This window comes from Prochlorococcus sp. (assembly GCF_965655815.1).
Taxonomy (GTDB): Bacteria; Cyanobacteriota; Cyanobacteriia; order PCC-6307; family Cyanobiaceae; genus Prochlorococcus_A; species Prochlorococcus_A pastoris.
The window spans coordinates 400,427-515,769 of the sequence record NZ_CBFHHZ010000001.1 but is presented as its reverse complement, the minus strand read 5'-3'; the positions used below and the strand labels follow the sequence as shown (position 1 = coordinate 515,769).

The window sequence follows — 115,343 nt, the reverse complement described above, 5'->3', positions numbered from 1 at the left end:
GCCCCAAATTTAAGTGATGAAGCTAAATCTATCGCAACTTATCAATTAAAAATCTTAACTCCTTGTATTCCTCTTTCTGCTTTTATAGGGTTGAGTTTTGGAGCTTTAAATTCAAGAAATAAATTTTTCATATCTAGCATAAGTCCAGCTTTAACAAGTCTGACAACAATTTTATTTATTTCAGCCAGTTGGATCTTTAGTCATCAAAATACAAATTCTAATTATTTGTTTTATTCAGGATTACTAGCCAAAGCGACCTTAACAGGTACTTGTATACAATTTGCTGTTCAGTGCTGGGAAATCAATAAGATCGGCTTATTTAGATTTAATTCGGCTTGGCATTTATTTAAAAATGAAGAAAAAAGAATCTTCAAATTAATCGCTCCTGCAACAATTTCATCAGGTTTAGGGCAAATTAATGTTTTTGTTGATATGTTTTTTGCTTCAAGCTTTCAAGGTGCCGCATCGGGATTAGCCTACGGCAATTTTCTTATACAAGCTCCACTTGGAGTTTTATCAAACGCTTTGATTTTGCCACTACTTCCAAAGTTTTCTGAATTCAATAGTAAGCAAGATAATAGAAACTTAGAAAAAAGTTTAATCTCAGGAATAGAATATTGTTTTTTAACAACTATTTTTTTGACTGGTTTTTTTATCACATTTAATAATCAATTAGTGCAATTTATTTTTCAAAGAGGGGCTTTTAATTCCGAAGCCGTATTTTTAGTAAAAAATATTTTAATTGCCTATGCTGTTGGAATTCCCTTTTATCTCTACAGAGATTTATTAGTTAGAGCTTATTATGCAATTGAGAACCCAAAGTTACCCTTTCAATTATCTTTCGCTGGAATAATACTAAATGTTTTTTTCGATTGGTTTCTAGTAGGAGCTCCAACTATTAATTATGGAAACTTATCTCCTTATAATTTTGGTGTTATAGGTATAATCCTTTCTTCAGGAATAGTTAACTTAATTATTTGTATTTTTCTTACTACAAACTTTAATACTTATGGAATAAAAATCCCTAAAATTATTTTATTAAAAAAATTTGTTCTTATTTCATTAGCCTGCTCTATCACAAGCACAATTTGTTATTCAGTTATCAAGGATATAAATGTATTAAATTCGAACGTTTGGGAGCTATTTATATTAGTTATGGGATTGTTGGCTTTTTTGATTATTTATTTTTCGATAACCAAGATATTCGGGGTTAATAAATTAAATCCACTAATCAAAATATGATTAAGAATCATAAATTATCAAGTATTTCCTCTAAATCACAAATTTGTGCTGCAGTTATCAACTTAGACAAAAGAATTGTTTGATTTCCATCTCCAATTTTTACCTTAATAGCTTCTAAGCCTAATTTTGCAGCCTGCTGACTACCTTTATCTAAATTACTAATACATTCCAAAGCAAGATTTCTAGCTAAACCAGCATCTCCAAGATACAGATTCCATTTTTCTATTTTTATAAAAATTTTTTCTGAAATAATATTTTCTAGATCACTGATTTGCATCTGAGAATTCATAATAAAAACTTAAGTTGATTGTTTTTTATAATCCTTAGGTTTTTTTATAAATACAAAAAGTAAATGCGATGAGAGAATGACTGCCCATACAATTGCAAAATTATTAAAAAAAGCTAAGTCATGTTTAATCTCTTTAAAAAGCCAAGTTCCACTTACGACTGCAGTGAATACCATACAATGAATTACAAAATTTACTATTCTGGAAAAATGTTTGTAAATAGGGTCTTCTGAATCACCATTGCCATACCATTTAATCGGCATAATTATGAATTTAGATTGTTAATATTGAATAGTTTAACTGAAATCTTGTTGACTAAGAGACCCAGGACCAGAGATATTACATAAATATGCGCCTGTAGCTCAGTGGATTAGAGCACCTGACTACGGATCAGGGTGTCGGGAGTTCGAATCTCTCCAGGCGCGTTAAAAATTATGAAATAATTTTTTTACATTTTCTTTCAAAATATCGTCTATATTTAATTTAAAGTTCCCTTTATTTTAATGAATATTCTTCAAAATCTTAAAGAAAGTGATCCAATCATATCCAACTTAATTAATTCCGAAAAAAATAGACAAGAAACGCATCTTGAATTGATCGCTAGTGAGAATTTTGCATCAATGGCTGTAATGCAGGCTCAGGGTTCGGTTTTAACAAATAAATACGCTGAAGGTCTTCCACAAAAAAGATATTACGGTGGTTGTGAATTTGTAGATGAGATAGAAGAACTAGCAATCGAAAGAGCAAAACAACTTTTTGATGCAGACTGGGCCAATGTTCAACCCCATAGTGGAGCACAAGCAAATGCAGCTGTTTTTCTAAGTTTACTTAAACCTGGTGACACTATATTAGGAATGGATCTATCGCATGGAGGACATTTAACCCACGGATCCCCAGTCAATATGAGCGGAAAGTGGTTCAATGCTGTTCACTATGGAGTTGATAAAGAAACTAATAAATTGAATTTTAAAGAAATTAGAGATATTGCATTAGCTACAAAACCAAAACTAATTATTTGTGGATATTCTGCTTATCCAAGAAAAATTGATTTCGAGTCGTTCAGAAGAATCGCTGATGAAGTTGGAGCTTTTTTAATGGCTGATATTGCTCATATTGCAGGACTTGTAGCAACCAAACTACACCCTAATCCAATTCCTTATTGTGATGTGGTAACTACGACAACACATAAGACATTGAGAGGTCCAAGAGGAGGATTAATTTTATGTAAAGATAAGGAATTTGGAAAGAAATTTGATAAATCTGTGTTCCCTGGAACTCAGGGTGGGCCTTTAGAACATATTATCGCAGCTAAAGCTGTTGCCTTTGGAGAAGCTTTACAGCCCAACTTTATTAATTACTCAAAACAGGTTATCAATAATGCAAAAGTTTTGTCTTCAACTTTAATTAAAAGAGGAATAGATATTGTTAGTGGAGGTACTGATAATCATATTGTATTGCTTGACTTAAGAAGTATTAATATGACTGGTAAAGTTGCTGACTTACTTGTAAGTGAAGTTAACATAACAGCAAATAAAAATACTGTCCCGTTTGATCCTGAATCACCTTTTGTAACAAGTGGGTTGAGATTGGGCACTGCAGCTCTAACTACTAGAGGTTTTAATGATGATGCTTTTGTTGAAGTTGGTGAAATTATTGCTGATAGATTACTCAATCCAGATGATTTATTAATAGAAAAAAAATGCAAGGAAAGGGTATTAACTTTATGTAATCGTTTTCCTCTTTATGAATTCAAACTTGAAGCATCAATCAAATGATCCTAACTGTAAAGGGGTTGAAATTCTTTCTATAGGAACTGAGTTACTTTTAGGAAATATAGTAAATACTAACGCTCAATGGATTTCTGAGGAGTTATCAACTTTAGGACTAAATCATTTTAGACAGTCAACTGTTGGAGATAATTCTGAAAGGATTACTAAACTAATTAAAGAAATATCTTCAAGAAGTAATTTATTAATTACTACAGGTGGTCTAGGACCTACTCCAGATGACTTAACTACTGAGGCAATAGCTAAATCTTTTAATGCAACTCTTTCTGAAAGAGAATATTTATGGGATCAAATAAAAAAAAAGCTTTCAATTTCAGGTTCAAATCTCAATAAGTCTAGTTTAAAAAAACAATGTTTTTTTCCAAAAGATGCTCAAATAATTAATAATACTAGAGGCACTGCTCCTGGCATGATATGGAAACCAATTGAGGGATTTACCATCCTAACTTTTCCAGGAGTGCCAATTGAAATGAAAGAAATGTGGAAAGAAACTGCAGTTAATTATATTAAAAATAATTTTTCAGATGGTTATATATTTTTTTCAAATACTCTTAAATTTTCTGGTATAGGAGAGTCTACTATTTCAGAAAAGATTGATAATCTTCTAAAACTAAAAAACCCTACTGTCGCGCCATACGCTAACTTAGGAGAAGTTAAGCTCAGACTAACAGCAAGAGCTAAAAATGAATCAGAAGCAAAAAATATAATTAACCCAATTAAAGAAAAATTGAAAAAAGAGTTTTCCGAATTTATTTTTGGTGAAAACGATGATAATTTATCAAGCGTATTAATAAAGGAATTAATTAAAAGAAAAGAATCTCTAGTTTTTGCAGAATCCTGTTCAGGAGGTCTTCTCTCCTCTTCAATCACATCAATACCAGGCTCATCACAAGTATTTAAAGGCAGTATTATTTCTTACAGTAATAACCTTAAAGAATCATTATTAAATGTTCCAGAAAATCTTATAAAAAAATTTGGTGCTGTTTCTGAAGAGGTTGCAGAAACTATGGCAATTAATGCAAAAGAAAAACTAAATTCAGATTGGTCTATCGCAATTAGTGGCATTGCCGGTCCAGGAGGAGGTAATAAAGAGAAGCCTGTTGGATTAGTTTATATCTCAATTGCAGGACCAAATGGTCACATGACCAATATTAAAAAAATATTTAGCTCAACAAGAAATAGAATTGAAATTCAAAGACTAAGTGTAAATGTGTGTTTAAACAGCCTTAGATTAATCTTATTATCTAGTAGTAAGTAACTTTTTTGCAAATTGAGTCAAGATACCTTATTTGATAAAGTGTGGGATTTACACAAAGTTGCAAATCTTCCTGGTGGCTCAGATCAAATCTTAATCGGTCTGCACCTTATTCATGAAGTTACTAGCCCGCAAGCATTCGGAGCTTTAAAAGATAAAAATTTAAAAGTAAAATTCCCCCAAAGAACTGTAGCTACAGTTGATCATATTGTGCCAACAGATAATCAAAGCAGGCCTTTCAAAGATAATCTGGCAGAACAAATGATCGACACTCTAGAAAAGAACTGTATCGAGCACAAAATTAAATTTTTTAATATTGGAAGTGGTAATCAAGGAATAGTGCATGTAGTAGCTCCTGAACTTGGTTTAACCCAACCAGGCATGACTATTGCTTGTGGAGATTCTCATACATCAACTCACGGAGCCTTTGGATCAATTGCTTTTGGTATTGGTACTAGCCAAGTAAGAGATGTACTTGCTAGTCAAACAATAGCTATGAATAAGCTCAAAGTCAGACAAATTTGGTGTGAAAATAAATTATCAAATGGAATTTATGCTAAAGATTTAGTACTACATATAATTAATCAACTCGGAGTAAAAGCAGGAGTAGGTTATGCCTATGAATTTGCAGGTCCTGCCATAAGTGCATTATCTATGGAAGAAAGGATGACTATATGCAATATGTCCATTGAAGGAGGAGCAAGATGCGGTTACATAAATCCTGATGAAAAAACCTATACTTATATGAAGGATAAATTATGCTCGCCTAAAAATGAAAATTGGAAAAAGGCTGTTAATTGGTGGAAATCATTAGAAAGTAGTGATAATTGTATTTATGATGATGTATTCAAGCTAGATGCCTCTAAAGTAGAACCAACTATTACCTGGGGTATTACGCCTGGACAAAGTATCGGCGTAAATCAAAAAATTCCTTCATTAAACGAGATAGATCCAAACGACCAATTTATTGCTGGAGAGGCATATGAATATATGGGTTTCAAACCTGGACAATCAATTAAGAATACCCCCATTGATGTTTGTTTTATTGGGAGTTGTACGAATGGAAGAATAAGTGACCTAAGAGTTGCCGCTCAAGTATTGGAACATCAAAAAGTAGCAAAAAACATAAAAGCTTTTGTAGTTCCAGGCTCAGAGAAGGTTGCAAAAGAAGCAAAAGAGGAAGGTCTTGATAAAATATTTATAAAAGCAGGTTTTCAGTGGAGAGAGCCTGGTTGTTCAATGTGTTTAGCAATGAATTCAGACAAACTCATTGGGAATCAAGTAAGTGCCAGTTCTAGCAATAGAAATTTCAAAGGGAGACAAGGCTCTCCAAATGGAAGAACGCTTCTAATGAGTCCAGCAATGGTTGCCGCTGCTTCAATTACAGGAAAAGTTAGTGACGTAAGAGATTTTATTAACAAATGAGTTTCAAATTCAAACCTCCAATAGGAAACTTTTCTCAAATAAATGGGAAATGTATATCATTAGTTGGAGATGATATTGATACCGACAGAATAATTCCTGCTCGATTTCTTAAATGTATTGATTTTGATTCCTTAGGTAAATCTGTTTTTGATGATGATCGCAAAACTCTTAAAGGGAATCACCCCTTTGATTTAGAGACTAATAAAGGAGCTACAATACTTATTGTTAATAGTAATTTTGGATGCGGTTCAAGCAGAGAGCATGCTCCTCAAGCATTGATGAGATGGGGAATAAAAGCCATAATTGGAGAAAGTTTTGCAGATATTTTTTATAGTAACTGTATTGCAATTGGAGTTCCATGCTTTACTCTTCCAAAGAAATCGATAAAAGAAATCCAAAAATATCTGGATATTAAGAATTTATTCTTAGAGATTGATCTTTTCAAATCCACTGCAAAAGGAGAAAAATTGAAATTTAATCTTGAAATAAAAGAAACTTCAAAAAAAATGTTTTTAACTGGAGAATGGGATGCCACTTCAAAACTACTTGAAAATAAGGATTTAATTGAAAACAAATTAAATGATTTACCTTATATAAATTTTAATTCTAGTTTCTAATAGCTATTCGAAGCCAAATAATGTAAAAGAAATACCTCCTGCTTCATCATGAGGTTGATAAAAAATTCCAAATTCATAAGATCTTTTTCTCCAATTTAATGAGATTTTAGAATTTATAAAATCACCATAATCTTTTGAATCACTATCCAAATTTAGGCTAGCATTACTTTTAAGAATAAGTGGTCCAAATAATTGTTGGTCAAAGGCAATATCTAAGGTAAATTTATCAGCAATTTGATCAAATTTAAATAAACTATCTCCACTTTTTATCTTATAAAAAGGTAATATACTTATTCTCGTATAGTCAAAATATTTTTTTTGTAAATCCCCTAAAATAAATTCAGGTCCAGCACCAAAACCCAAGTATTGTTGATTATTGCCATTTTTATAAAAAGCATAAAATAATTCTAAACTAGTATTAAGACTAAGCCCTTTGTTTATTGGCTCAGAAATATATTTAAACGAACTATCAATAAATTTGTTTGAAGCCTTATTAACATTTAGTGGTAATTTTTGATCTAATGAATAAAATAAACTACCTTTGATACTAGTAACCAGATTCTTACTATTTAAAGTTTCGCTTTTAAAATTACCCAACCCTAAAGATAAAGTTTCAGATTTAGTAATACCATTAACTTCCCAAGTATTTTGTTTTTCTAGTTTGGAACCATAGCCTGTATAAACTTCAGATTCACCTAACGATCCGTTCCAAACCCTATCTCTAAAAACTCCAAAAAAACTTTTATCCCATTTTGAGTTTAAAAAAGAAATTTCTTTACTTAAATTAGACTTAACTCGTAAAGAATTTGGAGATTCATCAGGATCAAAAGAATTTATTTGCTTATCTATTTCCAAATTCCAATTACTAATTTTTCCTTTAATTTGGGAATTAAAACCAAAATAGTCTTCCCAATATGCATCTCTCTTAACCTTATCAGCAGTTATTGAATCTCCCTTACTTACAAAACTTTTGGTATGCCCCTGAAGTGATCTTTGTATTAAGAATTGTGGTTCTAAATCAAGAACAAAATCATCAAATAAATTTATTGAATTTAATTTTCTACCAATGAAATAGCCATCTTTATCCACATTGTCATAACCCATATTCCATCTATTTTCAAAAGAAAAACTTTCTCCTGATTTCGTCAAAGTCCTTTCACCAAACCAGAAGGGAACTGAAATCTTATCATCCAAAATTAAATAATTTAAAGAAGACTTGAATCTTAATTGGTCTTTTCTAGAGATAACTTCAAGTGAATTGATCTCTATCTTAACTTGCTTTAATTCAATTAAATCATTAGTAAAAATAGCTTTTTCACTCTTCCATTTTTTTCCATCAATTTCTATTTTATCCGTTAAGAATATCCAATTTTTTAAAGCTCCAGGGGTATTTAAAACTTTTTCCTTAAATATCTCTTTTGAAATTTCAATATTTTTAATATCTGAAGTTTCAACATTAGAAAACAAATCATCAATAAGATTATCTGTTTTTATTAATCCTTTGACATCGAACAAATAACCTTTCTTACTATTGAAATCATATTGAAATCTATTCATCTTGAATAGTTGCTCACCAATACTCAAAGAAATATTTCCTCTAGCACTTACAGTCTTTTGCCTTTTATCATAAATTAGACTGTCTGCTTTAAGAATTTTACCTTGATAAAAAACAAGAACATTGCCCTTTGCCTTTAAAATATTATTTTCTTCAGATTGTATTTCAGATTGGATCTCTAACTCGTTTTTGTCATCAAAAGAGTTGGCTAAAAGTGTTTGCGACCCATCCTTATAAGGATGTAAGATCTCATTTTTAGAATTACTTTTATCGTTATTTTCAGATCTTGGAAGTGGTGTTTTACTGGAAACATTTATGTTTTTTGGAAAAACATTATTAATCCAATTGACGCTTTTTGATTGAGAAAAATTTTTTGAATCAATAGCAAAAAATTGTGTTGCTTTACTCGAAGGAGTTAAGTTTATTAATGCGGAAACAAAGAATATAGCTTTAATTAGTTTTCTAATCTTCAAAATGTTGAACAAATTAAAAGAGGAAATTAATCTTGAGGACTTTCTAAGTCTTTTCTATTAGGTGTTCTTGTAGGATCACTAGCTAAAAAACCAAATAGAAAGATTCCTACAAAGAAAAAAACGATTGTGTAAACTGAAATTTTTAAGGCGAGCATGGAATTGCAATTACTAACAGATTTATATCCTATTAAATTTATATTTAAATCATGTGAAAAGGTTTACTTTTTGTATTTTTGGTAAATTTTGAAATACTTTCTACATTTATAATCTTAGTTAAAAAACCCTAATCATCATGATCGTCCCAGGGATCAGTTAGTTTCGCCGCTTTTGGACCGAAAGCTGTCCATAGTCCAAAACCCGTTAAAGCTAATAGTACAGCCAGTATTGTAACTGCTACAGAAACTGCAGGATCTGGTGCGGATGATAAAGTTTGCATCAATTTTAGTAAATTTGTAAACAATTTATGTATTAACTCTTATACAATAACGAAATATATTTGATTTAGAGAAATTACTATGGGCCAAAAAACTGCATTAGGAACTCTTTTAAAAGCTATTGGAAATTCAGGTCAAGGAAAAGTTGTTCCTGGATGGGGAGCTGTTCCTATTATGACCGTAATAGGTTTACTTTTACTAGTTTTTCTTGTTATTCTCCTACAAATTTATAACCAATCTTTACTCCTTCAGGGATTCTCAGTCGATTGGAATGGCAATTAAAATTCTTAAATTACTTTAAATTATTTTTGTAGAGTAATTAAATTTATATTATGTAAATATTTTGTAAATAGGTAAAAATTTATAATTTCATTAAATAAGAAAATAAAATCTTTATTTTGTGTTCTCATTCACAATTGAAAACCCTTATTAAGTTTCTATTTTATAATTTATAAAAATTTACATATAAAATTGTAATTATGAATAGTAATGAGAAATTTATAATTGGTTTGGGGAATCCTGGTAAAGAATATATTAAAAATCGACATAATATTGGTTTTTTACTACTTGAAAATTTTTCGGAAAAATACGATTCTAAATTTACTTTGAAAAATAAGCTTAAAAGTTATTATTCAGAATTCAAAATAAATAAATTTACTTATAGATTATTTATGCCAAACACTTTTATGAATAACAGTGGAAATGCTGTAAGGGCGATAGTGGACTGGTACAAAATAGATTTGGATCGTCTTTTTATAATAGTTGATGATATTGATCTACCCCTAGGTAAAATTAGATTTAGGAAAAAAGGAAGTTCTGGAGGACATAATGGACTTAAAGATATCATTAATAAATTGCAGACTGAAAATTTTAATAGAATAAAAATAGGTATAGGATCCCCACCCGTTAATGAAAGAAAGAAAACCTTCAATACTATTTCCCATGTCTTAGGAAATATATCTTCAAAAGAAAGTTTTACTTTGGATAGAGTTTATAAAAAATTAATCGAATCACTCATAGAACTAAATGATAAAAATGAAGATTATATTATTAGTGAATTAAATTCCTTCCATAGAGAAGAAAACTTATAAATGAAAGAGAAGCCTGAGACAACTGCACATGTAAGTGTTAAAGAATATTGTTTCACCAAAAAAGAAGTAAAAGGAGTTGTGGAAGCAAGCGATTTCAAGTGGTCCTTCACATGGTCATTTGGAAAAGGAGTTTTGTTTGTAAACCCACCTTTAGGCAGAGCATTAATTGAAGATTCATTATTGAGATTTTTTTTAAAGAAAGATTATGAACTTGAAGCAGGAAATGAATATAAATTCATTATTTCAGCCAAGTTTTAGTCTTAAGTTTTTCACTTACATCAAATTTAATTTTGAAATAATCTTCCATAATAATTAAAGCAGCTAATGCATCTAAATTTTTATTCAAAATAAATATCTCTCTTGGTAAAAAACATTTTATGCCCATTAAGGGGAAAATTTCAAAATATCTTTCTTTAGCCCTATAAGTTGAATTTTTTTCTTCAGCAATAATCAAATTAGGATCAAACTGATTTAAATATTTTATGTAATTTTTACTACTTGTTCCATTACCAATTAACAACTGAACGTTTTTTCCGCTTTGATATTTTTTTTTAACATATTTAAAAAGTAGATGACTTTTAATAACTATTGCTTCATACACTTTTTTTTCTTTGATATCCGCTATTATCACTCCACATTTAGATATCCCTGGATCAATAGATATAACTCTAGACATCTAAGATTATGGATAATTTATATTTAGTTCAACAACCACTGGTTGAGCAGTCTTACTGTTAATCAAAGAGACTACTTCTAATTCAAAATTAGTTTTATCATTTTTATTTAAGAAGTCTTTTAATTCTTTTATAGAATCGCCTCGCAATTTAATTTCATTTATAAGTGAACCTCTTCTCTTGATTTCGGCCAAACTAGAAGATAGAAGAAAATTTACCTTATCACCAAAATCTTTTTTATTAAAATCTTCTTGTTTGAAGTCAATTCTTGTTATTTTTTCACCTTTTCTAACTATTATCTTATTTTCTGTTATTTCAGGAAAAGCATACACAAAATTTTCTCCTGTTAAAACATTCCTTACAGATTTTATATTAATTACCCAATTACCTCCATTTAAAATAGTATTTTGAATATCTTCTATATGATTTTTTCTCAATAACAATAAATTGGAAACTTCTTTATTTTTTGGTTTAACTATCTTATGAGTATATCTATTGGCATTAATAATAATATTTTCTATTTTAGATTTAATATCTTCTAGGTTAGAAGAACTTATCTCTGAAATAATTAAAGATTGCCCACTTCTTATTACAAATTTCCCGCTTCTTAATGCAATTATATTCCTTTCTAATTGCTTAAATTCAGTCTCTTTAGCTTTTATTTTATTTTCTAGTTTTTCTCTTTCTTTTTCTAAAGGTATCAAAACTTGTTTACTTTCTTGAAGTTTTTTCTGTAAATCTCCTAACCTAAATAGCCCTACTCTCCACTGTCTATTTACTAATATCATTAAGAACAAAGATGAAGCACTTATCAGGCTGCCTGTCAAAATTGTAATTAAAATTGCAGTTTTTTTTGGTCTTAACTTTAAAATGCTTAATCTAGCCTTACCTATCTTAGAACCTAATAAGTCACCTAACGTTGAGATTAAACCTCCAAGTAGTAATAAGAAAATAATGAAAAGCCAACCAGACACAATATATTTATATATTTAAATATTTCATACTCATCATAATAGAGAATTGATTGATTAAATATCAATTAAATCTTTTTGAAAGTGCTATTGGATCAAAAACTGTAATCTTCTTTCTTTCAATAGTTAGTAATCCTGAATCTTTCAAATCTCCTAATAATCTTGTAATGGTAACTCTTGTAGAACCTATTGCCTCTGCTATAGCTTGATGAGAAAGTCTCAAATCAATAGTAATACCCTTTTCACTTGCCACTCCAAAATCTCGACACAAAACCATCAAAAAACTTACTAGGCGAGATGACATGTCTCTATGTGTAAGAGTTTCTATCATTGTTTCTGTTTGTAGAATCCTGCTTGAAAGGCCTTGCAAGAGTAGTAGACCAACGGATGCATCTGCTTCAATTGCTCTCAAAACAGAATTTGCAGGAGCTGTAATCATTTCAACTCTTGTAAAAGCAATAGCATGATAAAAACGATCAGACCTATGTCCAGTTAGGAGAGATAAAACTCCAAAAAGGCTATTTTCCCTTAACAATGCAACAGTAATTTCTTCTCCTGATTCATAAACTCTTGATAACCTTACTGCTCCTCTTCTTATTAAATAAACTCTTTCAGCAGGATCTCCTGGGAAAAATATTGTTTTCGATCTCTCAACCATTTCTGTACTAGCTCCTTCAAGACCTTTTATGACTTCCATTAATGTTCTATTAATCGGAAAACGTTCACCAATAGTATTAATAGTATTTTGTCCGGAAGGTTGCGGAGTTAAGCGGCTGAATCCTCTAGAAGCAGGTGACATAAATATCTTTACTATTAAAAAACTTAAGAAGACAGCAAGAAATACCTTGTATCAACAGTAACACTTTTCAATTCTTATATTTTTTTTTAAATTATTATAAAAAAAATTCTTTATTCTAAGAAGCTACTTTAAGGAAAATTACACTATATGCAGTGTTATAAAATTCTAACTATACTTAATATAGAAAAGTAAATTCAAAATAATGGTAGCCAGTTCGTCAAATAGTTATCTAACAAGTAATCATGAAGTTGTAAACATAAATAAAAATAAAGAATTTAAATTAAGAAACATAAATCAAAATGGTCAAATTCAGATTTATCAATCTTCATATCGAGGCAGTTATTCATCCATTATCAGAGATTCACTAAGAAATGCAGCTTTAGGAAGAAAAGTACTTTTAGTTCAACTAATGAAGGGAGGCGTAAAACAAGGAATTTCCAATGCTCAAAAACTTTGCGGTAATCTTACCTGGATAAGATCTTCTAATTCTTATGATCAATATGAGCCAGAAAACATAAACAATAATATTTCTAAATCTATTAATAATTCAATAATAGAATTATGGAATTTTTGCAAAAAAGAATTACTTTATGGAGAATATGATCAAATTATTCTTGATGAAGTTTTTCTAGCTGTCGAGATGAATATTATCAGTAAAGATGATTTGATTTCAACACTTGAAAACCGATTTATATCAGGAGATGTAATCCTTACTGGTACATCCATTCCAAAAAATTTCTTGTTAATGGCTGACCAAATTACAGAACTTCGCTCATAGAAATTATGCTCAAAAATGATCTCTGGATAAACCAAAAAGCTTCTGAAGGCATGATAAATCCTTTTCAATCAAATTTAGTCAGACATCTAGATCCTAATAATAAAAAAAATGCAGTTTTAAGTTATGGATGTTCTTCATATGGCTATGATTTAAGACTTTCTTCTAAAGAGTTTTTAATATTTAAGCATGTCCCGGGAACTGTTATGAATCCAAAGAAATTTAATCCTGATAATTTAGAAAAAACCATTCTTCACGAAGATAAAGATGGTGAATTTTTTATTTTACCTGCTCATTCTTACGGCCTAGGAGTTGCTTTAGAGAAAATGAAAGTACCAGAAAATATTACCGTGATTTGTATCGGTAAAAGTACTTATGCTCGTCTCGGAATTATAGTAAATACAACTCCAGCCGAGGCCGGTTGGGAGGGGCATCTTACATTAGAGTTCAGCAACAGTTCCGGTGCAGATTGTAGGATTTATGCAAATGAAGGTATTTGTCAACTATTATTTTTTGAGGGTGATCCTTGCTCTACAACATATGAAGATAGAAAAGGTAAGTATCAAAATCAACCAGAACAGGTTACTTTAGCCAAAATTTAATATGAGTAAAGTTGAGCTAATTTCATTAACTCCAGAGGCAGAAAAAACAATGGCTTACATCGCCAGAGTCTCTAATCCTTCGAATCAGGCTAATGATAAATTCGCCGGATTATTAAGATATTGCATACAACATGAGCACTGGTCAGTTTTTGAACAATCATGCATGACATTGAAAATCGAAACTAATAGAGGTATAGCGGCTCAAATTCTTAGACATAGATCATTTACTTTTCAAGAATTCTCACAAAGATATGCTGACACTAGTTTACTAGGAAATGAAATTCCTATCCCAAACTTAAGAAGGCAAGATCAAAAGAATCGTCAAAATAGCATTGATGACATACCGGATGGACTTAAAATAAAATTTTCAGAAAAAATTTCAAAACACTTTCAAGAAGCAAATAAACTATACGAAGAGATGCTAGATGAAGGTATTGCAAAGGAATGCGCTAGATTTATTATGCCCTTAGCTACCCCAACAAGAATCTATATGACTGGTTCCTGCAGGTCTTGGATTCATTATATACAGCTAAGATCAAAAGAGGGAACACAAAAAGAACATATGGAAATAGCTGAAGACTGTAAGAAAGTATTTATCAAATATTTTCCATCTGTATCTGAAGCATTGAATTGGAAATAAATTTATCCATGACTTCTTGGAGAGGATTGATAATTTTTATTGGCTTTGATTATTGAGAATTCTGAATTTAGAATTTGTGAATCACCTCTAAATTTATCGTATAAGTTATCGAGAGATTCTTTTATAGTTTCTTCTTCCTGTTTTCCAATAAATGTGAGTTCTAAATTGGAATCATTATCAAAAATATTTATTTGTGGAATTCCATTAACATTGAAATTTCTTATGTATTTTTCCCATTTTGGATTATCTACATTTAAAAAAACAAAATTAATATCTTTTTCATATTTTTTTTTAATATCATCAACTTTTGGAGCCATTTCCTTACAAACTTCGCACCAATCTGCATAAAACTCAAGAAAAGTAGGTTTATTATTTGTAAAAGCTATTTCAGGATCAATAGATAATTGTCCAAATTTCTTAAGAAGAAAAGTGGGTTGAAATATAAAACTTTTCAATACAAGCACAGAGCAAATAATTAGAGCAAAAAATAATATCAATATCGATTTTTGGGCAGAATTTAAAAAAGATTCTTTATTGCCAGATTGCATTATCTAATCATCAACTTTTTATATTTTATATAGATAATATAATTTAAGAGAGTATATTCCTTTTTACTTTTAATCAACTGATAATATAAATAAACTTGGAAAAATACTTATACTTATAGAAATAATAATATGCAATCTATATTTGGAACTGATGGAATTAGGGGAATATTTGATAAAGAATTAACATATTCTCTAGCTTATAAGGTTGGATATGCTTTGGGAGTTTCAACGAAACCCAATAATCCAATACTACTTGGAAGAGATACAAGAGTAAGTGGATATATTCTTCTAGAAGCCATATCAAGAGGAATTAATGCGGCAGGAAAAGAATTTATATATTTAGGAATCTGTCCTACACCAGCTATCCCTTTCTTAATAAAAAAAGAAAAATTTAGTGGTGGGATTATGATATCGGCGAGCCATAATCCTCCTGAATATAATGGTATTAAAATTTTTGATAATAATGGTGAAAAAATTAAAAAGAAACTAGAAAATCAAATAGAACTGATTTTAGAGACAGCAAACAACCTTAAATTATCTACTTATAAAAAAACATCGATAAGGGAAAATAATAACCTTTTTAATATCTATACAGAAGGACTTATTAATACTATGGGGGATGAAAACTTAGATGGAATGAAAATAGTTTTAGACACATGTTACGGATCTGCAACTACCTGCGCAGCAAGTATTTTTAAGAAACTTGGAGCGAATGTCAAAGTCATTAATAATGAGCAAGATGGTTTAAAAATAAATTTAAATTGTGGTTCTACATGTCTGGATCCAATAATTAAAGCCATAAAAGAGAACAATGCTGATATGGGATTTAGCTTCGATGGAGATGCCGATAGAGTTATTGGGGTTGATTCAGAGGGGAATATAATAGATGGAGATCACATACTCTTTCTATGGGGAAGAGAACTTTTAGAAGAAAAATTGCTTACAAATAACACAATCATCTCAACAAAAATGGCCAATTTAGGTTTTGAAAATACTTGGAATAAAATTGGGGGGATTTTGCATAGAACTGAAGTTGGCGATAAATTTATATTTGAAGCAATAAAGAAAAAAAAGGCCTTATTAGGAGGGGAACAATCAGGTCATATACTTTCAAAAATTAATAACTTTTGTGGGGATGGAATATTAACAGCAATTCAAATCTCAAAATACTGCAAGAAAAAAAATATCAGTTTAAGGTCTTGGCTTAATAGTAGCTTCTCACCATATCCTCAAAAACTAACTAATATATTATTAAATTTTAAATTCAAAAATATTGATAAATCATATAAGGAATTGATTAATGAAACTATAGAAAGTTTTTCAAATATTAAAAAGGATAATTGTAGAGTTTACATACGTCCAAGTGGAACGGAACCTGTTTTACGTATATTAGTTGAAGCACGAAATCAAAAAGAAGTAGATTCATTATCAACAAAAATCACGACCGAACTTAGTACAAAAATCTATAAAATATCTAAAACTCTTTGAATCAAATTTTCTTATAAATACTTTCATAAATTTTAAGTTGATTTAATATTACATATTTTTCTCTATTAGTTTGAATTCTATTTGGATTAAAACTTTCACAAAAGTCAACATCTTGATATGGTACTTTTTTCAACTTTATATTTTCGGCTATTGTGAATTCCATGTGATCAAAAAGCTCTCTTACATCTGTTTTAATAAAGATTAAAGATCCTTTTTTCATTGAATTTGAGAGTAAATTTATAAATTTAGGTTGAATTACACGTCTTTTATGATGTTTCTTTTTAAACCATGGATCAGGAAAATTAAAAGAAATACTATTTATTAAATTAAAAATTGATATATTTTTTGATTGGTTAAAAATATTATTAGCATTACCAAATGAAAAATATAAATTTTTATTTTCTCTACTTTTCAGTTTTAAATTAGCATTTAAAACTAATTTTTCTCTAATTTCAATTCCTATATAATTCCAGTTTTTATTTTTAAGTGATAATTCGAATAAAAAATCACCTGAAGCGCAACCGATATCTAAATGGAGAGGCAATTTTGGGTTTTCAAAAACTTGATTCAACGGAGGTATTGGATCTATTTCAAAGAAATTTTTACTGAGTGGATTTACATGCTGTCTCATAAAAAATATTTAATTATTTCGTAGTAGAAACTAATATGGTGCATATTATTCATAACTATGACAATAATAAGTTAATAAGCAGGTGGGTAAGGTTTAATATTTAAGTGTGTTAAAAAGAAAAAGTTTTGAACAGTCTTAACCAGCTTTCCATTTGGCTATCTTTTCAACTTTCATTAGTCTTTATAGTTGGTCTTCCTTTAACTCTATTTTGTTGGTCTATAAAAAACAAAAGTAGAGCCATCTCAAAACTTTTATCAAATTATTGGAAAATATCAATTCTATTCTTCATAAGTCTTATCCTCCTAATTGGAGAGTACAACTTCGCTCTCTTAATAACAAATATTTCGACACTAATAATGACAGTCTCAATATGGTTTTGGAATGATATTAATGACGAGTTAAATGAATATAAAATATCTCATGCATTAACTACAACCACGAAAATTTGGCGATGGTCTATAACTTTTATATCTTTAATTTTTTTAATTCAAAGTTTAAATAATATTAATTGTATTTCTTTTATAAATTCTGCGGAATGTGAAATTTGGCTTAAACCTTCAACAAATTTTTACTTGATTTTAAAAAATTTATTTAATTTCTTATTTGGAGCTAGCTTTTCTCAACCAGTTGCAAAATTTTTAGGATTATTTGCCTTATTAATATATACATTAGGTTTATTACAATGGGCGATAATTAAATTCCCAAAAAGTGGCCGGAATTCTGGTTTTTCGAATTATGACAGGGATTGACTTTATCAAAAAATTAGAACATATAAGTTTTAATATTCCAAATAGTCTTTTGTAATATAATGATAATTACAAGGAGAATATTCTAAAGTATTTTTATAAATAATAATTTAAAGAAAGTTCAGTAGATCTAAAACTCACCATACTGAAATTGATTTAAATCAACTATTTATAAATTAATAATATTTGCGCATCTCTTGCATAATTTAGTGTTTTCAATCCCCTTAACTGTAATTTTTTGATAATGCCAACATCTATCGCATTTAAGACCTTTTGCTTTAAGAATTTGAATCTTTCCAAGTTCATTGTTATCGATACTTAAACAATCCTTAGATAAATTATTAACTATATTAAAATCAGAAACTATCAGCCAATCACGGTATAAATCCACTTCTTTATTACCAAATTTATCAAGCCAAGAAAGAGAATTTTTAAAAAACTCATTTTCAGGAAGGTAATTAACCTCAGTCTCAAGAGCAGCTCCAATCATTTGTTGGGTTCTACAACCTTCTATTGCTTTATTAATTTCTACTCGCAATGTTCTTAAATTAGAAATATGTTCATTAAGTTCGGGATTAAGCCATGACTCAGGCAATTTTGGCCATCCTCTTTTAAATACTGATTTTTCAATAGTTGAATATGGGATATTTTGCCAAATATCTTCGGCCATATGACAAAGTACTGGAGAAATAATGACAGCTAAGTTTTCTACAATTTTGGACATCACAAACTGACAAGATCTTCTCCTGAATTGAGTTTTAGCACTGACATATAATCTATCTTTTGCGATATCTAAATAAAAATTAGATAAATCCACAACACAAAAACTTTGCAATATTTGAAAAAACTTTGAAAATTCATAATTTTCATATGCAATTGTTACTTGATCTGAGACTTCAACTAGTCTATTTAACATCCATTGATCTAATAACGGCAACTGATCAATATCAATTTCCTCTAACGCAGGATCATAATCATGAATATTACCTAAGAGATATCTAGCTGTATTTCTTACTTTTCTATAAACATCTGAAAGTTGTTTTAAAATGTTTGATCCAATTGGGACATCAACTGAGTAATCAACAGAACTAACCCAAAGCCTAAGGACATCTGCTCCATAGGCAGGTTGGATTTTTTGGTTAGGACCACCATTAATAATAATATTGGGATCAACAACGTTACCCAAGGATTTACTCATTTTTCTTCCATTCTCATCTAAAGCAAATCCATGAGTTAGAACTGTCTTATATGGCGGCTTATTATTTACTGCTACCGAAGTTAGCAAAGATGATTGAAACCAACCTCTATGTTGATCAGATCCTTCTAAATACAAATCAGCTGGATATTGTAATTCTTCCCTTTGCTCACAAACTGCGGCCCAACTAGAACCTGAATCAAACCAGACATCCATAGTATCTAGACCTTTTTTCCAACGATCAGATTCATCTTTATATTTTTCTGGTAATAGTTTCTTCTCATCCCATTCCCACCATACATCTGCTCCATACTCCTCAAATAAACTTTTTATATGGTTAATAGTTTCAGTATTAATTAGTATTTGTTTCCCTTCTTTTTCATAGAAGACGGGTATTGGCACTCCCCAGGACCTTTGTCTAGAAATACACCAATCACCTCTTCCAACAACCATCGAATAAATTCTTTTTTTACCTGTTTTTGGCATCCATTCAACATCTTCTATTGATTTCAAAGCTGAAGATCTAAATCCCTCTACTGATGCAAACCATTGTTCAGTTGCTCTGAAAATTGTAGGTTTTTTAGTTCTCCAATCATAAGGATATCTGTGTTTATATTTTTCTTTTAAAAGGAGTAAATTATTTTTCTGCAAATCTTCAATAATCAAATCATTAGCATCTTTTAAAACATTTAATCCGCAAAACTTTTCAGCATGATTATTTAAATTACCTTTTTCATCAACAATGCAAGTTATGGGTAATTGATATTTTTGCCCAACATTAAAATCATCCATGCCATGACCTGGGGCAGTATGTACAATTCCTGTCCCAGATTCAGTGGTTATATAATCACCTCCAATTACAATATTGCAAACCTTATTTTTTGTCGGATGTTGATACTCAATACCCTCTAGCAATGAGCCTTTTACATCTAATAAGACATTAAATTCTCTATCTAGCTTTTCGCAAATTTCAGAAATTAAATCTCTAGCAAAAAGATATATATTACCGTTTTGATCCGATGCAAAAACATAATTAATTCTAGGATTGATAGCTACTGCTTCATTACCAGGAATTGTCCATGGAGTAGTAGTCCATATAGCTATAAATAATTTATTTAAACTAGAAAGTAATTTTTTTCTCAGGTCTTTTTCTTCTAATTTAAGAAGAACTGCATCTGATAATTTAGTAATATTTAAAGAAACGTAAATACTTTTTGAAAAATGCTCCTCAGGATACTCTAATTCTGCTTCTGCAAGTGCTGTTCTAGAACTTGGACTCCAGTGGACTGGTTTTAAACCTCTGTATATAAAACCATTTAGGAACATCTTACCAAAAACACCAATCTGAGCAGACTCATAATTTTTTTTAAGGGTCAAATAGGGATTAGCCCAGTCTCCCCAAATACCCCATCTCTTAAAGCCCTCTAGTTGATTGTTAATTTGAATCTTTGCATAATCTGTTGCTTTTTTTCTTAAACCTAAAGAATCTAAATTTCTTCTTTCATTAGATTTTAAATTTTGTAGAACCTTTAACTCAATTGGTAACCCATGGCAATCCCATCCAGGTACAAAATGGACTTTGTAACCTTGTAAGGTTTTGTATTTATTAATAATATCCTTTAAAACTTTATTTAAAGCATGTCCCATATGGAGGGAACCATTTGCATAAGGGGGGCCATCATGCAAAGTGAAATTTTTACCTGAGTTAGATGAACCCAATTCCAAATCAATCTTATTTCTTGACCAGAATTTATGAATTTCTGGTTCCCTAATTACAGAATTAGCTCGCATCGAAAAATCAGTCTTCAGTAAATTCAAAGTTTCTTTATAGGAAAAGCCAGATTTTTTTTCTTTGTTATGTTGTGATTTCATTCGAAATTATGGAATTTATTTATAATCAATTAATTTATTTAATTATTTACCCTCATTAATTGTATCTTTTATAGATTGATTTGTTGCTTTTTTTGGCATCTCTAAAGTCAGTAAATTATTTTTATTTGAATTAAATATATTATCATTTTCATCATTCCTAACCCACTTTTTTTTATTTAAATTTTCATTTTTTCTTCCAAATTTTAAAATATTATTTGAATTTAAAAAATCCTGCTTTGCAAGAGAAATGGCCTTTAAAAAAATTGAAAGATTTTTTTTCAATTCCTCTAAAGTTTGTAATTTATTTTTCTCTTCATTAGTTAATTGATTCCACCTTATAGAAAATATTTCTACTATGTAAAAAGTCATTAATGTAGTAATGACAGTAAAAATTGAAGAATATAAAATATTAAAGCTATTTTGTTTATAAATTAATAACATCCCAATAACTAGGTTTAAACCACCTTTTATAAAATCTCTTGGTCTCCCTAATTCAATATATATTAGAGGCATTAACAAAAATATAATTCCAAAGAATAAATATAAACAGCCTAAATAAATTGTCAAAAAATTTTTTATTGATATCTAAATTATAGTAAAAATGCAAATAATTAACTAATTTAATTGCTTAATATTAATTTTCCCTTAAATGCGGTCGGGGAGACTTGAACTCCCACACCCGAAGATACGAGTACCTAAAACTCGCGCGTCTACCAATTCCGCCACGACCGCTTAATTAAATTTTAGTTTAGCGAGGTATATTTTAAAAATATTTTTTACTTAAGATCCTTAATTTGACACATAATACTAGGCTCAATAATTTTAGAAAGATTTAAAAATGTTTGATATTGTTATGCAATCACTATGAATTATTGGTTATATTACTTATAGATTAAAAGAAACAATTTCAAACTTAACTAGTAAAAATAAAAATATTCAAACTAATTCCTCCAAGACATTTAACTGGAACAGGGAGATCAAAAATTATGTCGATCCTCCTAATTTTTGGAATCCTACATTAGGTCTGTTTTTTGGTGGTTATTTTCTTGCTTTTCTGAGTATATGGCAGTGGTATCGAGGAGTTTGGCCTCTACCTATTCTAGTTGCAACTGCATTTCTTGCTCTTCATATTGAAGGAACAGTAATACATGATGCATGTCATAAGGCTGCCCATCCTGTGCCATGGATAAACCAAGCAATGGGACATGGATCAGCTATACTCTTAGGCTTCAGTTTCCCAGTTTTCACTAGAGTCCACCTACAACATCACGTTCATGTAAATGATCCCAAAAATGATCCAGACCATATTGTGAGTACTTTTGGGCCTATTTGGCTTATTGCTCCAAGATTCTTTTATCATGAAATATTTTTCTTTCAGAGAAAACTCTGGAGAAAATATGAATTACTACAGTGGGGAATAGAAAGATCGATATTTATAACAATAATTTTAGCTGGCTTAAAATTTGACTTTATGAACTTAATTTATAATTTATGGTTTGGTCCTGCATTAATGGTTGGAGTCACTTTGGGTATTTTCTTTGATTATCTCCCTCATAGGCCATTTCGCTCAAAAAATAAATGGATAAACTCTAGAGTTTATCCAGGCAAATTTTTGAATATCCTCATAATGGGTCAAAATTATCATTTAATCCATCACCTATGGCCTTCAATCCCCTGGTTTGAATATAAAATAGCTTACGAAAAAACAAAACCTTTATTAGACATCAAAGGTTCACCTCAAAGAGTAGGGATTTTTGAAACTAAAGGTGATACTTTTAATTTTATTTATGATCTACTTATAGGGATAAGAAGTCACAAAAGTAAAAAAGGAAAACTTAGAAAAATAATAAATTCATTCCAAAGTTTTAAAATAAGAAAAATTTTACTAAAGATAGTTAATAAGACTTATATCGGTGGTAACTAGCTATTCATTAATAATTTTTGGCACTTTGAAAAATTTATTTTCTCTTGAAGGTGCCAAATCTAAAATTTCCTCCGAATTTGCATAGTTTTTCTTTTCATCTTTTCTCAATACATTGACCACTTCTATAGCTCTAGTAGTGCATGGAATATCATCGGTATAAATTTTCTCAAGTTGTTTAATATATTCCAAAATTTTTTCTAACTGTTCTGCATGCTGATTAATCTCACTCTCATTTAGTTCTAGTCTTGCTAATTGTGCTACTTTTTTAACTTCATCACTACTAATTCGTTTCATATGCTTTTACTTAATAAAAATTCAATTTCAGTATAGATATTAAAGGATTTTCACAAACATTACTTAAGTCTTTAGTAAATTAAACAAAATTGATAACAATATATTTATAAAATCACTTAACAAGAAAAAAATTTTTTTATGCTTCAAAAGCTAGACTTTATAGTATTTCACCGTTAAAAATAAGCTTAGATAAGTATTTAAAAATAGATAAACAATCTTTAAAAAAAAATTTTTTTTACCGACACTCCAGGCTTGTAGCACCTGACTTAATTGGATGTTATCTGATTAGAAATAGAAGTGATAAAGGGCTAATAAAAGGAATGATAGTTGAGACTGAAGCTTATTCACAAGAAGAAGAGGCTTGCCATGGATATAATAAAAAAACTCCTTCTAATAAAGTATTGTTTGGTGAGCCAGGAAGATTTTATATTTACAGATCTTACGGAATTCATCATTGCTTAAATATTGTTACTGATAAAGATAATTTTGCAAGTGGTGTTTTAATAAGGGCGGTTTTTATATCAAATAAAAACGAAAGGTCAGCTTCTGGCCCAGGATTAGTAACCAAAACATTTGAAGTAGATAATAAATTCAATTCCCTCGAAATTCTTAATAATAAATGTTTGTGGATTAGCAAAGGAAAGTCATATTTAGAGAAAAAAGATTTAATTCAAACAACAAGAATTGGCATTTCTAAAGCAAAAAATATAAAATGGCGTTGGTATCTTAAAAGGAGCAGAAGTATTAGTAAAAGGGAAAAAGGTGATAGAAATCCTAATTTAAAACATTCAACTAATAATTTGTCTGGTGTAACATAATGGAAAATTGGCCTCACAAACATATCCTCACACTTTCAAATTTCTCAATAGATGATTACAAATCAGTTTTTGAGTTAACTGAAAGATTTAAATCTCTTAATAATGCCGGGACAAAAAAAATACCTGCATTACAAGGAAAGTTAATAACATCAATATTTTTTGAGGCTAGTACTAGAACTCGCAATAGTTTTGAGCTTGCTGCCAAAAGGCTTTCTGCAGATGTTCAAAGCTTCTCTCCTTCTTCAAGTTCTTTAAGTAAAGGAGAAACTCTCATAGATACTGCACTAACATATGCTGCCATGGGGTCTGATATTTTAGTCATTAGACATTCATCTAGCCATATACCTCTAGAAATTTCCAAAAAACTCGATGCATCTAAAGCAAAAACATCGGTTCTTAATGCTGGTGATGGTTTACATAGCCACCCTAGTCAAGGATTGCTAGATCTTTATACATTAATAAAATTCTTTTCTCCAAAATTACTGAAACCAGAGATATTAAATTCTAAAAAAATATTAATAGTTGGTGATGTAATTCACTCTAGAGTTGCAAGATCAGATCTTTGGGCATTGACCGCATTCGGGGCAAACATAATCTTGTGTGGTCCGCCAACACTTATTCCTGAAGAATTTACTGATTTTGTAAGTAGTTCTCCACCAAATCAATTAAGAGACCCTATTTCTTCAAGAGGTTCTATCACAATTTCGAGTTCATTGGAAGAATCCATTAAATATGCAGATGCAGTAATTGTTTTAAGATTACAAAAAGAAAGAATGATAGAGAATTTATTAAGCAGTATTAAATCGTATAGTGAAAATTATTGTTTGACTCCAGAAAAACTATCCTTGAATTGTAAAGATATTCCTATTTTGCACCCAGGGCCTATTAATCGTGGCGTTGAAATCAGCAGCAGAATTGTTGATGAATATCCAAATTGCTTAATAAATGATCAAGTTTCAAATGGTATTCCTACAAGAATGGCTTTACTTTATCTATTAAGTAAATTCAATAATTAAATTTAAAGCAATTTTAGACTTTCAGTAAAAAAACCGTAAAATAAACCTAATCTTAAAGAATCAAGTAATAATACTAATATTTTTTTTCTTTTATCAAAACGTAATCTACGTCTTAATTTTATCAAAATTTCAATAAAAAAAACTGATAAAAAAGCTCCTACCGGGTCAATCAATTCAACGACTGCACTTATCATTCCTAATGAACTCCCAAAAAAGTAACCAGTCAAAACAACAGTTAAAGCTAAAGAATATCTACGCCATGGATTTACTGCCCATTGGCTTAAACTGTCAAAAGTTTCGATAACTAGTCGTTGAAATTTAGTCTTTTGGGGTTTAAAAAACATTCTGAATCATAACTAATTGCTGGATCTATTCATAATTTTATTTAACTTTAGGATTACCTTCAATTAATTCAAGTAAAGCTTCCATTTGGGCAAGAATTCCTCTTATTTCTCCAGGTTCAGGAAATAATCCATCATCTTGAATTCCTAAATGCATTTCTCTTAATTCCTGCCTTAAGTAACGCAAATGACTTACTATTTGCTCTTTTTTTGTTTGTGACATAATTGATATTTCGTCATTCTTAGTTTATATAATTTTTTTCTTAAGGAGAATTAATAATTTGTGTCTAAAGTTATAATATAAAAAATTAAATAGATTTAATATTTTTATTATTTTTGAAAATTTTCAAAGTGAGTATTATTTTGTGAATATGAATTTCCTTGAGGTTATATTATTAAAAATACATAGACAAAGATAAAAATGTTACTCACATCCGATGACAAGATATCTAAAAAGTATTTATATTCATCTTATGAAGAAGGAACTTTTGAGCTTGTCAAAACTTTAGGATTGAAAAATTACGTTAAACCATTTAATTTATTTAAAAATTGGAATTTGGTAAGGACTTTTGCAACTAATAGATATAAATTAATATCCGATTATATTCATCTTCTTGAACAGGAACAATTTGATGAGAACTAAATCTAAAGAGTTAAAAGTTAAGGTTCTTTTATTGATTACTGGAAGCATTGCTGCAGTAAGAATTCCCTTACTAGTAAGTCAATTAGTTAAGGATAATTATGAGATAAAGTGCGTTGTTTCTGAAAATGCTGAAAAACTAATTCAGCCTCTATCACTTTCTATCTTAAGTAGGAATACTTGCATATTAGATAAGGACCAATGGTCATATCTTCATTCAAGACCTTTACATATAGATTTATGCGATTGGGCTGATGTTTTGATAATGGCTCCATTGACTGCAACAACACTTTCAAAGTGGGTTACAGGTAATGCTGATGGATTAATATCTAGTATTTTAATTGCGAATAATAAGCCTATTATTGTTGCTCCAGCAATGAATTCTAAGATGTGGAGTAATAAAGCTGTTCAAAGAAATTATATATATTTGAAAGATTATCCAAATGTTCTAATCCTTAAGCCAAGTAAAGGGATCCTAGCTTGTGACGAAATTGGAGTTGGTAAAATACCCCCAAATGATTTAATACAACTAGCTCTAAAGTTTTTACTCCTTCAAAATAAAAAGCCCTATTACAGAGACTTAATAAATAAAGAGTTTTTAATTACAGGAGGTTGTACTTCAGAAAAAATAGATGCAGCAAGAAAGTTAACTAACAATAGTTCTGGAACTATGGGATTAATGCTTGCTCAAGTAGCAAGATTTAGGGGTGCTAAAGTGAAATATATTCATGGTCCTTTAAACAATAAATTAAATATAATAGAAGGAATTAATACGTTTGAAATAGATAATAGTAATGATCTAATTCAGGCAATTGAGAAAGAAATTTCGAAATGTGATTATTTCATTATGAATGCTGCAGTAGCAGATTTTAAAATATCAGGAGATACTTCAAAAAAAATTCCAAAAAGCAAATTTGAGGATTTTTTAAATAAAAATATCGAATATGTTCCAGATATTCTTAAAGAGATAAGTAAAGTAAAAAAAGAAAATCAAATTTTTGTTGGATTTTGTGCATTTACAGGTTCTTTTAAAAGTGCAAAAAAAATCATTAAAGAGAAAATAATGCTTAAGGGTTGTGATTTACTATTTGCAAATCCTATAGATATCGAAGACCAAGGATTTGGTCCACAAGCAAAAAATGAAGGATGGCTTTTTGATAAAAAAAATATGGAAAATTATCTAGAAAAAACATCAAAAATTGAGTTAGCTAATAATTTAATAAATGAAATTATTTCAACTAAAAAATAATCCATAACATTTATATTTGTATTTTTTTGTAATCTTAATCATTAAAAATAGTCTGATATCTTAAAATATTTCAAGTTTTTAAAAATTAAAAAGCTACGAGTTGTTTCGAGGATCTAAAAAACTTTCTTTTGTGGTTCTTTACCTTGTATTATCCGTACTGAACATTTTTAAGTAATCCTTTACCAGCAGTCACAGAACTTTATTAAAATTTTATTATGAGAATTCGTTCTTTTTTAGCTTTAGTTATTTCTTTTTGTTTAACTTTTGCTTTTGTCACAGATAAAACATATGCCTTCTCCGAGAGAGGAAATGCCCAATTTACAGATGTTGTAAACACAGGTAAAGCTAACGATTGTCCTTCCTTAGATTCATCTCTAGTCGGATCAATATCTTTAGGCAATGGTGATTCCTTAAAAGGGATATGCATGCATCCAACAGAAGTTTATGTAAAAGTTCCGGGATCAAAAAGAAAAGAAGCAGAATTTGTTGCAACAAAAATTATTAGCCCTAGGAATAACACTACAGTTACAGAAGTATATGGAGATATAGACTCCGGTACATTTACTGAAAAAGGTGGTATTGATTTTCAATTAATTACTGTTCTAACTCCTGGAGGTTTAGAGGTTCCATTCGCATTTTCTGCAAAAGATTTAACAGCTGATCTACCTTCCTCAATCGAGCCTGGGACTGAAGTCAGTGGTGCTACATTCACACCTAATTACAGAACAGGAGATTTTTTAGATCCTAAAGCCAGAGCCAAAAATACCGGTGTTGAATACGCTCAAGGTTTAGTTGCCCTAGGCGGAGATGATGAAGAACTTGCTAAAGAAAATATCAAAGTTGATGTAAATGGTACTGGAGTAGTAACACTATCAATTGAAAATGTAGATTCTGATACAGATGAATTTGCAGGTACATTTGTGGCGATCCAACCTTCCGATACAGATATGGGCTCAAAAGAACCTCTTGATGTAAAAATAATTGGTGAGCTTTACGGAAGAAAAGCTTAATTCTAAATAAATATAAAAAAAGAGGGTTTAAACAAGCCCTCTTTTTTTTTAATTTATCTTATACAAATCATAAAATGAATTCACAACAAGAATCTAAAAGAGATTCAAAAGGTTTGATACCTGCTTATGGAGGTGAACTAAAAGAATTAATTATTAAGGATAAAGAACTAAAATTACAGCTTCTTTCTCAAGTTTCGTATGAGCACGAATGTAGTGATAGAAATGCTTGTGATATAGAACTCTTAATGGTTGGCGGATTTTCTCCTCTAGAAGGATTTATGGATAAAGAAGAGTATAAATCTGTAATTAAAAGCCATAGAGATACAAAGGGTTTACTCTTTGGTCTGCCGATTGTATTTGATACTAATAATGCACAAATCAAGGAGGGTGAAACAATATTACTCACTTATAAAAAACAAAAATTAGCGATTTTAAAAGTAAGTTCAAAATGGGAGCCAGATAAGGCCGAAGAGGCAAATTTTTGTTACGGGACTAATTCCTTGGACCATCCTGCAGTGAAGATGATTTTCAATGAAAGAGGCCGATACTACATAGGGGGTAAAGTTTTTGGATTGGAGCTCCCAAATAGAGATTTTCCATGTAAAACACCAAAAGAAGTAAGAGATTTATTACCTGCTAATTTTGATGTAGTTGCTTTTCAATGTAGAAATCCAATTCATAGAGCTCATTATGAATTATTTACTAACGCCTTACAATCGGAAAATGTTTCCTCAAATTCAGTTGTTTTGGTTCATCCAACTTGCGGGCCAACACAACAGGATGATATTCCAGGGAAAGTCCGATATTTGACCTATAAAAAATTAGAAGAAGAAATTTCTAATAAGAAAATAAAATGGGCTTTTTTGCCATACTCAATGCATATGGCTGGACCTAGAGAAGCTCTTCAACACATGATTATAAGAAGGAATTATGGATGTACTCATTTTATAATTGGTAGAGACATGGCTGGATGTAAATCATCATCAACTGGTGAAGATTTTTATGGACCTTATGATGCCCAGAATTTTGCCAATAAATGCGCAGAAGAGTTATTGATGAAAACTGTACCTTCAAAAAATCTGGTATACACAAAAGAAAAAGGTTACATAACTGCCGAAGAAGCAAAAGAGAAAAAATATCAGATAATGAAACTAAGCGGTACAGAATTCAGAAAAAAGCTGAGGAATGGAGATTCAATTCCAGAATGGTTCGCATTTAAAAGTGTAGTAGATGTACTTAGAAAGTCTTAATATTGTTTTATTATTAGTATCATAGTTTCAATAGAGATTTTTTATCGTGAACAAACGTTGGAGAAACGTAGGACTTTATGTTCTAGCAGTAATTACAGTGATTTTTATAGGTACTTCTGTTTTTGATAAACCTAAGACTGAGAATGCCACCAAAACCCTTAGATATAGCGATTTTATAGAAGCTGTTCAAGATAAAGAAGTTAGCAGGGTTTTATTATCCCCGGATAGTGGAACTGCACAAGTTGTTGAAAACGATGGCAGTAGATCTGAAGTTAATCTGGCTCCAGATAAAGATTTACTAAAAATCCTAACCGAGAATGATGTAGATATAGCCGTTACACCCACAAAATTAGCTAATCCTTGGCAGCAAGCTATAAGTAGTTTAATTTTCCCAGTTTTATTAATAGGAGGTTTATTCTTCCTATTTAGAAGATCACAAAATGGAAGTGGTGGTGGTGGTGGTAATCCAGCAATGAGTTTTGGGAAAAGCAAAGCTAGACTTCAAATGGAACCTTCTACTCAAGTAACTTTTTCAGATGTTGCTGGTGTTGAAGGAGCAAAATTAGAGTTAACAGAGGTTGTAGATTTTCTTAAAAGTCCTGATAGATTTACTGCAGTTGGAGCAAAAATTCCTAAAGGTGTTCTTCTAGTTGGACCACCAGGAACAGGAAAGACTCTTTTAGCTAAGGCAGTCGCGGGAGAAGCAGGTGTTCCTTTTTTCTCGATCTCTGGATCTGAATTTGTTGAAATGTTTGTTGGAGTTGGTGCAAGTAGGGTTAGAGATTTATTTGAGCAAGCTAAGAAAAATGCCCCATGTATTGTCTTTATTGATGAAATAGATGCTGTTGGAAGACAAAGAGGTGCTGGCATGGGCGGTGGAAATGATGAAAGAGAACAAACTTTAAATCAGCTTTTAACAGAAATGGATGGTTTTGAGGGTAATTCTGGCATTATTATTGTTGCGGCAACTAACAGACCAGATGTTTTGGACTCAGCATTAATGAGACCAGGTAGATTTGATAGACAAGTAACTGTGGACAGGCCTGATTACGCCGGAAGATTACAAATTTTAAATGTTCATGCCAAGGATAAAACTCTCTCAAAAGATGTAGACCTTGATAAGGTTGCAAGAAGAACCCCTGGGTTTACAGGTGCTGATTTAGCTAATCTTTTAAATGAAGCCGCTATCCTTGCCGCAAGAAAAGATCTCGATACTGTTAGCAATGATGAAGTAGGGGATGCTATCGAGAGAGTAATGGCAGGACCAGAAAAGAAAGACCGAGTTATAAGTGATAAAAAGAAAGAACTTGTTGCCTATCACGAGGCAGGTCATGCTTTGGTTGGCGCTTGCATGCCAGATTATGACGCTGTAGCAAAAGTTTCCATAATTCCTAGGGGTCAAGCAGGGGGATTAACCTTCTTTACTCCTAGTGAAGAGAGAATGGAGTCCGGTCTTTACTCACGTTCTTACCTACAAAATCAAATGGCTGTAGCCCTAGGTGGAAGAGTTGCTGAAGAGATAGTGTATGGAGAAGAAGAAGTTACTACAGGAGCTTCTAACGATTTACAGCAAGTGGCTAATGTCGCAAGACAAATGATTACTAAATTTGGAATGAGTGATAAAATAGGTCCAGTAGCTTTGGGTCAATCACAAGGGGGAATGTTCCTCGGGAGAGACATGAGCGCGACAAGAGATTTCTCTGAAGATACTGCAGCAACAATTGACGTAGAAGTTTCAGAGCTTGTAGATACAGCATATAAAAGAGCGACAAAAGTCCTTTCAGATAACAGAGGTGTTCTTGATGAAATGGCTTCAATGCTCATTGAGAGAGAAACAATTGATACTGAAGATATTCAAGATTTACTTAATCGCTCTGAGGTTAAAGTTGCTAACTATATCTGATTTGAAAAAATTTGATATCTCCATTAAAAAAAAAAGATTCTTTCTCTAAAAGGCTAAAGTCAGAATCTTTTTTTTTATTAATAAAACCTACTAAAAATATTTATACAAATACTATTGAAAGAGATTTAGTTGAACTAGAAATAGAGCTTTTAATAAAAGCAGGTTTTATAAATATAGAAATTAGTTGGTCTAATAATGAAAACTGGCTAAATTACGTTTCAAATTTAAGAATAAAGTTCCCAAAGCTTAATTTAGGCTCTGCTTCTATAAGAAATAAGAAATCGATAGATGACTCTATAAAAATAGGTTGCAATTATTCAATGATGAAAGGTTGGGATAGAGACCTTTTAAATTATTCAAATTCAAAAAATCACTTATTAATTCCTGGAATCAAACATTTAAAAGATCTTAAACAAGCAATAGATTTGAATTGTAAAATTATCAAAATTTACCCGGTTAAAGATAATATTGAATTAATAAATATATCTCAATATAAAAATATAGATTTTATTGCTGCCGGAGGACTATCTATATCAGATATACCGCAATATAAATCTTTAGGATATAAAGCTATCGTAATTGGAGATATGGGTTTCAAAAATAATAAAATAGATCCAAAAATATATGAATGGCTCAGAAGAAGATCAAATTAAATAATTATTCCTATTTAATAATTGAACATTGTGCTTGATGGAGAAGCAAATGGTCTGCCAGTACGAGAGCTACCATTGAATCAACCATTGGAACTGCTCTCGGTAAAACACAAGGATCATGTCGGCCTTTAGCCTTCATTAGTACTTCTTTACCATAAGCATTAACAGTTTTCTGCTCCTTTCCAATAGTTGCTGTTGGTTTAAAAGCTATTTTCATCTCAATATTCTCTCCATTACTTATTCCTCCCTGTATACCTCCTGAATTATTTGATATTGTTTTAAGTTTACTAATATCATCAGACTCAATAAATGAATCATTATGTTCACTTCCTCTTAAATAAGTTCCCAAGAAACCAGAACCTATTTCAAACCCCTTAGTAGCAGGTAATGACATCAAAGCCTTTGCAAGATCAGCTTCCAATTTATCAAAGACAGGCATACCTAATCCTGATGGAACATTTTTCACTAAACATTCAATAACACCTCCACAAGAATCCCCATCTTGCTGCAATTCTTTTATTCTTTTAATCATTTTTGAAGCCACCTTATCATCTGGACATCTAACAATATTTGAATCTATTTTACTTTGAGTAAGTTTATTTTTATTTACCTGAGAGTCAATATCATGTATACGTTTTACCCAAGAAAGAATTTCAGTATTAAACAAGTTTTTTAATAATTGTTTTGCGATAGCACCTGCAGCAACTCTTCCTATGGTTTCTCTAGCTGAGGCTCTACCTCCTCCAGAACCAGCCTGAATTCCATACTTCAGATGATATGTGCCATCTGCGTGAGATGGCCTGAATACTTGCTCTAAATTACTATAATCTCCTGGTCTTTGATCTTTATTGCGAACCAACATTGCAATAGGGGTTCCAAGTGTTATTCCTTCCTTTAAACCACTCAATATCTCTAATTTATCATCTTCGTTTCTTGGAGTTGTAATGTTGCTCTGACCAGGTCTTCGCCTATCTAATTCATTTTGTATGAGATCAATATTTATTTTTAACTTTGGAGGACATCCATCAAGAATAACTCCAACAGCGCCTCCATGAGATTCTCCAAAAGTAGTGACACGGAAAATTTTACCAAAACTGCTACCCATTGAAATATCAAATTATTAAAGTTCTATTAACTATTATAAGAACTCAATTGAGAATTAAACATAAAAAAAAGCCCCCTTATAAAAGGAGGCTTTAAATTTAGAACTTTAAGCTTAACCGATAGCTGGAGCTGTAAGAGCTACTGTTGTAGACTCAGCTGCTGCTAGATCAAGTGGGAAGTTGTGAGCGTTACGCTCGTGCATTACTTCCATACCTAGGTTAGCTCTGTTAAGAACGTCACCCCATGTAGGAACAATCTTACCGTTTGCATCTACAACTGATTGGTTGAAGTTGAAACCGTTAAGGTTGAATGCCATTGTGCAGATTCCCATTGAAGTTAACCAAACACATACAACTGGGAATACAGCTAGGAAGAAGTGAAGACTTCTGCTGTTGTTGAATGAAGCATATTGGAAGATCAAACGACCGAAGTAGCCATGAGCTGCAACGATGTTATATGTTTCTTCTTCTTGTCCGAACTTGTAACCATAGTTCTGAGACTCTGTCTCAGTTGTTTCTCTGATTAGAGATGAAGTAACAAGTGAACCATGCATTGCTGAGAATAGAGATCCTCCGAACATACCTGCAACACCAGCCATGTGGAATGGGTGCATAAGAATGTTGTGCTCTGCCTGGAAAACAAACATGAAGTTGAATGTTCCAGAGATACCTAAAGGCATTCCGTCAGAGAATGAACCTTGACCGAATGGGTATACAAGGAATACTGCGAAAGCTGCTGAAACTGGTGCAGAGTATGCAACACAGATCCAAGGACGCATACCTAAACGGTATGAAAGCTCCCACTGACGTCCCATGTATGCTGAGATACCAATAAGGAAGTGGAATATTACTAGCTGGTAAGGACCACCGTTGTATAACCACTCATCTACAGTAGCTGCTTCCCAAATTGGGTAGAAGTGTAGACCAATAGCATTTGAAGAAGGAACAACTGCACCTGAGATGATGTTGTTTCCGTATAGGAATGAACCAGCAACTGGTTCTCTAATTCCGTCGATGTCTACTGGAGGTGCTGCGATGAAAGCAACGATGAAACAAGCCGCGGCTGCAAGTAGGCATGGAATCATTAAGACGCCGAACCAACCAACATAAATTCTGTTGTTAGTTGATGTTACCCACTCACAAAACTGAGGCCAGCCTTTTAGCAACGAAGTACGTTGCTGCTGAATAGTTGTCATGAGTTCGTAAAGTATGTCTCTAAGCGAGACGTGTAATTAAAAACGAAAAAATTAATTTTCGCTTTGATAAATATAGTCCAAAATCATAAATAATGTGAAAAAGAATCTTATACATTAGATAAATTATTCTTATGTAAACAGGGGGAAATTATCGAGTTTATAAAACCTAACTAAAAAATTCCTCATACATTTTTTCTGAGACACTTACTACTTCTTTTTTTGTAAAGCTCATTGCAATATTCTTTTCTTTGTAGGCAACCTCACCAATAAAGACAGGCCAAATAGTATCTTCATCTGTGTAAGTTTTAGTTTTACCCTCCATATCCAGAAACAATGGAGCATCCTTTTTTATAGGCTTCCAATCTTGATTGATTCTCTCAGGATGAATTAAAGCATTGATATTTCCATTGTTATCTCTTGGATAATCAATACTTCCTTGATGAACATGGACAACTAAATCTTTCGGAAGTCTTATTTGATTATTTTTTAACTTGTTTATCTCATCTCTCAAAGAACTAATAATTATTAGAAATCTATTTATAATTTTTGGGTCATAAAAATTTTGAGCAACAGATCCTATTTCAAGGACTAATCCACATGGCCACGCTTCAACGAGAAATCCAGTTTGTTTTAGATCTTTTTCATGCAAATAAATTGGTAAACCAAATTTGTGCTGAAGTAAAGCTGCCAAACAAAAATCTTTTATTCTTCTTCCATATATAACAATACTTGTTCCCATATTTGCTGTTGTAGTGTGTAAGTCAATAGCAACATCACAAGGTTCAGAACCATTGAATCCAAACTTTTCAACTAAAAAATTTGCTCTATTAATTTCATAAATACTATTTTCTTGAATTGAAGTAAAAGATCTATTTAAGTCATTATCTATATATCTACAACCTCTTTCATAAGCAAGAGGGTTTCCTATGATGAATTTATATTCAATATTTTTATCAATAGTTTTAAACTGCTTATTAAATTGATTTATTGCCCATACTGGATTAATTTCATTTCCATGAGTACCAGAAACGATTAGTATTTTTTTCAAGGTCATTTAAAAAATTAAAATTCTGAGTTTATGCAAAATAAGTATCTCATTAACTTTTCGAAAAAGTTCTGGTTTTGGTTTTGGACAAAATTAATGAATGGTTTCGCACCTTCAGATTTACAAGGAAATTATAGAAGGCCGAGTGGGATACTAATAAATAAAAATCATGTATTTAAAGGCAAGAATGAAAATACTTACTTATTAGTAGGGAATTCTTGTCCGTGGTGTCATAGAACTTTACTCATTTACAAGCTGAAAAACTTATCAAAGAAAGTCAAAGTTATTTTTTTAGAAGCAGATATAAATAGTGGTCAATGGATTTTCAATGAAAAGTTTGAGGGATGCGATACTCTTCATCAATTTTATAAAAAAGCGCAAAAGCATAATCTTTTCAGGTCGACATTACCATTATTATTTAATCTTCAAAATGATCAGATTAAAATTTTATCTAATGAAAGTTCTGAAATAGTAAAATTTCTGAACTCAATAAAAGTAGACTCCTCTCAAAAATCACTTCAAATAAGTAAATGCGATCAAGATTTACTAGAAATAATTCATTCGGACATTAACAATGGGGTTTATAAATGCGGATTTGCCAGAAATCAGATCTCTTATGAAGAAGCAAGTAAGAACCTTTTTGAAGCTCTAACTAAAATAGAAAAAAAGTTTGATAAGAATTTAGGTAATTGGATTTGTGGAGAAGATTTAACTTATGCAGATATCTATTTATTTCCAACAATTATTCGTTGGGAATTAATTTATAGGCAACTTTTTAAATGTACCGAAAAAGAAATTTCAGATTTTAAAAATATTATAAAATGGAGATTAAGGTTTTTTAAATTAACTAAGGTTTCTGAGACATGTTTTGACTCTGAATGGAAAAAAGATTATTACAAAGCATTATTCCCTTTGAATCCTAATCAAATCATCCCGGTTCTTCCTTGTTTGAGGGAAATAATGCAATCACTTCCAAAGTAGATTTATTTTCAAATTATTATTGATTAACAAATTTCATGTTGTAATGAACACGAACTTTATAAATACATGATGCAAAATCAATTCAAATTAACTATGTTATAGATATCTACTTTAGTATAAAAAACTGAAAATGAAATCCATTGACGAACACATTCAAAAAGATCAATCGGAAATCGCCTCTGCAAAAGAAGAGGGAAATCTTCCAAAGGTCAGACATTTAACTGAAGAATTAAAAGAACTCGAAGGATATAAGGATCATCATCCTGAAGATAAGCATGATCCGAATGCATTAGAGTTGTTCTGCGATGCAAATCCAGACGAACCTGAATGTTTAGTTTATGACGATTGATTTTTAATTTTAAAAAATGTAAAAAATAAAAGGGGCTTTAATTGCCCCTTTCCTTTTTTATTTTTTATTTTTTATTTTTTTATTAATAATCCATGTTGAAATCAGATGGACTTCCAGTTAATGAACAGACAACAGATTCTTCATTCTTCATTTCTTTTACTTCTACTATCGGTCTTCCCATTTTCTTTAAAACTTGAATATCTTGGATAGTCTGGCACCTGGCAATTATTTGTCCTTGTTGATCAAAGCAACTATAAAAATTCATAAGTTTATTAAAGGCAATATCTAATTTATGGCTAATTTCCTAAATTAAATCAAGTAATTTGAGCAATAAAATAATATTTCCAAAAAATTAAATTCGCTTCCAAACCTCAGAAAGTAGTGGAGATAAACCTTTTCGTAAAGATGAAGAAATAACTAAAACTTTTTTCTTAGATAAATTTTCTAACTTTTTTGTAATTGTTTGCAAATAATTTTCATCTACAAGTTCCATCTTATTAAGTACAACTATTCTTTTTTTATTTAAAAGCCCATTTCCATATCTTTTTAATTCTTTCTCAATTATCTCGAAATCATGAATAGGATTTTCAGCAATTGAATCAATCAAATGAATAATTATTTTAGTTCTTTGTATATGTCTTAAAAAATCATGTCCCAATCCTACTCCTTCAGCGGCTCCAGATATTAAACCAGGGATATCGGCAAAAAGGCACCCATTCCCATCAGCTTTTCTTACTACACCTAAATTAGGTATCAAAGTTGTAAAAGGGTAGTTTGCGATTTTTGGTCTTGCTGATGATAAAACAGAAATTAAAGTACTCTTCCCAGCATTAGGAAGACCTATAATACCTACTTCAGCAAGAAGTTTTAATTCTAATTGAACCTCCCATATCTCTCCTTCTTTGCCCTCAGTGAAAGATTCCGGAGCCCTATTTTGATTACTTAAGTAATATGCATTACCATGTCCACCTCTGCCGCCATGGGCAATAGTTAAACTTTGCTTATCCTCAGTTAAATCACCCAAAATAATACCAGTATTAAAATCTCTGATTTCTGTACCACAAGGAACTTTTAGGATTGTATTGTCCCCTGAAGCCCCAGATCTTTTGTTTGGACCTCCTTTGAAACCATCTTTAGCAAATATTTCTCTATTAAATTTAAAATCCAAAAGTGTTTGAAGATTATTATCAGCGATAAGGATTATTGAACCACCCTTACCTCCATTACCTCCTGAAGGGCCACCAGCCGGAACAAATTTTTCTCTTCTAAATGAAACTATTCCATTGCCGCCTTTACCAGCTTTGAGAATAATGTTTGCTTGATCAATAAATTGCACTTAAAAGTTTTTTGAATGATTTTTTTATAGATACTTATAGATTTTATTTTATCCACGCAATACTGCAACCAGTACCTCCTTCATTATTTGCTGCATCTTCAACTTTATCGACATAAGGCAAACTAGATAACCAAATACGTAATCCTTTTTTTAATTTTCCAGTTCCAATTCCATGAACTATCCAAAGTGGACCATGAAACTTTCTAATTTTTTCCTCAATTGTTATTTCTGCTTCATGAACTCTCATACCCCTTACGTCAATAGTATTTTTATTTGTTCTAATTTTAGAGAAAGAAAAATCTTCTCTTACAGAATTTATTTCAAATTTAGAATTTTTGAAATTGGGTTTTTCCCCATTAAGACCTTCAAATTCATTAATTAATAATGTACTTCTAAATGATCCACATTTAACCTCGAAAGATCTAGCTTTTTGATCTATATCTAATATTTGACCAGTACTATTTAAACTTTTAATTTTTATAAAATCTCCTATTTTAGGAGTCCAAGAAATTTCTTTATTGATATTTGTTTGAGTTAAATGTTCCGTCTCAATCTCTTTAAGCCTTATTCCAATTAATCTAGAGTCTTCTCCATTTGCATTTTTATCTTTTAATTTCTTAATCAAATTAATAACCTCTTTTTTAGCTGCTCTAATATGTTTTGATAATTTTTGTCTTTCGCTTTCCTGAATTTTTTCAGCATTAATTTTTTGAAATTCATAATTATTCTTTATTTCATCATGTAATATTTCTGTTCTAGCTATAAGTTCAGCAGCCTCTTCTGCCGAATTTTGTTGCTTTATCCTCTCATCTTCTAGCCCTTTAATAATATTATTTATATTTTCAACCTCTCTCGGTTTTAAATAATTAGCAGCTTCATTAAGTATTTTTTCATCAATCCCAATTCTCCTTGAAATTGATAAGGCATTGCTTCTTCCAGGTATTCCCCAATTCAGGGTGTACTTTGGCTTGAATGATTCTTCATCAAAAGCAACTGAAACATTTTCGAATCTATTGTCACTATATTTCAAAGCTTTTATATCACCATAATGAGTTGTAGCTAAAGTTATATCAGATAAGGTTGCGAATTCTTTCAATAACGCGATTGCAAGAGCAGTACCTTCAGAAGGATCTGTCCCAGATCCTATTTCATCTAATAAAACAACTGATAACCCCTTTTTATTATTAAGAGATTCCAGAATATTTCTAATACGCAAAATATGGCCACTGAAAGTAGATAAATTTCCCTCTAAGGATTGATCATCACCAATATCTACAAATATATTTGGACAAAAAGGTATTATTGGATTTTTAATTGATGGAATAAATAATCCTGATCTAGCCATCAATAATGCTATTCCAAGACCTTTTAAAGCAACAGTTTTACCTCCAGTATTCGGTCCCGTTATAGCTACTACTTTAGTATTTCTATTTATATGAAAATCTATAGATACTGGTTTGGGAGCTTCTTTTTTTTTATTTTCCCAAATCAAAAGAGGATGGGAAAAACCTATTAATTTAACTATTGGATTATTTTCAACAATTGGAGCATAACCTCCAATCCAATTTGAATATCTTGAACGTGTAAGAGCATGTTCAGTTCTCAATAGAATATCTGACATGTCAATAAGGCTTTTATCATTATCACGAATAATTTGCGACCATTCTTTTAATAATTTAAATTCTTCTCCTGCTACTCTCGCTTCCATAGAAGCAATTTTATTACCCTTAAATACTATAGATTCTGGCTCCAAATATATGGTATTCCCTGATGCAGAGGAATCATGAATTATACCTTTAAATTTCTCAGCAAATTGTACCTTAATAGCTAAAACAGGTCTCCCATATCTATCCCCAATAATATTATCTTGAATATAATTAGTATTTTTTTGAATAAATTTATCTACTAATATCCTTCTTTCTGATTTCTTAGATAATAATTCTTGCCTAAGTTTTGCTAATTTCTGACTTGCTCGATCAGAAATTCTACCATTTGATTCAATACCAATTTTTAAAATTTTCTCAATCTGATTATGATCAATTAAACGATTTAAAAAAGAAGAAATAAAAGGTCTTTGCTCAAAATCTAAAAGTATTTTTTTTAAATCTTTTGCCGCAGATATTGTTTCAGCTATTTCTAATAGTTCAGAAGAACTAATAACTCCTCCTTTTGAACAAATCTCAATATTTTTACTTATGTCAAATACACCTGAAAAACTAATCGATTTATCTAAGTTCTTTTCTAACTCATTTATTTCGATAGTTTCTTGCAATAGTCTTCTTGAAATTTCATAATCAGTTGGAATGTCAAACTCTAATATTGCATTTTCTCCCATTTTTGTGGAGGCAAAAGAGGAAAGTTGAGTTTTTAAATTGTCCCACTCTAAAAGTCTTATAGATTCTTCTGAAAGTGATCTATGAGCGGATGAATTTTTATAATAACTTTTCTCTATCATTCAATTGAAATAATCAAATATTTGATTTAATCCCACCGGCAGGAACATAAAGCATTTCAAGCCAGTTACCTTCGGTATCTTGCATATAAAAAGAAGCTGTTCCATCTCGATGTTCATGAATAGGTGCAACATTCACTCCAGATTTTTTTAAATCTGAATAAATATTTTCTACTTCCTTTTTTTCTTCAAAATGAAAAGCAAAATGTGGACCAGCTGCTTTATAACTAGGCCCCAATAAAGCAAGTCCATCTTTTCCTTTACCAGCCTCCAGATAGCACCAATCTTTATCATCCCAAATTAATTGCATACCTAAGTTCAAATAAAAAGACTTAGCTCTATCGAGATTTTCTACTCTAAGTGCAATATGTCCGATTCTTTGGACACCTTTTGAACCTTTTAAAAGCAAAATAATGAATAATATTTATTTAAGAATAAACAAATTTTTTAATTTTAATGAGTTTTTACTTCTCATTCAACCATTTTGATGCATCACAAGCATGATAGGTGAGTATTAATTTTGCCCCTGCTCTTTTGAAACTAAGCAATGTTTCTAAAACAATATCCTTTTCATTAATCCAATTTTTCATAGCAGCAGCCTTTACCATTGAATATTCTCCACTCACGTTATAAGCAGCTATTGGTTTATTTGAAAAAGTACTCAGGCGATAAACTATATCTAGATAAGAAACACCAGGCTTAACCATCAAAATATCTGCCCCCTCATATTGATCTAATGCCGATTCAATTAAAGCCTCCTTCGAGTTAGCAGGATCCATTTGATATGTTGATTTATTATCTGGAATTATTTTCCTATTATTCTCTTTCGGGGCAGAATCTAAAGCTGTTCTGAAAGGTCCATAATAAGCAGATGAAAATTTTGCGGTATAGCTAATAATTCCCACATCGCTAAATCCCTCAATATCCAAAGAAGTTCTTATAGCTCCAACTCTCCCATCCATCATGTCACTTGGACCAATAAAATCTGCTCCTGCTCTTGCTTGGGTAATAGCCTGTTTTTTCAGAATCTCAATGGTTTCATCATTCAATATTTTTCCATTTTCATCAACCAAGCCATCATGTCCATCACATGAATAGGGATCTAAGGCAACATCAGTCATAATTGCCATCTCAGGTATCTCTTTTTTTAACATTCGAATAGCCTTAGGTATTAAACCAGCTTCATTGAAACATTCTGATCCATCTTCTGTTTTTAAACTATCGTCAATTTTTGGAAAAAGTACAATACATCTAATACCTAATTCCCAGGCTCTAGAAACTTCCTTAATTAATCCATTCATGTCCCATCTATAAATACCAGGCATTGCAGATATTTCTTCTTGGAAATCCTTTTCATGAATAAACAATGGATATATAAAATCTTCAGGATGCAGGTGGTTTTCTCTTACCATTTCCCTTATTGCGTCTGTCCTTCTCAATCTTCTAGGGCGAATGATCAAATTCATTTGAATATTTTGAAGTTAAAAGTAATTATTTAACTAATACGATAGTCTCTTGACTTCCATAACAAATAACCAAAATCCTTTTTTGTTCAGGAAAATTAACCTAATGTACTTAAAATTTTTTTAAATGTTGTTGATATATTTTTCACAAATTTAATTTTTTAACAAATTTTGGACATAAAGAGATAATATCTTCTAGTTAATGTATTTATTTAAGGAGATTTTCTTTGGAAATAATTAATGGATTTAATCTTAAGAATATAAGGGGTGATATTTTAGGAGGAATAACAGCTGCAGTAGTAGCTTTACCTCTTGCACTTGCTTTTGGAAACGCAGCCTTAGGACCTGGGGGTGCAATTTACGGTTTATATGGAGCAGTTGTTGTTGGTTTTTTAGCAGCTTTATTTGGGGGAACCCCCGCTCAAGTTAGTGGTCCGACTGGTCCAATGAGCGTAACAGTCGCAGGAGTTGTCGCAGGTTTAGCAGCTGTTGGTGTACCAAGAGATCTTTCGGCAGGTCAAATTTTACCTTTAGTCATGGCTGCAGTAGTAATTGGAGGATTATTACAAATATTGTTTGGAATTTTAAAGCTTGGTAAATATATTACGCTTGTTCCATATTCCGTGGTCTCCGGATTTATGTCTGGCATAGGAGTGATAATAATTGCTCTTCAGATTGGTCCACTATTGGGAATAAGTACCCGAGGAGGCGTAGTCGAGTCTTTATCAACTGTTTTTTCTAATTTCCAACCGAATGGAGCTGCTATTGGTGTGGCAATAATGACACTAGGCATAGTATTTCTAACACCTAGAAAAATTAGCCAATGGGTACCCTCCCCTCTTCTAGCCTTATTAATAGTCACCCCACTATCAATTTTAATTTTTGGCGATGGTGCATTAGACAGAATTGGTGAAATACCTAGAGGAGTTCCATCTCTAAGCTTTCCAAGCTTTAATCAATACTTTCCTATCATTTTCAAAGCTGGCTTGGTTCTGGCAGTTCTTGGAGCTATTGACTCTTTACTCACCTCTCTAGTTGCAGATAATATTTCTCAAACAAGACATAATTCTGATAGAGAATTAATTGGCCAAGGAATAGGAAATGCTATAGCTGGACTATTTTCAGGTTTACCTGGAGCGGGGGCGACAATGAGAACTGTTATAAATGTTAAATCTGGAGGCTCTACTCCTATTTCAGGAATGGTTCATTCATTAGTTCTATTAATAGTTTTAGTAGGTGCTGGACCATTAGCAGAGCAAATACCTACAGCTCTTTTAGCAGGCATTCTTATCAAAGTAGGTTTGGATATTATTGACTGGGGATTCTTGAGAAGAGCTCATAAATTATCTCTTAAAACTGCAGTTGTTATGTACGGTGTATTACTAATGACAGTTTTTTGGGATTTAATATGGGCAGTATTAGTTGGAGTATTTATTGCAAATATGCTAACTATTGATTCAATAACTGAAACGCAATTAGAAGGAATGGATCAGGATAATCCTTTACCTAAGGATAATGAGCAAAGTAAAAATCTTTTACCCTCTGATGAAAAAGCTCTTCTTGATAGATGTTCTGGAGAAGTAATGTTATTTAGACTAAAAGGCCCACTAAGTTTTGGTGCAGCAAAAGGTATTACTGAGAGAATGATGTTAGTAAGAAACTATAAAATTTTAATTTTAGATATCACTGATGTTCCTAGAGTTGGAGTGACAGCTACACTTGCAATTGAAGATATGATGCAAGAAGCTAAAAATAATTCTAGAAAAGCATTTGTAGCTGGAGCTAATGAAAAAGTTAAAGAAAGATTATCCAAATTTGGGGTTGATGGAATAATTGAGACAAGGAAAGAAGCTTTAGAAGCTGCTTTAAATGAATTAGCCCAATAATTTATGGAAATAAATCCCATATTACAAAATGTATTAGCTCCTCCTGTACTGTTTTTTTTAATTGGAGCAATTTCTATATTTTTTAAATCTGACCTAGAAATACCTGCTCCTTTACCAAAACTTTTTTCTTTATACTTACTTTTGGCAATTGGCTTTAAAGGAGGAATTGAAATACAGAAAAGTGGTTTTACTGATCAGGTTTTACCAACATTAGGTGCAGCGATAATGATGTCGTTAATAATTCCACTGATTGGATTCTTTATCTTAAGATACAAGTTTGATGTTTTTAACTCAGCAGCTATTGCAGCTGCATATGGATCTATCAGTGCTGTAACTTTTATCTCTGCAGAAAGTTTCTTAGAAAGTCAGAGTATAGACTTCGATGGATTCATGGTCGGGGCTTTAGCTTTAATGGAGTCTCCGGCAATCATTGTAGGCTTATTACTAGTAAAATTTGCAGCTCCTAAAAATAGACCCAATTCAAGAAAAATGCATCTTAGCTCCATATTGCATGAGTCTCTTTTAAATGGATCTGTTTATTTATTACTATCAAGTTTAATTGTTGGTTTTCTTACGGCTTTCAGTAATCCCGCAGCCATTTCAAAAATGGAACCTTTTACTGGACAACTTTTTTATGGAGCAGAATGCTTTTTCCTTTTAGACATGGGAATAGTTGCAGCTCAAAGACTACCAAGGTTGAAGAATGCGGGTTCATATTTAATTGGATTTGCAATCTTCATGCCATTATTTAATGCTTTTATAGGTGTTTTCGTTGCAAGATTTTTATCTCTAGGACCTGGAAATGCACTTTTATTTGTGGTTTTATGTGCAAGTGCCTCGTATTTAGCTGTACCAGCAGCAATGAGGATGACTGTCCCAGAAGCACGATCAAGTTACTATATATCTACGACATTAGGTTTGACTTTTCCTTTCAATATAGTTCTAGGCATCCCAATCTATATGAGTTTAGTAAATAAAATTATCCCTCTTACCCCGTTGTAAAAAATGAAAAGATTAGATTTAATTTTTAGTGAAAGAGAGCTTGATGCAATTATCAATACACTAGAGAAAGCTAATGTCCCAGGATATACAGTAATGAAACATGCAACTGGGAGAGGTCCAGAAAGAGTAGTTACTGAAGATATGGAATTTACTGGGTTAGGCTCAAATGCTCATGTGATAGTTTTCTGTGAGCAAGAATTAATTGATCAAATGCGTGACAATATTAAGTCTGATCTAAGTTATTACGGTGGAGTAGCTTATATCTCAGAAGCAACGCCTTTATGAAATTAATTATTTTATAAACTCTTTAAGAGTGTATCCAATCTACTCTTATATTTTTTCTACTATTTAGATAGCGGTCAATAGACATGGCTGCTATACATCCATCTGACGCTGCGACAACCGCCTGCTTGAAAGGTGTATTTCTTATATCACCAATAGCCCAGACACCATCAGAATTGGTAGACATAAAATCATCAACAATTACTCCTCCATCTTCCTTTAAAGCAATTTGATCTCCTAAAAAATCAGTGATTGGCTTCGAACCACTCATGTATACAAAGACTCCATCTAAATCAAGATTAATAGGCCCTTCTTCTTGTTTATTCTTAACAACAACCCCATTAACTCCCATATCATTTCCTTTTATTTCTAATAATCTCGTTCTACTCCAATGTTTAATATTAGAGCTATCCATTAATTCCATCGCTTCCTCATTATCTGATTTTGGATCACTGGATGTAATCCAATGTACCGTTGAAGCAAATTTAGTAAGAACAGTAGCTTCCTCAATTGCTTCTTTATTAGCACCAACAACTGCAACTTCTCTATTTTTATAAAAAGCACCATCACATGTAGCACAATAACTTACACCCTTTCCTAAGAAATCTGCTTCTCCTTTAAAAGAAGCAGGTCTCCCCATAGCCCCACTTGCAAGTACGAGTGCTTTAGCTTTAAAAGTTCCTTCCGGTGTATAAACAGTCTTCCAATCTTCTGCTACATCAATACCAAAAACTTGAGCTCTTCTATAGTCAGTTCCATATTGAACAGCTTGTTCTCTCATTAATGTAAGCAATTTTTCGCCACTAATATCTACAGGAACTCCTGGATAATTAGCTATTTGGTGAGTAATTGCTAAAGCTCCTACAGATGGATTTTTATCTATTATGACAGTGTTTAAGTTAGAACGAGATGTATATAATGCACAGGTACATCCAGCTGGACCACCTCCAATAATAGCAACATCTGTTTCAATAATTTCCAATTTAATAAAACTCCTTTTAATCAATAATTAGATGAGTTTTTGGGTAGAAAAATATACTACTAAAATTTCTAACCTTTTTACATAAATATAAGTTAAGAGATAAAAAAGAAAAAAGCATAATATAGATACAAACTTACATAGGAAAAATAAGAATAGATAAATTAAAAAGGAAATCAATTAACAGATTTGTTCTCAATTGATCTATGATTAGATAAATGAAAGTTGTGAATTGCTTAAAGGCTTTAAATATTATTTATGACGAATTCTGATTATCTTTTAAAAGCAGCTATTAAAAAGGTAACTGAAAAATTAAACAAAATAGTCGTAGAAAAAATTGAAGAAGCCTCAAATATTGCACAAGATGTCCCAGAAAAAATTAAAAAAGAATTTGACACGCTAAAAGACGCAATTATTGAAGAAGCTGCAAGAATGGAAAATGAAGTAAGTAATAGTAGAAATGTTGATACTTCAGAATCTAATCAAGATCCATACTTAAGTGAAGTTCTAAAAGAAATAGAAGATCTCAAAGTAAAAATTGATCACTTTAATGGAAAAATGAATAATAAAATTTAATGAGTAATCATAAATTAAAAAATCGAATAAAGAAAATCAAAAGAGGATTTCTTATTTGGAGAATACTTATTTTACTTTTGGTTAATTTATGGCTAGACAATTTAATATTTAAAATTTTTAGAACTAATAGAGATAAAAAAAATAAAGTTCAAATAAAAAGAGCTAAGTGGTTTACTAATCAATTGATTGAACTTGGTTCTGCTTTTATCAAAATTGGTCAGCTATTATCTGCGAGGCCTGATTTAATTCCGAATACTTGGATACAGGAATTATCAAAGTTACAAGATCAAGTTCCTCAGTTCTCATATACAAAAGTTGAAGAAATTATCAAAAAAGAATTAGGACATAAGTTCTCAGAAATCAACCAAATTACTTCTACTCCAATTGGATCAGCTTCGTTAGCTCAGGTTCATAAAGCAACTTTAAAAGATGGGAAAGAAGTTGTATTTAAAGTTCAAAGACCCAATCTGAAGAATTTATTCACAATCGATTTGAACATAATGCAACAAATTGCTTTCATAATCCAAAAGAATAAAAACTGGAGTCGAGGAAGGAATTGGGTTGCAATAGCAAAAGAGTGTAGAAAAGTTCTTATGAAAGAACTAGATTTTAAATGTGAAGCTCAATATGCCGCAAGATTTAGGCAGCAATTTCTTGATGATGAGAATGTAGAAGTTCCTGAGGTAATTTGGAACTTGAGCACTGAAAAAGTTCTTTGTTTAAGTTATTTAGAAGGTACAAAAATAAGTGATATTGAAAAATTAAAATCTAAGAATATTGACTTATCAAAGATTGCAGAAATAGGTGCCGTTAGCTATTTAAAACAGCTCGTAAATTATGGTTTTTTTCATGCTGATCCTCATCCAGGTAATTTAGCCGTTTCAAATTCAGGCAAATTAATCTTTTATGATTTTGGGATGATGGGCAATATTTCAAATAGTCTACAAGCAAGCTTAGGATCTATGGTTCAATCTGCAGCGTTAAGAGATGCATCATCACTAGTAACCCAACTCCAGCAAGCTGGCTTGATTTCCAAAGATATAGATGTAGGTCCAGTTAGAAGATTAGTTAGATTAATGCTTAAAGAAGCTTTAACTCCACCATTCAGCCCAAATATCATTGAAAAACTATCTGGAGACTTATACGAACTTGTTTATGAAACTCCTTTTCAGCTACCAGTTGATTTAATATTTGTAATGAGAGCACTTTCAACATTTGAAGGTGTTGGTAGAATGTTAGATCCAGGGTTTAACCTTGTATCAATAACTAAGCCTTATCTAATTGATTTAATGACTTCTAACAATCAAACACCTAATGATTTAATTAACCAATTTGGTAGGCAAGTAGGAGAGTTAGGTTCAAAGGCTGTAGGTATCCCAAAAAGAATTGATGAGAGTTTAGAGAGATTAGAACAGGGTGATTTACAACTTCAAATAAGGATGGGAGAGTCTGATAGGCAATTCAAGAAAATGTTTACGGCGCAAAAATCATTAGGTCATTCTATTCTTATAGGAAGCTTAACCATAGCATCAGCTTTACTCGTAACTAATAACCAAAATAATTTTGCGGTCTTACCTTTAATTTTTGCAGCACCAATAAGTATTGATTGGATCAAGTGTCAATTAAGCATGAGAAAAGGTTCAAGAATAGAAAAGCTGAAGCAATAAAAACTATATATTTTTTGGACCTAAACCTAAATCACCAGCAAATCTAGCTTGATCCCCCAACTCTTCTTCAATCCTTAAGAGCCTATTGTACTTAGCAATTCTTTCACTTCTGCTCAAAGAGCCAGTTTTAATTTGCCCAGCTCTCGTTGCCACAGATAAATCGGCAATCGTTGTATCTTCTGTTTCGCCGCTTCTATGACTGATAACACTTGTAAAACCTGCACTTTTAGCTAGATCCATAGCTTCCAGAGTTTCTGTTAATGTGCCAATTTGATTTACCTTTATTAATATTGAATTTGCGGATTTTTCTAATATTCCTTTTCTTAACCTTTCAGTATTAGTAACGAATAAATCATCACCTACTAACTGCACTTTATTTCCAATCTCTTTATTTAAGGCTGACCAACCCTCCCAATCATCTTCTGCTAGTCCATCCTCTATTGAAACTATTGGATAATTTGAAACTAAATTTGAAAGATAAGAAATCATTTGAGAGCTAGTTAAACTTTTACCTTCATATTTATAAAATCCATCTTTATAAAATTCAGTGCTAGCTACGTCTAATGCTAACGAGACCTGTTCTCCAGGAATAAATCCTGCTTTCTGAATAGCCTCTAAAAGCAAATCTCCTGCTGCTTCACTAGATGATAATTCTGGAGCAAAACCACCTTCGTCTCCAACAGCGGTAGATAAACCTTTTTTAGCAAGTAAGGATTTGAGTGAATGAAATATTTCAGTTCCCATTCTTAATGATTCACTAAAAGTTTTCACCCCATGAGGGACAAGCATAAATTCTTGGCAATCAAGACCATTAGGTGCATGAGCTCCACCATTAATTACATTCATCAGTGGTACAGGGAGAAGATTAGATAATGGATCGCCAAGATATCTATATAACGGCATATCCAAAGCATTTGATGCAGCTCTAGCGTTGGCTAGACTCACTGCAAGAATTGAGTTAGCGCCCAAACTAGATTTATTAGGAGTTCCATCAATTTCAATCATTAAGTTATCAATACTTGTTTGATCTAGAGCTGATAATCCACATAAAGCAGGAGAAATTGTCTCATGAATTTTGTTAACCGCATTTAAGACACCTTTCCCCATATATTTTGTCCCACCATCTCTTAATTCATGTGCTTCATGAGCACCAGTACTCGCTCCGCTAGGAACTATTGCTCTGCCAATAGCACCACATTCCAAAAATACTTCAGCCTCTACAGTGGGGTTCCCTCTTGAATCAAGCACTTGTCTAGCTTCAATAGTGTCAATAAGGAAATCAATAGTTTCTTTCACAATTTAATTAATACTATTTAAATCCTATAAATAGCTGAAGTATTTGGCTAATATCTGAAATATAAAGAAGATAATCAAATAATTTTTTTTGATTTCAAAACAAGTGATTAAACCCTTTACCAATTATCTAGTAATCATGAAAATTTTCCAACCAAACTAAAAAATCTCTTTATTAAATAAAATTTTTTTTAAATACAACTTATAATTATAAAAATTCTAAATGATCATTAAGTTATTCTTAATTAAGATAATAATAAATCACCAAGTATAAATTTTATATAGTTTATGAGAGAAACTCTTACCTCAAATCCAGAACTTTTTAGTGATATAAGTTGGAATCTTCTTTTATTGGGAGAAGAAACTGCAAAAAAATGGGATCATAGTGAATTTAATATTGAACACATTATTCATACTTTGTTCACCTCAAGTGAATTTTTTTCATTTATAGAAAAGTTATCAATAGATCAAAATACAGTTCTAGATATAACTGAAGAATTTTTAGAAGAAACCCCAATAAATGATTCTGATATTTTTACTATTGGTGAAGAGCTCGAAATTTTATTAGACAATGCGAATCAAATAAAAGCACAGTGGGGTTCAAAATTAATAGAGATTCCTCATTTGTTAATTGCTTTAGGCAGTGATTCAAGAATAGGAAATTATGTTTTTCAAGAGGGAGACTTTTCAGTAGAACAATTAGAAGAAGAATTAAAATTTTCCCCAAATATTATTCAAAAACAAAATTATATAGAAAATAAAAAAATTATATCTGATGAAGATAATATTCTAATAAATAAATCTATCGATGAAAGTGATAAGGAAGAGCTAATAAAGGAATCAAAAGCCATCATCCCTTCACCGAAAAGTAATCTTATAATTAAAACCAAGCAAAAAACTGAAGAGAATGTACTGTCTCTTTACGGAAAAGATTTAACAGAATCTGCTGAGAAAGGTCTGCTAGACCCAGTAATAGGGCGCGGGGATGAGATTAATAACTTAATGAGAGTTTTATCTCGACGAAGCAAAAACAATCCAATCCTCATTGGTCATCCAGGCGTTGGCAAAACTTCTATTGCCAAATTACTTGCTCAATTGATAGTAGAAAAAAAAGTTCCTGATTTGTTAAAAAACTCAAAAATTATTTCTCTTGACTTGGGAGCATTAGTTTCTGGAACAAAATTTAGAGGTCAATTAGAGGAAAGACTAAGCTTAATACTTAATGAAATTAAAGACTCTAATCAAGGCATTATTTTATTTATTGATGAAATTCATACAATAATCACTTCTGATAGAACTACAACAGATATAAGTAACATTTTAAAACCTTTACTTAACGAAGGTGAGCTCAGATGCATAGGAACAACAACACCTGAAAAATTTCGCGAAAGTATTGAAAAAGATCAGTCATTAAATAATTGTTTTCAAAAGATATTAGTTAATGAACCATCAGTTGAATTAAGTGCAAAAATTTTACAAGGTATAAAAAAGAAATATGAATTACATCATGGCATTAGAATTACAGAAGAAGCAATTAATTGTTCTGCGAGACTTGCAGATAGATATATAAGCGATAAGTGCCTTCCAGATAAAGCAATAGATTTGATAGATGAAGCAGCAGCCCAATTAAAAATTGAATCTAATATAAAACCCCAAACAATTATCGATGAAGAAAAAAATATCGATACTATTGAAATTAAGTTAAAAAATATCTCCCCCGAAAATATCGAAGAAAGAGAAAAGTTATTAGAAAGCAAAGAATTATCTATAAAGAAATTGAATGAAATTACTAATGATTGGAACAATGATCGAGAAAAAATAGAGCAATTAACTTTTTTGTTAAAAGAAGAGAATAGGCTAATTCTGAAAATCGAAGAATTAAGCATTCATAGTGACGAAATAGATAATTTTGATAACCTAAATAATCTAGAAGCAGAACTGAATGAAGTTGAATATGAAATAAAAAATGTTGAGATAAGTTGCCAGAAACTTCAAAGAAATAGAAAATATAATTTGAAATATCAAGTTGAACCTGATGATATTGCTGATGTTATTTCAAAAATAACTGGAATTCCTATTGCCAAAGTAGTTTCTAATGAAAGAAAAAAATTAGTTAACTTGGAGTTAGAAATAAGTGAAAAAGTTATTGGACAAGAAAAAGCTATAGAAGCTGTTTCTTCTGCGATACGAAGAGCGAGAGTTGGAATGAAGAATCCTAAAAGACCAATTGGATCATTCTTATTTATGGGTCCGACAGGAGTTGGTAAGACAGAATTAGCAAAATCTTTGGCATCATCATTATTTGATGAAGAAGAAGCTTTATTAAGGCTGGATATGAGTGAATATATGGAGAAAAACGCTGTCGCAAGACTTTTAGGAGCTCCTCCAGGTTATGTTGGCTACGAAGAGGGAGGGCAATTAACTGAAGCAGTTAGGAGAAAACCTTATTCTGTAATTCTCCTTGATGAGATCGAAAAAGCGCATTCAGAAGTTTTCAATATCCTCCTACAAGTTTTAGATGAAGGAAGATTAACGGATTCTCAAGGAAGAACTGTTGACTTCAAAAATACAGTCATAATAATGACTAGTAATTTAGCTGGAAAAATAATATTAGAAGATTCAAAAATAGTTCCGAATCAAAAAGAAAATTCCGAATTAAGAAAACAAACTTTACAAGATTCTATAAATAAAACATTATCCTCTATTTTTAGACCCGAATTTTTAAACAGAATCGATGAAATAGTAAAGTTTGATACCCTATCAATTGATCAACTACAAAAAATAATTCTTTTACAAATAGAAGATTTAAAAAAATTATTACTTGAACAGGGGATAAAAATTAATATTGATAAAAGAGTTATACAAAAGATTGCTAATGATTCCTATCAGCCTGAATATGGTGCTAGGCCCTTAGGAAGAGAACTTAGAAGACAAATAGAAAATCCACTAGCATCAAAACTATTAGAAGATAATTTTAAAAATAAAAAAAATATATCTGTAAAAATTAGCCCTTCAAAAAAAGATGAGATTTTGTTTAAACCTAGCTGATGAGTAAAACGATGAGCTAAAATGATTATAAGTTTTTTAAGCTTAAACTAAATTAAAATTTTGTGACAAGTCCTACTAATCAAGAACCTCTTAAAAAAGAGCCTTCTGATATAAAAGAGCCGAAGAAAAAGAAGAATTTTTTAACTTCTACATTCGATGAACTCAAACTAGTTGTGTGGCCTAACAAACAACAGTTATTTAGCGAATCTATTGCTGTTATCATTATGGTATCCTTTTCGGCTGCTGCAATTGCATCTGTGAGTAGGTTTTATGGATGGGCTGCATCACAAATTTTCCGTTGAATTAAAAATTTTTAAATATAGATTCAATCCTATAATTTTAAAAAATCATTTATCCAGTTTCCAAAGAAAGAAAAATGAGTAATGAATTGACAACAAACCTTAGTTCTCAAAAGGCTAATACTAGTATTGCTAGATGGTATGCGGTTCAAGTTGCATCAAGCTGTGAAAAGAAAGTAAAAGCCACTCTCGAGCAAAGGTCAGTAACTTTAGGTGTTAATAATAGAATTATAGAGATTGAAATTCCTCAAACTCCAGGTATTAAACTTAAGAAAGATGGTTCTAGACAAACTACAGAGGAAAAAGTTTTCCCTGGCTACGTATTGGTTAGGATGATTCTGGATGAAGATACAATGATGGCTGTAAAAAGTACTCCCAATGTTATTAATTTTGTTGGAGCGGAAGATGGAAGAGGCAGCGGTAGATCTCGAGGACATATTAAACCTCGACCCTTATCCAGGCAAGAGGTAAATAGAATATTTAAGCGCGCCTCGGAGAAGAAAGCTGTAATAAAATTAGATCTTGAGGAAAAAGATAGAATTATCGTTACTAGTGGACCTTTTAAAGATTTCCAGGGTGAAGTTATAGAAGTTTCGGGTGAAAGAAATAAATTAAAAGCATTACTTTCAATATTTGGGCGCGAAACTCCTGTAGAATTAGAATTCTCCCAAATCAATAAACAAAATTAATTATTATTTCTGTTTATCGAGTAAATTAATCATTTTAACCTCCGTTTAAATTCAAGAATCTAATGGCAAAAAAAATTGTTGCGGTTATCAAACTAGCACTTCAAGCTGGCAAAGCAAATCCAGCCCCACCAGTGGGTCCGGCTTTAGGTCAACACGGTGTAAATATCATGGCATTTTGCAAAGAATATAATGCAAGAACACAAGATAAAGCCGGTTTTGTTATACCTGTTGAAATTTCAGTTTTTGAAGATAGGAGCTTTACCTTTATAACCAAAACTCCACCTGCTTCAGTCTTAATAACTAAAGCCGCTGGAATAGAAAAAGGAGCTGGTGAGTCTTCCAAAGGATCTGTTGGCAATATAAGTAAATCTCAATTAGAAGAGATAGCCAAAACAAAGCTTCCTGATTTAAACTGTTCGAGTATTGAATCAGCTATGAAGGTAATTGAAGGAACTGCTCGAAATATGGGCGTTTCAATTACTGAATAAATTTAATCCCAAACTTTCACTTTTTAGGGGAGGTTAATTCTTTAACCGTTTGAACCCAAATACATTATGAAAAAACTTTCTAAAAGAATGGCGGATCTATCATCAAAGATAGAAGATCGCACATATGCTCCCCTTGATGCCTTAGGTATTATCAAGAAAAATGCAAACGCTAAATTTGATGAGACAATTGAAGCTCATATTCGTTTAGGTATTGATCCAAAATACACAGATCAACAGCTACGAACAACAGTAGCTCTACCTAATGGCACTGGTCAAAGTATTAAAATTGCTGTTATCACTAGCGGTGAAAATGTAGCAAAAGCCAAATCTGCAGGTGCAGATCTTTTTGGAGAAGAAGATCTTGTAGAAAGCATTAATAAAGGCAATATGGATTTTGATTTGCTTATTGCAACTCCCGATATGATGCCAAAAGTAGCAAAACTTGGAAGAGTTTTGGGACCAAGGGGGTTAATGCCAAATCCTAAAGCTGGTACTGTAACTAGTGATATAGCTAGTGCAATAAAAGAATTTAAGGCGGGAAAATTAGAATTCAGAGCAGATAAAGCTGGGATTGTGCATGTTCGCTTTGGAAAAGCTAGTTTCACTGAAAATGCTTTATTTGAAAACTTAAAGACATTACAAGAATCTATTGATAAAAATAAGCCTAGTGGTGCGAAGGGTAAGTATTGGAGAAGTTTTTATGTAACTTCAACTATGGGACCTTCAGTTCAAGTCGATATCAATGCCTTGCAAGATTATCAGCCTGAAAGTTAACGCTCTGTAGTATAATTTTAAAGCAATAATACGGCCAAAGAAAGTAGGTTAATTTAGTTCCGACTAAATCTTAAATCCTGCCGAGGTTTCGTCTTAATTATTTTCTTTTTGGATCTAATAAGTGCGGCCTCTTTCATAAATGGACTTTGCCGCATTTCCTGCTCTTCCTAAATTACGATCCAAAAACAACAATGGGCCGAACAATAGAGAATAAGCAAAAAATCGTCACAGAAATAAAATCTCTGTTAGATGATTCGGAAATGGCTGTAGTTCTTGACTATAAAGGTTTAACTATCAAGGAGATGTCTGATTTGCGATCAAGATTGCAAACAAATAATGGCATTTGCAAAGTTACTAAAAACTCATTAATGCGTAAAGCAATTGATGGTAATAGTAATTGGACTGATCTTGAATCCTTACTAACAGGGACTAATGCTTTTGTTTTAATCAAAGAAGATGTTGGAGGCGCTGTAAAAGCAATTCAATCTTTTCAGAAAGAGACAAAAAAATCCGAAACCAAAGGAGCTTTATTCGAGGGTAGACTTCTCAGCGAATCTGAAATAAAAGAGATCGCAAGTCTACCTTCGAGAGAGGTATTAATGGCAAAAATTGCCGGCGCATTAAATGGTGTTGCTACAAAAATTGCTATTTCTATCAATGAAGTACCTTCTGGACTTGCTAGATCACTTAAACAACATTCTGAAAAATCAGAATCTTAAACTTCAAAATTAATTATCTATTAAGAAAATGACTGCAAAAACTGAAGAAATTCTCGAATCATTGAAATCCCTCTCACTTTTAGAAGCATCTGAGCTTGTTAAACAAATTGAAGAGGCATTTGGTGTCTCTGCAGCTGCATCAGCTGGTGTAGTAATGGCAGCTCCAGGAGCTGGTGGTGGAGATGGAGGCGGCGAAGCAGCTGAAGAGAAAACTGAATTCGATGTAATTCTAGAAAGCTTCGACGCAGCGGCTAAAATCAAAGTCCTTAAAGTTGTAAGAAATGCTACTGGTCTTGGTCTAGGCGATGCAAAAGCACTTGTTGAATCCGCACCAAAGACAGTTAAAGAAGGTATTGCGAAAGCAGATGCTGAAACTTTAAAGAAAGAGATTGAAGAAGCTGGCGGTAAAGTTACACTAAAATAGAGAAAAAATTTTTCTAGCCGATATATCTAATATCGGCTTTAAAATCATGAATAGTCAACAAAATATTGCAATTGAAGCTGCAACAGATGGTGCTTGCAGTGGAAATCCCGGTCCAGGTGGATGGGGAGGATTAATAATATTTAATGATAATAGTGAAATAGAAATAGGTGGTTCAGAGGAAAATACCACTAACAATAGGATGGAACTCACTGCAGCTATTAAAACACTCGAAAAGTTAAAAACTTTTCAATTAAAAGAAAACTTTAAATTAAGAACAGATAGTAAATATGTTATTGAGGGCTATACAAAATGGATCATCAATTGGAAGAAAAATGGATGGAAAACAAGTGCAGGTAAATCTGTTCAAAATTTGGATTTATGGCAAAAAATAGATGATTTAAGAATAAAAGGCCTAGTGATGGAATTCGTAAAAGGTCATAGTGGGGATAAACAGAATGAGAGAGTAGATTTAATTGCTACAAGTTATAGCAAAGGAATACCTTTAGTTGGCGAAGTCAAAAAATCATTTAAAGCAATAGACTTTTCAAAGAAAAAAGAACTTAATGAAATTCAAAAATTATTTTCCAAAAATGAATTACTTGAAAAATTTGCTGAAAAAAAATATTTTTTAAATTCTAGTGAATTGAATGAATTACTTGGAGAAGAAAGTTATATGCTCCTTCAAAAATATGAATTGTTTGAATGGCGTAATTGGAGATTCATTCCTAAAAATCAAAAATATTGGATAATAGAGAATATTAATACTTAATCTTTAATATTTTATGATTGATCAGAAAGGGATGTTTAATAATATTTATAAGAACTTGGTAACTCCTATCCTTAAAAAAGATGCCGGAATAGATGCAGAGTACCTTACAAACTTCTCCTTAAGTCTTCTCACTTTTAGTTCAAAAAACAGAAATTGGCCCTTAATTTCAAGAATAATAAAAAGTTTGAATCAAGAATTTTGTGTTGTTGATAAAAGATTACATCAAAAAATATGTGGGATAGATTTTTGTAATCCAGTTGGTTTGGCAGCAGGTTTTGATAAAAATGGAAATGCTGCAAATATTTGGAAGGATTTTGGATTTGGTTTTGCTGAAATTGGTACAGTTACTAAATACGCTCAATCAGGTAATCCTAAACCAAGATTATTTAGATTAGCTAAGGAGCAGGCAGCATTAAATAGAATGGGATTTAATAATAATGGTGCCGAAAATCTTGTTAAAAACTTTTTAAAGCAAAATGTTGATTTAAAAAAACATAGAAAAAATAATTGTTTGGGCATAAATTTTGGGAAATCTAAAATTACAAGCTTATCCAAAGCTACAGAAGATTATTTAACTTCTTTAAAACTTTTGATTCCTTATTGTGATTACGCAGTTATAAATGTAAGTTCACCTAATACTCAAGGACTTAGAAAGTTACAAGATCCTATACTTCTTAAAGAACTGCTTAGAGAAGTCAAAAATTTAGGTAATTGTCCTCCTTTATTTGTGAAAATCGCACCAGATTTAAGTTATAAAGATATTGAAGATATATGCCAATTAATAATTGACGAAAATATTGATGGAATAATTGCTACTAATACTAGTCTAGATAGATTAGGTCTTGAACAAAGAAAGATAAAGCAAACAGGGCTATTACTTTCTGAGGAAAATGGAGGATTAAGTGGCAAACCACTTCAACGAAAAGCAAATCAAATAATTAGTCATATACATAATATTGATAAAAATATTAATTTAATTGGAGTAGGTGGAATTGATAGTCCAGAATCTGCTTGGGAACGCATATGTTCTGGAGCATCTTTAGTGCAAATATATACTGGATGGATATATAACGGTCCACAATTAGTCCCAAATATTCTTAACGGAATCATAAAGCAAATTAATATTCACCAATTATCAAATGTGAAAGAAGCTATTGGATCAAACTTAGAATGGATTGAATAAAACCTAAAAGAATTAATGAATAAATTCAATACCAATAATTTGAATGATCAAGATATTAAAAATATAAACTTCAAGCATGGAGGAAATATATTAACTAAAGCAAAAAAATTAAATTTATTACCATCTAAAATAATTGATTCAAGTGCCTCACTAGTACCTTTCGAACCCCCAAAGCTGATATTAGATGTTTTAATTTCAGAAATTAAAACTCTAGGATTTCGATATTATCCTGAGAGAAATCTAAATAGTTTGAGAGAAATAATTGGAGAATTTCATCAAATAAATCCCGATAATATATTGCCAGGTAATGGGGCTTCTGAATTAATAACTTGGGCAGGTTATGAAGCTTCCAAATTTGGATCAAGTTGTATACCAAGTCCAGGCTTCGTAGATTATGAAAGATCACTAAATTGCTGGAACGCTATCTTCGATTATGCAGAATTGCCAAAAAATTGGAGCAATAGTTTTCCCCAAACCTTTCCAATTAAACCTAATTGTGATGTTCTTTGGATAACCAACCCACATAACCCTACGGGTCAATTATGGGATAAAAAATCTTTAGAAATTATTCTAAAAAAATATAAACTAGTTATTTGTGATGAAGCTTTCTTAGCCATAACACCTAATGGTGAGAAAGAATCTTTAATTCCACTCACTAAAAAATATGATAATTTATTAGTTATTAGGAGTTTGACCAAACTCTTTAATATTGCAGGTTTAAGATTAGGTTATATTATTGGCTCATCTGAAAAACTTAAGAAATGGAATATAAAAAGAGACCCTTGGCCATTAAATTCATTTGCTATAAAAGCTGGAATAGAACTATTAAGTAATAAAATTCTTTATGAGGAATGGACATCAAAGATTCATGACTGGGTAAATACTGAGAAAAATTGGGTTTCTAATGAATTATCGAAAATAAAAAATCTTAAAGTACATAACTCTTCAACTAACTTTTTTTTAATAGAAAGTAAATTCTCCTTGTCTTCAAATATTCATTATTTAGAAAAAAAAGGTATATTAATTAGAGAATGCAACTCATTTAGATTTCTTAATGAAAAATGGGCACGAATAAGTTTACAGACTAGAAAAAATAATAAAATTTTATGTAGAGAAATTCAAAATTCTTTTAAAAAATAGTTTATTAATTTTTTAATCTCATTTGTAGATTTTAAGGTATCAAGATTTTTTAAATTTTCTTTCATTAAATCTAAAATTTCATATTTAGGTTTTCCTTTTTTTAATTTAAATTTTAAAATCCTTTTCAAAGTCTCTTCAAAAAATAACTTTGATATTTGATTTTGATTCATTAAAATTGCACCCCCTATTGAGGAAAGAATCATTGCATTTTTTTCTTGGTGATTATTTTTTGAATTAGGGTATGGAATTAAAATTGATGGTTTTCCAGTTTGTATGAGTTCATTTATTGTTCCTGCTCCAGATCTTGATATAACGAGTTCACAGTTTTGCATCAAAGATGCAATTTGATTAGTAAATTTCTTTTGAACATAATTATTAGATTTTAATTTTATCTCACTATTAGAATTATTTTCACCAATAATATGAACTATACGAAAATTTTGTTTCATTAAAAAATCAATAGATTCATAGAAAATTTCATTAATCTTCTTTGCACCTTGACTTCCTCCCATAACAATCAGAAGAGGACCCTTTCCTCTAGGAACCCATTTTGGCAAAGGATTAATTTCATAAAACTGATCCCTAAGAGGAGTTCCAGTGAAAATTGTTCTGCAATTTTTTAAATAAAAATTTGTATCTTTAAAACCCAGAAGAACAAATTCACATAGAAAACCAAAATATTTTGTAACCGTGCCCGGTATTAAATTTGATTCATGGAGGATAACAGGTATTTTAAGCAACTTTGCTGCAAGAATTGTCGGTGCTGAAATATATCCACCAGTAGTAAATACTAAATTAATTTTTTTTTCTTTAAGGATTTTAATAATATTGAAAATTGAAAATAAAATTTTTAGATATTGAAATACTCTAAAAATATTTTTTTTTGGTGTCTCCAAATTCAAAGTCAAAAGATTATATTTTCTAGGTACAAATTCAGAATCTAGTCTTTTTGTAACTCCTAGCCAATGAATATCCCAATCTTTTTCAACCTTTTTAGATACTGCTAAAGCAGGAAAAATATGACCTCCTGTTCCACTTGCCGCTATTAATAAATTATTTCTTTTTTTAGACATTAAAAATTTAATAAGTAAGATAAAATTATGAGAATGTTAAATTTAAAGTTTTTTTCAAAATTAGGGTTATTTATATATATATTTATTTATCTCATTTCCCCAAAATTAGCAATCGCCAAAAATACAAACGTTGATATAAGAAAAAATCTTGAAAATGCATTAAATACTCGAAACTTAAAATTGATAAAAAACATTTTTAAAGAAGATGAAAACTTTAAAATTCAAGAACAATTTAAGGAAATAATCAAAGATTTCCCTAATTCAACATGGCAAATTAAAAGATTAAGCGGAGAAAACTCTAAAGAAAAAATATTTAATATCAAAGTTAATGGAAATAAAATAGTTAATGGAGAAATATACTTTCTTGAATCTAATTTTAAGTATTTGTTTTCTATTCAAAACGACAAAATAAATAATGGGAATATAAAAAATTTATTAACTACTATTAGAAATGACCAAAATAAAATAGATATTATTTTTAGAATTCCTGAGAAAGTTCTTACTGGTACAAAATATGATATCGATATTATTCTAAATGAACCACTTGGTGATGTAATTATAGCTGGAGGAATAATATCGCATCAGGATGATTCTTATTTAAATCAAGAAATCAATATTGAGCCTTTAGCCTCTGGAGGCATTTTTAAAACTACTAGAGCATCATCAGAACCAGCTAGACAAATATGGTCAGGTATTATCGCTCATCCAAAGGGAACTATTTCTTTCACTAAAAGCGTTGAAATTGTTGAAAAAATATAATTTAAGCGTCTTTTAAAGCTGCTACTCCAGGTAAAGTTTTACCTTCTAAAAGTTCTAGACTAGCCCCTCCACCAGTAGATATATGTGACATTTTTTCAGCCAAGCCAGCTTTTTCCACCGCAGCGACAGAATCTCCCCCTCCAATAATTGTACAAACCTCAGAGAAAGAACTTAAATCTGCCAGGGTTGTTGCTATTGCATTTGTACCTTCAGCAAATTTATCAAATTCAAAAACACCCATTGGACCATTCCAAATAATTGTTTTGCATTCGGCAAGAGCATTTTGGAAAACCTTGATTGATTGTGGCCCAATGTCTAGGCCCATCCAATCACCACTTATTGAATCTATTTGAGACACTTTACTTTCTGCATCAGGAGAAAACTCATTTGCAAGTAATACATCAGATGGTAATAGAAGCTCTACCCCTTTAGTTTTTGCTTTTGCCTCTAAATTTCTTGCTAGTTCAAGTTTATCTTCCTCAACAAGACTCTTCCCAACATCTAATCCTCTGGCCTTATAAAAAGTAAAAATCATACCTCCCCCAATAATAATTTTGTCACACTTATCTAAAAGAGAATCCAAAACTCCAATTTTGCTACTTACTTTAGAACCTCCTACTATTGCTGCAAGAGGACGTTTTGGAGCATCAATTGCGCCCTGTAAATATTTCAACTCTTTTTCTAACAAAAATCCTGCAACAGCTGGCTCTAAAAATTGTGTAACTCCTTGAGTTGAAGCATGAGCTCTATGCGCAGCTCCAAAAGCATCGTTAACATACATATCTGCATGAGAAGCCAAATTTTTAGCGAAATCTAAATCGTTTTTTTCTTCTTCTTCATAAAAACGAACATTTTCTAGTAATAAAACATCGCCATTATTTAAACTATTAGATTTTGCTAGAGCCTCTTCACCAATACAGCTTTCAGTCAGATTAACTTTTTGTTCCAATATATCGCTTAATCTGGCAGCAACTGGGGTTAATCTCATTTTCTCATTAACTTTCCCTTTAGGTCTTCCAAAATGAGCAGCTAATATAACTTTTGCCGAATTATTTATGAGATATTTTATCGTAGGAATTGCTGCTCTTATTCTAGTATCATCAGTAATCTGACCACTATCATTTAATGGGACATTAAAATCAACCCTTACAAGAACTTTTTTTCCTTCTAATTTAGACTTATCAAGACTGGAAAGAGACAACTTCGACATTAAAACATCCTATTTTTACCATGAAACCCTAACGTTAATTTGTACTTATTGGGTTAAAAAGTACTAAGTGTTACTTATGCCTTAATAAATTTTAAAAATTAGGTAGAAATATAAAATTTATAAAAATAAAAAATATTTAATGTTTACATTAATATTAAATGTAATTACTTTTGAAATTAATAAGAATCAAAAGGTTTACTCGTACAACTTGTTGGATTTAATCAATTGGAAATACCTAAAATTCAATGGTACCCAGGCCATATTGCTAAAGCCGAAAAAAAGCTAACTGAAGTGATAAATAGAGTAGATTTAGTTATAGAAGTTAGAGATGCAAGAATCCCTTTATCAACAGGTCATCCTCATCTTAATCAATGGATTAGAAACAAAAAACATATCCTTGTGATAAATCGTGCGGATATGATAACTACAGAAACTATAACTAATTGGAACAAGTGGTTTAAAAAAGATAATATATATCCTCTTTGGTGTGATGCAAAAAATGGTAAAGGAATTAAAGAAATTTGTAAATCTGCTAAGGAATCCAGATTATCAATTGATAACAGAAGGTTATCTAGAGGAATGAAGGTTAGGCCGATCAGAGCACTTACCCTCGGTTTTCCTAATGTAGGAAAATCTGCATTAATAAATAGAATCGCCAAGAAAAAAGTTGTTGAAAGCGCTAGGAAAGCAGGAGTAACACGTAATCTTAGATGGATCAGATTAGACAGTGGGATAGATTTGCTTGATGCCCCCGGTGTTATACCCCCTAATTTAGAGAATCAAAAATCGGCTCTGAATCTTGCACTTTGTGATGATATAGGAGAGGCTGCTTATGAAATAGAAAGTGTTGCGATTGAATTTATAAAAATAATTTTCAAATTAAAAGAAGATAAAAATGCGAATATTTCACTTTCAAAGATATCTGATAGATATGGAGTTGATATATTAAAGAACTTTGATAGCCCTCATGAATGGATTGATCTTGTAGCCTTGAAACATACCTCAGGTGATAAAAGAAGAATGGCTCACAAATTATTAGAAGATTATCGCAATCAAATGCTAGGAAAGATTGCTTTGGAAGTGCCAATATGAACTCAAGTAATAAAAACTCTTTTGGAGTAGGAGAAGGTGAATTAATAGAAATTACTTATGAAATGTCCCTTCCTATGCGACTCGATAGGTGGCTAGTAAGCAAGAGGCCTGAACAGAGTAGAGCAAGAATACAACATTTTATAAATGCGGGATTAGTTCTTGTTAACTACAAAACTGCAAAAGCTAAAACCCCACTAAAAACAGGAGATAATATACAAATTTGGATGCCTCCTCCAGAACCTCTCATATATTTAAAGCCAGAAAAGATGAACTTAAATATCCTTTTTGAAGATGAACACATCATTGTAATTAATAAACAATCAGGACTCATAGTCCATCCAGCTCCAGGACATAAATCAGGCACCTTAGTAAATGGACTACTCTTTCACTGTAAAGATTTACCTGGAATAAATGGCAAGTTAAGACCTGGGATAGTTCATAGATTAGATAAGGACACCTCTGGCTGTATGGTTGTAGCAAAAAGCCAAGAATCACTTGTCAATCTTCAAATACAAATAAAAGAAAAAATTGCTTCAAGAAACTATATTGCGGTAATTCATGGAGTCCCAAATACTTCAGAAGGTAAAATTGTTGGACATATAGGTAGAGATAAACTAAATCGATTGAAGTATGCGGTAGTTGATGAAAATTCCGGGAGATATGCATGTACTTATTGGAAATTATTAGAAAGATTAGGTAATTATTCATTAATGAGCTTCAAACTAGATACTGGAAGAACTCATCAAATAAGAGTTCATTGTGCTCATATCAATCACCCCATTCTAGGTGATCCTTTATATGGAAGATGTAAAAAGCTTCCTTGCAAATTGGATGGTCAGGCTTTACATGCTGTAGAGCTAGGACTTTTTCATCCTATAAATGGAGAAGAAATGAAATTTGAAGCAGAATTACCCCAAGAATTTCAGAAATTATTGAGAGTCTTAAAAAAATCAATTAAGGTTTAAGGAGCTATTTACTAAAACTTTTGTAACATTATTCTTAGGATTAGAAAAAACTGTAGCTGAATCGCCTTCTTCAATAATCTGTCCATAATTCATAACTAATAATCTATTACAAAATTTCTTTGCAATTCCTAAATCATGAGTAATAAAAATTATAGTTAAATCCATTTTTTCTTGTATCTTTCTAAGTAAATCAAGTATCTCAACTTTTACATATGCATCTAACATATTTACACTTTCATCGCAGATGAGGATTTTTGGTTTCAATAATAATGATCTTGCAATTGAAATTCTTTGTAATTGACCGCCAGATAATTGATTGGGGTAGGAGTTTAAGAATTCAGGATCTGAAGGTAGATTTAAATTTTTTAAAATTAGTTTAATCTCATCTTTAATTTGATAATTATTAGATATTTTTTGAATTAAAAATATATCCTTCAAAATATTTTTGATTTTCATTTTTGGATTCAAACTTGAAAAAGGATCTTGGAAAATTATTTGTATATTTTTAAAATTATTAGACTTTTTTTTATGTAATTCTAAATTTCTTTCATAAACTTTTATTTCACCTCCTCTCACCTTCAAGAGTCCTATTAAAGCTCTACATAAAGTACTTTTTCCACTCCCAGAAGATCCAACAATTCCAAGGACTTCATTTCGATACAATTTAAAACTTACTTCTTTTAAAGCCTTATTCCATTTGGGTCGGAAAATTGAAGAATTTAATTTATACCAATGTCTTAAATTATTAACCTCTAAAACAACATCATTTGTAGAGGTAATTATTTTTCTTGGCTTCAAAGATATATTTGCTGCATTTATCAATTTCTCTCCAATTTTTGATTTAGGCGATTTAAAAACTTCTTTTATATTTCCTTGCTCCTGAATTAATCCTTGATCCATTATCACGACTTTTTTACACCACTTTGCTGCAAGATTAATATCATGACTAATCAAAACCAAAGTAGTTCCAGATTTCTCACATAAACAAAGAATTTGATTCATGACTTCAAAACTAGTCTTAGAATCCAGACTGGTTGAAGGTTCATCTGCTATTAATATTTTAGGTTTCAAAGCTAAAGCCATTGCAATTGAAACTCTTTGTCTCATTCCCCCACTAAATTGATGAGGAAATGAATCTAATCTTTCAATATCTATTCCTACTTTTCTAAAATTTTCTTCTACTAATTCTTTTATAATTAAAGGGGGATAGTTTTGAAAGTGTGTTTTGATTAATTCTTTTAAATGATCTCCAACTGTCATTAAAGGATTAAGTTTTTTTATAGAATCTTGATAAATAAATCCAAAATTATTTCTTCTAAATAATTGAATTTGTTTTTTATCAATTTTAGTTAGATCTTCTCCAGATATTTTTATAAATCCCTGAATAATTGAACCTTCAGGAAGCATATTTACAATTGTTTTTGCAAATGTTGTTTTACCGCATCCAGAAGGACCTATTATTGCTAAGTGATCTCCTTTAAACAAATCTAATTTAAAATTTTTTATGGTAGATTTCTGATAAGAACCATATTTGACATTTAGATTCCTGATTTCAAGAATTTTGCTTTTATTTATTTTCATAATTTTGTAGCAAATTTCTCTAGTCCCAAATAAAATAAATCTAAAGCAACATTATATGTCTGAGGCAACTGCGAATTCAAAAGAAAAAAATGAAATTAAAGTTTCAACAATCATTTTGCCTGAAAATAAAAATTATGAAAGTGAATCTTTGAAGTATGAGATAAATATTCCTAATTGGCTTCTTGAGATTATTGAAAACTATGAAGTATCTAATAAAAAAAATGATTCAAATCAAGATCTAATAGGAAAAGCTTTCAAACTTGCTTACGAAGCTCATAATGGACAACTTCGGGCAAGTGGAGAGCCATATATAATTCATCCCATAGCTGTTGCAGATCTGCTTAAAGAAATAGGCGCGAGTTCATCAGTTATAGCTGCCGGCCTATTACATGATGTTGTTGAAGACACAGGAATTGCTCTTTCAGAGATAGAAGTTAATTTTGGCTTAGAAGTAAAAGTACTTGTAGAAGGTGTAACTAAATTAGGAGGTATTCACTTTAATAATAGAACTGAAGCACAGGCTGAAAATCTTAGAAAAATGTTCTTAGCTATGGCAAGCGACATAAGAGTTGTTTTAGTTAAACTTGCAGATCGACTACATAATATGAGAACAATTCAATGGCTTAATGAAGAGAGAAAAGAGAGAATTGCAAGAGAAACGAGAGAAATATATGCCCCTTTAGCAAATAGGTTAGGAATAAATAGATTTAAATGGGAATTAGAAGATCTAGCATTTAAATTTCTTGAACCAGAGGAATATAAAAATTTAAAAGATCAAATTGCCGTTAAAAGAAGTGATAGAGAAAAAAGGTTAAACGTTACCTTAAATTTGATGAAGGAAAACTTAGTCTCTTCAGGTTTAGGAAATTTTGAAATTACGGGAAGACCAAAACATCTCTATGGTATTTGGAGCAAAATGGAAAGACAACAAAAACAATTTGGCGAGATTTATGACGTTGCTGCTTTAAGAATTATTGTTAGCAATTCAGATAGCTGTTATAAAGCTTTAGCAGTCGTTCATGATACTTTTAGGCCAATTCCTGGAAGATTTAAAGATTATATAGGTTTACCAAAACCAAATGGTTACCAGTCCTTGCATACCTCTGTGATCGGCAGACATAGGCCTATTGAAGTTCAAATAAGAACGAGTTCAATGCATCAAATTGCAGAATTCGGAATAGCTGCACATTGGCAATATAAAGAAGGCGGTTCACCTGCATCTAGTAATGCAGAAAGATTTAATTGGCTTAGACAATTAGTAGATTGGCAACAAGAAGGTAATGAGAAAGACCATAATGATTATCTAGCCTCTATAAAAGAAGATTTATTCGATGAAGAGGTATTTGTGATCACACCAAAAGGAGATGTTGTTGGCCTAAGGAAAGGATCTACTGCAATCGATTTTGCTTACAGAATACATTCAGAAATAGGCAATCATTGTAATGGTATAAGAATAAATGAAAAGCTATCTCCTCTATCTACATCATTGCAAAATGGGGACTTTATCGAAATCTTAACTAATAATAATTCAACTCCAAGCTTAGATTGGTTGAATTTTGTAGTTACTCCAACCGCAAAAAATAGAATTCGGCAGTGGTATAAAAAAAGCCATAGAGATGAAACTATTAAAAGAGGAAAAGATCTGCTTGAAAAAGAAATAGGTCGTAATGGATTTGAATCATTAATTTCAAGTGATGCCATGAAAAAAGTTGCACATCGATGTAATTTAAAGTCTACGGAAGATCTACTAGCATCATTAGGATTTGGGGGCTTAACTTTACATCAAGTATTGAATAGATTAAGAGAAGAGATTAAAATACAGACAGAAGAAATTAAAAATGAATCTAACGAAGAATTAGCAAGATCTCTTATTAATAAAAATAATTCAATAGCAACCAAATCTCATGCAACTAATAAATCACCAATCACTGGGGTCGAAGGCTTAGATTATAGAATCGGAAAATGCTGCAGTCCACTTCCTGGGGAAGAAATAATTGGAACTGTCTCTCTAGGTAATCACGGTATCACTATTCATAGAAGAGATTGTGAGAATGTTATCCCAATACCAATAGAGAGAAGATTACCTGTTGCATGGAACCAAGAGAATAAGATTCTTGACAATAAGTTCCCAATTCAACTGAGAATAGAAGTTATAGATAGAGTAGGCGTCCTAAAAGATATTCTTATGAGATTATCTGATAAAGGAATAAATGTTAGCGATGCAAATGTAAAAACCGCTTTTGGTAAACCTGCAATAATTAATTTATGTGTTGGTCTAGAAAGTTACAGTCAACTCCACAAAACTATTGATCAAATTAAATCAATGGCTGATGTATTAGATATTGCAAGGGTAGGAATAAGTTAATTTAAACTTAGAAGAATTTTAAGATACTGTTTTTTTTATTTTTCTTTTATATAGCAAAAAAACAATGATTCCTGAAATAGAAGCTAATAAAAATCCAACTAATGCTGAACCCAAAATTAACCTTAATGAAAAAACACTTCCTTTTTCCCATAATTCTTCAATCATTAAATTTTTATCAAAAACAATATCTGGTGAATTTTTTAGCAAAAATGAACCAACTTTATAATTGAAAAAATATAGAGGTACATAAGTAAATGGATTACTTATCCAAGTACCAATTGCAGCAAGAAAAAGATTTCCTTTCGCAACTCTTGCTAAAAATAATCCTAATAAAGTTTGAAAACCAAAGAAAGGAAAGCATCCGCAAAATACCCCAACAGCTACTCCCTTTGCATTAAAAAAGGGAGTACCATCTTGTTTCAAAAATAATGATAGAATTTTTTTATATTGAAGATTCTTTATCAACTTCATTCTGAAATCACAATCAAGAAAGTTTTCTTTGATAAGCCTACTTAATTATCCACAGCATAGTGAGAGATGGAATCAATTATCGATACTGAGGATACAATAGCAGCTATAGCTTCGGCTATAAGTCTAGGTAAAGGAGGAATTGCAGTTATAAGAGTATCAGGGGAAGAAGCAATAAATTCCTGTAAAAATATTGTAGAAACAAAATCTAAATATGCTTGGGAGTCTCATAGAGTTTTTCATGGCTTTATAAAAGATAATTTAGAAAATAAATTTATAGATGAAATTTTAATTACAGTTATGCATTCTCCTAATAGTTTCACTGGAGAAGATATTGTTGAATTGCACTGTCATGGAGGAGTAATTGTTGTAAATAAAGTGATGGAGACATTGTTATCAAATAATACTGGAGTAAGGATTGCAAATCCAGGAGAATTTAGTCAAAGAGCATTTCTTAATGGCAAAATGGATTTAACTCAAGCAGAATCAATTAATCAATTGATTAATGCAAAAAATATTAAATCAGCAGAAATAGCTTTTAATGGAGTAAAGGGAGAAATAAAGAAAAAGATTGATATCATCAAAAATGATCTAATAGAGCAATTATCAGAAATAGAAGCAAGAGTAGACTTTGAGGAGGATTTTTCAGAGTTTAATTATCATAATTTTTCTAGAAATATTAAAACTATAAAAGAAAAAATAGAAATCCTTATAGAAAATTCTAAAAGGGGGGCGCATATTCATAATGGAATATCAATTGCTCTTATTGGCAAAACTAATGTTGGGAAAAGTTCTCTTTTAAATCTTCTCTCAAAAAAAGAAAAAGCAATAGTTACTAGTATTCCAGGAACAACTAGAGATATAATTGAAGTGAATTTGACTATAAAAGATATACCAATAAAAATAATAGATACCGCTGGCATTAGAGAAACCGATGAATATATAGAAAATATTGGAATTGAAAAAAGCTTTGAAATGATTCAAAACTCAGACTATATAATCTATTTATATAGTCTTGAAGAAGGATTAAATAAGGATGATGAGAAAATTATAAGCAAAATTCCACAAGAAAAATTAATTACAATCTTGGGGAATAAAAAAGATTTAATTGATTCAAAAAAAGTAAATAAAAAAAATTTATCGAACTCTGTTTTAATGAGTATTAAAAATGATGAAGGCGAAAAAGAACTAGTCGAGAAGATTGTTAAAAAATGTGGATCAAAAGAATTTGAAAATATAGATATTTTTTTAAATGAAAGACAAATATCAAACCTAACTGATTGCCTAAAAAATTTAAATGATACTGATCCAATAATTGCTAATCAATTACCCTTCGATTTATTATCAATTGAAGTTAGAGATGGAATAAAAAACTTATCGAGAATTACAGGTCAAGAATTAACTGAAGATCTACTAAATAATATTTTTTCCAAATTTTGTATAGGTAAATAAATTTTTATTAAAATACATAAATGTATAAAGTAAACTTTAAAAGTTAAAATAAAATTTTTATCTTTTTCAAATTTAGTGGATTTATACTCTCCAAATATTTCTAGAATTATTGATGATTGGATTGAAGAAGATATCGGTAAAGGTGATCTAACATCTTCTGCGATTACCAAAAAAATAGGAAAAGCCCATTGGATAGCAAAAGAGGAAGGGATATTTTGTGGTGTAGGAATAATAAAAGAAATTTTAAAAAAAATTGACGAAAAGATAGAGTGCAATTTTTTTATTAATGATGGTGAAAAATTTTTGAAGGATCAAAAGCTTCTTGAACTAAATGGCCCTTCAAGAAGTCTCTTGGCAAGTGAAAGAATAAGTCTCAATATCTCAATGCATTTATCGGGAATCTCAACTTATACAAAAAATATTGTAGATGTTCTGAAAGGTACAAATATAAATTTAGCAGATACAAGAAAAACTACTCCTGGTTTAAGAATATTTGAAAAGTATGCTTTTAAATGTGGTGGTGGTATTAATCATAGAATGGGATTATATGATGCTGCAATGATTAAAGAAAACCATATTGCATGGACTGATAACTTGAAAAATGCAGTTGAAAAAATTAGATTAAATACTCCCTTTACAACTCATATTATTATTGAAGCAGAAGATATGAAGCAAGCAAAAGATGCAGTTTTAGCAGGGGCAGATAGTATTTTGTTAGATGAATTTAATCCTGAATTACTTAAAAAAAGTATTAAAGAATTAAGAGAGTTATCAACAAATAACTCTAATAGAACAATTAGGAATGATTTAATCATAGAGGTATCTGGAATTAATCCAAAAAACATTAGTAACTATTTAATTGATGGAATTGATTTAATTTCAACAAGTTCTTCAATTACTAAAAGTAATTGGATTGATTTTAGTATGCGTTATATTAATTAAGTGACTCGAATAGCATTTTAATAATTCATGCAGGTAATTTTTAAAGAATTAACTAAAAGCTTTGAAGAAACCCTTCTAGAAAGTCTTATAAAAAATGAAAAGAAAGAAGAATTTGAAAAAATTCGTAAAAATCTAATTAATCAAGCATCTAAGGAGGAGTTTGGTGATTATCAATGTAATATATGTCTGGTTTTATCTAAGATTTATAAAAGTAACCCTAGAGAAATTGCTATAGCATTTATTGAGGCCCTCAAAGAAAATAAAAAGATATCTAATTTGTGTGAAGATTTAGAAATTGCGGGACCAGGTTTTATAAATATAAAATTAAAAAATAAAGTTTTGATTGAAGCAATAAAATCTAATATTAAATGCCCGAGAGCTGGTGTTCCTTTATCCCATAAAAATAATAGTCATTCCCAAAAAAAAGTTATCGTAGATTTTTCAAGTCCTAATATTGCTAAAGAAATGCATGTAGGTCATCTAAGATCAACAATTATAGGAGATTCGATCTCAAAAATTTTCGAATTTAGAGGATATATCGTTTTAAGACTAAATCACATTGGAGATTGGGGTACACAATTTGGAATGCTTATTACTCAGCTTAAAGATTTATATTCAAGTGATCTTAAAGAAATAGATAGGATCAAAATTAGCGATTTAGTTGAATTCTATAAAGCTTCAAAAAAAAGATTTGATAATGAAACAGAATTTCAAAAGAGATCAAGAGAAGAGGTAGTTCAATTACAAAGTGGAGATAAAAAATCAATTGAAGCATGGAAATTATTATGTAATCAATCAAGAAAAGAGTTTGATCAAATCTATAAAACATTGAACATAAAAATTAAGGAAAGAGGAGAATCCTTTTATAATCCGTTTTTAAAATCAATAATTGAGGATTTAAATTACAAGAGAATTTTAGTAGAAGATCAAGGCGCAAAATGTGTTTTTCTTGATGGCATGACTAATAAAGAAGGTAATCCATTACCACTTATTATTCAAAAAAAAGACGGTGGGTTTAATTATGCAACTACTGATCTTGCTGCTCTAAGATATCGATTTAATAAGGAACCTTATGGAGATAATGCAGCTAGAATTATTTATGTAACAGATCATGGTCAATCTAATCATTTTGCAGGAGTTTTTCAAGTTGCAAAAAGAGCTAATTGGATTCCTAAAGATTGTGAAGTAAATCACGTCCCATTCGGGTTAGTACAAGGTATTGATGGTAAAAAACTTAAAACAAGAGAAGGAGATACCATAAAACTAAAAGATTTATTATCAGAGTCAGTTAAAAGAGCAAAAGAAGATCTATTAAAAAGATTAGAGAACGAAAGTCGTTTTGAAAATGATGATTTTATTTTAAATACTTCAAAAGTTATTGGAATCGGAGCAGTAAAATATGCCGATTTAAGCCAAAATAGAATCACAAATTATCAATTTAGTTTTGAAAAGATGCTTTCTCTTAATGGAAATACGGCCCCTTATCTTTTATATACACTTGTAAGAATTTCAGGAATTAATAGAAAAAATAATATGACTGAAAAGGCTATAAATTTGGAATCTATTTCATTTAGTCATGATTTAGAGTGGAAGCTTATAAGGAAATTACTTAAATTTGATGAAGTTATAATTTCGATAGAAAAAGACTTAATGCCAAATAGATTATGTAATTATCTGTTTGAATTATGTAAGACTTTTAATAGATTTTATGATCAAGTTCCTATTCTTAAGGGAGAAATGGATACAAAGATTTCAAGACTCACATTATGTGCTTTAACTGAAAAGACTTTAAAATTAAGTTTAGAGCTTCTTGGAATTGAAACCTTAGAGAGAATGTAATGAATGAATTTGATCAAATAAATAATCTTTCACCTCTCCCAAGAAAGGAAATAATAAATATGCAATCTTATTCTGCACCTTTAGAAAACAGAAGAAATTTATTGCGTTTAGATTTTAATGAAAATACTTTAGGTCCCAGTCAAAAAGTATATGAAGCGATCAAAGATATTAATTTAAATCAAATTTCAATCTATCCAGAATATAACTTATTAAAAAAATTTGTATCGAATCACTATTATGAATCAAGGCAATTTGACTCTGAAGAGATAGGTTTGTTTAATGGAGCTGATGCTGCAATAAATGCCATATTTAATTCTTTTGGCGACAGGGATGAAATATTTCTGACCACAAACCCGACTTTTGGTTATTATTCTCCTTGTTCTGAAATACAAGGTATGAGGAAAATAACTTGTGCCTACGAAGGAGAAAACTTTCTTTTCCCAATAAAGCGATTTAAAGAAAAAATTATTAAACATAAACCTAAATTAATATTTATTTGTAATCCAAATAATCCAACTGGTACTGTTTTAAGTGCTCAAGAAATAATTAAATTAGCAAATCTGAATAAAAAATCATTAATTGTCGTTGATGAACTTTATGAGAAATTTAACGGAGATAGTCTTCTTCCAGTAATAGATTTTAAAAAAATTAAAAATATAGTTGTTATTCAATCCCTTTCAAAGACTGCTGGTTTGGCTGGTTTAAGAATTGGCTTTGCCTTCGGACATAAAAGTATAATTCAATATATCAATAAAGTGACAGGACCTTACGATGTGAACAGTTTTGCTGTTACTGCTGCATTAGCTGCTCTAAATGATAAATCTTATATAGATAATTATGTTGCTGAAGTAAAAAAAGCGAGAGTATTAATTGAGAAAAAATTTGAATCTGTGGCAATTAGGAAACATTTTGGTGGGGGAAATTATTTTTTAATTTGGCCAAAAAAAAATCCAGAAATTTTGACAAGACAAATGAGAGAAAAGGGTATCTTAATAAGAGAGATGAAAAACAAAAAAGATATTGAAAATTCTATAAGGGTTAGTATAGGAACTCAAGAACAAATGAGTTTTTTCTGGAGTACTTATAAAAAATTAGATCTTAATAATTAATCTTTGAAAATATAAATAGTATTTTTATCAATTCTTTTTGAATTTATTTCAAAGCTTTTACCAAGATATTTGACTTTAAAATCTTGCATATTTTCGAGAAAAAAGTCAGCATTAGAAAAATCACAATTATCACTAATATTTTTACCTCTCGCAAAATGAACAGGAACAACAATTGAGGGGTTCAATTTTTTTACTACATCTGAGGCCTCGCTTCCGTTATAAGATTTTAATCCTCCTCCTATTGAAATAAACAAAATATCTGGACTAGACAAAATAATTTGACTATTTATATCCATTTCACCAGCAGCTCCACCCATATGGACTATTTTTAAATTATTCTGCTCCCAACTCCAGACCGTAGCCATACCAAACCTTCTTCCCCCAACTCTGTCATGAGGAATCTCAATTCCATTTAATAATATATCTTCGAATTTATAAACTCCAGGTTTTACAAACATCAATTGATCATTTGGATTATATCCTTCATCAGCTAGTTTTGAACTAGCTAAGATAAAATCAGAATTTATCCCTTTTGGCTCATTTAAATCACTTGCACAACCAATAGCCTTAAAAGGATTTATAAGAACTGATTTTTCTTTTCCTTTAATTAAAAAACTACCATGACCTAAACTTTTTAATAACAAATCACCTGCCATAGCGGATGAGGGTATTAAAAATAAAAATAATATAAAAAGGAAAAATTTTTTAATTTTGATAATACTCATAGAAAATTTATATATTTATATTTTACTTCTGTTCAGCCATATTTAGAAAATTACTAATTAATTTATGTCCAAATTGTGTGAGAACACTTTCTGGATGAAACTGAACACCATGTAAATTTTTATATTCTTTATGAGAAATTGCCATAATTGTTGAATCCTCTAGAGTTGCAGTTATTTCGAAACACGAGGGGAGAGATTCTGAATCTACAATAAGACTATGATATCTAGTAGCCACAAATGGGCTATCAATATCTTTGAATAATCCTTTTTTATTGTGAATAATTTTTGAGGTCTTTCCATGCATTAACTCTTTACCAACTATTACTTTACCGCCATAGGCTTGAGCTAATGCTTGATGACCTAAACAGACCCCTAATATTGGTATTTCCTTTGATAAGTTTTGGAGAATTGGCAGACAAATACCTGACTGATCTGGATTCCCTGGACCAGGAGACAATAAAATACCATCGGGATTAATATGACTTATTTCTTCTAAAGTAATTTCATCATTTCTTTTTACTAATAATTCTTTTGTTATGTCATGATCTACTGAAAGCTCACCTAAGTATTGAACAAGGTTATAAGTAAAACTATCGTAATTATCAATAACTAAAAACATATCTTTTTCAATTTAAAAATAATAACTTTATTTTAGGAATAAATAAGCATATACCAATAATAACAGAATTAATTGAAGCTAATAATACAGCACCTGCTGAACAGTCCTTTGCAATTTTAGCGAGATTACTAAACTTTTTTTTAATCACTAGATCAACTAAAGATTCGACTGATGTATTTATTATTTCTAAAGTCAATACAGAAAAGACAGTCACCAGAATGATCAAATAATCGCTTTTATCAATTTGAAGAATGTAACCTATGATTAAACTAAAAAGAGCAAAAAGAACTTGAATTTTAAAATTTCTTGAATTTTTAAATGTATATTTAATCCCATTAAAAGCGTATCTAAAACTTATTAAAAAATTTTTAGATGTCCTATATGAACTTCTTCTACTTTTTAAAAGTTTTGCTTTAGTCTTCATTTATAGTTGATTAATAAAATCTTTCAATCTAATTTTGAAATTAAATATTCTTGAAAATTTAACATATTATCTAATTCATAATCATTATTATGTTTCCATCCAAAAAGATGTAATAATCCATGACTTGCTAACCAGAGCATTTCTTTTTTAATAGAATGATTAAATTCTAAGGATTGTTTAAAAGCCGTTTCTAAGGATATAAATAAATCTCCTAATTCAATAAAATTTAAATTTTTAGTAGTATCTTCATCAGAAATAATTGGGAAAGATAAAACATCAGTTGACCCAGATTTATTCATCCACTTTTGATTAATAGAAGAAATTTGATTATCATTAATAATCTGCAAACTTAACGAAAATCTTTTTTTGTCTAAAATAAAATTTGGAAAAGAATTATCTTTTTCATCTATAATTATTTTAATCCAACACAATAATACTTCTTCCCAAAAACCAGACTCGAAAATAAGATTATCTAGCTTATTTGTAAAATGATTTGATAAATTAGAAAAATCATTACATTTAAAGACTAAATCTATTTGTAAGTCATATAAATCTTTTTGATACATACTTTCATTAAACAGGCATATTAGGCTTTCCTAAAGTAGCTATTAAAATTAAAAGTCCGATCAGAATTAAAAAAGTAATTGAAAAATGAGAAATACTTTTAGAACCCTTCCTAACCATATTTCTCATAGCTAGTTTTATAAAGCTAGGAGGAGAAACTTTTTTTTCTAAATTTTCGTTTTTATTTGCCATAAATTTATTTAATAGACTCTTTAGAAGAAATATTCATACGTAATAATTCATGAATAAATTGATCTAAGCCACCATTAAGAACTGCATCTAAATCGTTAGTCTCTTTCATTGTTCTCAAATCTTTGACCATTTGATAGGGATGAAAAACATAATTTCGTATTTGATTACCCCATGCAGCTTCAACAATATCACCTTTAATATCCGATATTTCAGAAGCTCTTTGTTCTTTAGCTATTACTAATAATTTAGCTTTAAGCAATAACATTGCTTTCTCCTTATTTTGTAACTGAGATCTCTCTTGAGTACATCTTACAGCGATTCCTGAAGGCAAATGTACAATCCTAACTGCTGTTTCTACTTTATTAACGTTTTGTCCTCCAGCTCCGCCTGATCTACTAGTTGTAATTTCTAAATCTTTATCAGGAATATCTAGTGAAATACTTTGATCTAATTTAGGCATGACCTCAACTCCAGCGAAACTAGTTTGTCTTTTACCATTTGCATTAAACGGTGAGATTCTTACTAATCTATGAGTACCTTTTTCGTTTTGAAGATAACCATAAGCATATTTACCATTAACTTCAAATGTAACGCTTTTAATACCTGCTTCTTCTCCATCAGATAAATCAGTAATTTCTAAGCTCATTCCATTATTATCTGCCCATCTTGAATACATTCTTAATAGAATCTCCACCCAATCTTGTGCATCAGTGCCACCTGCACCAGCATTAATAGTGACGATAGCAGCTTCTTTATCATATTCACCACATAATAATCTTTGGAATTCCCACTTATCTAAATTCTCTCTTAAAGTGACTAACCCTTGATGTGACTCAACAATCATTTCTTCTTCAGGCTCTAAGGAATAAAGCTCAAGAGAAGCTTCAGCATCAGAAATGAACATTTTCCATTTATCTAACAATTGAAGTTGATCTCTAACATCATCAAGGTTGAGCATATGTTTTTTTGCATCTGCCTGATTACCCCAGAATTCTGGTTGAGCAGCAATTTGCTCTAACTCTTTTTTCTTAGCTACTAAATTGGGGACGTCAAAGACAATCCTGAGCATTACCCAGGCGCTTTGTTAACTCTGAAAGATCTTTTTTAAATTCTGTTATATCTATCAAAATAGAATTTAATTGTTATTTATAATCTAACAAGCACTTTTATTTAATAGTATAAAGTAAATAATATTTTAAAAAAATGTCTAAAGTTGAAATTTATACTTGGCGATTTTGCCCATTCTGCATAAGGGCGAAATCTTTACTTGGGAAAAAAAATATAACTTTTACTGAACATAAAATAGATGGCGATGATAATGCGAGGGAACTCATGATGGAGAGAGCTAATGGTAAAAGAACAGTTCCTCAAATTTTCATTGATGACAAAAGTATTGGTGGTTGTGACGAACTTTATGAATTAGAAAAAGAGGACAAACTGGACTTATTACTTAATTAGATAATATGAAATTTCTATTTGTGATAGACCCAATAAAAAATATAAATCCATTAAAAGATTCGTCTGCAGCATTAATGCAAGCTTCTTCTAAGAAAAAGATAGAAGTATGGACTTGTACTCCTCAAGATCTAGAGGCAAGAGGAGATGAAGTATGGGCATCTTCTTGGAGAGCTGAAGTTTGTCCATGGGTTTCTTTTAAAGAAAATAAATGTATCCCTCTTGCTGAATTTAATTGTATTTGGATGAGAAAAGATCCCCCAGTCAACGAGGGGTATCTATATGCAACTCATCTTTTAGAAGTGGCCGAAAGAAAAGGAGTAAAAGTTATAAATAAGCCTTCCTCATTACGTGCTTGGAACGAAAAATTAGGGGCATTGAGGTACAGCCATTTGATGGCTCCAACAATAGTTGCAAGTAAAGTAAAAGATCTTATTAATTTTGCACAAATTAATCATGATGTTGTTGTTAAACCACTTGGCGGAAAAGGAGGACAAGGCGTTATTCGTCTAACTAAGGATTCTCCAGGTATTAAAGCAATGATTGAATTAATAACATCGCAAGAACAATTACCAGTAATGATGCAAAAATTCATTCCCGAAGTAAAAGAAGGGGATAAAAGAATAATTATTGTTAACGGTGAGCCAATTGGATCAATAAATAGAATTCCTCAAGGGGGAGACTTTAGGAGTAATTTAGCTATGGGAGGTAAAGCAGAAAAAACAAACCTTACAGCTAAAGAAAAAAAAATTTGTACTGAGTTATCTCAACATTTCAAAGATGAAGGTTTATTCTTTGTTGGTATAGATGTAATAAATGAAATGCTTAGTGAAATTAATGTAACAAGTCCAACAGGATTAAGAGAGATAGAAACTTTATCTAACAAAAGTGTTTCGGATCAAGTAGTTGAAAAATTATTAGAAATTATTTAGTAGTTTTGGCAAGAAATATTTGCTTCACTAAAGATTGAAATTTAAGTTGAATCTCCTCAATTTCTTTTTTAGAGATAGAACCTTTTACTAACCCTGAACCAGCGGTAAATTCTAGATTTTGATCAATATAACGTGCTCCTCTTATGGCTACTCTGAATTCTGAATTCCCTTCAGAATCTACCCATCCTATTGGCGAAGCATAATTTCCTCTAGAAAATGATTCAAGTGTGTTTATCCAATTAATTGCTTCCTTTTTAGGAGATCCACAGACTGCTGGAGATGGATGCAAAACTCTAAGCAAATCAAAAGGGCATATGTTATTAATTTTGGAATATACCAAAGTTTGTAAATGAGAAATATCTCCAAAAGAAGTTACCTTTAAAGAACTTTTTGTATAGTTATTAATCTTTAAAACTTCCAAGGATTTAATTAAATACTCAAGTACATAATTATGCTCTTTTATATCCTTAGAGCTTTCCATAAGAGAATCCGGATTTAAATCACTTGATACTGTTCCAGCAATAGCTTCTAAAACCAGATCAGGCTTCCTTAAAGAAAATAATTTTTCAGGCGATGCTCCAAATATAATATCTTTACTATTTCTCCTCCAAACATATCTGCAAGTATTTGGTTGATTAGTTTTTAATTTTTTTAAAATATTTATTATATTTAATTTATTTTTAAATTCTATTTTGACTCTTGAAGCTAAAACTATCTTGTCAAGGCTACCTTCCTCTACTAATTTAATTCCCTTTTTTATTAATTGCTTCAAATTATTATTTGATAATTCTAAAGAATTCAAAAAATAATTGATCGAAGGATAATTAAAAATATTTTTACTTTTTTGATTTTTTGAATTTAAGATCTGATCCCTTATTGACCATAGTTCTTCAATTAACGTCCTCAAAGAAGATTTACCCTCTACATGTGCATTAATTCTTAACCAACAATTCTTTTTATTTTTAATAATCAATATTTTAGGTAAAATGGCCTCTAGACCAGGAACGTCAAACAAGCAATATTTTTTCTTTAGATTCTCAGAAAAAGAAAAAAAATAAATTATTTTTGAAAGCGCAGAGGTATTCGATTCATCAGTCAAATTTATTAGATTATTAAAATTCTCATCACTAAATTCTTTGGCTACTTTAAATTTTTTTGGCCCTTCTAAAGTTAGATATTTACATTTCTCAAGAGCTATATATGACATTTTATTATCCTCTTCCCAAAAAGAAGAAAAAGAATATTTATCAATAAAAAATTCGTATACATCAAATAAATCAACACAAGGTATCTCAATACAGATACTTACTAATCCGGAATTTACCCCTTTCTTATCGAAATTGGAAAAAACGCCTTTTAAAAAATCTGAAAAGTTTAAATTATTTTTCATCACTTATTGAAAATAACTAAAAATCATGCATTAAAGTAAAAAATGTAACTCAATTTATAAACTATATTTAATAATTATAGTTTTTCTTAACTGGATTAATAATGAATGAAAGAAATAAAAGTTTATGGAAACAAGCAATAAAATGGCCTCTTTATTCAGTAGCAATTTTACCAGTTTTTATTTCAGGAGCTTATACCCTCAACTCTTTCAAAAATGTCAAAATATATAATTTAATTGCATTCACAATCGCTGCAATATTAATACTAATTTGGGAAAATCTAACTAATGATTTATTTGATTCAGAAACAGGAATTGATGAATTCAAATTTCATTCCATTGTAAATCTTGTGCGAAGTAAAACAATAGTTTCAATTACCGCTTATACATCTCTATTAATTGGATTACTAGTAATTGCCATTATTTCAATTTCGACGAGCATAAATGTAATGCTATTAGTCGGCGCTTGCTGCTTCTTAGGATATTTATATCAAGGACCGCCTTTTCGTTTGGGCTACCAGGGTTTAGGAGAACCATTATGTTGGTTAGCTTTTGGCCCCTTTGCTTACGCCGCTGCTTTAATTGCATTAAATCCATCAGATATATACATGATTTCTATTCCTTGGAAAGAGTCATTATTACTTGGTTCAGGATCCTCATTGGCAACCACACTAGTACTATTTTGCTCTCATTTTCATCAGATAAAAGAAGATAAAGAACATGGTAAAAATTCACCTTTAGTTCGTTTAGGAGCGAAAAAAGGAGCTAAAATTATTCCTTGGATAGTTTTTATAATTTATATTTTCCAACTTTTTTTAATAATTAATGGATTTATTCCGATACTTTGTATTCTTTTTCTTATAAGTTTTGCTCAATCATTAAAGCTTATAACTTTGTTGAAATATTCATATAATAAACCTGAAGTAATAAAAAATTGTAAATTTATTGCTATCAAATTCCAAACGCTAAATGGAATTGGATTAATAGCAGGATTTATCATTGATTACTTGATTTATAAATGAACTTAACTTTTAAAAAAAAATCTTTTTTCTTTAAATTATCTTCGAAAGTGGATAATTCAAATACAACATATAACTATAAATCTGGGTGGATAATTAAATTAAAAAATATGGAAAAAGGAGTTGGTTTTGGAGAAGTAAATCCGCTAAGAAAAAAAGATTTAGATGCATGTCAAATACAATTAAATCAGATTCCCAAATACGTAAATTCAAAAAATGTATCTGAGTTAATAAAGAATTTTCACCCTTGCATTCAATCAGCAATAAACTCTGCATTAGCTGAAATTGAAAGAAAAATAAATTTTCAGGAAAATTATTACTTTAATGAAATTGATCAGACAGCTATACTTTTAGATCCTCATAACCCTCTTAAAGAATTAATTATCTTAAAAGGTAATAAACTTTTGAATGAGAAATTACTCACTATTAAATGGAAAGTAGGCATACAAGATAATTTCTCCGAAGAAAAAACTTTAATAGAGATATTAAATCATTTAAAAAGTAATATAAAATTAAGAATAGATGCGAATGGTTCTTGGAAAAGAGAAACAGCTAAAAGATGGGTTGATATTTTGAAAGATATTAAAAATATAGATTGGCTAGAACAGCCTCTTTCTAAAGATGATATTGAGGGTTTAAAAGAACTTAATAAAAAGATGCCAATTGCTTTGGATGAATCACTATTAAAATATCCATATTTGATTAATGAATGGGATGGTTGGCAAATTCGCAGACCTTCTCAAGAAAGAAATCCTATGCATCTTTTAAAAGAGTTAAAAGATAAAAAAGGTTTTAGATCCTTAAGCACTTCTTTCGAGACAGGAATAGGCAGAAGATGGCTTTTTCATTTATCCTCTCTACAGCTATTGGGAGTAACTCCCAAAGTTCCTGGATTGGCTTTAAAAAAAAATCCTAATTCTTTTCTTTTCCTAAATAATGCTCAAAAGATATGGGATCAATTATGAAAAATAAAATTCATATTATTGAAGTTGAAAATAATGAAAAAGAATCTTTAAAAAAAATTCTTAAAAATATAAACGATAAAAAAATAACCTATATAAAAAATAAATCTTATAAAACTGCAGAAATATTAGAGACTATAGATATAGTTGGACCTGCAATTATCTTAAATAGTAGTGGCAGTAGTGGAAAGCCTAAAAAATGCATACATAGTTTAGAAAATCTTAATTCGTCTGCTAAGGCATCTGGAATTTGGCTTGAAAAGCAAGGATTTAAATTACAAAACTGTTTAATTTTTAATACTTTACCTTTGAATCATATCAGTGGTTTAATGCCAATATTTAGAAGCAAAATATGGAGTTGTGAGCATATCAATATTTCTCCTAAATTAATTAAAAAAACCAGGGAATTATTAGTCTTTACTAATGAGATAAAAAAAGAAAATCAACACCTGATAACATCATTAGTTCCAACACAATTAAAAAGACTTTTATCTGAAAAAGATGGGATTAATTGGTTAAAGATTTTTGATTTAATTTGGATTGGTGGTGAATCTATATCTAGTGAAACTTCTCACAAGTGCAGACTAGAAAAAATAAATTTAGCACCCTGTTACGGATCAACTGAAACTGCTGCAATGGTTACAAGCCTAAAACCTAAGGAATTTTTAGAAGGGATTGATAATGTTGGAGAAATACTATGTGATATAAATTTAAGAATTAGTAAAAAGGGTTTAATCCAAATCAAATCAGAAAGAATAGGAATTGAATTGCTTGAAGCTTCTAAAACTAAAAATTTCAAAGATAAAAATGGTTGGTGGGAAAGCAGTGATTTGGGAGAAATCCAAGAATTGAATGATTCTTCTTATTTAAAATTTATTAGAAGAATAGATAATGCTTTTAATTCTGGAGGTGAAATAGTTTTTCCAGAAGTAATTAAATTACGATTAAGTAAATTTATCTCAAATGAAAAAATTCCAATAGAAAATTTGAAGATTTCAAATATACCTAATAAAGAATGGGGAAATAAAATAGAAATCAACATTTATTTTAAAAAACAAACTTCTAAAACAGATATTGAATATTCATTAAAAATATTAAAAAACTTTTCTAAAAATTGGCCAAAACATGAAAGGCCTGAAGCTTGGATAATTGGTAAAAATCAATCAAATTACATTAAAAAATCTAATTTTATATTTGAAAAATAGTAACTCATGATAATTAACACTCTTTTAAATTCGTATTTACATTGGAAGCCTCTATCCACCTCTCCAGTTGATCAGGTAATTTAACTTTCAATTTTGAATCAACATCTAAAGAACAATGGATGATTTTTCCTTCAGCGACATTAATTTCATCCTTTAAAAAAAATGTATTTACTTGAAATAAGTGATTATTAATTTTTTTGGGGAATATCTTAATTGAAAGTAAATCGCCAATCTTAATAGGTGATAAAAAATTAGCTTCGCAATTAACTATGGGACATATAATTTGATTTTTATTAGAATTAGCATCGGGGAAAATATCCTGATGAGGAATACCATATATATCTATACTTTCTTCCCAACTTTCATGTGCCCATCTTAAAAGGTTGTGAAAATGTATCACTCCTGCAGAGTCACAATCACCAAACCTTACTTTCCTTTTTAAAATCAACCAATTTTTAGGTTTCATTAAAAGGTTTACCTGTCTACAGAACCCATAATGACGTCTATTGAGCCAAGAATTGCCATAATATCAGCTATTTTTGCTCCCTTTAGAATATGAGGCAATATTTGAAGATTATTTAAATCAGCAGCTCTAATTTTAAATCTCCATGGTGTAACTTCATTATTTCCTTGAATGAAAACTCCTATTTCACCTTTCCCAGATTCTAATCTTGTATATAATTCTCCATTAGGGATCTTAAAAGTAGGCGCAACTTTCTTAGCTACATATTGATAATCCATGCCAAATATCTCACTTTTTTTATCCTCTGTAGCCATGCGTTTAGCTTCTAAATTTTCTGTTGGGCCTCCAGGAATCATTTCGCAAGCTTGACGAATAATTTTTAATGATTGTCTCATTTCTTGAACTCTTACTCGATATCTGGCATAACAATCACCTTCTTTTTCGGAAGCAATTTCCCATTCAAAATCGTCATAACATTCATAACTATCAACTTTTCTCAAATCCCAAGAGACTCCAGAAGCCCTAAGCATTGGTCCAGAAAGTGACCAATTAATTGCTTGATCTCTTTCTATGGTTCCAAGACCTTCAATTCGTTTTTTGAATATAGGATTATTTGTTATTAGTTTTTCATATTCATCAATCTTTGGAGCAAACCAATCACAAAAATCAATGCATTTTTCTAACCATCCGTAAGGCAAATCACAAGCTACACCACCTATTCTAAAAAAATTATTATTTATCAATCTTTGTCCAGTAGCAGCTTCCCAAAGGTCATAAATCATTTCTCTTTCTCTAAAAATATAGAAGAATGGAGTTTGAGCTCCTACATCTGCTAGAAATGGACCTAGCCATAAAAGATGATTTGCAATTCTATTGAGCTCCAACATTAGAACTCTTATATAACTGGCCCTTTTGGGTACAACAATATTCGCCAATCTTTCTGGTGCATTTACTACAATAGCTTCATAAAACATTCCGGCAGCATAATCCATTCTGCTTACATAAGGTACATACATAACGTTTGTCCTGTTTTCAGCTATCTTTTCCATGCCTCTATGCAAATATCCAATTACGGGCTCACAATCTATTACGTTCTCGCCGTCAAGGGTTACAACTAACCTTAAAACTCCATGCATAGATGGATGATGAGGGCCAAAGTTGACCACCATCGGTTCTGTTCTAGTCTCTAGTTGAGCCATTAATAATTTAACCTCTTTTTAAATCTTAGTAGAAAGTTATGCAAACTGACCTTTCTGATTCATCTTTATTCAATCATAAGTCAGTGATGACAGATGAAATTTTAGTTTCTGTAGATCAATATCCATTAATATCAGACAATAAACTAACAGCGATAGATGCAACTTTAGGTGGTGGTGGACACTCATATCAATTATTAAAAAAATATCCTGATTTAAAAATAATTGGACTAGATCACGATCCATTCGCTAGAAAGTCAGCATTCATAAAACTTGAAGAATTTAAATCGAGGATTGAAATATGTCCCTCAAATTTTGCTAACTTTGAGCCAAAAGAAAAAGTTTCTTTTGTAATAGCAGATCTTGGAGTCAACAGTAATCAGATAGATAACCCACAAAGAGGATTTAGTTTTCAAAAAGATGGGCCTTTAGATATGCGAATGAATCCGTTACTTAAGATGAATGCTGAGGACTTAATTGAGACTTTAAATGAAAAAGATCTGGCTGATTTAATTTTTAAATTTGGTGATGAAAGATTATCACGAAAGATTTCTAGGAGAATCAAAAAAGATTTACAAGAAAAAGGCAAATATTCGGGTACAAAAGATTTAGCTTATTCAATTGCTGGTTGTTTCCCACCCAAACAAAGATATCGAAAAATTCATCCTGCGACTAGAACATTTCAGGCACTAAGAATTGCTGTAAATAAAGAAATCGAAGCACTAGAAAGATTTTTAGAGATTTCTCCAGATTGGCTATTACCTGGGGGAATAATTTCAATTATTAGCTTTCATTCAATAGAAGATCGGCTGGTGAAAAATTCTTTTAAGGGTGATGAAAGATTAAAAAATCTTACAAAAAAACCAATTACACCAAATGAAAAAGAAATTGAAAATAATAAAAGATCGCGAAGCGCAAAATTAAGAATTGCTCAATTAAAATAATTAAAATCTCAGCGTAATAATTTAATAGAATCTGTAATTATCTCAATTGATTTTTCTATATCTTCTTTAGTAGTCATCAAACCAATACTTAATCTTAATGAAGCCTCTGCTTCTTTAAAAGATCTTCCTAGAGCTAGTAATACATGCGAAGGCTCACCATTACTACACGCTGACCCACTAGAACAGATTATTTTAGATTTCAAACTTTTATGCAATTTTGAACCGTTTACATCAAGTACTGTCAGATTCAAATTATGAGGTAATCTTTCCTTCATTGACCCATTTATTTCAACTCCAGAATTATTGCCTAATAATCCCTTCAAAAGTTTATTTCTATAAAAAAGAAATTTCTGGATATTCTTTTTTTGATTTAAAACTGCTATCTCTATTGCTTTAGTAAAACCTACTATCAAGGGTAATGGCAATGTTCCTGATCTTAAACCAAATTCTTGACCTCCTCCTAAAAATAAAGGCTGCAGCTCAATATCTCTATCAATCAAAAGTATTCCTACCCCTTTAGGACCATATATTTTATGGGAGCTTATTGTTAACATATTTGCTACTGAATCAAGGCTATCAAACTCCAGAAAACCTAAACATTGTGCATAATCAGAATGGAGAACTATATCCCTTGAACCACATATTTCTGATATTTCCTTCAAAGGCTGAATAACTCCTATTTCGTTATTTGCCATCATGATGCTTACCAAAAATGTATCATCTCTTATACAGCTAACAAATTTTTCTTCTGAAACTAAACCATCTTTTTCTGGACTAATTTCAGTAATATGAAATCCCTCTTTTCTTAATTGATCTAGGGGCTCTAATACAGCTTTATGCTCAGTTTTAAGAGTAATAATATGACCATAATTTTCTGTTTCTTTAAAATGTTTCCTTGCAAAACCTAGCAAAGCTAAATTGTTAGATTCTGTTGCTCCACTAGTAAAAATTACTTTCTTTTTTTTTAGAGATAAATATTCTTGTATTTTTTCTCTTGAGACTTCTAATATGGCACTTGCATTAATGCCTGCTAAATTTGATTTACTCGAGGGGTTAGAAAATATTTCACTCCAATAAGGTGCCATAGAATTTACAACCTCCTCTAAACAAGGGGTTGAAGATTGATAATCTAGTAGTATGGGAGTTGAAAGCATCATATTTAGTATATAAAATTATTTTTAAGCTAAAGAAAATTTAATTCAAAATTAAAAAATGAATGACACTAATCAAATAAATAATGAAGCAATTAGAAAATCAAAAATTTTATTGGTAGATGATGAGCCTGGTTTAAGAACAGCTGTAAAAACATTTCTCGAAGACGAAGGATTTGAAATTTTTATTGCTGTTGACGGAGAGGATGGATGGGAAAAAGCTCAAACAATTTTCCCAGATCTAATTATTAGCGATATTATGATGCCGAGATCAAATGGTTATGCTTTATTAGAAAAAATAAGAGAAGATGAAAAGCTAGGAGGTACTCCAGTTATTTTTCTTACAGCAAAGGGAATGACTTTAGATAGAACCCAAGGATATCTTGCAGGTATTGATGATTATATTTCTAAACCCTTTGATCCAGATGAATTATCTGCAAGAGTTAAAAATGTAATTAATAGGCAAGAGCGATTACTTAAAGAAGCAGCCCGATTTGCTGATATTGATGTTAGTAAAATGGCAAAACAGATCACTGAAATAAAATCTATGCTTACAGATCAAAATCCACTCAATAAAGAAAATTCTATTGATATTCCAAGTTTTACGCCAAGAGAAGCAAGCGTACTTCAACTCGTAGCAGAAGGTCTTATGAATAAAGAAATTGCCAGACAACTTGAAACCTCTATTAGAAATGTTGAAAAATATGTAAGCAGGCTTTTTATAAAAACAAGTACATCTAGCAGAACCGAATTAGTCCGTTATGCACTTGAGAATCACCTAGTAAAGTAATTTATTTTACTTTCTTAAATTCAATTAATTTGGAAAAATAAAATGGAGCTTGATTTAATTTCTTTTGAACTACAATAAAACCTCTTTCGTTAGCAGCATTAATAATCCCTTTTTCTCTTAATGTATAAGCTCTAGTAGTTTTACTTGGCCCGGGAAACAACTTTCCAATATTCTTTAATACTGCCAATATTGGTGTATAGGGGGCAAAACTTACTATTAGCTTCTCTTTACTCAAGTCACATAGATGTCTGACCATTTCTTCAGCGACTGGTTGCGGGTAATGAATAAATACATCTAAACAAATGACAACATCAAATAACCCTTTTAACTGTTCAAGATCACTAGTTAAAAATTTAATTTTTCTTTGACTTAAACCTAATTCATTGATACGTTTCTTTGTTTCTTTAATCATTTCAGAAGATATGTCACTAACCTGCAAATCTTTAATACCAAGTCTTAGTAAAGGAATAGCTAAACTTCCCACACCGCAACCAGCATCACAAAAAGTCTTAGTTGTTAATTCAGGATAATTTTTTATGTATGAAACGACATCATCGACAGTCTTTTGATGACCTTTTCTAATATTTTTCTGCACTGTATTGATTTCTTCTGATTTACTATAAATTTTTCTCCATCGATCAAAACCGGTCCCATTGAAATACTCCCTAACTTCGCTTTTTTCGAGATTTTTATTAGACGGCATAACAATTCATACAAAATTCGTCTTTTTAATACTACCTAACTAGCGCATAAGTAATTGCACGTCATTATAAGAAAAGAATTGATTTGTTATTTTGTCAGAATTTAATTCCAGCAATATTTATAAAATTGCTGTAGTAATGGGAAGTGATTCAGATCTAAAAACATTGAAACCTGCAACAGATATATTGAATGAATTTGGAATAGAAACTGAGGTTTGTATACTTTCTGCGCATAGAACGCCAATGGAAATGATGGAATATGCAAAGAAAGCAGAATCAGAAAACATAAAAGTTATTATCGCAGGAGCCGGTGGAGCTGCTCACCTGCCTGGCATGATAGCTTCGCTAACATGCATACCTGTCATAGGTGTGCCGGTAGAGAGTAAAACTTTGCGAGGAATTGACTCCCTATTATCAATAGTGCAAATGCCTGCAGGGATTCCTGTAGCAACAGTGGCTATAAACGGTGCAAAAAATGCTGGTTTATTAGCAATTCAAATCCTTAGTTTATTTGATGAAGCTTTAAGAGTAAGAATGAAAAAATTTAGAGATAATCTCCATACACAAGTAAGATCTAAAAACAGAAAATTGTCTAATCTAGGGCCAGATAATTACCTGAAAAATGACTAAAGATATTTTTATAATTAAATCCTTTCAATTAGATTCTGTTCTCTAAGATAATTAATAACTTCTTTAACAGAATCATTTAAATTTAAGGAACCTGTGTCAACTACTATTTCTGGATTTACAGGAGCCTCATATGGACTAGATATACCGGTAAATTCTTTAATTTCTCCCAAACGTGCCTTTTTATATAAACCTTTAGTATCTCTCCTCTCACATACATCAATGTCTGCAGAGCAATATACTTCAATAAAATCCTTTGATCCAATAATATTTCTAACCTTATTTCTATCATTATTGAAAGGGGAGACGAATGCTGTAATGGTTATGATTCCTGCATTCATAAATAAATTAGCTACTTCACCGATTCTTCTTATGTTTTCTTCTCTATCTTCATCTGAAAATCCAAGATCCTTGCATAAACCATGTCTAATATTATCTCCGTCTAGTACATAAGTTGATAACCCATCCAAATGTAAAACCTCATTTACAGCATTGGCTAAGGTACTTTTCCCAGACCCTGATAAACCTGTAAACCAAATTACCATTCCTTTATGTCCTCTCATTTTTTCTAACTTATTTCTATCAATAGTTAAATTGTGCCATTTTATATTTTTTCCTGAATTTTTCTGATTTAGTTCCGTCATCTTTTTATGTTGCTAAAAGTAGAAATCCATTTTAACTCTTGACTCATAAATTTTGAAATCCTTCTTTGCGAAGAAACTCAATTGATTTGTTTACCATATCACCTTGTAATTGAATATCTTCACCTATTAAAGTTCCTCCAGTACCACAAAACACTTTCATTTTTTTTAGTAATTCCTTAACTTCTATTTCATTTCTAATAGATAAACCTTTTATTAAAGTAATAGTTTTTCCTTTTTTACCTTTTTTTTGTTTTGAGATATTTATTTTTGATATTTTTTGAAAATTCTCTTCTTTAGGTTTTTCTTTATAAATATTTTCTTGATTATCAAATTCAATCCAATTTTTTTTTCCCATTATTTTTTATATAATCTATAGTTAGTTCATACTTATACTATAAAAAATTGGTAAGTACAATTTCTCGTCAGGATCAAAATAATAATGATGATTTAAATCAACCTTCAAAAGAAGGAAGATTTGGAAAATATGGAGGTCAATATGTCCCTGAAACACTAATGCCAGCTCTTTTTGAACTGGAAGAAGCAGCTTCTGATGCATGGAAAGATAAACAATTTGTTAATGAATTAAATCATTTGCTGAAAACTTATGTAGGAAGAGAGACCCCATTATATGAGGCTAAAAGACTTACTGAACATTACAAGACAAAAACATCTACTAGCAGGATATGGCTCAAAAGAGAAGACCTAAATCATACTGGTGCTCACAAAATCAATAATGCATTAGGGCAAGCTTTATTAGCGATAAGAATGGGTAAACAAAGAATAATTGCAGAAACAGGGGCTGGGCAACACGGAGTTGCTACTGCTACTGTATGCGCGAGATTTGGTTTGCAATGCATTATCTACATGGGGGCAGAAGATATAAAAAGACAATCATTAAATGTCTTTCGGATGAAACTTTTAGGCGCAGAAGTTAAAGTTGTTACTTCAGGTACTGCGACTCTCAAAGACGCAACCAGTGAAGCAATTAGGGATTGGGTATCCAATGTAGAAACAACGCACTATATTTTGGGGTCAGTTGCAGGGCCACACCCATTCCCAATGATCGTAAGAGATTTTCATGCAGTTATAGGAGAAGAAGCTAAAAAACAATGTCTAGAATCATTTGGATCTTTACCTGATATTTTGCTTGCTTGCGTAGGTGGAGGATCAAATGCAATGGGTCTTTTTCATCCTTTCGTAAAAGAAAAATCAGTTCGACTTATTGGAGTTGAAGCGGCAGGAAGCGGAGTCAATACTGAAAAACATGCCGCGACTATTACTAAAGGATCCATAGGAATTTTACATGGGTCAATGAGTCTTCTTTTACAAGATAAGGATGGTCAAGTACAAGAAGCGCATTCTATAAGCGCAGGTCTTGACTATCCTGGGGTAGGTCCGGAACATAGTTATTTAAAAGATATAGGAAGAGCAGAATATGGCTCTGTTACTGATGCAGAAGCTTTAGACGCTTTGAAACTAGTGAGTGAATTAGAAGGAATTATCCCTGCACTCGAAACAGCTCATGCCTTTGCATGGTTAGAAAAATTATGTCCTACCTTGGATAAAGATACTGAAATAGTAATTAATTGTTCTGGTAGAGGAGATAAGGATGTTAATACTGTCGCATCATCTTTGGATATTGATTAATTAATATCTAGGTATCGTTTGATCAATATACTGACTCCAACCATCTATACCTTCTTCAAGATTCCAAATCTCATTTACGAGATTATTTTCTAATGCCCATTGTCCAAAATTATAACTTCTGATACCAGCATGACAAAGAACAACGAACTTTTTATCTTTTAAATCACTGATTTTTGTTTTTACATACTCAGCCGAAACCTTACTTATTGGTAAATGTAAATATTCCCTACGAAAACACGCAATTTCGAGTTCTGAATCCTCTCTAACATCAATAATAATAGGATTTTCATCTTCCGAATTAAACCATTCATTAAGATCAAAAGCATTTAAAGTTTTCGGATAATTTCCCAATTGTTAGAATTAAATATTTGTTATTTACAATTTTATAAGTAAGGTTGCAAGAACTTGTTTATTGTTAAAAATAAAAATAAAAATAAAAATGAATATTAAATACTTCACTTTACTAACAATATTATTCTTATGTTGTATTTTTGGCTTTGAAGAAACTTCTTATAGTTTAAATAAAGTAAGTCAAAATGATATTTCAGAATTAAAAATTTTGAAGTACTTACCGAAAGATAATAAAACATTCTTCATTTCAAATACTAAAATTTCAGAAATCACTAACGCCATAAGGACAAACTTTGAAACAACAAATCAAGATGAGCTTGTTTTAGTAAAAAATAGTATATTGGCATACTTAGGTGTTGATTTAGGTACAAACAAGTTAGAAGATATTTATAATAATGAACTTGCAATTACGTCCCATGATAATAAAGAAAAAGATATAGATGACATTTTAATAATATTCAAAATAAAAGAAAATAAAGATATAGATGATATTTTAAATCTTCCAAATAAAATTGATGAGCCTGAGAAATTAATTAAAATTTTTAGAGAAAATAAATTAAATTATTTAAAATATATTTATCGAACAAATGATAATTATATTATTACTTCCTCTAATAAAAAATTAATAATTGATTCATTACAATCAATTAATATTGATAAAAATATCGAAAAAAAATATATCTCTTTTAATGAAGTATTAAATTATTTTAAAAATGAACATAATATCTTTTTAACAAATAATTTCAAAACAAATGAGCTATTAAATAATAAAAATTATTCTCTAAAAGAGGATGACTATTTAGTAACTTTATTTGATTTTAAAGATAAAGAAATTATATATAAATCGTATTTAATTAATAATAACAAAAGTACAGATATTTTATCACATAAAAATATGGATACAGTCAATATATTAGATAAAAAAAATTATCAACTATCTATTTATAATAATTTATTAGATTCAAATAAGTATCTTGATAATATCGAAATAAACAGTTTTGAAAAGGGTATTATTAAAGAGCTAAATAATAAATTAAAAGATAATATACTTTTCTTAAGTTATGATAACAATTGGTTAGTAATTTATGATAAAAATTATTTGCCTATAGAGAACATAAAATTATTAGAAGATTTTAATACAAATAGTTTAGAAAATAATAATAATAATATTTATACAATATATTCAAAAGATGAACTTATAAAAGAAGAAAATATTATAAAACAGTCAAATTATAAAAATATTTTTTTAGTTGAGACTGATAATCTAAACTTTATTAGTAATACTTTGGTAAATGAGGAAGATATAGATTTAATTTCAAATGAGTTTTTTAGTTTAAGAGGTGATAGTCATGCTAAATATTTTCTAAATAAAAAATTAAATCTCAGGAATCCTTACTCTATTCAAACTAAAAATTTCTCTTATTTAGAAAATATTAATTACTTTTTTAAAAATATAATTAATTTATCAATTATAGAATTTAAAGCGATAATCAAACAATCCATTCCAGAAACAGCTCCTTTTTATTATGCAGAGACTAATTTAAAAATATTTAATGATTAAATTTGATTGATATCTTGTGGTTAACTAAAAATTATTTGACTATCTTAGAACTATAAACGATTTATATCACATTAAAATTTTGGATACTCATAAACTAATTTTAAAACCAGGATTAGAGGGAGTTCCAGTAACTAATTCATCAATATGCGATATTGACGGTCAAAAAGGGAAATTATTATATAGAGGCTATTCAATTGAAGAATTAGCACAGAAAAGTAGTTTCTTAGAGACTGCTTTTTTATTAATTTGGGGAGAATTACCTTCAGCAACAAAACTAAGAGATTTTGAACAAGAAGTACAGATGCATCGGAGATTAAGCTTCAGAGTTAGAGATATGATGAAATGCTTTCCTGCCACAGGGCATCCCATGGACGCTTTGCAGTCCAGTGCCGCCTCTCTTGGTCTTTTCTACTCAAGAAGAGCGATAGATGATCCCAAGTATATCTACAACGCAGTGATAAGACTAATTGCAAAAATTCCAACAATGATTGCTGCATTTCAACTTATAAGAAAAGGACAAGATCCCATTCAACCGAGGGATGATTTATCTTACTCATCGAATTTTCTTTACATGTTGACTGAAAAAGAACAAGATCCCATAGCTGCAAAAGTTTTTGATAGATGCCTAATTCTTCATGCAGAACATAGTTTAAATGCGAGTACATTTAGCGCACGAGTTACGGCTAGCACTCTAACAGACCCATACGCGGTAATTGCCTCTGCAGTAGGAACATTAGCTGGTCCTCTTCATGGAGGAGCAAATGAAGATGTAATTGCGATGTTAGAAGATATTAAAACTCCCGAAAAAGCTGCTTCTTTTTTAGAAGATGCTATTCAAAACAAAAGTAAAATAATGGGTTTCGGACATCGAGAGTATAAAGTTAAAGATCCTCGAGCAATTATTCTTCAGAAATTAGCAGAGGAGCTTTTTGTTAGGTTTGGAAAAGATGAAATATATGAAGTTGCTAAAAAATTGGAGTTAGAGGCTATTCCAAGGCTAGGAGGAAAAGGTATTTTTCCAAACGTTGATTTCTATTCTGGCCTTGTTTACAGAAAACTTGGTATTCCCCGTGACTTATTTACTCCTATTTTTGCAATATCTAGAGTCGCAGGTTGGTTAGCTCATTGGAGGGAACAATTAGGCGCAAACAGAATTTTTAGACCGTCTCAAATTTATACCGGTTCAGCTCCTAGAGATTGGATTACTTTAGAAAATCGAAAATAATATCTTCAGCTTTTCATAAAAAACACACATATTGTTTATGAAGAGTTAATCTAAAGAATAAATAACAACAAAATTTTGAACTCTGGATTAGATCTCGAATATAGTTTTAATGAAATCTTAAAAGGCTTCGGCCTCTCAAGTGAACTTGCTCATATTATATGGCTACCTTTACCAATGTTATTAGTTTTAGTATCAGCCGTAGTTGGTGTATTAGTCACAGTTTGGTTAGAAAGAAAAATATCTGCTGCTGCTCAACAAAGAATAGGTCCAGAATATGCAGGGGCTTTAGGGGTACTTCAACCAATCGCAGACGGTCTGAAATTACTTGTAAAAGAAGATATTATTCCTGCAAAAGCAGATTCAATTCTATTCACTGCTGGACCAATATTGGTATTGGTCCCGGTTATACTATCTTGGTTAATTGTTCCCTTTGGCCAAAACTTGCTTATTAGTAATGTTGGTATTGGAATTTTTCTTTGGATAGCTCTAAGTAGTATTCAACCCATTGGACTTCTTATGAGCGGCTATGCCTCGAATAATAAATATTCACTATTAGGAGGCTTAAGGGCAGCTGCTCAATCTATTAGCTATGAAATACCTCTGGCTTTGTCTGTACTAGCTATTGTTTTAATAACAAATTCCCTTAGTACTATTGATATTGTTAATCAACAAAACGGAGCGGGAATATTAAGTTGGAATATATGGAGGCAACCTGTTGGATTCATAATTTTCTGGATATGTGCTCTTGCAGAATGCGAAAGGCTACCATTTGACTTGCCAGAAGCTGAGGAAGAATTAGTAGCGGGTTATCAAACTGAATATGCTGGAATGAAATTTGCTTTATTTTATTTAGGCAGTTATATAAATTTAATCCTATCTGCATTATTAGTATCCATACTTTATTTAGGTGGATGGGGATTTCCTATTCCTGTTGAGATAATTGCTAAAGTTCTAAATCTTCCAATTGATGCTCCTGTGATTCAAGTTTTCACAGCTTCTATAGGAATTATAATGACTGTTCTCAAAGCATATCTATTGGTTTTTGTTGCTATATTATTACGTTGGACAACACCAAGGGTGAGAATAGATCAACTTCTAGATTTAGGATGGAAATTCCTTTTACCAATATCTCTTGCTAATCTACTTGTGACAGCAGGATTGAAATTAGCTTTCCCTCAATTTTTTGGTGGATAATGTTTAAGTAGAAATATTTAAACATTAATTAAATACACTAGAATAAAATGACTAAGTAAATTCTTTAAAATGAAAGATTTTCTTCAAAAAGTAAATAGTTATATTAAAGAAGCCTTCAGCGCTGGTAAATATTTATATGATGGATTTACTGTAACTTTTGATCATCTCCGAAGAAGACCTGTTACTGTTCAATACCCTTACGAAAAGTTAATTCCTTCTGAAAGATATAGAGGAAGAATTCATTATGAATTTGATAAATGCATCGCCTGTGAAGTATGCGTACGTGTTTGTCCAATAAATTTACCAGTTGTTGACTGGGTTATGAATAAGGAAACTAAGAAAAAGGAACTTAGAAATTACTCTATAGACTTTGGAGTCTGTATTTTTTGCGGGAATTGTGTTGAATATTGTCCAACAAATTGCTTATCTATGACTGAAGAATACGAATTAGCTACATTCGATAGACATAATTTAAATTTTGACAATATAGCATTAGGTAGACTTCCTACGAACGTTACAACTGATCCATCTGTAAAACCTCTTAGGGAACTTGCATATTTGCCTAAAGGAGTTATGGATCCTCATGATGTTCCTTCTTCAGATGTTCGAGTTGGTAAACTACCAGAAGAAGTTTATGATTGGATGAAACCAGAAGGGAATGATATTAAAAATCCCACTGTCGAAACGAATAAATAACTTTAAATAATATATGTCTATAGCAGTCACAACTCAAATAATTTGTTTTTCAGTATTATCTTTAGTGGTAATAATTGGAGCACTTGGTGTAATTCTTCTAGAGAATATTGTTTACTCTGCATTTTTGCTTGGTGGAGTCTTTATGAGTGTTGCAGGCTTATATCTACTACTAAACGCAAGTTTTGTTGCTGCAGCTCAAGTTTTAGTTTATGTAGGGGCAGTTAATGTTCTAATAATTTTTGCAATAATGTTAGTTAATAAAAAAGAAGATTTAAAGGCTATTGAAAATATCAAATCAAGAAGAATTATATCAACATCAATTTGTTTAACTCTTCTAAGTCTATTAATAAGAGTTGACTTATCCAATACTTGGGGTTTAGCTGAATCTAATGCATCTATAGGGGAAGAATCTACAATAAGAATAGGAGAACACTTATTTAGTGATTATTTGCTCCCTTTTGAAGTGGCATCTGTATTACTCTTAATGGCCATGATTGGGGCTATTGTTTTGGCTAGAAGAGATGTCATGAATGAAGATATTTCAACAGGATTACCGGTAGATCAAGAGCTAATAGAGAAACCAAATGAACCTTTACTTATAAAAAAAAATTAAGATGAATTTAGAATCCATCCCACTTCAAGCTTTTTTAATAGTTTCCTCAGTTTTATTTTGTATTGGCATTTGGGGATTATTAAATAGTAGAAATGCAGTAAGAGTACTGATGAGTATAGAGTTAATGTTGAATGCAGTGAACATAAATTTGATGGCCTTCTCTTCTTATGTGGACAATAACCTAATTCAAGGACAAGTTTTTACAATTTTTGTTATTACAGTTGCAGCAGCAGAAGCTGCTGTAGGTTTAGCTATATTGTTATCTCTTTATAGAAATAGGGTGACTGTTGATATGGAAAGTTTTAATTTATTAAAGTGGTAAAAAGCATCAAGTGAATCTTTCATTGGTGCTTATTATTTATCGTTCTAACAGCTTAACTGCTAAAGAAGCATCTATATTTTGTAATAAGACTCTCAAAGATAGAAATATTAAATCAAAAAGGATCGAAAGTGATTTTGATAACAATCAATTAGAAAGCTACTTCTACAATCTTGCTGCATTACCTGATCTAGTAATTGTTCTTGGTGGTGATGGCACTGTTCTTAAATCTGCAAATGCATTAGTAAATTATGATATTCCTATACTTAGTTTTAATATTGGCGGTAATTTAGGATTTTTGACTCAAGAAAAGGATTTTTTATTTGACCAATCATTTATCAAAATTTTAGAAAAAGAAGAATTCATAATTGATTTTAGAAACAGATTACATTGTGATGTTTATAGCAACGAAAAGAATAGAGAAAGAAAACTACTAAAAAGCTATGATGCGTTAAATGATTTTTATTTTAAATCTGTTGAAGAAGATATTTCTCCAACCAATCAAATTCAAATCGAAATAGATAATGAAAAAGTAAATGAATACAAAGGTGATGGTTTAATTATTTCTTCCTCAACTGGTTCAACTGCATACTCTATGGCAGCAGGAGGTCCAATAGTACACCCCTCAATAAATGCATTCGTTATAAATCCAATATGTCCTATGAGCTTAGCTAGCCGGCCAATTATTATTCCTGATACAAGTAAAGTAATTATTAGAGTCGTTCAAAAGAATAAAAGAGAAATAAAACTATGGAAAGATGGATCAAAGTGCATGACTATAAAAGAAAATGATTATTGTGAAATTAATAAAGTAACAAAGCCCTGTAAAATGATTAAATTTAATAAAAGCATTTCCTATTACATTACATTAATCAAAAAGCTCGATTGGAAAGGAGATTTATCATTAAAAAATAATCAAAATAATTAGATGGCATTAGAAATTGAAAGACGATTTCTTATCAAAAATGATCAATGGAAGGATTTAATTACTCATAAGACTTTTATAGAGCAGGGCTATCTTTCCCACGATTTGGAGGAATGGATAGTCAGAATCAGATTTAACGGCAAAAACTTTAAAATTGCACTTAAAAAACATATTAAAAATTTTACTAATTACGAATATGAATACTCAATACCAAATAGTGAAGGTGAAAAAATCATGTCAACTCTTAACAATACAATTAAAAAAGAAAGATTTTTTTTAAAAATTGATCGAAAAGATTGGATTGTAGATTGCTTTAAAGACAAAAATTTTCCTTTAAAAATTGCCGAAATTGAGCTTACTAAAGAGGAAGAAGAAGTTATTCTCCCATCTTTCATAGCAAAAGAAATTACTGGTCTAAAAAAATATACTAATCTTAATCTGACAAAACATCCATTTTCAAAATGGGAAATGAAGCTTTAAAAAAACTAGCCAAAAAGCTCTCGTTTCCTTTATATTCTCTTTATATTTGAAATATAAATTCTATTATTTTTAGACATGTATGGTCTTTATGACAAGGATGGGGTATTAAGATTTACCAACTCTGATAAAGAAGCCTGTCTTGATTATGCACAACTTTTTGAAATGAATTCAGCACATTTTTGTTTAATGAATTTAGTATCTAGTATCGATAAAGAAAATAATATTAATCTTGATCTGAATCAGGCAGAGAACAACAATTAAATCCATCTCTACAAATTTTTCCGTGATCCATTGCCCAATTTAATAGTGCTACTCTATTTTTGGAGCCTGTTTTCGTGAACATATTACTTACATGATTATCAACAGTTCTTTTACTAATAGTAAGCTTTACCGCAATTTCTTGATTTGTAAGCCCATCAGCTACTAAATCTATGATTTCCATCTCTCTAGATGAGAGACCCATCATATCAATGTCGTTAACACCTTCTTCAACCATTTGCATTTAAACAGTTCCTTTTTTATATTAATTGAGTTTAGCAGTAACAGTAAACTTCTTAACCAAGTAAGGAAAAAAAGCAATTGAAATCAAAACTTCAGCAAACTTTAGAAAAAAATTCAAAAGTAATTACAGCAGAATTAATGCCGCCAAGAGGAGGAGACCCCATAAGATCTCTTAAAATAGCACAACTTCTCAAAAATAAGGTGCATGCTGTTAATGTTACAGACGGAAGTAGAGCAATAATGAGGATGTGCAGTTTAGCAATGTCTAAACTGCTACTGGAAAGTGGGATAGAGCCTATAATGCAGATCTCATGCAGAGATCGTAATAAAATCGCTATACAATCAGATATTCTTGGAGCAAATGCCTTAGGTATTAAAAATATTTTATGCATTACAGGAGATTCTGTTAAAGCTGGTGATCAGCAAGAAACAAAAGCAGTTCATGAATTTGAGGCAGTGCGATTATTAAAACAAATTCAATCATTCAATCAAGGAATTGATCCTACTTTTGAACAACTTCCAGATAAAAGCACTAAGATCTTTTCAGGTGCTGCAGTAGATCCAAGTTGTCGAAATCAAAGAAGTTTAAAAATTAGAACAATAAAAAAAAAGGAGGCTGGAGCAAATTTCTTACAAACTCAAATAGTTATGGATAGAAATTGTTTAGCAAACTTTTGTAACGAAATCAGCAATCCAATTGAGATACCAGTAATTGCAGGAGTATTTCTTTTGAAATCATATAAAAATGCTCTTTTCATAAATAAATTTGTACCTGGAGCGAATATACCTGAAAATATTTTAAATCGTCTCAAAGATGCAAAAAATCCACTTCAAGAAGGAATATTAATTGCTTCAGAGCAAGCTAAAGATTTTATTAATATTGCAGATGGAATTCATCTCATGGCAGTCAAATCAGAACATCTTATCCCAGAGATACTTGAAAAAGCTGGGCTCAATCTGGAATGTTAATTAAATCAGTTCCTAGTAATTCTGCCATAGCTTTTTGTTGAGGAGATGGTTCTGTTAAATCTAATCTTCTTGAGTCTGTTATTAACCAATCCAAAGAAGCATCTTTTAAATCAAAATGGTCTCCATTTTTTCCAACACAATATCTACCAAATACTAATTTATCGACAAGTTGCACTCCTTTCCCAATTTTTGAATAATCAAAGATTATAGAGTTATCTATAGTTGCACCCTCACAAATGCAACAACTTGGTCCAATCATAGAGGGGCCAATAATAGTTGCACCATCTTCAATTCTTGTCATCCCTCCAATATAAACGGGTCCTTTTATACTGACTTTATCCCAATTTGCAGCAACATTAAGACCCGTAAAGACTCCAGGCTTAATTTCTTTTCCAGGAATTTCGACTTGCCTTACTTTACCCAATAAAACATTTCTAATCGCACTCCAGTAATCAGGAACTTTTCCAATATCTACCCACTCAAAATCCATCGGCAAAGCAAAAAATGGCAAATCCATTTCAACAAGTTTAGGGAATAGATCAGCTCCTATATCAAATTTATCTCCTGATGGAATATAGTTAAAAATCTCAGGCTCAAAAAGATAAATACCAGTATTAATTGAATCACTCAAAGCATCGTCAACATCCGGTTTTTCTTGAAAAGCTTTAATTCGTCCATTTTCATCAGATACTACAACTCCATAACTAGATACCTGATCTCTAGTTACCTTTTTTGTTATTAGGCTAGCTATCGCCCCTTTTTTCTTATGATTTTTAACAGCTTCAGTCAAATCTAAATCAACTAAGGCGTCCCCACACAATACAACAAAAGTTTCATCAAAAAAGTTTTGAAAATCTTGAATTTTTTTTAATCCTCCTGCCGAACCTAAAGCATCACCAATCATTTCTCCATCTTCAATTCTTCCTTCAAAGCTGTAGGCTATTTCAACACCAAATCTTTGCCCGTCTCTAAAATAGTTTTCAATTTCCTCTGCAAGATGAGAAACGTTTACCATTATTTCTTTAAAACCATGTTCTTTTAAAAGTTCCAAAAGGAATTCCATCACGGGTTTTTGCAAAATAGGAATCATTGGTTTAGGAATAATATGCGTTATTGGCTGAACGCGAGTTCCTTTGCCTGCTGCAAGTATCATTGCCTTCATCAGCTCTATATACCTCTTTTTAAAGATTATACTTTATTACTCTTTTACTACTAAGCAGCAGTCGAAGAAGTTTCTGAAACCTCAAGATTTTCAATAGGTAATTGAGCTAACTCTCCATCTGGAATAATCCTTTTAATTTGTATTGGCCCATAGAGAGAATATTGTTGTTTTAATTCAATTTTATTTTCTGATGATAAAAATAACAAAGCCCAAAATACACCCAGTCTGTCTTTATCTAAATCACTTTTTACTACTGTCTGCCATTTATTAACTAAATATTCAAAATCAGTCCATTGTAATGCCTTTTCCCATCCATCAAGAAACTTGCCAAGTGCTTTAGTTGTTTCAGGAAGCTTTTCACGATGTGCTAAAGATTGAACTTTAGAGATCAAAACCTTATCTGAATATTTTTTATTTCTTTTCCTTTTCATAAGCAAAAGATCCTGCGTTTCAATTATTTCTGCAATAGATTCCAATTGACTAACAAGTTCTCCTAATGTAGATGTACGTTTAATAACGGGTTGAGCTACAGATCTTCTTCTAAGATATTTTTCAGGATATTTCGGTATGTCAAATTCTTGATTGATCCATTCTTGATTATCCATCCCAATTTCTTCTTGATAACCTAATGTTTCTTCTTGAAATACATCAGATTCTAAAACTTGAGCTTTTAAATTAACTAATACAGAGGCGGCAAAAAATGCTTCACTTGTCTCAGATAAGTCTTTTTGATATGAAGTTTGATTATTGGATGAATATTGCAAATTATGATTAAACTGCTCTAAAAAACTATCGATAACACTTATAACATCAATATCCCATGGATCAAGATCACCCCTTCCAGCTGCATCTTGAAGGAATTTTATGAGTAATCTAGGCCCTAGCTGTGACCCATCAATAGATTGAGAATTAGTTACTTTAATTAAATATAATCTTTTTTAAGATATCTTTATATCAATTGTTATGCCAAAAAATAATAAACATATTAAGAAAATTATATAGTTGGTGCTTTTAATATTTGATTTGATTTATTTCCCGCAAAAACATTTGTCTTTGGTGTGTTTTTAACAGCATTTAAATCTCTGTCAACCAAGTTATTTATCGTAGCCAAATAACTTTCTGTAACTAATCTTGGATATAAACCTATCCCGATTATTGGTAAGAGTAAACAGGCTATAATGTATATCTCTCTAGGCTCTGCATCAATTAAATTTTTATCTTCAGTTAACTTTGGATTTTCTTTACCAAAGAAAATCTCACGTAACATTGACAGTAAATAAATTGGAGTAAGTATCACCCCTATTGCAGCTAAAGATGCCATTATCACCCTAAAAGGCAAAGTATAAACTTCATCCGTAACAAATCCAGTAAATACCATTAACTCAGAAACAAATCCACTCATACCTGGTAAGGCAAGAGAAGCAAGAGAGCAGGCAGTCCATAATGCAAACATAATACGCATTTTTTGTCCTACTCCACCCATTTCATCAAGTTTTAGAGTCTTTGTTCTGTCATAAGTTGCTCCAACAAGAAAAAATAAACTTGCTCCAATTAGTCCATGACTAACCATTTGCAACATCGCTCCACTTGTCCCAAGACTACTAAAACTTCCTATCCCAATTAAGACAAACCCCATATGACTTATTGAACTATAAGCAATTTTCCTTTTAAGATTTCTTTGTGCAAATGATGTTAATGCAGCGTATATTATATTGACTACTCCAAGAACTATTAATAGTGGAGAGAATTGAGCATGAGCAATAGGTAATAATTGTGCATTAAATCTTAAAAGAGCATATCCGCCCATCTTCAATAAAATTCCAGCCAACAACATATGAACAGGTGCTGTAGCCTCTCCATGAGCATCAGGGAGCCAGGTATGCAAAGGGACAATGGGGAGTTTCACACCAAAAGCAATTAACAAACCTATGTAACAAAGGATTTGAAAGTTTTGGCCAAAATCTTGATTAGCCAAATGAGAAAACTCAAAATTTGGAACTTCAGTTCCATAAAAACCCATTGCCAAAGCAGCTAAAAGGATAAAGATAGAACTCCCTGCTGTATAGATAATGAATTTTGTAGCTGCATATTGTCTATTTTTTCCTCCCCAGATAGCTAAAAGTAAATATACTGGCAAAAGTTCCAGTTCCCAACTTAAAAAGAATAGGAGCATATCTTGAACAGCAAAAACAGCTATTTGTCCTCCATCCATGATAAGTATTAAAAAGAAAAATAATTTTGGCTTAAACTTTACAGGCCATGCAGCTAAGACAGCTAGCGCCGTTATAAAACTAGTTAATAATATAAGAGGCATTGACATTCCATCAGCGCCGACTGACCAAGTAAGTCCTAGATTAGGAAGCCAATTTATACTTTCTTTAAGTTGAACATCTTCATTATTGATATCAAAACCGTTTATATAAGATCCTACTGTTACTAGAAAAGTGATTAAAGCAACACTTAAAGCAAACCATCTTACTTCTTTACCCTCTCCTTTATCGGGGAAAAAAGGTATCAGAAATGCACATCCAATAGGGAAAAGAATAGATACTGAGAGCCAAGGGAAATCAGATATACCTCCACCCAATGTTCCTATTGTATGTAGTGCAAAATGTGTAAAAAAATAGCTGCTCAAATGAATAAGAAAATGATCTTAAACAAATTCTAGAAATTATCTAGATTTTTTCATCCCATGGACAGTGAAGACACACATTTGTTATTAAGCTACTTGGGGAGATTGGAAACCAAATATTGCTACCAACAAAATTACTCCTCCAAAAACTATCAGAGCATAAAATTGAGCTCTGCCGGTTTCAAAATACTTTAAGCCCTCCCCACTTCCCAATGTTACAAGTCCAGTAAGATTTACCACTCCATCTACAACTTTGGAATCAACTTCTAAAACTTCTTTTGCAAGTTTTCTACTACCTTTCACAAAAAGTTTTTCATTAATATCGTCTAAATACCACTTATTTGATAAGAACTTATTAACAGATGGAAATCTTTGTGCAAATAATATTGATAAGTTTATTTTCTTAGCAAAATAAGCTTGATAAGCAATAGTTATACCAATTGAGGCAATGAAAACAGATGCAATAGCTAGAGGCAAAAATTCTTTTAATTCAAACGACTCTATAGCAATCAATGCTTCTTCGGGATCTAATAAGTTTGCAAATTTACTATCCCAAGGAAATCCCATAAACCCAATTATTACTGAAGGCACTGCCAGAAAAACCAATGGGAATGTCATTGACCAAGGAGACTCATGGAGTGAACCATGTTCTTCTTCATGTTCTTCTTCTATATTAATTTTAGAAGCTAATAAAAGTTCTTTTTGTAATTCCTTATCTTCACCTCTAAAATCTCCTTCAAAAGTTAAAAAATAAAGTCTAAACATATAAAAGGCTGTCATTCCAGCTGTTAAAAATCCCACAAACCAAAAAGCTGGAAATGAGATAAAGGCGTTTCCCAATATTTCATCTTTACTCCAAAATCCAGCTAATGGAGGAATACCACTTATTGCTACGCAACCTATTAAGAAAGTCGTAGAAGTAAAGGGCATTTTTTTTCTTAAACCTCCCATCAACCTCATATCTTGAGCAAGTACAGGTTGATGACCAACAACTTCTTCCATGGCATGAATTACGGAGCCAGACCCTAAAAACAACATTGCTTTGAAACAAGCATGTGTTATCAAGTGAAAAATACCTGCTACGGGAGCACCACAACCCATCGCAAGCATCATATACCCGAGCTGAGAAACCGTACTATATGCCAAACCTTTTTTGAGATCCATCTGGGTTAAGGCTATAGACGCTCCTAAGAAACATGTAATAGTACCAACTAAAGCAATAATAAATTGAATTGATGGGAATAAAGAGTATAGAGGTTGGAGCCTTGCTACTAAGAATATTCCAGCAGCAACCATCGTCGCTGCATGAATAAGAGCTGAAATAGGGGTTGGTCCTTCCATAGCGTCTGGTAGCCATACATGAAGAGGAAATTGAGCAGATTTTGCCATAGGTCCTAAGAAGACTAAAAAACAAAGTAATAATGCAGCCCAGACTGGCAATGAATTCTCTGAAACTGACTGTGATACTCCTATTGCAATTTCATTAAAATCAAAGCTTTTTGTAGCCCAAAATAAACCCAAAATTCCGAGTAATAAGCCAAAATCTCCAACTCTATTTACGACAAAAGCTTTTTGAGCAGCATTTGCTGCACCATCTCTGTCGTACCAGAAACCAACTAATAAGTATGAACACATTCCTACTAATTCCCAAAAAACGTATATTTCTAATAAGTTTGGGCTAATAATTAATCCCATCATCGAACTGCTGAAAAGTGCTAGATATGTAAAAAATCTTACGTAACCTTTGTCATGAGCCATATAACCATGAGAGTAAATCATGACTAATAAAGTAATAGTGGTTACCAATGTGAGCATTACGCTCCCTAATGGGTCGAGAACGAATCCCATTGGGATTGTGAAATCTCCAGCACTTGCCCAAACAAATAATTTTTCTACTGATTGGTAACCATTGATTTGCTCAATTAATGTTTTATAACTGATTACAGCAGAAACACCAACGAATGACAAAAGACTGATAGATACAATTTCTCTAGAATTATTGATTTTTTTATTTGCACATATTAAACCCAAACCAGAAAACACTGCTCCGATAAGTGGAAAGACAGGAATCAACCAGGCAATTTCTGAAGCTTGAGGCATATTTAATAATATTTATACATTAATACTAAACTGCTAATTGAAAATTTTAGACATAAAAGATGAATTAAATGTTGTAACAGCAATATTTATATATTTATGAGACCACCAGATTATTGCAATGGCTATTAATATCCCAATTTGTGATAATTTAAAAAATTCTTTTAGTTTAATTTGCTGTCTTCCATCAAATATTGCGACAAATGGGATTATTGAGGTGCTTTCTTTGTACTTATAAAATTCTTTACCAAATTTAATTTCTAATCTTTTATCACCATGCCATATTGCAAAAAGATGATGCAAAATCAGCCCTATCGAAGTTATGAATGTAAAAGATGTCCCAATCCATAATGTATGAGCTAAACACCATATAATTTGGCCAAATGCTTGCGGATGTCTTGTTATTCTCATTATTCCAGTGCCATACATCCTAACTTGAGGTTTTAAAACTGAAGGAATTTCTAATAAATTATATGTTGCAGGATATAAAAATAAGAAACTGATAGCAGTTAAAATCCAAACAAACAAAAATACATAGTGATTACCCTGAAAATTCCATAATCTAATGCCATCGTATCTATGAGCTAAGAAATAACTAATTAAAATCAATGCAGATGGCAAACTCAAAGAAACAAAAAGCAATCTCCATAATCTTGCTCCCATAAAAGCCTCTGCTCTACTTCTTAAAGCAGCACCTCCACTATGTATAACAGCAAAAATTAATATTAATCCCAAAATCAACAACGAAGTTTTGTGAGTCTCCATATAATTTCAAAATACAAGTTATTCATCATTAACAATAATACCCTTAGGTATTAGAATTAAAGTTAAATTGTAGGCATAAAAATAATGCCAGAATTACCGTTTACTCTTGACCAATTAAGAATATTAAAAGCTATTGCAGCTCAAGGAAGTTTTAAAAAGGCTGCTGATTTACTTTATGTGACTCAACCAGCTGTCAGTTTGCAAATTCAAAATTTAGAAAAACAACTTGAAATAACAATTTTTGATAGAGGTGGTAGAAAAGCACTTTTAACTGAAGGAGGTAAGCTTTTACTTGAATATTGCGAAAGAATACTCAATCAATGTGATGAGGCTTGCAAAGCTATTGAAGACTTAAATAGTTTAAAAGGCGGAACACTCATAATTGGAGCTAGTCAAACTACCGGTACCTACTTAATGCCAAGAATGATAGGGCTTTTTCGTCAAAAATATCCTGATGTATCTGTCCAACTACAAGTTCACAGTACTAGAAGAACAGGTTGGAGCGTTGCAAATGGTCAAATTGATTTAGCAATAATTGGAGGTCAATTACCAAGCGATCTAGAAAACTTGTTACAAGTAATTCCATATGCGACTGATGAATTAGCTCTTGTATTACCACCAAAACACCCACTTGCAAAAAAGAAAGAACTGATGAAAGAAGATTTATACAAACTAAATTTCGTCACATTAGATTCTCAATCAACAACCAGAAAAGTTGTTGATAAACTTTTAAAGGATTCTGGTCTTGATATTCAAAGATTAAAAATAGAAATGGAGTTAAATTCTCTTGAAGCAATTAAAAATGCAGTTCAATCTGGTCTTGGTGTTTCTTTTTTACCTGTTGTTTCTATTGAGAGAGAATTAGCAGGTGGGTCAATTCACAAACCCCATCTAGCTGATTTAGAGGTAAAAAGGGAGTTGAAATTAATTACAAATCCATCAAGATACACATCTAGAGCATCAGAAGTTTTTAAAAAATATATATTGCCTCAATTTGCAAGCTCTGAAAGCCCATTAAGGCAAGCTAACTCAATCTAAAATTGAATAGCTTCCTTATTGATTCCCACCCCTCCATCTTCAGCTTGTCCATCTCCTTTGATAATAAATTTGTTCTCATTTACATCAGTCTGATAAACACACTTAACAATAGGCTTATCTCTTATTGAACCTATGTAAGCAAAAGTATTCATTCTTTGCTTACATTCTCTAACATCCTCATTACTTATAGCTCCTTGTTTTTGTAAAACTGTCCAATTTTCCCTTCGAATAACGCAGCCAGGTTGCAGTGCCGGTTGTGTTACGAAACTAGTTGAAGGATTAAGTGTTGTATACATTTCTACATCAATCACAAAAGCACTTGCTCCCCATTGCCTACAAAATTCAGGGTCTGGAACGGCCATATCTAATTGCTGTTGACTAGCAATATTACCTTGCCCTCCATCTGTTGTACTGGTAATGGCGCTCCCTATACCTACCCCTAGTATCAAAACGCCAGCAAGTACAGCAATCGTTCCGGTGCTGAAATTATTTTTTTGTCCAGAGTTAGAAGGTGATATTCGTCTATCCCGCTGTGTATAGTTATCGCGATCTCTTGAGGAGTAAGAATTTTTGCCAGGGTCTCTTCTTGGACCTCTATTAGGATATTTATTCACAGTACTTCTTTAGTCTTAGGTAAACCCATTGAATAATTCATGACTCTACATTCGGGGTTATAGCTTAGTAATCCATTTTGAAGCAAATATTTGATTAAACCTTCAACTTCTGATCCTATTTTACGAAGTTCATAGTCATCTAAATTTTTTCCGGCTCTTTCTTGAACAAGTTCAGTAAATTTTTGATTTACTTGTTTTAAAGAGTCTTCATTCCAAATGAATTCATTATCAGGATCTAAGTCGAGAGTTAATTTATTAGGATGGAATACTAAATCGTTATTAACCACATCAGCAGTAAAAATTCTTACATGCCTAGTGGTTGACTTTAAAAGCATTTTTTCCATAATTCTGAAAAATAATCAACAAAAAAAACATTTATGTCTTAACTTTAGGATAGCTTCTTAGTAAGTGTTAACTATTTTTTTGATTTTATAATGCGTGTTGTAATTGCAGGTGCAGGTTTAGCAGGTTTATCTTGCGCTAAATATCTTGTTGATAATGGCCACATACCCATAGTTTTAGAAGCCAGAGATGTACTTGGCGGTAAGGTCGCTGCTTGGAAAGACGAAGATGGCGATTGGTATGAGACAGGTTTACACATATTTTTTGGTGCTTATCCAAATATGCTCCAACTTTTCAAAGAATTAAACATAGAAGACAGACTTCAATGGAAAAGTCATTCAATGATTTTCAATCAACCTTCTGAGCCTGGTACTTACAGTAGATTTGATTTCCCTGACATACCTGCCCCTGCAAATGGAGTAACAGCAATTCTCAGTAACAATGACATGCTTTCATGGAATGAAAAGATTTTATTTGGCTTAGGTTTAGTTCCTGCAATGTTGAGAGGCCAGAAATATCTTGATAAATGTGATTCAAAATCATGGACAGAATGGTTAAAAGAACACAATATTCCTGAGAGAGTTAATGATGAAGTATTTATCGCCATGAGTAAAGCGCTTAATTTTATTGGACCTGATGAAATCTCATCAACAGTTTTATTAACAGCACTTAATAGATTTTTACAAGAAAAAAACGGTTCAAAAATGGCTTTCCTTGATGGGGCTCCACCAGAAAGACTTTGCCAACCAATGGTTGATTATATTACAGAGAGAGGAGGCGAGGTTCATATGAATAGTCCTGTAAGAAAAATAGACCTAAATGAGGATAGCACTGTAAAAAGTTTTACAATTGCCCCTTTAGACTCAGATGAAAAGAAAAAAGTGATTACAGCAGATGCCTACGTTAGTGCAATGCCTGTAGATCTTTTTAAACTATTAATTCCGGACCAATGGAAAGGTATAAATGCATTCTCAAAACTAGATGGTTTAATTGGAGTACCTGTAATTAATATTCATCTATGGTTTGATAAAAAATTAACGGATATTGATCACTTATTATTTAGTAGATCTCCGCTTCTGAGTGTTTATGCAGATATGAGTATTACTTGTAAGGAATATGAGGATCCAAATAGATCAATGCTTGAATTAGTTTTTGCTCCTGCAAAAGAATGGATTAATAGAAGTGATCAAGATATAGTCGATGCAACAATGGAAGAACTCAAAAAGTTATTTCCAACTCATTTTATTGGGGATGACAAAACTAAACTAAGAAAGTTTAAAGTTGTAAAAACACCCAGATCTGTATATAAAGCAGTCCCTGGATGTCAAGAATTCAGACCTAGTCAAAGATCTCCAATAAAAAACTTTTTTTTAGCAGGTGACTATACAATGCAAAAATATCTTGCTTCTATGGAGGGAGCTGTTTTAAGTGGTAAATTATGCGCAGAAACAATCAATAAAGAATATTCCAAAACATCAAATAATGTTTCACGAGAAACATCTAAAATAAATTAAACCTCAAAAATAAAACCTTTTTTGAAAAATTCATTACCCCAACTTAATAAAGCATATGAAATATGCCAAAAAGAAACTCAAAAATGGGCTAAAACTTTTTATTTAGGAACACTTTTATTACCGTACGAAAAAAGAAAAGCGATTTGGGCGATTTACGTTTGGTGCAGGAGAACTGATGAAATAATGGATAGCATTGAAGCTTCAACCAAGACAACTGAAGAACTTTCCGATAATTTAAATGAATGGGAAGAAAACACAAGAAATGTTTTCAAAGGAAAAATACAAACAGAATTAGATGCTGTTCTTTTCGATACTATAGAAAAATTTCCACAGAATATAGAACCATATTTAGATATGATTGAGGGTCAGAGAATGGATCTTGAAAAATTTAGATACAAAAGTTTTTCTGAATTACAGCTTTACTGTTATCGCGTCGCAGGGACAGTGGGATTAATGACTCAGAATGTAATGGGCATAGACAGTGCTTATACATCAGCCCCCTGGAGCAACATGCCTGACTCCTCAGAAGCAGCTATAGCTCTAGGAATAGCAAATCAACTTACTAACATTTTAAGAGATGTTGGAGAAGATAGACAAAGAGGTCGAATATATTTGCCCCAAGATGACATGAATAAATTTAATTATTCTGAAGAAGAGTTATTAAAAGGAGTAATAAATAATCAGTGGAAGATGCTTATGAATTTCCAATTAATAAGAGCTAGGGATTGGTTTAAAAAATCTGAAGATGGTATTAAGTGGTTATCCGCAGATGCAAGATGGCCTGTCTGGACATCTTTACGCCTTTACAGAGGAATATTAGATTCTATTGAAAGATTAGATTATGATGTATTTAATAATAGAGCTTTTGTAAAGAATTCAGTAAAAGCGTTTGAAATACCAATATCCTATTTAATCTCAAGGATCAAATAGCTAAGCAGGGGCTTTCTGATTAGCCAACAAATCTTTTAATTTTGAAAGTTCGCCAGCCCATCTTGGATCTGGGGCTTCAAGATTAGGGGCATCACTATGAACAATCTTCTTAAAATCTTTCCTCTTTTTATTTTTAATAGAGCCCAAACTATTTCTCTTGTGTGAGGAAGAATCTTTCTTTTCTGAAAGTTCAACTCTCAATTTGGAGCCATTAAATTCAAAACCATTAAGCTTTTCGATTATTAAATTTGCATTGTTTTCATTATTTGTTGTAGCAAAACCAAATCCTCTACATTCTTTTGTTTCTTTATCTAAAACAGCTTTAAATCTAATAGAATCAGTTACTGATTTTAAAAAACTATCAAATTCTTTTGGATTAAATACTTGTGGTAAATTGCCAATGTAAATACGAATGCTCATAAATTTTTAAAAAATAATTTGAAGTCTGAACTTTAAACAAAAACTAAGCTATGTGTATTTAATCACATTTTGGCGCATTTTGTTGAATCCATTGCTTTCCTTTATATATAGCTTCATCAAAATTGTTCAATCTATTATATGCAAGCTCCATAGAAAGATAATTAATAACCTTTCCTAAGGTAGGTCCATCTTGGATTTTTAAATATTTTTTTAAAACGTTTCCTTTAATTAAATTCGACGGATGAAATAATTTATCATCTTTATCTCGCCATCTAGTGAGCCAATTTATATAAAATGATTTTGGCAAAAAAAGAATAAAAGATGGAAGAATAGTTTCTAATTCTTGATGTAAATCAAATCTTTCTCTCTCATTAAATTCATAAATATTTTGCACCTTCAATAAAAGATTCCATTTTCTTAATAGCCTAATTTTTGAAATTTCAGATTTGCTAAATTTTAAATTTTTCAAAGAAAATTCGTCTAAAATTTGAACAAGATAAAATAAGGGTAAAAATTTTTCCTTTTCAAATTTATTAAATTCTTCAAAATTAATTTTTTCTAAATCAAGAAATATCAAATTTTTTTCTGACTGTATATAATCAAAAATTTTAAATTTATTAATTAAGATTATCGCCTGCGATGCTTTTTTTCCCCTTATTATTCGCTGTATTTCATAATTAATTCTTTCATTAGCAACAAGTCTTAATTGATTTTTATAAGTTTTAATAAAATCTATTAAAGTTACATCAACATTAAAATCTAATTCAGAAATAAAACGAAAGCATCTTAAGATTCTTAATGGATCATCCAATAGGTTCTGCTTTGAATTAGTTCTCAAAAAAGCAAGTTGTAGATCTTTAATTCCATTTGATGGATCAATGAGAAGTTTTTCTTCAAAAGAAAAAGCAATAGCATTAATAGAAAAATCTCGACTTAATAAATCAATATCAATAGAAGGAGAAATTTGAGAAGCGATATCAATTGAGATATGTTTAAAAATAATTCTTACTACATCTCTTGCCTCATCAAGAATAATAAATTTACCTTCAAATTTATCTGCAATTTTTTTACCCACATTAATTGCATTTTTTGGAACTAAAATATCAACATCAATTACATAATTTAATCTTCCTAAAATTAAATCTCTTATATATCCACCTACTAAAAAAGATCCAGAAGGTAAAGAAGACAAAATAAAATCCCAATTATAAAATTTTATACTTCTTTCTATTTCATTAATTATTAGTGTATGATCAATGAAAATATGATTTTTAAGATCTTCTTTCTTGATTATGTGCATTTGCATTAACTGTAAATTAGTTGATAGATGTATTACATATCATGATGTTGAAAAAAATCATGGTGTTGAGCATATTTGTGATATTCCTAATTTTAAACCAATAAAACCTTACATTCACGTAAGTATAATCAAAGATTTAAATGGCGATTCTAAAATTGACTGGGATGTACAATCTTGTGCAAGTTTTTCAGAAGAATCTGGTAAGTGGTCTAAATGTAGGCCAGGTTTAGAGTTACCTATTTAAAGGTAAATGCCTTACAAATTAACAAACCATAATAAATTAACCTTAGCAATTCACAGTACTGATGACTCTTTTGGCTTCGCTTACAGAGAAAATAAAAACTCTTTATCTGAAAACTTTTTTACAAAAAAATTTGAGAAAGATTTATGTAATAATTTAATAGTTGATTTTTCAAATTTTATTACAAAAGAAAATTTAAAAAGAATTAATAAAATATCTGTCAGTATTGGACCATCAAACTTTAACGCTTCCAGACAAATAATAGTATTGGCGAGAACTCTCGCTCAGCAAATAAATTGCTCATTAGATAGTTTTAGTTCTTTTGAATTGATGGCAAAAAGAATTGCCACGCAAAATAATATCTATTACGATAAAAATTCATTTTGGATTTTCAAAAAATTAAAAAGAAGAGGATATATTGCAGGAAAATATGAAATATGCATTTCTGAAAAACCAAACAAAAACATAACTATCAAAGAAAAAATTATTCCTAAAATTTTTGAAGAATTAGCAGATACAGAGTCTTCTTATCAAGCTGAATATTCTGACATAGAAGATTTAAAAGAACTATTGAATTTATCTAATAAAAATTCACAACATTCAAGTTCTAATAGTTGGGAAAAAGTTTTGCCATTATATCCAATATCCCCAATTAACTGATCATTCATTCAAGCATATTATTTATAGACTCCTGCAAATGATATGTTACTTTAGCTAAATCATCTTTTGATGCGCCTTTAGGGGGATTAATCGGTTTCCCAACTTTAATAACTATTTTTGTGAAAAATGGAATAAAAAACTTTAATCTAACTAATCTATTTGAATTAATAATTGCAACTGGTAATAAAATTTTTTGATTTTTAAAAGATAAAAGAGCTGCTCCTTGTTTTGGCTTATTTACACGACCATCTTTTTGTCGAGTACCATCAATAAATATACCAATACTATTATTATTTAATAATTTTTCACATGCAGTTTTAATAGTCGTTTTATCTACTATGCCTCTCTTTACAGGATAAGCTCCACATGATTTGATTATAAACCCAAGTAAGGGGATTCTAAAAAGTTCTGACTTGGCCATAAAAGATATATTCCGACCAATAGCATGACCTAGTAAAGGAGGATCAAGTAGGGAACCGTGATTAGAAACCATTATGAAAGAACCTTTCTGAGGAATGTTTTCTCTCCCAATTAACTTGCCTCGAAATATCAATTTATAAATCGGTAAAATAATTATTTGACTTACCAATTTATAAATTAATTTTTGATAAAAATAACTTTTCATTAAATCAATATTTAATTTGATCTGAAGAAGATACTTGAGAAATTTTTACATCCTTTAAATGCCTTTTACCTAGACCACCAAGGACATTAGATGGGCCAATTTCCACCATTTGAATAATACTATTTTCTTTCATTAAATCCATAGTTTGACGCCATTTAACACCATTACACATTTGATTTTTAAACCTAACCTTAAGATCATTTGGATCATTACATAGTGATGGATGAGAATTACTTATAACGGGCATAGAAGGCTTATTAAATTCTAAAGTATCTAAATATTTTGAAAATTGAAATGATGATTCTTTCATGAATGGTGA

General features: G+C 30.9%; 125 protein-coding genes and 2 tRNA genes (2 of these 127 running past the window's edge). 71 read left to right on the top strand and 56 right to left on the bottom strand.

The window, feature by feature from the left end; all coding sequences use genetic code 11:
- Positions 1-1,242 carry the 3' portion of a murein biosynthesis integral membrane protein MurJ gene (gene murJ, locus ACTF45_RS02700; protein WP_288346516.1) on the top strand. 339 nt of this gene lie to the left of the window's left edge, so the window shows 1,242 of its 1,581 coding nt (coding positions 340-1,581); its start codon lies off the left edge, out of view; it ends in the stop codon at positions 1,240-1,242.
- A 7-nt stretch (positions 1,243-1,249) separates the two neighbouring features.
- Here the strand turns inward: murJ and ACTF45_RS02695 are convergent, their stop codons facing one another.
- A complete protein-coding gene (locus tag ACTF45_RS02695) occupies positions 1,250-1,531 on the bottom strand; it encodes a DUF3181 family protein (protein ID WP_288346517.1) in 282 nt (93 codons plus the stop codon).
- 9 nt (positions 1,532-1,540) lie between these two features.
- Positions 1,541-1,792, bottom strand: coding sequence for a hypothetical protein (locus ACTF45_RS02690; RefSeq protein WP_438949310.1), 252 nt, complete (start codon positions 1,790-1,792; stop codon positions 1,541-1,543).
- Positions 1,793-1,880: 88 nt separating this feature from the next.
- On the opposite strand from ACTF45_RS02690, the gene ACTF45_RS02685 reads away from it, so the two are divergent.
- The 5 genes from ACTF45_RS02685 to leuD all read left to right on the top strand — a co-directional run bounded on the left by ACTF45_RS02685 (position 1,881) and on the right by leuD (position 6,613).
- Positions 1,881-1,954 (top strand) — tRNA-Arg (locus ACTF45_RS02685).
- A 78-nt stretch (positions 1,955-2,032) separates the two neighbouring features.
- Positions 2,033-3,304 (top strand): serine hydroxymethyltransferase, encoded by a 1,272-nt coding sequence (gene glyA, locus ACTF45_RS02680; protein ID WP_288346518.1) that lies wholly within the window; start codon positions 2,033-2,035, stop codon positions 3,302-3,304.
- Positions 3,273-4,574 carry a competence/damage-inducible protein A gene (locus tag ACTF45_RS02675; protein WP_438949309.1) on the top strand — a complete coding sequence of 434 codons (1,302 nt, stop codon included), beginning with the start codon at positions 3,273-3,275 and terminating at the stop codon, positions 4,572-4,574. The genes glyA and ACTF45_RS02675 overlap by 32 nt, the downstream gene beginning before the upstream one ends.
- Before the next feature lie 12 nt (positions 4,575-4,586).
- Complete coding sequence (gene leuC, locus ACTF45_RS02670; protein ID WP_438949308.1) at positions 4,587-5,996, top strand: 3-isopropylmalate dehydratase large subunit; 1,410 nt, start codon at positions 4,587-4,589, stop codon at positions 5,994-5,996.
- Entirely contained in the window at positions 5,993-6,613 is a 621-nt protein-coding gene (gene leuD, locus ACTF45_RS02665) for a 3-isopropylmalate dehydratase small subunit (protein ID WP_438949307.1), read from the top strand. The genes leuC and leuD overlap by 4 nt, the downstream gene beginning before the upstream one ends.
- A gap of 3 nt (positions 6,614-6,616) precedes the next feature.
- On the opposite strand, the gene ACTF45_RS02660 is transcribed toward leuD, so the two are convergent.
- From ACTF45_RS02660 to psbN, 3 genes are all read right to left on the bottom strand, one after another.
- Positions 6,617-8,641, bottom strand: a complete 2,025-nt coding sequence (locus ACTF45_RS02660; protein WP_438949306.1) for a DUF3769 domain-containing protein — start codon at positions 8,639-8,641, stop codon at positions 6,617-6,619.
- A gap of 26 nt (positions 8,642-8,667) precedes the next feature.
- Entirely contained in the window at positions 8,668-8,796 is a 129-nt protein-coding gene (locus ACTF45_RS02655) for a photosystem II reaction center protein I (protein ID WP_002805124.1), read from the bottom strand.
- Between the two features lie 128 nt (positions 8,797-8,924).
- A complete protein-coding gene (psbN, locus tag ACTF45_RS02650; protein WP_011131890.1) occupies positions 8,925-9,077 on the bottom strand; it encodes a photosystem II reaction center protein PsbN in 153 nt (50 codons plus the stop codon).
- 79 nt (positions 9,078-9,156) lie between these two features.
- Between psbN and psbH the strand changes: the two genes are divergently transcribed.
- The 3 genes from psbH to ACTF45_RS02635 all read left to right on the top strand — a co-directional run bounded on the left by psbH (position 9,157) and on the right by ACTF45_RS02635 (position 10,424).
- A complete protein-coding gene (gene psbH / locus ACTF45_RS02645; protein WP_011131889.1) occupies positions 9,157-9,357 on the top strand; it encodes a photosystem II reaction center phosphoprotein PsbH in 201 nt (66 codons plus the stop codon).
- Between the two features lie 197 nt (positions 9,358-9,554).
- Positions 9,555-10,166 (top strand): aminoacyl-tRNA hydrolase, encoded by a 612-nt coding sequence (pth, locus tag ACTF45_RS02640; RefSeq protein ID WP_438949305.1) that lies wholly within the window; start codon positions 9,555-9,557, stop codon positions 10,164-10,166.
- Positions 10,167-10,424, top strand: a complete 258-nt coding sequence (locus tag ACTF45_RS02635; RefSeq protein ID WP_288346524.1) for a DUF3146 family protein — start codon at positions 10,167-10,169, stop codon at positions 10,422-10,424.
- Here ACTF45_RS02635 and ACTF45_RS02630 read toward each other — a convergent pair.
- The 3 genes from ACTF45_RS02630 to ntcA form a co-directional block, all read right to left on the bottom strand.
- Positions 10,405-10,842, bottom strand: coding sequence for a hypothetical protein (locus ACTF45_RS02630; protein WP_438949304.1), 438 nt, complete (start codon positions 10,840-10,842; stop codon positions 10,405-10,407). The genes ACTF45_RS02635 and ACTF45_RS02630 overlap by 20 nt on opposite strands.
- Before the next feature lie 6 nt (positions 10,843-10,848).
- Positions 10,849-11,814 carry a DUF3084 domain-containing protein gene (locus ACTF45_RS02625; RefSeq protein WP_438949303.1) on the bottom strand — a complete coding sequence of 322 codons (966 nt, stop codon included), beginning with the start codon at positions 11,812-11,814 and terminating at the stop codon, positions 10,849-10,851.
- A 61-nt stretch (positions 11,815-11,875) separates the two neighbouring features.
- The gene (ntcA, locus tag ACTF45_RS02620; RefSeq protein WP_011131884.1) at positions 11,876-12,610 is read right to left on the bottom strand and encodes a global nitrogen regulator NtcA; all 735 of its coding nucleotides are present in this window, start codon (positions 12,608-12,610) and stop codon (positions 11,876-11,878) included.
- Between the two features lie 202 nt (positions 12,611-12,812).
- On the opposite strand from ntcA, the gene ACTF45_RS02615 reads away from it, so the two are divergent.
- The 3 genes from ACTF45_RS02615 to thyX are packed head-to-tail and all read left to right on the top strand — an operon-like array spanning position 12,813 to position 14,627.
- The gene (locus ACTF45_RS02615; protein WP_288346527.1) at positions 12,813-13,388 is read left to right on the top strand and encodes a cob(I)yrinic acid a,c-diamide adenosyltransferase; all 576 of its coding nucleotides are present in this window, start codon (positions 12,813-12,815) and stop codon (positions 13,386-13,388) included.
- A 5-nt stretch (positions 13,389-13,393) separates the two neighbouring features.
- Entirely contained in the window at positions 13,394-13,987 is a 594-nt protein-coding gene (gene dcd, locus ACTF45_RS02610) for a dCTP deaminase (RefSeq protein WP_288346528.1), read from the top strand.
- Between the two features lies 1 nt (position 13,988).
- On the top strand, positions 13,989-14,627 hold the full coding sequence (gene thyX, locus ACTF45_RS02605; protein ID WP_438949302.1) for an FAD-dependent thymidylate synthase: 639 nt from the start codon (positions 13,989-13,991) through the stop codon (positions 14,625-14,627).
- Between the two features lie 2 nt (positions 14,628-14,629).
- Here thyX and ACTF45_RS02600 read toward each other — a convergent pair whose 3' ends face one another.
- Entirely contained in the window at positions 14,630-15,175 is a 546-nt protein-coding gene (locus ACTF45_RS02600) for a thioredoxin domain-containing protein (RefSeq protein WP_288346530.1), read from the bottom strand.
- 129 nt (positions 15,176-15,304) lie between these two features.
- On the opposite strand from ACTF45_RS02600, the gene ACTF45_RS02595 reads away from it, so the two are divergent.
- Positions 15,305-16,663, top strand: coding sequence for a phosphoglucosamine mutase (locus tag ACTF45_RS02595; protein WP_438949301.1), 1,359 nt, complete (start codon positions 15,305-15,307; stop codon positions 16,661-16,663).
- 1 nt (position 16,664) lies between these two features.
- Here ACTF45_RS02595 and trmB read toward each other — a convergent pair whose 3' ends face one another.
- Positions 16,665-17,294 carry a tRNA (guanosine(46)-N7)-methyltransferase TrmB gene (gene trmB / locus ACTF45_RS02590; protein WP_438949300.1) on the bottom strand — a complete coding sequence of 210 codons (630 nt, stop codon included), beginning with the start codon at positions 17,292-17,294 and terminating at the stop codon, positions 16,665-16,667.
- 125 nt (positions 17,295-17,419) lie between these two features.
- On the opposite strand from trmB, the gene ACTF45_RS02585 reads away from it, so the two are divergent.
- Complete coding sequence (locus tag ACTF45_RS02585) at positions 17,420-18,043, top strand: DUF3177 family protein (protein WP_438949299.1); 624 nt, start codon at positions 17,420-17,422, stop codon at positions 18,041-18,043.
- Between the two features lie 166 nt (positions 18,044-18,209).
- Here ACTF45_RS02585 and ileS read toward each other — a convergent pair whose 3' ends face one another.
- From ileS to ACTF45_RS02570, 3 genes are all read right to left on the bottom strand, one after another.
- Positions 18,210-21,107 carry an isoleucine--tRNA ligase gene (gene ileS, locus ACTF45_RS02580; protein WP_438949298.1) on the bottom strand — a complete coding sequence of 966 codons (2,898 nt, stop codon included), beginning with the start codon at positions 21,105-21,107 and terminating at the stop codon, positions 18,210-18,212.
- 42 nt (positions 21,108-21,149) lie between these two features.
- Complete coding sequence (locus tag ACTF45_RS02575; protein ID WP_288346535.1) at positions 21,150-21,620, bottom strand: hypothetical protein; 471 nt, start codon at positions 21,618-21,620, stop codon at positions 21,150-21,152.
- A 137-nt stretch (positions 21,621-21,757) separates the two neighbouring features.
- A tRNA-Leu gene (locus ACTF45_RS02570) sits at positions 21,758-21,839 on the bottom strand.
- Positions 21,840-22,083: 244 nt separating this feature from the next.
- On the opposite strand from ACTF45_RS02570, the gene ACTF45_RS02565 reads away from it, so the two are divergent.
- The gene (locus ACTF45_RS02565; protein WP_353884892.1) at positions 22,084-23,031 is read left to right on the top strand and encodes a fatty acid desaturase; all 948 of its coding nucleotides are present in this window, start codon (positions 22,084-22,086) and stop codon (positions 23,029-23,031) included.
- Here the strand turns inward: ACTF45_RS02565 and gatC are convergent, their stop codons facing one another.
- Positions 23,032-23,325 (bottom strand): Asp-tRNA(Asn)/Glu-tRNA(Gln) amidotransferase subunit GatC, encoded by a 294-nt coding sequence (gene gatC, locus ACTF45_RS02560; RefSeq protein WP_288346536.1) that lies wholly within the window; start codon positions 23,323-23,325, stop codon positions 23,032-23,034.
- A gap of 164 nt (positions 23,326-23,489) precedes the next feature.
- On the opposite strand from gatC, the gene ACTF45_RS02555 reads away from it, so the two are divergent.
- Positions 23,490-24,143: a DNA-3-methyladenine glycosylase gene (locus tag ACTF45_RS02555; RefSeq protein WP_438949329.1), complete on the top strand. Its 654-nt coding sequence runs from the start codon at positions 23,490-23,492 to the stop codon at positions 24,141-24,143.
- Positions 24,143-25,159 (top strand): aspartate carbamoyltransferase catalytic subunit, encoded by a 1,017-nt coding sequence (locus ACTF45_RS02550; protein WP_438949297.1) that lies wholly within the window; start codon positions 24,143-24,145, stop codon positions 25,157-25,159. The genes ACTF45_RS02555 and ACTF45_RS02550 overlap by 1 nt, the downstream gene beginning before the upstream one ends.
- Before the next feature lie 2 nt (positions 25,160-25,161).
- Here the strand turns inward: ACTF45_RS02550 and ACTF45_RS02545 are convergent, their stop codons facing one another.
- Positions 25,162-25,503: a DUF565 domain-containing protein gene (locus ACTF45_RS02545; RefSeq protein WP_288346538.1), complete on the bottom strand. Its 342-nt coding sequence runs from the start codon at positions 25,501-25,503 to the stop codon at positions 25,162-25,164.
- Between the two features lie 37 nt (positions 25,504-25,540).
- Positions 25,541-25,723 (bottom strand): hypothetical protein, encoded by a 183-nt coding sequence (locus ACTF45_RS02540; RefSeq protein WP_011131870.1) that lies wholly within the window; start codon positions 25,721-25,723, stop codon positions 25,541-25,543.
- Positions 25,724-25,921: 198 nt separating this feature from the next.
- Between ACTF45_RS02540 and ACTF45_RS02535 the strand changes: the two genes are divergently transcribed.
- The 6 genes from ACTF45_RS02535 (at position 25,922) to ACTF45_RS02510 (ending at position 32,205) form a co-directional block, all read left to right on the top strand.
- The gene (locus tag ACTF45_RS02535; protein WP_288346539.1) at positions 25,922-26,143 is read left to right on the top strand and encodes a DUF2555 domain-containing protein; all 222 of its coding nucleotides are present in this window, start codon (positions 25,922-25,924) and stop codon (positions 26,141-26,143) included.
- A complete protein-coding gene (coaBC, locus tag ACTF45_RS02530; protein WP_438949296.1) occupies positions 26,133-27,389 on the top strand; it encodes a bifunctional phosphopantothenoylcysteine decarboxylase/phosphopantothenate--cysteine ligase CoaBC in 1,257 nt (418 codons plus the stop codon). Before ACTF45_RS02535 ends, coaBC begins: the two co-directional genes overlap by 11 nt.
- Positions 27,390-27,604: 215 nt before the next feature.
- On the top strand, positions 27,605-28,399 hold the full coding sequence (locus tag ACTF45_RS02525; protein WP_288346541.1) for a photosystem II manganese-stabilizing polypeptide: 795 nt from the start codon (positions 27,605-27,607) through the stop codon (positions 28,397-28,399).
- A gap of 74 nt (positions 28,400-28,473) precedes the next feature.
- Positions 28,474-29,649 (top strand): sulfate adenylyltransferase, encoded by a 1,176-nt coding sequence (sat, locus tag ACTF45_RS02520; RefSeq protein ID WP_438949295.1) that lies wholly within the window; start codon positions 28,474-28,476, stop codon positions 29,647-29,649.
- Between the two features lie 46 nt (positions 29,650-29,695).
- Complete coding sequence (gene ftsH / locus ACTF45_RS02515) at positions 29,696-31,552, top strand: ATP-dependent zinc metalloprotease FtsH (protein WP_438949294.1); 1,857 nt, start codon at positions 29,696-29,698, stop codon at positions 31,550-31,552.
- 11 nt (positions 31,553-31,563) lie between these two features.
- Positions 31,564-32,205, top strand: a complete 642-nt coding sequence (locus tag ACTF45_RS02510) for a bifunctional 4-hydroxy-2-oxoglutarate aldolase/2-dehydro-3-deoxy-phosphogluconate aldolase (RefSeq protein ID WP_288346544.1) — start codon at positions 31,564-31,566, stop codon at positions 32,203-32,205.
- A gap of 10 nt (positions 32,206-32,215) precedes the next feature.
- On the opposite strand, the gene aroC is transcribed toward ACTF45_RS02510, so the two are convergent.
- From aroC to ACTF45_RS02495, 3 genes are all read right to left on the bottom strand, one after another.
- Complete coding sequence (gene aroC, locus ACTF45_RS02505; RefSeq protein ID WP_288346545.1) at positions 32,216-33,310, bottom strand: chorismate synthase; 1,095 nt, start codon at positions 33,308-33,310, stop codon at positions 32,216-32,218.
- A 111-nt stretch (positions 33,311-33,421) separates the two neighbouring features.
- Entirely contained in the window at positions 33,422-34,504 is a 1,083-nt protein-coding gene (psbA, locus tag ACTF45_RS02500) for a photosystem II q(b) protein (RefSeq protein WP_011131862.1), read from the bottom strand.
- Between the two features lie 166 nt (positions 34,505-34,670).
- A complete protein-coding gene (locus tag ACTF45_RS02495) occupies positions 34,671-35,558 on the bottom strand; it encodes an aspartoacylase (RefSeq protein WP_438949293.1) in 888 nt (295 codons plus the stop codon).
- Positions 35,559-35,582: 24 nt separating this feature from the next.
- On the opposite strand from ACTF45_RS02495, the gene ACTF45_RS02490 reads away from it, so the two are divergent.
- On the top strand, positions 35,583-36,530 hold the full coding sequence (locus ACTF45_RS02490; protein WP_438949292.1) for a glutathione S-transferase family protein: 948 nt from the start codon (positions 35,583-35,585) through the stop codon (positions 36,528-36,530).
- A gap of 130 nt (positions 36,531-36,660) precedes the next feature.
- Positions 36,661-36,879, top strand: a complete 219-nt coding sequence (locus ACTF45_RS02485; RefSeq protein ID WP_438949291.1) for a Calvin cycle protein CP12 — start codon at positions 36,661-36,663, stop codon at positions 36,877-36,879.
- 82 nt (positions 36,880-36,961) lie between these two features.
- Here ACTF45_RS02485 and ACTF45_RS02480 read toward each other — a convergent pair whose 3' ends face one another.
- From ACTF45_RS02480 to hemB, 5 genes are all read right to left on the bottom strand, one after another.
- Positions 36,962-37,144, bottom strand: a complete 183-nt coding sequence (locus ACTF45_RS02480; protein WP_011131858.1) for a hypothetical protein — start codon at positions 37,142-37,144, stop codon at positions 36,962-36,964.
- Positions 37,145-37,231: 87 nt separating this feature from the next.
- Positions 37,232-38,215: an Obg family GTPase CgtA gene (gene cgtA / locus ACTF45_RS02475; RefSeq protein WP_438949290.1), complete on the bottom strand. Its 984-nt coding sequence runs from the start codon at positions 38,213-38,215 to the stop codon at positions 37,232-37,234.
- Between the two features lie 43 nt (positions 38,216-38,258).
- Complete coding sequence (locus ACTF45_RS02470) at positions 38,259-40,670, bottom strand: endonuclease MutS2 (protein WP_438949289.1); 2,412 nt, start codon at positions 40,668-40,670, stop codon at positions 38,259-38,261.
- Positions 40,671-40,683: 13 nt separating this feature from the next.
- On the bottom strand, positions 40,684-41,076 hold the full coding sequence (locus tag ACTF45_RS02465) for a VOC family protein (RefSeq protein WP_288347804.1): 393 nt from the start codon (positions 41,074-41,076) through the stop codon (positions 40,684-40,686).
- Positions 41,077-41,131: 55 nt separating this feature from the next.
- Positions 41,132-42,133, bottom strand: a complete 1,002-nt coding sequence (hemB, locus tag ACTF45_RS02460) for a porphobilinogen synthase (protein WP_288347803.1) — start codon at positions 42,131-42,133, stop codon at positions 41,132-41,134.
- A 224-nt stretch (positions 42,134-42,357) separates the two neighbouring features.
- On the opposite strand from hemB, the gene ACTF45_RS02455 reads away from it, so the two are divergent.
- Genes ACTF45_RS02455 through ACTF45_RS02445 form a run of 3 tightly spaced genes read left to right on the top strand, consistent with a single transcriptional unit; the run spans position 42,358 to position 45,303 of the window.
- Positions 42,358-44,016, top strand: a complete 1,659-nt coding sequence (locus ACTF45_RS02455; protein WP_438949288.1) for a SulP family inorganic anion transporter — start codon at positions 42,358-42,360, stop codon at positions 44,014-44,016.
- 3 nt (positions 44,017-44,019) lie between these two features.
- Positions 44,020-45,018, top strand: a complete 999-nt coding sequence (locus ACTF45_RS02450; protein WP_288347801.1) for a sodium-dependent bicarbonate transport family permease — start codon at positions 44,020-44,022, stop codon at positions 45,016-45,018.
- A gap of 3 nt (positions 45,019-45,021) precedes the next feature.
- A complete protein-coding gene (locus ACTF45_RS02445; protein WP_011131851.1) occupies positions 45,022-45,303 on the top strand; it encodes a P-II family nitrogen regulator in 282 nt (93 codons plus the stop codon).
- A 22-nt stretch (positions 45,304-45,325) separates the two neighbouring features.
- Here the strand turns inward: ACTF45_RS02445 and ACTF45_RS02440 are convergent, their stop codons facing one another.
- Positions 45,326-46,282 carry an NAD(P)/FAD-dependent oxidoreductase gene (locus ACTF45_RS02440; RefSeq protein ID WP_288347800.1) on the bottom strand — a complete coding sequence of 319 codons (957 nt, stop codon included), beginning with the start codon at positions 46,280-46,282 and terminating at the stop codon, positions 45,326-45,328.
- 255 nt (positions 46,283-46,537) lie between these two features.
- Between ACTF45_RS02440 and ACTF45_RS02435 the strand changes: the two genes are divergently transcribed.
- Entirely contained in the window at positions 46,538-46,855 is a 318-nt protein-coding gene (locus ACTF45_RS02435) for a hypothetical protein (protein ID WP_438949287.1), read from the top strand.
- Entirely contained in the window at positions 46,855-48,522 is a 1,668-nt protein-coding gene (locus tag ACTF45_RS02430) for an ABC1 kinase family protein (RefSeq protein ID WP_288347797.1), read from the top strand. The genes ACTF45_RS02435 and ACTF45_RS02430 overlap by 1 nt, the downstream gene beginning before the upstream one ends.
- A gap of 3 nt (positions 48,523-48,525) precedes the next feature.
- Here the strand turns inward: ACTF45_RS02430 and eno are convergent, their stop codons facing one another.
- Positions 48,526-49,818, bottom strand: coding sequence for a phosphopyruvate hydratase (gene eno, locus ACTF45_RS02425; protein ID WP_288347796.1), 1,293 nt, complete (start codon positions 49,816-49,818; stop codon positions 48,526-48,528).
- A gap of 285 nt (positions 49,819-50,103) precedes the next feature.
- On the opposite strand from eno, the gene ACTF45_RS02420 reads away from it, so the two are divergent.
- The 10 genes from ACTF45_RS02420 to ACTF45_RS02375 all read left to right on the top strand — a co-directional run bounded on the left by ACTF45_RS02420 (position 50,104) and on the right by ACTF45_RS02375 (position 59,348).
- Complete coding sequence (locus tag ACTF45_RS02420) at positions 50,104-52,863, top strand: ATP-dependent Clp protease ATP-binding subunit (RefSeq protein ID WP_438949286.1); 2,760 nt, start codon at positions 50,104-50,106, stop codon at positions 52,861-52,863.
- Positions 52,864-52,925: 62 nt separating this feature from the next.
- Positions 52,926-53,165, top strand: a complete 240-nt coding sequence (secE, locus tag ACTF45_RS02415; protein ID WP_288347794.1) for a preprotein translocase subunit SecE — start codon at positions 52,926-52,928, stop codon at positions 53,163-53,165.
- Positions 53,166-53,239: 74 nt separating this feature from the next.
- A complete protein-coding gene (nusG, locus tag ACTF45_RS02410) occupies positions 53,240-53,851 on the top strand; it encodes a transcription termination/antitermination protein NusG (RefSeq protein WP_011131844.1) in 612 nt (203 codons plus the stop codon).
- A gap of 62 nt (positions 53,852-53,913) precedes the next feature.
- On the top strand, positions 53,914-54,339 hold the full coding sequence (rplK, locus tag ACTF45_RS02405; RefSeq protein WP_288347792.1) for a 50S ribosomal protein L11: 426 nt from the start codon (positions 53,914-53,916) through the stop codon (positions 54,337-54,339).
- A gap of 66 nt (positions 54,340-54,405) precedes the next feature.
- Positions 54,406-55,113 (top strand): 50S ribosomal protein L1, encoded by a 708-nt coding sequence (rplA, locus tag ACTF45_RS02400; protein ID WP_438949285.1) that lies wholly within the window; start codon positions 54,406-54,408, stop codon positions 55,111-55,113.
- A 191-nt stretch (positions 55,114-55,304) separates the two neighbouring features.
- A complete protein-coding gene (gene rplJ / locus ACTF45_RS02395) occupies positions 55,305-55,832 on the top strand; it encodes a 50S ribosomal protein L10 (protein ID WP_288348359.1) in 528 nt (175 codons plus the stop codon).
- Between the two features lie 28 nt (positions 55,833-55,860).
- The gene (gene rplL, locus ACTF45_RS02390) at positions 55,861-56,256 is read left to right on the top strand and encodes a 50S ribosomal protein L7/L12 (RefSeq protein WP_288348358.1); all 396 of its coding nucleotides are present in this window, start codon (positions 55,861-55,863) and stop codon (positions 56,254-56,256) included.
- Positions 56,257-56,302: 46 nt separating this feature from the next.
- Complete coding sequence (locus ACTF45_RS02385; RefSeq protein ID WP_438949284.1) at positions 56,303-57,025, top strand: ribonuclease H family protein; 723 nt, start codon at positions 56,303-56,305, stop codon at positions 57,023-57,025.
- A 13-nt stretch (positions 57,026-57,038) separates the two neighbouring features.
- On the top strand, positions 57,039-58,208 hold the full coding sequence (locus ACTF45_RS02380) for a quinone-dependent dihydroorotate dehydrogenase (protein ID WP_438949283.1): 1,170 nt from the start codon (positions 57,039-57,041) through the stop codon (positions 58,206-58,208).
- A gap of 15 nt (positions 58,209-58,223) precedes the next feature.
- On the top strand, positions 58,224-59,348 hold the full coding sequence (locus ACTF45_RS02375) for a pyridoxal phosphate-dependent aminotransferase (RefSeq protein WP_438949282.1): 1,125 nt from the start codon (positions 58,224-58,226) through the stop codon (positions 59,346-59,348).
- Here ACTF45_RS02375 and ACTF45_RS02370 read toward each other — a convergent pair.
- Positions 59,327-60,421, bottom strand: a complete 1,095-nt coding sequence (locus ACTF45_RS02370) for a UDP-N-acetylglucosamine--N-acetylmuramyl-(pentapeptide) pyrophosphoryl-undecaprenol N-acetylglucosamine transferase (RefSeq protein ID WP_438949281.1) — start codon at positions 60,419-60,421, stop codon at positions 59,327-59,329. The two genes, ACTF45_RS02375 and ACTF45_RS02370, sit on opposite strands and share 22 nt — an antisense overlap.
- A gap of 27 nt (positions 60,422-60,448) precedes the next feature.
- Between ACTF45_RS02370 and ACTF45_RS02365 the strand changes: the two genes are divergently transcribed.
- Positions 60,449-61,180, top strand: coding sequence for a hypothetical protein (locus ACTF45_RS02365; protein WP_438949280.1), 732 nt, complete (start codon positions 60,449-60,451; stop codon positions 61,178-61,180).
- Between the two features lies 1 nt (position 61,181).
- Here ACTF45_RS02365 and ACTF45_RS02360 read toward each other — a convergent pair whose 3' ends face one another.
- Complete coding sequence (locus tag ACTF45_RS02360; protein ID WP_288346467.1) at positions 61,182-62,390, bottom strand: phosphoglycerate kinase; 1,209 nt, start codon at positions 62,388-62,390, stop codon at positions 61,182-61,184.
- Between the two features lie 225 nt (positions 62,391-62,615).
- On the opposite strand from ACTF45_RS02360, the gene ylqF reads away from it, so the two are divergent.
- A complete protein-coding gene (ylqF, locus tag ACTF45_RS02355; protein WP_288346466.1) occupies positions 62,616-63,482 on the top strand; it encodes a ribosome biogenesis GTPase YlqF in 867 nt (288 codons plus the stop codon).
- Positions 63,479-64,447, top strand: a complete 969-nt coding sequence (locus tag ACTF45_RS02350; RefSeq protein WP_288346465.1) for an RluA family pseudouridine synthase — start codon at positions 63,479-63,481, stop codon at positions 64,445-64,447. The genes ylqF and ACTF45_RS02350 overlap by 4 nt, the downstream gene beginning before the upstream one ends.
- Here ACTF45_RS02350 and ACTF45_RS02345 read toward each other — a convergent pair.
- Entirely contained in the window at positions 64,433-66,028 is a 1,596-nt protein-coding gene (locus ACTF45_RS02345) for an ABC transporter ATP-binding protein (RefSeq protein WP_438949279.1), read from the bottom strand. The genes ACTF45_RS02350 and ACTF45_RS02345 overlap by 15 nt on opposite strands.
- A 55-nt stretch (positions 66,029-66,083) precedes the next feature.
- Here ACTF45_RS02345 and ACTF45_RS02340 point away from each other — a divergent pair, with 55 nt between their 5' ends.
- On the top strand, positions 66,084-68,393 hold the full coding sequence (locus tag ACTF45_RS02340; RefSeq protein ID WP_438949278.1) for a RelA/SpoT family protein: 2,310 nt from the start codon (positions 66,084-66,086) through the stop codon (positions 68,391-68,393).
- Positions 68,394-68,411: 18 nt separating this feature from the next.
- Here the strand turns inward: ACTF45_RS02340 and ACTF45_RS02335 are convergent, their stop codons facing one another.
- Positions 68,412-68,864: a DUF2062 domain-containing protein gene (locus ACTF45_RS02335; RefSeq protein WP_438949277.1), complete on the bottom strand. Its 453-nt coding sequence runs from the start codon at positions 68,862-68,864 to the stop codon at positions 68,412-68,414.
- A 66-nt stretch (positions 68,865-68,930) separates the two neighbouring features.
- Between ACTF45_RS02335 and mnmE the strand changes: the two genes are divergently transcribed.
- From mnmE to ACTF45_RS02315, 4 genes are all read left to right on the top strand, one after another.
- Positions 68,931-70,313 (top strand): tRNA uridine-5-carboxymethylaminomethyl(34) synthesis GTPase MnmE, encoded by a 1,383-nt coding sequence (mnmE, locus tag ACTF45_RS02330; protein ID WP_438949276.1) that lies wholly within the window; start codon positions 68,931-68,933, stop codon positions 70,311-70,313.
- A 75-nt stretch (positions 70,314-70,388) separates the two neighbouring features.
- The gene (gene nadC, locus ACTF45_RS02325) at positions 70,389-71,255 is read left to right on the top strand and encodes a carboxylating nicotinate-nucleotide diphosphorylase (protein WP_438949275.1); all 867 of its coding nucleotides are present in this window, start codon (positions 70,389-70,391) and stop codon (positions 71,253-71,255) included.
- A 27-nt stretch (positions 71,256-71,282) separates the two neighbouring features.
- The gene (gene argS, locus ACTF45_RS02320) at positions 71,283-73,094 is read left to right on the top strand and encodes an arginine--tRNA ligase (RefSeq protein ID WP_438949274.1); all 1,812 of its coding nucleotides are present in this window, start codon (positions 71,283-71,285) and stop codon (positions 73,092-73,094) included.
- Entirely contained in the window at positions 73,094-74,203 is a 1,110-nt protein-coding gene (locus ACTF45_RS02315) for a pyridoxal phosphate-dependent aminotransferase (RefSeq protein ID WP_438949273.1), read from the top strand. The genes argS and ACTF45_RS02315 overlap by 1 nt, the downstream gene beginning before the upstream one ends.
- Here the strand turns inward: ACTF45_RS02315 and ACTF45_RS02310 are convergent.
- The 6 genes from ACTF45_RS02310 to prfB all read right to left on the bottom strand — a co-directional run bounded on the left by ACTF45_RS02310 (position 74,200) and on the right by prfB (position 77,854).
- Entirely contained in the window at positions 74,200-74,928 is a 729-nt protein-coding gene (locus ACTF45_RS02310) for an MBL fold metallo-hydrolase (protein ID WP_438949272.1), read from the bottom strand. The two genes, ACTF45_RS02315 and ACTF45_RS02310, sit on opposite strands and share 4 nt — an antisense overlap.
- Positions 74,929-74,950: 22 nt before the next feature.
- Positions 74,951-75,547, bottom strand: a complete 597-nt coding sequence (locus tag ACTF45_RS02305; RefSeq protein ID WP_288346457.1) for an anthranilate synthase component II — start codon at positions 75,545-75,547, stop codon at positions 74,951-74,953.
- A gap of 7 nt (positions 75,548-75,554) precedes the next feature.
- Positions 75,555-75,971, bottom strand: a complete 417-nt coding sequence (locus ACTF45_RS02300; protein ID WP_438949271.1) for a diacylglycerol kinase family protein — start codon at positions 75,969-75,971, stop codon at positions 75,555-75,557.
- A gap of 23 nt (positions 75,972-75,994) precedes the next feature.
- Positions 75,995-76,537 (bottom strand): rRNA maturation RNase YbeY, encoded by a 543-nt coding sequence (gene ybeY / locus ACTF45_RS02295; RefSeq protein WP_438949270.1) that lies wholly within the window; start codon positions 76,535-76,537, stop codon positions 75,995-75,997.
- 7 nt (positions 76,538-76,544) lie between these two features.
- Positions 76,545-76,727 (bottom strand): DUF3285 domain-containing protein, encoded by a 183-nt coding sequence (locus tag ACTF45_RS02290; RefSeq protein WP_011131820.1) that lies wholly within the window; start codon positions 76,725-76,727, stop codon positions 76,545-76,547.
- A 4-nt stretch (positions 76,728-76,731) separates the two neighbouring features.
- Positions 76,732-77,854 (bottom strand): peptide chain release factor 2 gene (gene prfB, locus ACTF45_RS02285; protein WP_438949269.1). Its coding sequence is split into 2 segments (ribosomal slippage): positions 76,732-77,778 and positions 77,780-77,854, totalling 1,122 coding nucleotides; the frame shifts between segments, so codons are not numbered across the junction.
- 76 nt (positions 77,855-77,930) lie between these two features.
- Between prfB and grxC the strand changes: the two genes are divergently transcribed.
- A complete protein-coding gene (gene grxC, locus ACTF45_RS02280) occupies positions 77,931-78,185 on the top strand; it encodes a glutaredoxin 3 (protein WP_288346453.1) in 255 nt (84 codons plus the stop codon).
- Positions 78,186-78,190: 5 nt separating this feature from the next.
- Positions 78,191-79,114 (top strand): glutathione synthase, encoded by a 924-nt coding sequence (gene gshB, locus ACTF45_RS02275; protein ID WP_438949268.1) that lies wholly within the window; start codon positions 78,191-78,193, stop codon positions 79,112-79,114.
- Here gshB and ACTF45_RS02270 read toward each other — a convergent pair.
- On the bottom strand, positions 79,107-80,504 hold the full coding sequence (locus ACTF45_RS02270; RefSeq protein ID WP_288346451.1) for an isochorismate synthase: 1,398 nt from the start codon (positions 80,502-80,504) through the stop codon (positions 79,107-79,109). The genes gshB and ACTF45_RS02270 overlap by 8 nt on opposite strands.
- Positions 80,505-80,605: 101 nt before the next feature.
- Here ACTF45_RS02270 and menA point away from each other — a divergent pair, with 101 nt between their 5' ends.
- Genes menA through ACTF45_RS02255 form a run of 3 tightly spaced genes read left to right on the top strand, consistent with a single transcriptional unit; the run spans position 80,606 to position 83,687 of the window.
- The gene (gene menA, locus ACTF45_RS02265; protein WP_438949267.1) at positions 80,606-81,523 is read left to right on the top strand and encodes a 2-carboxy-1,4-naphthoquinone phytyltransferase; all 918 of its coding nucleotides are present in this window, start codon (positions 80,606-80,608) and stop codon (positions 81,521-81,523) included.
- Positions 81,520-82,485: an o-succinylbenzoate synthase gene (locus ACTF45_RS02260; protein WP_438949266.1), complete on the top strand. Its 966-nt coding sequence runs from the start codon at positions 81,520-81,522 to the stop codon at positions 82,483-82,485. Before menA ends, ACTF45_RS02260 begins: the two co-directional genes overlap by 4 nt.
- Positions 82,482-83,687, top strand: coding sequence for an AMP-binding protein (locus tag ACTF45_RS02255; RefSeq protein ID WP_438949265.1), 1,206 nt, complete (start codon positions 82,482-82,484; stop codon positions 83,685-83,687). Before ACTF45_RS02260 ends, ACTF45_RS02255 begins: the two co-directional genes overlap by 4 nt.
- A 13-nt stretch (positions 83,688-83,700) precedes the next feature.
- Here ACTF45_RS02255 and ACTF45_RS02250 read toward each other — a convergent pair whose 3' ends face one another.
- Together ACTF45_RS02250 and ACTF45_RS02245 are read right to left on the bottom strand one after the other, a co-directional pair.
- A complete protein-coding gene (locus ACTF45_RS02250) occupies positions 83,701-84,153 on the bottom strand; it encodes an acyl-CoA thioesterase (protein ID WP_438949264.1) in 453 nt (150 codons plus the stop codon).
- 8 nt (positions 84,154-84,161) lie between these two features.
- The gene (locus ACTF45_RS02245) at positions 84,162-85,349 is read right to left on the bottom strand and encodes an NAD(P)H-quinone oxidoreductase subunit H (RefSeq protein WP_011131811.1); all 1,188 of its coding nucleotides are present in this window, start codon (positions 85,347-85,349) and stop codon (positions 84,162-84,164) included.
- Positions 85,350-85,387: 38 nt separating this feature from the next.
- On the opposite strand from ACTF45_RS02245, the gene rsmH reads away from it, so the two are divergent.
- Positions 85,388-86,290: a 16S rRNA (cytosine(1402)-N(4))-methyltransferase RsmH gene (rsmH, locus tag ACTF45_RS02240; protein WP_288346446.1), complete on the top strand. Its 903-nt coding sequence runs from the start codon at positions 85,388-85,390 to the stop codon at positions 86,288-86,290.
- Between the two features lie 8 nt (positions 86,291-86,298).
- On the opposite strand, the gene ACTF45_RS02235 is transcribed toward rsmH, so the two are convergent.
- Positions 86,299-87,444, bottom strand: coding sequence for a cysteine desulfurase family protein (locus ACTF45_RS02235; RefSeq protein ID WP_438949328.1), 1,146 nt, complete (start codon positions 87,442-87,444; stop codon positions 86,299-86,301).
- Positions 87,445-87,502: 58 nt separating this feature from the next.
- Between ACTF45_RS02235 and ACTF45_RS02230 the strand changes: the two genes are divergently transcribed.
- The gene (locus ACTF45_RS02230; protein ID WP_011131808.1) at positions 87,503-88,231 is read left to right on the top strand and encodes a response regulator transcription factor; all 729 of its coding nucleotides are present in this window, start codon (positions 87,503-87,505) and stop codon (positions 88,229-88,231) included.
- Position 88,232: 1 nt separating this feature from the next.
- On the opposite strand, the gene bchM is transcribed toward ACTF45_RS02230, so the two are convergent.
- A complete protein-coding gene (gene bchM / locus ACTF45_RS02225) occupies positions 88,233-88,934 on the bottom strand; it encodes a magnesium protoporphyrin IX methyltransferase (protein WP_288346445.1) in 702 nt (233 codons plus the stop codon).
- Between the two features lie 91 nt (positions 88,935-89,025).
- Between bchM and purE the strand changes: the two genes are divergently transcribed.
- A complete protein-coding gene (purE, locus tag ACTF45_RS02220; RefSeq protein ID WP_438949263.1) occupies positions 89,026-89,562 on the top strand; it encodes a 5-(carboxyamino)imidazole ribonucleotide mutase in 537 nt (178 codons plus the stop codon).
- 14 nt (positions 89,563-89,576) lie between these two features.
- Here purE and cysC read toward each other — a convergent pair whose 3' ends face one another.
- Both cysC and ACTF45_RS02210 read right to left on the bottom strand, forming a co-directional pair.
- Entirely contained in the window at positions 89,577-90,203 is a 627-nt protein-coding gene (gene cysC / locus ACTF45_RS02215; protein WP_438949262.1) for an adenylyl-sulfate kinase, read from the bottom strand.
- A 43-nt stretch (positions 90,204-90,246) separates the two neighbouring features.
- A complete protein-coding gene (locus ACTF45_RS02210; protein ID WP_288346442.1) occupies positions 90,247-90,558 on the bottom strand; it encodes a translation initiation factor SUI1 in 312 nt (103 codons plus the stop codon).
- A gap of 47 nt (positions 90,559-90,605) precedes the next feature.
- On the opposite strand from ACTF45_RS02210, the gene trpB reads away from it, so the two are divergent.
- The gene (trpB, locus tag ACTF45_RS02205; RefSeq protein ID WP_288346441.1) at positions 90,606-91,850 is read left to right on the top strand and encodes a tryptophan synthase subunit beta; all 1,245 of its coding nucleotides are present in this window, start codon (positions 90,606-90,608) and stop codon (positions 91,848-91,850) included.
- Here trpB and ACTF45_RS02200 read toward each other — a convergent pair whose 3' ends face one another.
- On the bottom strand, positions 91,851-92,201 hold the full coding sequence (locus ACTF45_RS02200) for a rhodanese-like domain-containing protein (RefSeq protein WP_288346440.1): 351 nt from the start codon (positions 92,199-92,201) through the stop codon (positions 91,851-91,853). It lies immediately after the preceding gene.
- 88 nt (positions 92,202-92,289) lie between these two features.
- Here ACTF45_RS02200 and ACTF45_RS02195 point away from each other — a divergent pair, with 88 nt between their 5' ends.
- The 8 genes from ACTF45_RS02195 (at position 92,290) to ACTF45_RS02160 (ending at position 99,214) form a co-directional block, all read left to right on the top strand.
- A complete protein-coding gene (locus ACTF45_RS02195; RefSeq protein ID WP_288346439.1) occupies positions 92,290-93,762 on the top strand; it encodes a hypothetical protein in 1,473 nt (490 codons plus the stop codon).
- 79 nt (positions 93,763-93,841) lie between these two features.
- Complete coding sequence (locus ACTF45_RS02190; RefSeq protein ID WP_288346438.1) at positions 93,842-94,987, top strand: citrate synthase; 1,146 nt, start codon at positions 93,842-93,844, stop codon at positions 94,985-94,987.
- A gap of 75 nt (positions 94,988-95,062) precedes the next feature.
- A complete protein-coding gene (gene nuoH / locus ACTF45_RS02185; RefSeq protein ID WP_288346437.1) occupies positions 95,063-96,181 on the top strand; it encodes an NADH-quinone oxidoreductase subunit NuoH in 1,119 nt (372 codons plus the stop codon).
- Positions 96,182-96,250: 69 nt separating this feature from the next.
- Positions 96,251-96,877: an NAD(P)H-quinone oxidoreductase subunit I gene (gene ndhI, locus ACTF45_RS02180; RefSeq protein WP_288346436.1), complete on the top strand. Its 627-nt coding sequence runs from the start codon at positions 96,251-96,253 to the stop codon at positions 96,875-96,877.
- Between the two features lie 13 nt (positions 96,878-96,890).
- Positions 96,891-97,490: an NADH-quinone oxidoreductase subunit J gene (locus ACTF45_RS02175; protein WP_288346435.1), complete on the top strand. Its 600-nt coding sequence runs from the start codon at positions 96,891-96,893 to the stop codon at positions 97,488-97,490.
- A gap of 1 nt (position 97,491) precedes the next feature.
- Positions 97,492-97,812, top strand: coding sequence for an NADH-quinone oxidoreductase subunit NuoK (gene nuoK / locus ACTF45_RS02170; RefSeq protein WP_011131796.1), 321 nt, complete (start codon positions 97,492-97,494; stop codon positions 97,810-97,812).
- A 10-nt stretch (positions 97,813-97,822) separates the two neighbouring features.
- Positions 97,823-98,737: an NAD(+) kinase gene (locus ACTF45_RS02165; protein ID WP_288346434.1), complete on the top strand. Its 915-nt coding sequence runs from the start codon at positions 97,823-97,825 to the stop codon at positions 98,735-98,737.
- Complete coding sequence (locus ACTF45_RS02160; RefSeq protein ID WP_288346433.1) at positions 98,738-99,214, top strand: CYTH domain-containing protein; 477 nt, start codon at positions 98,738-98,740, stop codon at positions 99,212-99,214.
- Between the two features lie 223 nt (positions 99,215-99,437).
- Here ACTF45_RS02160 and ACTF45_RS02155 read toward each other — a convergent pair whose 3' ends face one another.
- On the bottom strand, positions 99,438-99,716 hold the full coding sequence (locus ACTF45_RS02155) for a helix-turn-helix domain-containing protein (protein WP_288346432.1): 279 nt from the start codon (positions 99,714-99,716) through the stop codon (positions 99,438-99,440).
- Between the two features lie 77 nt (positions 99,717-99,793).
- On the opposite strand from ACTF45_RS02155, the gene ACTF45_RS02150 reads away from it, so the two are divergent.
- On the top strand, positions 99,794-100,684 hold the full coding sequence (locus ACTF45_RS02150; protein WP_438949261.1) for a methylenetetrahydrofolate reductase: 891 nt from the start codon (positions 99,794-99,796) through the stop codon (positions 100,682-100,684).
- On the opposite strand, the gene ACTF45_RS02145 is transcribed toward ACTF45_RS02150, so the two are convergent.
- The 5 genes from ACTF45_RS02145 to ACTF45_RS02125 all read right to left on the bottom strand — a co-directional run bounded on the left by ACTF45_RS02145 (position 100,668) and on the right by ACTF45_RS02125 (position 107,340).
- Positions 100,668-101,846 (bottom strand): nucleotidyltransferase family protein, encoded by a 1,179-nt coding sequence (locus ACTF45_RS02145; RefSeq protein ID WP_348659518.1) that lies wholly within the window; start codon positions 101,844-101,846, stop codon positions 100,668-100,670. The genes ACTF45_RS02150 and ACTF45_RS02145 overlap by 17 nt on opposite strands.
- Positions 101,847-101,896: 50 nt before the next feature.
- On the bottom strand, positions 101,897-102,745 hold the full coding sequence (locus ACTF45_RS02140; protein ID WP_288346472.1) for a segregation/condensation protein A: 849 nt from the start codon (positions 102,743-102,745) through the stop codon (positions 101,897-101,899).
- A 95-nt stretch (positions 102,746-102,840) separates the two neighbouring features.
- A complete protein-coding gene (locus ACTF45_RS02135; RefSeq protein WP_288346429.1) occupies positions 102,841-104,481 on the bottom strand; it encodes an NAD(P)H-quinone oxidoreductase subunit 4 in 1,641 nt (546 codons plus the stop codon).
- 84 nt (positions 104,482-104,565) lie between these two features.
- A complete protein-coding gene (locus ACTF45_RS02130; protein ID WP_288346428.1) occupies positions 104,566-106,578 on the bottom strand; it encodes an NAD(P)H-quinone oxidoreductase subunit 5 in 2,013 nt (670 codons plus the stop codon).
- A 33-nt stretch (positions 106,579-106,611) separates the two neighbouring features.
- Positions 106,612-107,340 (bottom strand): NnrU family protein, encoded by a 729-nt coding sequence (locus ACTF45_RS02125; RefSeq protein WP_438949260.1) that lies wholly within the window; start codon positions 107,338-107,340, stop codon positions 106,612-106,614.
- An 84-nt stretch (positions 107,341-107,424) separates the two neighbouring features.
- On the opposite strand from ACTF45_RS02125, the gene ACTF45_RS02120 reads away from it, so the two are divergent.
- Positions 107,425-108,378 (top strand): LysR family transcriptional regulator, encoded by a 954-nt coding sequence (locus tag ACTF45_RS02120; protein WP_288346426.1) that lies wholly within the window; start codon positions 107,425-107,427, stop codon positions 108,376-108,378.
- Here the strand turns inward: ACTF45_RS02120 and ACTF45_RS02115 are convergent.
- Both ACTF45_RS02115 and ndhM read right to left on the bottom strand, forming a co-directional pair.
- The gene (locus tag ACTF45_RS02115; RefSeq protein ID WP_288346425.1) at positions 108,375-108,992 is read right to left on the bottom strand and encodes a DUF3172 domain-containing protein; all 618 of its coding nucleotides are present in this window, start codon (positions 108,990-108,992) and stop codon (positions 108,375-108,377) included. The two genes, ACTF45_RS02120 and ACTF45_RS02115, sit on opposite strands and share 4 nt — an antisense overlap.
- Positions 108,989-109,336, bottom strand: coding sequence for an NAD(P)H-quinone oxidoreductase subunit M (gene ndhM, locus ACTF45_RS02110; RefSeq protein ID WP_438949259.1), 348 nt, complete (start codon positions 109,334-109,336; stop codon positions 108,989-108,991). Before ndhM ends, ACTF45_RS02115 begins: the two co-directional genes overlap by 4 nt.
- 90 nt (positions 109,337-109,426) lie before the next feature.
- Here ndhM and pds point away from each other — a divergent pair, with 90 nt between their 5' ends.
- The gene (gene pds, locus ACTF45_RS02105; RefSeq protein WP_438949258.1) at positions 109,427-110,848 is read left to right on the top strand and encodes a 15-cis-phytoene desaturase; all 1,422 of its coding nucleotides are present in this window, start codon (positions 109,427-109,429) and stop codon (positions 110,846-110,848) included.
- A gap of 21 nt (positions 110,849-110,869) precedes the next feature.
- Entirely contained in the window at positions 110,870-111,778 is a 909-nt protein-coding gene (locus ACTF45_RS02100) for a phytoene synthase (protein ID WP_288346422.1), read from the top strand.
- On the opposite strand, the gene ACTF45_RS02095 is transcribed toward ACTF45_RS02100, so the two are convergent.
- Positions 111,779-112,198, bottom strand: a complete 420-nt coding sequence (locus tag ACTF45_RS02095; RefSeq protein WP_288346421.1) for an RNA-binding protein — start codon at positions 112,196-112,198, stop codon at positions 111,779-111,781.
- A gap of 58 nt (positions 112,199-112,256) precedes the next feature.
- A complete protein-coding gene (locus tag ACTF45_RS02090; protein WP_438949257.1) occupies positions 112,257-113,504 on the bottom strand; it encodes a CCA tRNA nucleotidyltransferase in 1,248 nt (415 codons plus the stop codon).
- Here ACTF45_RS02090 and ACTF45_RS02085 point away from each other — a divergent pair.
- Together ACTF45_RS02085 and ACTF45_RS02080 are read left to right on the top strand one after the other, a co-directional pair.
- Positions 113,491-113,742, top strand: a complete 252-nt coding sequence (locus ACTF45_RS02085) for a Ycf34 family protein (protein ID WP_438949256.1) — start codon at positions 113,491-113,493, stop codon at positions 113,740-113,742. The genes ACTF45_RS02090 and ACTF45_RS02085 overlap by 14 nt on opposite strands.
- Positions 113,743-113,748: 6 nt before the next feature.
- Positions 113,749-114,399: a molecular chaperone gene (locus tag ACTF45_RS02080; protein ID WP_438949255.1), complete on the top strand. Its 651-nt coding sequence runs from the start codon at positions 113,749-113,751 to the stop codon at positions 114,397-114,399.
- Between the two features lie 4 nt (positions 114,400-114,403).
- Here the strand turns inward: ACTF45_RS02080 and ACTF45_RS02075 are convergent, their stop codons facing one another.
- Together ACTF45_RS02075 and fabD are read right to left on the bottom strand one after the other, a co-directional pair.
- Positions 114,404-115,024, bottom strand: coding sequence for a lysophospholipid acyltransferase family protein (locus tag ACTF45_RS02075; RefSeq protein ID WP_438949254.1), 621 nt, complete (start codon positions 115,022-115,024; stop codon positions 114,404-114,406).
- Between the two features lie 4 nt (positions 115,025-115,028).
- Positions 115,029-115,343 carry the end of an ACP S-malonyltransferase gene (gene fabD, locus ACTF45_RS02070; RefSeq protein WP_288346471.1) on the bottom strand. Its footprint extends 582 nt past the window's final position, so the window shows 315 of its 897 coding nt (coding positions 583-897); its start codon lies off the right edge, out of view; it ends in the stop codon at positions 115,029-115,031.

Bases quoted from the DNA above. Each gene is read 5' to 3' on its own strand.
- ileS (WP_438949298.1), bottom strand. From the start codon at position 21,107: ATGAAATCACAACATAACAAAGAAAAAAAATCTGGCTTTTCCTATAAA.
- ACTF45_RS02615 (WP_288346527.1), top strand. From the start codon at position 12,813: ATGGTAGCCAGTTCGTCAAATAGTTATCTAACAAGTAATCATGAAGTT.
- ACTF45_RS02420 (WP_438949286.1), top strand. From the start codon at position 50,104: ATGAGAGAAACTCTTACCTCAAATCCAGAACTTTTTAGTGATATAAGT.
- bchM (WP_288346445.1), bottom strand. From the start codon at position 88,934: ATGCCGTCTAATAAAAATCTCGAAAAAAGCGAAGTTAGGGAGTATTTC.
- ACTF45_RS02540 (WP_011131870.1), bottom strand. From the start codon at position 25,723: ATGTCACAAACAAAAAAAGAGCAAATAGTAAGTCATTTGCGTTACTTA.
- rplA (WP_438949285.1), top strand. From the start codon at position 54,406: ATGAAAAAACTTTCTAAAAGAATGGCGGATCTATCATCAAAGATAGAA.
- ACTF45_RS02375 (WP_438949282.1), top strand. From the start codon at position 58,224: ATGAATAAATTCAATACCAATAATTTGAATGATCAAGATATTAAAAAT.
- ACTF45_RS02525 (WP_288346541.1), top strand. From the start codon at position 27,605: ATGAGAATTCGTTCTTTTTTAGCTTTAGTTATTTCTTTTTGTTTAACT.
- ACTF45_RS02545 (WP_288346538.1), bottom strand. From the start codon at position 25,503: ATGTTTTTTAAACCCCAAAAGACTAAATTTCAACGACTAGTTATCGAA.
- glyA (WP_288346518.1), top strand. From the start codon at position 2,033: ATGAATATTCTTCAAAATCTTAAAGAAAGTGATCCAATCATATCCAAC.
- ACTF45_RS02595 (WP_438949301.1), top strand. From the start codon at position 15,305: ATGCAATCTATATTTGGAACTGATGGAATTAGGGGAATATTTGATAAA.
- gatC (WP_288346536.1), bottom strand. From the start codon at position 23,325: ATGAAACGAATTAGTAGTGATGAAGTTAAAAAAGTAGCACAATTAGCA.
- ACTF45_RS02175 (WP_288346435.1), top strand. From the start codon at position 96,891: ATGTCTATAGCAGTCACAACTCAAATAATTTGTTTTTCAGTATTATCT.
- ACTF45_RS02080 (WP_438949255.1), top strand. From the start codon at position 113,749: ATGCCTTACAAATTAACAAACCATAATAAATTAACCTTAGCAATTCAC.
- ACTF45_RS02445 (WP_011131851.1), top strand. From the start codon at position 45,022: ATGAAAAGATTAGATTTAATTTTTAGTGAAAGAGAGCTTGATGCAATT.
- ACTF45_RS02480 (WP_011131858.1), bottom strand. From the start codon at position 37,144: ATGAATTTTTATAGTTGCTTTGATCAACAAGGACAAATAATTGCCAGG.
- rplJ (WP_288348359.1), top strand. From the start codon at position 55,305: ATGGGCCGAACAATAGAGAATAAGCAAAAAATCGTCACAGAAATAAAA.
- menA (WP_438949267.1), top strand. From the start codon at position 80,606: ATGAATGAAAGAAATAAAAGTTTATGGAAACAAGCAATAAAATGGCCT.
- psbH (WP_011131889.1), top strand. From the start codon at position 9,157: ATGGGCCAAAAAACTGCATTAGGAACTCTTTTAAAAGCTATTGGAAAT.
- ACTF45_RS02370 (WP_438949281.1), bottom strand. From the start codon at position 60,421: ATGTCTAAAAAAAGAAATAATTTATTAATAGCGGCAAGTGGAACAGGA.
- psbA (WP_011131862.1), bottom strand. From the start codon at position 34,504: ATGACAACTATTCAGCAGCAACGTACTTCGTTGCTAAAAGGCTGGCCT.
- ACTF45_RS02490 (WP_438949292.1), top strand. From the start codon at position 35,583: ATGCAAAATAAGTATCTCATTAACTTTTCGAAAAAGTTCTGGTTTTGG.
- ACTF45_RS02250 (WP_438949264.1), bottom strand. From the start codon at position 84,153: ATGAAACCTAAAAATTGGTTGATTTTAAAAAGGAAAGTAAGGTTTGGT.
- mnmE (WP_438949276.1), top strand. From the start codon at position 68,931: ATGGAATCAATTATCGATACTGAGGATACAATAGCAGCTATAGCTTCG.
- ACTF45_RS02260 (WP_438949266.1), top strand. From the start codon at position 81,520: ATGAACTTAACTTTTAAAAAAAAATCTTTTTTCTTTAAATTATCTTCG.
- ACTF45_RS02075 (WP_438949254.1), bottom strand. From the start codon at position 115,024: ATGAAAAGTTATTTTTATCAAAAATTAATTTATAAATTGGTAAGTCAA.
- dcd (WP_288346528.1), top strand. From the start codon at position 13,394: ATGCTCAAAAATGATCTCTGGATAAACCAAAAAGCTTCTGAAGGCATG.
- ACTF45_RS02435 (WP_438949287.1), top strand. From the start codon at position 46,538: ATGACGAATTCTGATTATCTTTTAAAAGCAGCTATTAAAAAGGTAACT.
- nusG (WP_011131844.1), top strand. From the start codon at position 53,240: ATGAGTAATGAATTGACAACAAACCTTAGTTCTCAAAAGGCTAATACT.
- ACTF45_RS02635 (WP_288346524.1), top strand. From the start codon at position 10,167: ATGAAAGAGAAGCCTGAGACAACTGCACATGTAAGTGTTAAAGAATAT.
- ACTF45_RS02630 (WP_438949304.1), bottom strand. From the start codon at position 10,842: ATGTCTAGAGTTATATCTATTGATCCAGGGATATCTAAATGTGGAGTG.
- ACTF45_RS02345 (WP_438949279.1), bottom strand. From the start codon at position 66,028: ATGAAAATAAATAAAAGCAAAATTCTTGAAATCAGGAATCTAAATGTC.
- ACTF45_RS02360 (WP_288346467.1), bottom strand. From the start codon at position 62,390: ATGTCGAAGTTGTCTCTTTCCAGTCTTGATAAGTCTAAATTAGAAGGA.
- ACTF45_RS02125 (WP_438949260.1), bottom strand. From the start codon at position 107,340: ATGGAGACTCACAAAACTTCGTTGTTGATTTTGGGATTAATATTAATT.
- ACTF45_RS02695 (WP_288346517.1), bottom strand. From the start codon at position 1,531: ATGAATTCTCAGATGCAAATCAGTGATCTAGAAAATATTATTTCAGAA.
- leuD (WP_438949307.1), top strand. From the start codon at position 5,993: ATGAGTTTCAAATTCAAACCTCCAATAGGAAACTTTTCTCAAATAAAT.
- cysC (WP_438949262.1), bottom strand. From the start codon at position 90,203: ATGACGGAACTAAATCAGAAAAATTCAGGAAAAAATATAAAATGGCAC.
- ACTF45_RS02655 (WP_002805124.1), bottom strand. From the start codon at position 8,796: ATGCTCGCCTTAAAAATTTCAGTTTACACAATCGTTTTTTTCTTTGTA.
- ACTF45_RS02210 (WP_288346442.1), bottom strand. From the start codon at position 90,558: ATGGGAAAAAAAAATTGGATTGAATTTGATAATCAAGAAAATATTTAT.
- ACTF45_RS02245 (WP_011131811.1), bottom strand. From the start codon at position 85,349: ATGGCTCAACTAGAGACTAGAACAGAACCGATGGTGGTCAACTTTGGC.
- ACTF45_RS02085 (WP_438949256.1), top strand. From the start codon at position 113,491: ATGTGCATTTGCATTAACTGTAAATTAGTTGATAGATGTATTACATAT.
- ACTF45_RS02145 (WP_348659518.1), bottom strand. From the start codon at position 101,846: ATGAAGGCAATGATACTTGCAGCAGGCAAAGGAACTCGCGTTCAGCCA.
- ACTF45_RS02335 (WP_438949277.1), bottom strand. From the start codon at position 68,864: ATGAAGTTGATAAAGAATCTTCAATATAAAAAAATTCTATCATTATTT.
- ACTF45_RS02470 (WP_438949289.1), bottom strand. From the start codon at position 40,670: ATGATAGAGAAAAGTTATTATAAAAATTCATCCGCTCATAGATCACTT.
- ACTF45_RS02130 (WP_288346428.1), bottom strand. From the start codon at position 106,578: ATGCCTCAAGCTTCAGAAATTGCCTGGTTGATTCCTGTCTTTCCACTT.
- psbN (WP_011131890.1), bottom strand. From the start codon at position 9,077: ATGCAAACTTTATCATCCGCACCAGATCCTGCAGTTTCTGTAGCAGTT.
- pth (WP_438949305.1), top strand. From the start codon at position 9,555: ATGAATAGTAATGAGAAATTTATAATTGGTTTGGGGAATCCTGGTAAA.
- ybeY (WP_438949270.1), bottom strand. From the start codon at position 76,537: ATGTATCAAAAAGATTTATATGACTTACAAATAGATTTAGTCTTTAAA.
- ACTF45_RS02340 (WP_438949278.1), top strand. From the start codon at position 66,084: ATGTCTGAGGCAACTGCGAATTCAAAAGAAAAAAATGAAATTAAAGTT.
- ACTF45_RS02385 (WP_438949284.1), top strand. From the start codon at position 56,303: ATGAATAGTCAACAAAATATTGCAATTGAAGCTGCAACAGATGGTGCT.
- ACTF45_RS02315 (WP_438949273.1), top strand. From the start codon at position 73,094: ATGAATGAATTTGATCAAATAAATAATCTTTCACCTCTCCCAAGAAAG.
- ACTF45_RS02380 (WP_438949283.1), top strand. From the start codon at position 57,039: ATGATTGATCAGAAAGGGATGTTTAATAATATTTATAAGAACTTGGTA.
- ACTF45_RS02350 (WP_288346465.1), top strand. From the start codon at position 63,479: ATGAACTCAAGTAATAAAAACTCTTTTGGAGTAGGAGAAGGTGAATTA.
- pds (WP_438949258.1), top strand. From the start codon at position 109,427: ATGCGTGTTGTAATTGCAGGTGCAGGTTTAGCAGGTTTATCTTGCGCT.
- nuoK (WP_011131796.1), top strand. From the start codon at position 97,492: ATGAATTTAGAATCCATCCCACTTCAAGCTTTTTTAATAGTTTCCTCA.
- ACTF45_RS02270 (WP_288346451.1), bottom strand. From the start codon at position 80,504: ATGAAAAATAATTTAAACTTTTCAGATTTTTTAAAAGGCGTTTTTTCC.
- ACTF45_RS02095 (WP_288346421.1), bottom strand. From the start codon at position 112,198: ATGAGCATTCGTATTTACATTGGCAATTTACCACAAGTATTTAATCCA.
- ACTF45_RS02690 (WP_438949310.1), bottom strand. From the start codon at position 1,792: ATGCCGATTAAATGGTATGGCAATGGTGATTCAGAAGACCCTATTTAC.
- ACTF45_RS02310 (WP_438949272.1), bottom strand. From the start codon at position 74,928: ATGAGTATTATCAAAATTAAAAAATTTTTCCTTTTTATATTATTTTTA.
- ACTF45_RS02365 (WP_438949280.1), top strand. From the start codon at position 60,449: ATGAGAATGTTAAATTTAAAGTTTTTTTCAAAATTAGGGTTATTTATA.
- ACTF45_RS02305 (WP_288346457.1), bottom strand. From the start codon at position 75,547: ATGTTTTTAGTTATTGATAATTACGATAGTTTTACTTATAACCTTGTT.
- ACTF45_RS02575 (WP_288346535.1), bottom strand. From the start codon at position 21,620: ATGCCTCTAATATATATTGAATTAGGGAGACCAAGAGATTTTATAAAA.
- ACTF45_RS02600 (WP_288346530.1), bottom strand. From the start codon at position 15,175: ATGCAATCTGGCAATAAAGAATCTTTTTTAAATTCTGCCCAAAAATCG.
- hemB (WP_288347803.1), bottom strand. From the start codon at position 42,133: ATGAATTTGATCATTCGCCCTAGAAGATTGAGAAGGACAGACGCAATA.
- ndhI (WP_288346436.1), top strand. From the start codon at position 96,251: ATGAAAGATTTTCTTCAAAAAGTAAATAGTTATATTAAAGAAGCCTTC.
- ACTF45_RS02290 (WP_011131820.1), bottom strand. From the start codon at position 76,727: ATGGCAAATAAAAACGAAAATTTAGAAAAAAAAGTTTCTCCTCCTAGC.
- ACTF45_RS02155 (WP_288346432.1), bottom strand. From the start codon at position 99,716: ATGCAAATGGTTGAAGAAGGTGTTAACGACATTGATATGATGGGTCTC.
- rplL (WP_288348358.1), top strand. From the start codon at position 55,861: ATGACTGCAAAAACTGAAGAAATTCTCGAATCATTGAAATCCCTCTCA.
- ACTF45_RS02195 (WP_288346439.1), top strand. From the start codon at position 92,290: ATGAATATTAAATACTTCACTTTACTAACAATATTATTCTTATGTTGT.
- ACTF45_RS02485 (WP_438949291.1), top strand. From the start codon at position 36,661: ATGAAATCCATTGACGAACACATTCAAAAAGATCAATCGGAAATCGCC.
- argS (WP_438949274.1), top strand. From the start codon at position 71,283: ATGCAGGTAATTTTTAAAGAATTAACTAAAAGCTTTGAAGAAACCCTT.
- ACTF45_RS02550 (WP_438949297.1), top strand. From the start codon at position 24,143: ATGGAAAATTGGCCTCACAAACATATCCTCACACTTTCAAATTTCTCA.
- ACTF45_RS02450 (WP_288347801.1), top strand. From the start codon at position 44,020: ATGGAAATAAATCCCATATTACAAAATGTATTAGCTCCTCCTGTACTG.
- ACTF45_RS02675 (WP_438949309.1), top strand. From the start codon at position 3,273: ATGAATTCAAACTTGAAGCATCAATCAAATGATCCTAACTGTAAAGGG.
- sat (WP_438949295.1), top strand. From the start codon at position 28,474: ATGAATTCACAACAAGAATCTAAAAGAGATTCAAAAGGTTTGATACCT.
- gshB (WP_438949268.1), top strand. From the start codon at position 78,191: ATGAAATTTCTATTTGTGATAGACCCAATAAAAAATATAAATCCATTA.
- ndhM (WP_438949259.1), bottom strand. From the start codon at position 109,336: ATGGAAAAAATGCTTTTAAAGTCAACCACTAGGCATGTAAGAATTTTT.
- rplK (WP_288347792.1), top strand. From the start codon at position 53,914: ATGGCAAAAAAAATTGTTGCGGTTATCAAACTAGCACTTCAAGCTGGC.
- aroC (WP_288346545.1), bottom strand. From the start codon at position 33,310: ATGGGTAGCAGTTTTGGTAAAATTTTCCGTGTCACTACTTTTGGAGAA.
- ACTF45_RS02535 (WP_288346539.1), top strand. From the start codon at position 25,922: ATGTTACTCACATCCGATGACAAGATATCTAAAAAGTATTTATATTCA.
- thyX (WP_438949302.1), top strand. From the start codon at position 13,989: ATGAGTAAAGTTGAGCTAATTTCATTAACTCCAGAGGCAGAAAAAACA.
- ACTF45_RS02300 (WP_438949271.1), bottom strand. From the start codon at position 75,971: ATGAAGACTAAAGCAAAACTTTTAAAAAGTAGAAGAAGTTCATATAGG.
- ACTF45_RS02120 (WP_288346426.1), top strand. From the start codon at position 107,425: ATGCCAGAATTACCGTTTACTCTTGACCAATTAAGAATATTAAAAGCT.
- ntcA (WP_011131884.1), bottom strand. From the start codon at position 12,610: ATGTCACCTGCTTCTAGAGGATTCAGCCGCTTAACTCCGCAACCTTCC.
- ACTF45_RS02090 (WP_438949257.1), bottom strand. From the start codon at position 113,504: ATGCAAATGCACATAATCAAGAAAGAAGATCTTAAAAATCATATTTTC.
- ACTF45_RS02230 (WP_011131808.1), top strand. From the start codon at position 87,503: ATGAATGACACTAATCAAATAAATAATGAAGCAATTAGAAAATCAAAA.
- ACTF45_RS02495 (WP_438949293.1), bottom strand. From the start codon at position 35,558: ATGACCTTGAAAAAAATACTAATCGTTTCTGGTACTCATGGAAATGAA.
- ACTF45_RS02160 (WP_288346433.1), top strand. From the start codon at position 98,738: ATGGCATTAGAAATTGAAAGACGATTTCTTATCAAAAATGATCAATGG.
- coaBC (WP_438949296.1), top strand. From the start codon at position 26,133: ATGAGAACTAAATCTAAAGAGTTAAAAGTTAAGGTTCTTTTATTGATT.
- ACTF45_RS02255 (WP_438949265.1), top strand. From the start codon at position 82,482: ATGAAAAATAAAATTCATATTATTGAAGTTGAAAATAATGAAAAAGAA.
- ACTF45_RS02235 (WP_438949328.1), bottom strand. From the start codon at position 87,444: ATGCTTTCAACTCCCATACTACTAGATTATCAATCTTCAACCCCTTGT.
- ACTF45_RS02430 (WP_288347797.1), top strand. From the start codon at position 46,855: ATGAGTAATCATAAATTAAAAAATCGAATAAAGAAAATCAAAAGAGGA.
- rsmH (WP_288346446.1), top strand. From the start codon at position 85,388: ATGCAAACTGACCTTTCTGATTCATCTTTATTCAATCATAAGTCAGTG.
- trmB (WP_438949300.1), bottom strand. From the start codon at position 17,294: ATGAGACAGCATGTAAATCCACTCAGTAAAAATTTCTTTGAAATAGAT.
- grxC (WP_288346453.1), top strand. From the start codon at position 77,931: ATGTCTAAAGTTGAAATTTATACTTGGCGATTTTGCCCATTCTGCATA.